At 67.0% G+C, this 112189-nt stretch carries 102 protein-coding genes and 4 pseudogenes (1 of these 106 cut by a window edge); 59 read left to right on the plus strand and 47 right to left on the minus strand.

Annotated features, from left to right (window positions below):
- The 3 genes and pseudogenes from DIE03_RS12585 to DIE03_RS12595 form a co-directional block, all read left to right on the plus strand.
- Window positions 1-110: pseudogene (locus tag DIE03_RS12585) on the plus strand (3-hydroxybutyrate dehydrogenase); the annotation flags it as partial.
- Window positions 107-1324 carry a patatin-like phospholipase family protein gene (locus DIE03_RS12590; protein WP_185658147.1) on the plus strand — a complete coding sequence of 406 codons (1218 nt, stop codon included), beginning with the start codon at window positions 107-109 and terminating at the stop codon, window positions 1322-1324. The pseudogene DIE03_RS12585 and the gene DIE03_RS12590, both read left to right, overlap by 4 nt.
- 60 nt (window positions 1325-1384) lie before the next feature.
- Window positions 1385-1849, plus strand: a complete 465-nt coding sequence (locus DIE03_RS12595) for a hypothetical protein (protein ID WP_124450662.1) — start codon at window positions 1385-1387, stop codon at window positions 1847-1849.
- Window positions 1850-1892: 43 nt separating this feature from the next.
- On the opposite strand, the gene DIE03_RS12600 is transcribed toward DIE03_RS12595, so the two are convergent.
- Window positions 1893-2771: a LysR family transcriptional regulator gene (locus DIE03_RS12600; RefSeq protein ID WP_124450664.1), complete on the minus strand. Its 879-nt coding sequence runs from the start codon at window positions 2769-2771 to the stop codon at window positions 1893-1895.
- Window positions 2772-2892: 121 nt separating this feature from the next.
- Between DIE03_RS12600 and argC the strand changes: the two genes are divergently transcribed.
- The gene (gene argC, locus DIE03_RS12605; RefSeq protein ID WP_124450666.1) at window positions 2893-3834 is read left to right on the plus strand and encodes an N-acetyl-gamma-glutamyl-phosphate reductase; all 942 of its coding nucleotides are present in this window, start codon (window positions 2893-2895) and stop codon (window positions 3832-3834) included.
- 110 nt (window positions 3835-3944) lie between these two features.
- Here argC and DIE03_RS12610 read toward each other — a convergent pair whose 3' ends face one another.
- On the minus strand, window positions 3945-4868 hold the full coding sequence (locus DIE03_RS12610) for a LysR substrate-binding domain-containing protein (RefSeq protein WP_124450668.1): 924 nt from the start codon (window positions 4866-4868) through the stop codon (window positions 3945-3947).
- Window positions 4869-4983: 115 nt separating this feature from the next.
- On the opposite strand from DIE03_RS12610, the gene DIE03_RS12615 reads away from it, so the two are divergent.
- Window positions 4984-6069 (plus strand): tartrate dehydrogenase, encoded by a 1086-nt coding sequence (locus DIE03_RS12615; protein ID WP_124450670.1) that lies wholly within the window; start codon window positions 4984-4986, stop codon window positions 6067-6069.
- A 395-nt stretch (window positions 6070-6464) separates the two neighbouring features.
- Here DIE03_RS12615 and DIE03_RS12625 read toward each other — a convergent pair whose 3' ends face one another.
- Window positions 6465-6944, minus strand: a complete 480-nt coding sequence (locus DIE03_RS12625) for a nuclear transport factor 2 family protein (protein ID WP_124450672.1) — start codon at window positions 6942-6944, stop codon at window positions 6465-6467.
- Between the two features lie 63 nt (window positions 6945-7007).
- Window positions 7008-7613 (minus strand): TetR/AcrR family transcriptional regulator, encoded by a 606-nt coding sequence (locus DIE03_RS12630; protein ID WP_124450674.1) that lies wholly within the window; start codon window positions 7611-7613, stop codon window positions 7008-7010.
- A gap of 168 nt (window positions 7614-7781) precedes the next feature.
- Here DIE03_RS12630 and DIE03_RS12635 point away from each other — a divergent pair, with 168 nt between their 5' ends.
- Window positions 7782-8420 carry a GNAT family N-acetyltransferase gene (locus DIE03_RS12635; RefSeq protein WP_124450676.1) on the plus strand — a complete coding sequence of 213 codons (639 nt, stop codon included), beginning with the start codon at window positions 7782-7784 and terminating at the stop codon, window positions 8418-8420.
- Window positions 8417-8833 (plus strand): hypothetical protein, encoded by a 417-nt coding sequence (locus tag DIE03_RS12640; protein WP_124450678.1) that lies wholly within the window; start codon window positions 8417-8419, stop codon window positions 8831-8833. The genes DIE03_RS12635 and DIE03_RS12640 overlap by 4 nt, the downstream gene beginning before the upstream one ends.
- A gap of 373 nt (window positions 8834-9206) precedes the next feature.
- On the opposite strand, the gene tdh is transcribed toward DIE03_RS12640, so the two are convergent.
- Together tdh and DIE03_RS12650 are read right to left on the minus strand one after the other, a co-directional pair.
- The gene (gene tdh / locus DIE03_RS12645; protein WP_124450680.1) at window positions 9207-10235 is read right to left on the minus strand and encodes an L-threonine 3-dehydrogenase; all 1029 of its coding nucleotides are present in this window, start codon (window positions 10233-10235) and stop codon (window positions 9207-9209) included.
- Between the two features lie 13 nt (window positions 10236-10248).
- Window positions 10249-11448, minus strand: a complete 1200-nt coding sequence (locus tag DIE03_RS12650; protein ID WP_124450682.1) for a glycine C-acetyltransferase — start codon at window positions 11446-11448, stop codon at window positions 10249-10251.
- Between the two features lie 161 nt (window positions 11449-11609).
- On the opposite strand from DIE03_RS12650, the gene DIE03_RS12655 reads away from it, so the two are divergent.
- The 3 genes from DIE03_RS12655 (at window position 11610) to DIE03_RS12665 (ending at window position 13862) form a co-directional block, all read left to right on the plus strand.
- Complete coding sequence (locus DIE03_RS12655; RefSeq protein WP_124450684.1) at window positions 11610-12221, plus strand: helix-turn-helix domain-containing protein; 612 nt, start codon at window positions 11610-11612, stop codon at window positions 12219-12221.
- A gap of 141 nt (window positions 12222-12362) precedes the next feature.
- Entirely contained in the window at window positions 12363-12740 is a 378-nt protein-coding gene (locus DIE03_RS12660) for a DUF2471 family protein (protein ID WP_124450686.1), read from the plus strand.
- A 102-nt stretch (window positions 12741-12842) separates the two neighbouring features.
- Window positions 12843-13862, plus strand: coding sequence for a tyrosine-type recombinase/integrase (locus DIE03_RS12665; protein ID WP_124450688.1), 1020 nt, complete (start codon window positions 12843-12845; stop codon window positions 13860-13862).
- 137 nt (window positions 13863-13999) lie between these two features.
- Here DIE03_RS12665 and DIE03_RS12670 read toward each other — a convergent pair whose 3' ends face one another.
- Window positions 14000-15181, minus strand: a complete 1182-nt coding sequence (locus DIE03_RS12670; RefSeq protein ID WP_124450690.1) for a DNA-binding protein — start codon at window positions 15179-15181, stop codon at window positions 14000-14002.
- A 1821-nt stretch (window positions 15182-17002) separates the two neighbouring features.
- On the opposite strand from DIE03_RS12670, the gene DIE03_RS12675 reads away from it, so the two are divergent.
- Complete coding sequence (locus DIE03_RS12675; RefSeq protein ID WP_006480193.1) at window positions 17003-18370, plus strand: replication initiation protein; 1368 nt, start codon at window positions 17003-17005, stop codon at window positions 18368-18370.
- A gap of 92 nt (window positions 18371-18462) precedes the next feature.
- Here the strand turns inward: DIE03_RS12675 and DIE03_RS12680 are convergent, their stop codons facing one another.
- Window positions 18463-19524 carry a ParB/RepB/Spo0J family partition protein gene (locus DIE03_RS12680; protein ID WP_124450692.1) on the minus strand — a complete coding sequence of 354 codons (1062 nt, stop codon included), beginning with the start codon at window positions 19522-19524 and terminating at the stop codon, window positions 18463-18465.
- Between the two features lie 23 nt (window positions 19525-19547).
- Window positions 19548-20210, minus strand: coding sequence for a ParA family partition ATPase (gene parA, locus DIE03_RS12685; RefSeq protein WP_124450694.1), 663 nt, complete (start codon window positions 20208-20210; stop codon window positions 19548-19550).
- 970 nt (window positions 20211-21180) lie between these two features.
- Between parA and arsC the strand changes: the two genes are divergently transcribed.
- The gene (gene arsC / locus DIE03_RS12690; protein ID WP_124451126.1) at window positions 21181-21537 is read left to right on the plus strand and encodes an arsenate reductase (glutaredoxin); all 357 of its coding nucleotides are present in this window, start codon (window positions 21181-21183) and stop codon (window positions 21535-21537) included.
- A gap of 124 nt (window positions 21538-21661) precedes the next feature.
- Here the strand turns inward: arsC and DIE03_RS12695 are convergent, their stop codons facing one another.
- Both DIE03_RS12695 and DIE03_RS12700 read right to left on the minus strand, forming a co-directional pair.
- Entirely contained in the window at window positions 21662-21877 is a 216-nt protein-coding gene (locus DIE03_RS12695) for a zf-HC2 domain-containing protein (protein ID WP_124450696.1), read from the minus strand.
- Entirely contained in the window at window positions 21855-22454 is a 600-nt protein-coding gene (locus DIE03_RS12700; protein WP_124450698.1) for an RNA polymerase factor sigma-70, read from the minus strand. Before DIE03_RS12700 ends, DIE03_RS12695 begins: the two co-directional genes overlap by 23 nt.
- A 365-nt stretch (window positions 22455-22819) precedes the next feature.
- On the opposite strand from DIE03_RS12700, the gene DIE03_RS12705 reads away from it, so the two are divergent.
- Window positions 22820-23374, plus strand: a complete 555-nt coding sequence (locus tag DIE03_RS12705; RefSeq protein ID WP_124450700.1) for an NADPH-dependent FMN reductase — start codon at window positions 22820-22822, stop codon at window positions 23372-23374.
- A 59-nt stretch (window positions 23375-23433) separates the two neighbouring features.
- Here the strand turns inward: DIE03_RS12705 and DIE03_RS12710 are convergent, their stop codons facing one another.
- Window positions 23434-25683 carry a hybrid sensor histidine kinase/response regulator gene (locus DIE03_RS12710; protein ID WP_124450702.1) on the minus strand — a complete coding sequence of 750 codons (2250 nt, stop codon included), beginning with the start codon at window positions 25681-25683 and terminating at the stop codon, window positions 23434-23436.
- 470 nt (window positions 25684-26153) lie between these two features.
- On the opposite strand from DIE03_RS12710, the gene DIE03_RS12715 reads away from it, so the two are divergent.
- From DIE03_RS12715 to DIE03_RS12725, 3 genes are read left to right on the plus strand one after another with little or no spacing between them, the layout of a single operon-like run.
- The gene (locus DIE03_RS12715; protein ID WP_034187557.1) at window positions 26154-26522 is read left to right on the plus strand and encodes a response regulator; all 369 of its coding nucleotides are present in this window, start codon (window positions 26154-26156) and stop codon (window positions 26520-26522) included.
- On the plus strand, window positions 26515-27141 hold the full coding sequence (locus tag DIE03_RS12720) for a chemotaxis protein CheC (RefSeq protein ID WP_124450704.1): 627 nt from the start codon (window positions 26515-26517) through the stop codon (window positions 27139-27141). Before DIE03_RS12715 ends, DIE03_RS12720 begins: the two co-directional genes overlap by 8 nt.
- Entirely contained in the window at window positions 27138-28076 is a 939-nt protein-coding gene (locus tag DIE03_RS12725; protein ID WP_124450706.1) for a GGDEF domain-containing protein, read from the plus strand. Before DIE03_RS12720 ends, DIE03_RS12725 begins: the two co-directional genes overlap by 4 nt.
- A gap of 16 nt (window positions 28077-28092) precedes the next feature.
- Here the strand turns inward: DIE03_RS12725 and DIE03_RS12730 are convergent, their stop codons facing one another.
- Entirely contained in the window at window positions 28093-28977 is an 885-nt protein-coding gene (locus DIE03_RS12730) for an alpha/beta fold hydrolase (protein ID WP_124450708.1), read from the minus strand.
- Window positions 28978-29157: 180 nt separating this feature from the next.
- On the opposite strand from DIE03_RS12730, the gene DIE03_RS12735 reads away from it, so the two are divergent.
- The 5 genes from DIE03_RS12735 (at window position 29158) to DIE03_RS12755 (ending at window position 34560) form a co-directional block, all read left to right on the plus strand.
- Entirely contained in the window at window positions 29158-29490 is a 333-nt protein-coding gene (locus DIE03_RS12735) for a hypothetical protein (protein WP_124450710.1), read from the plus strand.
- Window positions 29491-29748: 258 nt separating this feature from the next.
- Complete coding sequence (gene hpnD, locus DIE03_RS12740; protein ID WP_124450712.1) at window positions 29749-30597, plus strand: presqualene diphosphate synthase HpnD; 849 nt, start codon at window positions 29749-29751, stop codon at window positions 30595-30597.
- Between the two features lie 13 nt (window positions 30598-30610).
- On the plus strand, window positions 30611-31864 hold the full coding sequence (gene hpnE / locus DIE03_RS12745; protein WP_124450714.1) for a hydroxysqualene dehydroxylase HpnE: 1254 nt from the start codon (window positions 30611-30613) through the stop codon (window positions 31862-31864).
- Window positions 31865-31875: 11 nt separating this feature from the next.
- Entirely contained in the window at window positions 31876-33849 is a 1974-nt protein-coding gene (shc, locus tag DIE03_RS12750; protein ID WP_124450716.1) for a squalene--hopene cyclase, read from the plus strand.
- Between the two features lie 54 nt (window positions 33850-33903).
- Window positions 33904-34560 (plus strand): phosphorylase, encoded by a 657-nt coding sequence (locus DIE03_RS12755; protein WP_260434878.1) that lies wholly within the window; start codon window positions 33904-33906, stop codon window positions 34558-34560.
- Between the two features lie 101 nt (window positions 34561-34661).
- Here DIE03_RS12755 and DIE03_RS12760 read toward each other — a convergent pair whose 3' ends face one another.
- Both DIE03_RS12760 and DIE03_RS12765 read right to left on the minus strand, forming a co-directional pair.
- Entirely contained in the window at window positions 34662-35690 is a 1029-nt protein-coding gene (locus tag DIE03_RS12760) for a VacJ family lipoprotein (protein WP_124450721.1), read from the minus strand.
- The gene (locus tag DIE03_RS12765; RefSeq protein WP_124450723.1) at window positions 35683-38316 is read right to left on the minus strand and encodes an MMPL family transporter; all 2634 of its coding nucleotides are present in this window, start codon (window positions 38314-38316) and stop codon (window positions 35683-35685) included. The genes DIE03_RS12760 and DIE03_RS12765 overlap by 8 nt, the downstream gene beginning before the upstream one ends.
- Window positions 38317-38642: 326 nt before the next feature.
- On the opposite strand from DIE03_RS12765, the gene DIE03_RS12770 reads away from it, so the two are divergent.
- Window positions 38643-39239: a phospholipid-binding protein MlaC gene (locus tag DIE03_RS12770; RefSeq protein WP_124450725.1), complete on the plus strand. Its 597-nt coding sequence runs from the start codon at window positions 38643-38645 to the stop codon at window positions 39237-39239.
- Window positions 39240-39936: 697 nt separating this feature from the next.
- On the opposite strand, the gene DIE03_RS12775 is transcribed toward DIE03_RS12770, so the two are convergent.
- The 8 genes and pseudogenes from DIE03_RS12775 to DIE03_RS38715 all read right to left on the minus strand — a co-directional run.
- Window positions 39937-40530, minus strand: a complete 594-nt coding sequence (locus DIE03_RS12775) for a type VI secretion system amidase effector protein Tae4 (RefSeq protein ID WP_124450727.1) — start codon at window positions 40528-40530, stop codon at window positions 39937-39939.
- The gene (locus DIE03_RS12780) at window positions 40530-41093 is read right to left on the minus strand and encodes a PAAR domain-containing protein (RefSeq protein ID WP_124450729.1); all 564 of its coding nucleotides are present in this window, start codon (window positions 41091-41093) and stop codon (window positions 40530-40532) included. The genes DIE03_RS12775 and DIE03_RS12780 overlap by 1 nt, the downstream gene beginning before the upstream one ends.
- Before the next feature lie 209 nt (window positions 41094-41302).
- On the minus strand, window positions 41303-41947 hold the full coding sequence (locus DIE03_RS12785; protein ID WP_059238338.1) for a response regulator transcription factor: 645 nt from the start codon (window positions 41945-41947) through the stop codon (window positions 41303-41305).
- Between the two features lie 32 nt (window positions 41948-41979).
- Entirely contained in the window at window positions 41980-43362 is a 1383-nt protein-coding gene (locus tag DIE03_RS12790) for a cache domain-containing protein (RefSeq protein ID WP_124450731.1), read from the minus strand.
- Window positions 43363-43497: 135 nt separating this feature from the next.
- The gene (locus DIE03_RS12795; RefSeq protein WP_124450733.1) at window positions 43498-45063 is read right to left on the minus strand and encodes a sensor domain-containing diguanylate cyclase; all 1566 of its coding nucleotides are present in this window, start codon (window positions 45061-45063) and stop codon (window positions 43498-43500) included.
- 568 nt (window positions 45064-45631) lie between these two features.
- Window positions 45632-47806 (minus strand): malate synthase G, encoded by a 2175-nt coding sequence (locus DIE03_RS12800; RefSeq protein WP_124450735.1) that lies wholly within the window; start codon window positions 47804-47806, stop codon window positions 45632-45634.
- A gap of 44 nt (window positions 47807-47850) precedes the next feature.
- On the minus strand, window positions 47851-48255 hold the full coding sequence (locus tag DIE03_RS12805; RefSeq protein WP_124450737.1) for a heme-binding protein: 405 nt from the start codon (window positions 48253-48255) through the stop codon (window positions 47851-47853).
- 20 nt (window positions 48256-48275) lie between these two features.
- Window positions 48276-48540 (minus strand): annotated as a pseudogene (locus DIE03_RS38715) (heterodisulfide reductase-related iron-sulfur binding cluster); the annotation flags it as partial.
- Between DIE03_RS38715 and DIE03_RS38720 the strand changes: the two are divergent.
- Both DIE03_RS38720 and DIE03_RS12820 read left to right on the plus strand, forming a co-directional pair.
- Window positions 48518-48788: pseudogene (locus DIE03_RS38720) on the plus strand (transcriptional regulator GlcC); the annotation flags it as partial. The pseudogenes DIE03_RS38715 and DIE03_RS38720 overlap by 23 nt on opposite strands.
- 87 nt (window positions 48789-48875) lie before the next feature.
- Complete coding sequence (locus DIE03_RS12820) at window positions 48876-50321, plus strand: DEAD/DEAH box helicase (protein WP_124451128.1); 1446 nt, start codon at window positions 48876-48878, stop codon at window positions 50319-50321.
- Between the two features lie 85 nt (window positions 50322-50406).
- Here DIE03_RS12820 and DIE03_RS12825 read toward each other — a convergent pair whose 3' ends face one another.
- The 5 genes from DIE03_RS12825 to DIE03_RS12845 form a co-directional block, all read right to left on the minus strand.
- Window positions 50407-51258, minus strand: a complete 852-nt coding sequence (locus tag DIE03_RS12825; protein ID WP_124450739.1) for a carbohydrate ABC transporter permease — start codon at window positions 51256-51258, stop codon at window positions 50407-50409.
- A 21-nt stretch (window positions 51259-51279) separates the two neighbouring features.
- Window positions 51280-52221, minus strand: a complete 942-nt coding sequence (locus DIE03_RS12830) for a carbohydrate ABC transporter permease (protein ID WP_124450741.1) — start codon at window positions 52219-52221, stop codon at window positions 51280-51282.
- Between the two features lie 54 nt (window positions 52222-52275).
- A complete protein-coding gene (locus tag DIE03_RS12835) occupies window positions 52276-53535 on the minus strand; it encodes an ABC transporter substrate-binding protein (RefSeq protein WP_124450743.1) in 1260 nt (419 codons plus the stop codon).
- Between the two features lie 64 nt (window positions 53536-53599).
- Window positions 53600-55591: a beta-galactosidase gene (locus tag DIE03_RS12840; protein ID WP_124450745.1), complete on the minus strand. Its 1992-nt coding sequence runs from the start codon at window positions 55589-55591 to the stop codon at window positions 53600-53602.
- A gap of 8 nt (window positions 55592-55599) precedes the next feature.
- Entirely contained in the window at window positions 55600-56748 is a 1149-nt protein-coding gene (locus DIE03_RS12845) for an ABC transporter ATP-binding protein (RefSeq protein ID WP_124450747.1), read from the minus strand.
- A gap of 189 nt (window positions 56749-56937) precedes the next feature.
- Between DIE03_RS12845 and DIE03_RS12850 the strand changes: the two genes are divergently transcribed.
- The gene (locus tag DIE03_RS12850; protein WP_124450749.1) at window positions 56938-57963 is read left to right on the plus strand and encodes a LacI family DNA-binding transcriptional regulator; all 1026 of its coding nucleotides are present in this window, start codon (window positions 56938-56940) and stop codon (window positions 57961-57963) included.
- A 21-nt stretch (window positions 57964-57984) separates the two neighbouring features.
- On the opposite strand, the gene DIE03_RS12855 is transcribed toward DIE03_RS12850, so the two are convergent.
- On the minus strand, window positions 57985-58626 hold the full coding sequence (locus DIE03_RS12855) for a GntR family transcriptional regulator (protein ID WP_124450751.1): 642 nt from the start codon (window positions 58624-58626) through the stop codon (window positions 57985-57987).
- 132 nt (window positions 58627-58758) lie between these two features.
- On the opposite strand from DIE03_RS12855, the gene DIE03_RS12860 reads away from it, so the two are divergent.
- Window positions 58759-59235: an OsmC family protein gene (locus tag DIE03_RS12860; RefSeq protein ID WP_124450753.1), complete on the plus strand. Its 477-nt coding sequence runs from the start codon at window positions 58759-58761 to the stop codon at window positions 59233-59235.
- Between the two features lie 18 nt (window positions 59236-59253).
- On the opposite strand, the gene DIE03_RS12865 is transcribed toward DIE03_RS12860, so the two are convergent.
- Window positions 59254-60204, minus strand: a complete 951-nt coding sequence (locus DIE03_RS12865; RefSeq protein WP_124450755.1) for a LysR substrate-binding domain-containing protein — start codon at window positions 60202-60204, stop codon at window positions 59254-59256.
- A gap of 114 nt (window positions 60205-60318) precedes the next feature.
- On the opposite strand from DIE03_RS12865, the gene DIE03_RS12870 reads away from it, so the two are divergent.
- The 7 genes from DIE03_RS12870 (at window position 60319) to DIE03_RS12900 (ending at window position 68749) form a co-directional block, all read left to right on the plus strand.
- The gene (locus DIE03_RS12870) at window positions 60319-62070 is read left to right on the plus strand and encodes an IlvD/Edd family dehydratase (RefSeq protein ID WP_124450757.1); all 1752 of its coding nucleotides are present in this window, start codon (window positions 60319-60321) and stop codon (window positions 62068-62070) included.
- Between the two features lie 116 nt (window positions 62071-62186).
- Window positions 62187-63116, plus strand: a complete 930-nt coding sequence (locus DIE03_RS12875) for a dihydrodipicolinate synthase family protein (protein WP_124450759.1) — start codon at window positions 62187-62189, stop codon at window positions 63114-63116.
- A 25-nt stretch (window positions 63117-63141) separates the two neighbouring features.
- Window positions 63142-64071 carry a Gfo/Idh/MocA family protein gene (locus DIE03_RS12880; protein WP_124450761.1) on the plus strand — a complete coding sequence of 310 codons (930 nt, stop codon included), beginning with the start codon at window positions 63142-63144 and terminating at the stop codon, window positions 64069-64071.
- Window positions 64072-64159: 88 nt separating this feature from the next.
- Window positions 64160-65173 carry an arabinose ABC transporter substrate-binding protein gene (locus DIE03_RS12885; protein WP_124450763.1) on the plus strand — a complete coding sequence of 338 codons (1014 nt, stop codon included), beginning with the start codon at window positions 64160-64162 and terminating at the stop codon, window positions 65171-65173.
- A 20-nt stretch (window positions 65174-65193) separates the two neighbouring features.
- Window positions 65194-66744, plus strand: a complete 1551-nt coding sequence (araG, locus tag DIE03_RS12890; protein ID WP_124450765.1) for an L-arabinose ABC transporter ATP-binding protein AraG — start codon at window positions 65194-65196, stop codon at window positions 66742-66744.
- A gap of 32 nt (window positions 66745-66776) precedes the next feature.
- The gene (araH, locus tag DIE03_RS12895; RefSeq protein WP_124450767.1) at window positions 66777-67796 is read left to right on the plus strand and encodes an L-arabinose ABC transporter permease AraH; all 1020 of its coding nucleotides are present in this window, start codon (window positions 66777-66779) and stop codon (window positions 67794-67796) included.
- Window positions 67797-67846: 50 nt separating this feature from the next.
- Entirely contained in the window at window positions 67847-68749 is a 903-nt protein-coding gene (locus tag DIE03_RS12900; protein WP_124450769.1) for an SMP-30/gluconolactonase/LRE family protein, read from the plus strand.
- Between the two features lie 70 nt (window positions 68750-68819).
- On the opposite strand, the gene DIE03_RS12905 is transcribed toward DIE03_RS12900, so the two are convergent.
- Window positions 68820-69728, minus strand: a complete 909-nt coding sequence (locus DIE03_RS12905; protein ID WP_124450771.1) for an amidohydrolase family protein — start codon at window positions 69726-69728, stop codon at window positions 68820-68822.
- Between the two features lie 169 nt (window positions 69729-69897).
- Between DIE03_RS12905 and DIE03_RS12910 the strand changes: the two genes are divergently transcribed.
- The 3 genes from DIE03_RS12910 (at window position 69898) to DIE03_RS12920 (ending at window position 74218) form a co-directional block, all read left to right on the plus strand.
- On the plus strand, window positions 69898-70725 hold the full coding sequence (locus DIE03_RS12910) for a p-hydroxycinnamoyl CoA hydratase/lyase (protein WP_124450773.1): 828 nt from the start codon (window positions 69898-69900) through the stop codon (window positions 70723-70725).
- 42 nt (window positions 70726-70767) lie between these two features.
- On the plus strand, window positions 70768-72219 hold the full coding sequence (locus DIE03_RS12915) for an aldehyde dehydrogenase (protein WP_124450775.1): 1452 nt from the start codon (window positions 70768-70770) through the stop codon (window positions 72217-72219).
- Window positions 72220-72316: 97 nt separating this feature from the next.
- Window positions 72317-74218 (plus strand): feruloyl-CoA synthase, encoded by a 1902-nt coding sequence (locus DIE03_RS12920; RefSeq protein WP_124450777.1) that lies wholly within the window; start codon window positions 72317-72319, stop codon window positions 74216-74218.
- 257 nt (window positions 74219-74475) lie between these two features.
- On the opposite strand, the gene DIE03_RS12925 is transcribed toward DIE03_RS12920, so the two are convergent.
- The 3 genes from DIE03_RS12925 to DIE03_RS12935 all read right to left on the minus strand — a co-directional run bounded on the left by DIE03_RS12925 (window position 74476) and on the right by DIE03_RS12935 (window position 77398).
- Window positions 74476-75438, minus strand: a complete 963-nt coding sequence (locus DIE03_RS12925) for a PDR/VanB family oxidoreductase (RefSeq protein WP_124450779.1) — start codon at window positions 75436-75438, stop codon at window positions 74476-74478.
- 55 nt (window positions 75439-75493) lie between these two features.
- Window positions 75494-76537, minus strand: coding sequence for an aromatic ring-hydroxylating dioxygenase subunit alpha (locus DIE03_RS12930; protein WP_124450781.1), 1044 nt, complete (start codon window positions 76535-76537; stop codon window positions 75494-75496).
- A 93-nt stretch (window positions 76538-76630) separates the two neighbouring features.
- A complete protein-coding gene (locus DIE03_RS12935) occupies window positions 76631-77398 on the minus strand; it encodes a GntR family transcriptional regulator (protein WP_124450783.1) in 768 nt (255 codons plus the stop codon).
- A 255-nt stretch (window positions 77399-77653) separates the two neighbouring features.
- Here DIE03_RS12935 and DIE03_RS12940 point away from each other — a divergent pair, with 255 nt between their 5' ends.
- The 4 genes from DIE03_RS12940 to DIE03_RS12955 all read left to right on the plus strand — a co-directional run bounded on the left by DIE03_RS12940 (window position 77654) and on the right by DIE03_RS12955 (window position 82610).
- The gene (locus DIE03_RS12940) at window positions 77654-78148 is read left to right on the plus strand and encodes a MarR family winged helix-turn-helix transcriptional regulator (protein WP_185658148.1); all 495 of its coding nucleotides are present in this window, start codon (window positions 77654-77656) and stop codon (window positions 78146-78148) included.
- A 291-nt stretch (window positions 78149-78439) separates the two neighbouring features.
- Entirely contained in the window at window positions 78440-79645 is a 1206-nt protein-coding gene (mhpT, locus tag DIE03_RS12945) for a 3-(3-hydroxy-phenyl)propionate transporter MhpT (RefSeq protein WP_124450787.1), read from the plus strand.
- Window positions 79646-79712: 67 nt separating this feature from the next.
- Window positions 79713-80852, plus strand: a complete 1140-nt coding sequence (locus DIE03_RS12950) for a porin (RefSeq protein ID WP_124450789.1) — start codon at window positions 79713-79715, stop codon at window positions 80850-80852.
- Window positions 80853-80885: 33 nt separating this feature from the next.
- Window positions 80886-82610, plus strand: coding sequence for a tannase/feruloyl esterase family alpha/beta hydrolase (locus DIE03_RS12955; RefSeq protein WP_124450792.1), 1725 nt, complete (start codon window positions 80886-80888; stop codon window positions 82608-82610).
- A 75-nt stretch (window positions 82611-82685) separates the two neighbouring features.
- Here the strand turns inward: DIE03_RS12955 and DIE03_RS12960 are convergent, their stop codons facing one another.
- The gene (locus DIE03_RS12960; RefSeq protein WP_124450794.1) at window positions 82686-83162 is read right to left on the minus strand and encodes an Lrp/AsnC family transcriptional regulator; all 477 of its coding nucleotides are present in this window, start codon (window positions 83160-83162) and stop codon (window positions 82686-82688) included.
- Between the two features lie 182 nt (window positions 83163-83344).
- Between DIE03_RS12960 and DIE03_RS12965 the strand changes: the two genes are divergently transcribed.
- Window positions 83345-84577, plus strand: a complete 1233-nt coding sequence (locus DIE03_RS12965; protein WP_124450796.1) for a diaminopropionate ammonia-lyase — start codon at window positions 83345-83347, stop codon at window positions 84575-84577.
- Between the two features lie 38 nt (window positions 84578-84615).
- Window positions 84616-85800, plus strand: a complete 1185-nt coding sequence (locus tag DIE03_RS12970; RefSeq protein ID WP_124451130.1) for a M20 aminoacylase family protein — start codon at window positions 84616-84618, stop codon at window positions 85798-85800.
- A gap of 52 nt (window positions 85801-85852) precedes the next feature.
- On the opposite strand, the gene DIE03_RS12975 is transcribed toward DIE03_RS12970, so the two are convergent.
- Window positions 85853-87211, minus strand: coding sequence for an aspartate aminotransferase family protein (locus DIE03_RS12975; protein WP_124450798.1), 1359 nt, complete (start codon window positions 87209-87211; stop codon window positions 85853-85855).
- 438 nt (window positions 87212-87649) lie between these two features.
- Here DIE03_RS12975 and DIE03_RS12980 point away from each other — a divergent pair, with 438 nt between their 5' ends.
- Window positions 87650-88228, plus strand: a complete 579-nt coding sequence (locus DIE03_RS12980; protein ID WP_124450800.1) for a hypothetical protein — start codon at window positions 87650-87652, stop codon at window positions 88226-88228.
- A gap of 654 nt (window positions 88229-88882) precedes the next feature.
- Here the strand turns inward: DIE03_RS12980 and DIE03_RS12985 are convergent.
- Both DIE03_RS12985 and DIE03_RS12990 read right to left on the minus strand, forming a co-directional pair.
- The gene (locus DIE03_RS12985) at window positions 88883-89392 is read right to left on the minus strand and encodes a GNAT family N-acetyltransferase (protein ID WP_124450802.1); all 510 of its coding nucleotides are present in this window, start codon (window positions 89390-89392) and stop codon (window positions 88883-88885) included.
- Window positions 89393-89621: 229 nt separating this feature from the next.
- Window positions 89622-90257 (minus strand): glycine zipper 2TM domain-containing protein, encoded by a 636-nt coding sequence (locus DIE03_RS12990; RefSeq protein WP_124450804.1) that lies wholly within the window; start codon window positions 90255-90257, stop codon window positions 89622-89624.
- A gap of 465 nt (window positions 90258-90722) precedes the next feature.
- Here DIE03_RS12990 and DIE03_RS13000 point away from each other — a divergent pair, with 465 nt between their 5' ends.
- The 3 genes from DIE03_RS13000 (at window position 90723) to DIE03_RS13010 (ending at window position 93703) form a co-directional block, all read left to right on the plus strand.
- The gene (locus DIE03_RS13000) at window positions 90723-91922 is read left to right on the plus strand and encodes an amidohydrolase family protein (protein WP_124450808.1); all 1200 of its coding nucleotides are present in this window, start codon (window positions 90723-90725) and stop codon (window positions 91920-91922) included.
- Between the two features lie 66 nt (window positions 91923-91988).
- Entirely contained in the window at window positions 91989-93173 is a 1185-nt protein-coding gene (locus tag DIE03_RS13005) for an amidohydrolase family protein (protein ID WP_124450810.1), read from the plus strand.
- A gap of 56 nt (window positions 93174-93229) precedes the next feature.
- Window positions 93230-93703, plus strand: a complete 474-nt coding sequence (locus DIE03_RS13010; RefSeq protein ID WP_124450812.1) for a nuclear transport factor 2 family protein — start codon at window positions 93230-93232, stop codon at window positions 93701-93703.
- Window positions 93704-93776: 73 nt separating this feature from the next.
- Here the strand turns inward: DIE03_RS13010 and DIE03_RS13015 are convergent, their stop codons facing one another.
- Entirely contained in the window at window positions 93777-94640 is an 864-nt protein-coding gene (locus tag DIE03_RS13015; RefSeq protein ID WP_124450814.1) for a LysR family transcriptional regulator, read from the minus strand.
- Window positions 94641-94844: 204 nt separating this feature from the next.
- Here DIE03_RS13015 and DIE03_RS13020 point away from each other — a divergent pair, with 204 nt between their 5' ends.
- Complete coding sequence (locus DIE03_RS13020) at window positions 94845-95102, plus strand: ankyrin repeat domain-containing protein (RefSeq protein ID WP_260434870.1); 258 nt, start codon at window positions 94845-94847, stop codon at window positions 95100-95102.
- Here DIE03_RS13020 and DIE03_RS13025 read toward each other — a convergent pair.
- Window positions 95081-95560: a helix-turn-helix domain-containing protein gene (locus DIE03_RS13025; protein ID WP_124450816.1), complete on the minus strand. Its 480-nt coding sequence runs from the start codon at window positions 95558-95560 to the stop codon at window positions 95081-95083. The genes DIE03_RS13020 and DIE03_RS13025 overlap by 22 nt on opposite strands.
- A gap of 158 nt (window positions 95561-95718) precedes the next feature.
- On the opposite strand from DIE03_RS13025, the gene DIE03_RS13030 reads away from it, so the two are divergent.
- The 4 genes from DIE03_RS13030 (at window position 95719) to DIE03_RS13045 (ending at window position 98476) form a co-directional block, all read left to right on the plus strand.
- On the plus strand, window positions 95719-95964 hold the full coding sequence (locus DIE03_RS13030) for an AbrB/MazE/SpoVT family DNA-binding domain-containing protein (RefSeq protein ID WP_124450818.1): 246 nt from the start codon (window positions 95719-95721) through the stop codon (window positions 95962-95964).
- Window positions 95961-96359, plus strand: coding sequence for a PIN domain-containing protein (locus tag DIE03_RS13035; RefSeq protein ID WP_124450820.1), 399 nt, complete (start codon window positions 95961-95963; stop codon window positions 96357-96359). Before DIE03_RS13030 ends, DIE03_RS13035 begins: the two co-directional genes overlap by 4 nt.
- Window positions 96360-96784: 425 nt before the next feature.
- The gene (locus DIE03_RS13040; RefSeq protein WP_124450822.1) at window positions 96785-97588 is read left to right on the plus strand and encodes an ABC transporter substrate-binding protein; all 804 of its coding nucleotides are present in this window, start codon (window positions 96785-96787) and stop codon (window positions 97586-97588) included.
- Window positions 97589-97627: 39 nt separating this feature from the next.
- A complete protein-coding gene (locus DIE03_RS13045; RefSeq protein WP_124450824.1) occupies window positions 97628-98476 on the plus strand; it encodes a phytanoyl-CoA dioxygenase family protein in 849 nt (282 codons plus the stop codon).
- A 74-nt stretch (window positions 98477-98550) separates the two neighbouring features.
- Here DIE03_RS13045 and hutC read toward each other — a convergent pair whose 3' ends face one another.
- Together hutC and DIE03_RS13055 are read right to left on the minus strand one after the other, a co-directional pair.
- The gene (gene hutC / locus DIE03_RS13050; RefSeq protein ID WP_124450826.1) at window positions 98551-99288 is read right to left on the minus strand and encodes a histidine utilization repressor; all 738 of its coding nucleotides are present in this window, start codon (window positions 99286-99288) and stop codon (window positions 98551-98553) included.
- Between the two features lie 30 nt (window positions 99289-99318).
- Window positions 99319-99861 carry a helix-turn-helix domain-containing protein gene (locus DIE03_RS13055; protein ID WP_124450828.1) on the minus strand — a complete coding sequence of 181 codons (543 nt, stop codon included), beginning with the start codon at window positions 99859-99861 and terminating at the stop codon, window positions 99319-99321.
- A 133-nt stretch (window positions 99862-99994) separates the two neighbouring features.
- Between DIE03_RS13055 and DIE03_RS13060 the strand changes: the two genes are divergently transcribed.
- The gene (locus DIE03_RS13060; RefSeq protein WP_124450830.1) at window positions 99995-100777 is read left to right on the plus strand and encodes an aldolase; all 783 of its coding nucleotides are present in this window, start codon (window positions 99995-99997) and stop codon (window positions 100775-100777) included.
- 16 nt (window positions 100778-100793) lie between these two features.
- A pseudogene (locus DIE03_RS38995) lies at window positions 100794-100898 on the plus strand (MOSC domain-containing protein); the annotation flags it as partial.
- A 16-nt stretch (window positions 100899-100914) separates the two neighbouring features.
- On the opposite strand, the gene DIE03_RS13070 reads toward DIE03_RS38995, so the two are convergent.
- Window positions 100915-101679 carry an SDR family oxidoreductase gene (locus DIE03_RS13070; RefSeq protein WP_124450832.1) on the minus strand — a complete coding sequence of 255 codons (765 nt, stop codon included), beginning with the start codon at window positions 101677-101679 and terminating at the stop codon, window positions 100915-100917.
- A gap of 383 nt (window positions 101680-102062) precedes the next feature.
- On the opposite strand from DIE03_RS13070, the gene DIE03_RS13075 reads away from it, so the two are divergent.
- Window positions 102063-102773, plus strand: a complete 711-nt coding sequence (locus tag DIE03_RS13075) for a YceH family protein (protein ID WP_124450834.1) — start codon at window positions 102063-102065, stop codon at window positions 102771-102773.
- 32 nt (window positions 102774-102805) lie between these two features.
- On the opposite strand, the gene DIE03_RS13080 is transcribed toward DIE03_RS13075, so the two are convergent.
- Genes DIE03_RS13080 through DIE03_RS13090 form a run of 3 tightly spaced genes read right to left on the minus strand, consistent with a single transcriptional unit; the run spans window position 102806 to window position 105075 of the window.
- Window positions 102806-104071, minus strand: a complete 1266-nt coding sequence (locus DIE03_RS13080; RefSeq protein ID WP_124451133.1) for a hypothetical protein — start codon at window positions 104069-104071, stop codon at window positions 102806-102808.
- Complete coding sequence (locus DIE03_RS13085) at window positions 104071-104493, minus strand: hypothetical protein (RefSeq protein WP_124450836.1); 423 nt, start codon at window positions 104491-104493, stop codon at window positions 104071-104073. The genes DIE03_RS13080 and DIE03_RS13085 overlap by 1 nt, the downstream gene beginning before the upstream one ends.
- A 27-nt stretch (window positions 104494-104520) precedes the next feature.
- Window positions 104521-105075, minus strand: coding sequence for a hypothetical protein (locus DIE03_RS13090; RefSeq protein WP_124450838.1), 555 nt, complete (start codon window positions 105073-105075; stop codon window positions 104521-104523).
- Between the two features lie 405 nt (window positions 105076-105480).
- Between DIE03_RS13090 and DIE03_RS13095 the strand changes: the two genes are divergently transcribed.
- From DIE03_RS13095 to DIE03_RS13105, 3 genes are all read left to right on the plus strand, one after another.
- Complete coding sequence (locus DIE03_RS13095; protein WP_124450840.1) at window positions 105481-106797, plus strand: lipase family protein; 1317 nt, start codon at window positions 105481-105483, stop codon at window positions 106795-106797.
- Between the two features lie 196 nt (window positions 106798-106993).
- Entirely contained in the window at window positions 106994-108124 is a 1131-nt protein-coding gene (locus DIE03_RS13100) for a 3-deoxy-7-phosphoheptulonate synthase (protein ID WP_124450842.1), read from the plus strand.
- 215 nt (window positions 108125-108339) lie between these two features.
- Window positions 108340-108768: a PRC-barrel domain-containing protein gene (locus DIE03_RS13105; protein ID WP_124450844.1), complete on the plus strand. Its 429-nt coding sequence runs from the start codon at window positions 108340-108342 to the stop codon at window positions 108766-108768.
- A gap of 104 nt (window positions 108769-108872) precedes the next feature.
- On the opposite strand, the gene dapF is transcribed toward DIE03_RS13105, so the two are convergent.
- Window positions 108873-109703: a diaminopimelate epimerase gene (gene dapF / locus DIE03_RS13110; protein ID WP_124450846.1), complete on the minus strand. Its 831-nt coding sequence runs from the start codon at window positions 109701-109703 to the stop codon at window positions 108873-108875.
- Window positions 109704-109973: 270 nt separating this feature from the next.
- On the opposite strand from dapF, the gene DIE03_RS13115 reads away from it, so the two are divergent.
- Window positions 109974-112052, plus strand: a complete 2079-nt coding sequence (locus DIE03_RS13115; protein WP_124450848.1) for a carbon starvation CstA family protein — start codon at window positions 109974-109976, stop codon at window positions 112050-112052.
- Window positions 112053-112064: 12 nt separating this feature from the next.
- On the plus strand, window positions 112065-112189 hold the 5' portion of the coding sequence (locus DIE03_RS13120) for a YbdD/YjiX family protein (RefSeq protein ID WP_006480280.1). Its footprint extends 82 nt past the window's final position; the window shows 125 of its 207 coding nt (coding positions 1-125); the start codon lies at window positions 112065-112067; its stop codon lies beyond the right edge, outside the window.

Consider the following 112189-nt stretch of genomic DNA (forward strand, 5'->3'; position numbering starts at 1 on the left):
TCACGACGGTGCAGGACGTCGCGCAGACGGTGCTGTTCCTGTCGGCGTTCCCGAGCGCCGCGCTCACGGGCCAGTCGTTCATCGTCAGCCACGGCTGGTTCATGCAATGAAGCCGCACGCCCGCACCGAAAAGCAGGCCGTCGATGCGGCGGACCTGCAACACGAAGCCGGCGCACCGGCCCCCGCGCGGTCGCTGCCGTACGAAACGATCGCGCTCGTCCTGCAGGGCGGCGGCGCGCTCGGCGCGTATCAGGCCGGCGTGTTCGAAGGGCTGCACGAGGCGGGCGTTCCGCTCGACTGGATCGCGGGCATCTCGATCGGCGCGCTCAACACCGCGCTGATCGCCGGCAATGCGCCCGAGCATCGCGTCGAGCGCCTGCGCGAATTCTGGGAAACGATCTGCCAGCCGGCGTTCTTTCCCGCGATTCCGGCCGCGTTCGAATTCGCGCTGTTCAACAGCATCGACCAGGTCCGCACGTTCTTCACCGCGTCGCAGGCAGCCAGCGCGATGATGCAGGGCCAGCAAGGATTCTTCGTGCCGCGCTTTCCGCCGCCGCTGCCGGGCGTGGCCGATCATCCGGAAAAGATCAGCTGGTACGACACGTCGCAACTGCGCGCGACGCTGCTGAGGCTGTGCGACTTCGACCGGATCAATTCGGGCGAGACGCGCGTGTCGGTCGGCGCGGTCAACGTCGGTACCGGCAACTTCGTGTACTTCGACAACTCGCGCATCCGTCTCGAGCCCGAGCATTTCATGGCGTCCGGTGCGTTGCCGCCCGCGTTCCCGCCCGTCGAGATCGACGGCGAGTACTACTGGGACGGCGGTGTCGTGTCGAATACGCCGCTGATGGAAGTGCTCCGCGCCCGGCCGCGCCGCGACACGCTCGCGTTCCAGGTCGATCTGTGGAGCGCGCGCGGGCCGCTGCCGCGCACGATGGCCGACGTGGCCGAGCGCACGAAGGACGTGCAGTATTCGAGCCGCACGCGTTTCGTCACCGACACGCTGCAGCGCGAACAGCGCTACCGCAACGTGCTGCGCCACGTGCTCGAACAGGTGCCGGAAGAGCAGCGCAAGAACGACCCGTGGTGCGTCGAGGCTGATGCGATGTCGAGCGGGAAGAAGTACAACATCCAGCACCTGATCTACCAGCAGAAGGCGTACGAGCACCACTACAAGGACTATCAGTTCGGTCTGTCGACGATGCGCGACCACTGGTCCGCGGGTCTCGACGACATCCGCAAGACGCTCGCAGTGAAGGACGGCCTCGCGCTGCCCAACAACGACGCGGGCTTCGTCACGCACGACATTCACCGCCGCCGGTAATGCCGTGTCCGGCGGCCCGGCGCGATGCTTGCGCCGGGCCGTTCTCTTTTCCGATTCGACATGCCGATTTTCATTGCGCTATTCGCGCTCATCGCAATTGGATGGGGCGCGGTTCACCTGTTTCACGTCATCGCCGCGCAGTTCGGCCAGCCGGTCGCGATCGCGGCCGCCGTGCTCGCCGCCGCCATCGCGATCGCACTGGTCGCGTGGTGGATCAAGCGCCGCCGCGACATCGCACCGAATACGAAGGAAGACGGCTGGACGCACATCGTGCATCGCGCATGGGGCGAGTTGCGGCTTTCCGCGACGCAAGGGCTGCTGTGGCTGTCGCATGACGGCGCAGACGGCCGCTATACGCTGTCGCAGCTCGACGGCTGCCAGGCCGCGCCGATCGGCGGCCGCTGGCATCTCGTCGTGCGCGTGCGCGACGCCGTACGCAGCGAATGGAAGCTGCCGATGACCGACAAGCGCGATGCGCAGCGCTGGGCGCGCGTGCTCACGCTCGCGAAGGACAACCGGCTCTGAACGACGCGCGTCCGACCCGCACGGGCCGCCGCGCCGCGATCCGCTATCGCGCGCCGAGCAGCGCATCGAGCACGTGCTGCGTCGCCCGTTCGACCGGGCCGGCGCGATGGGCAATACCCAGCTCGCGCCACAACGCCGGGCGTAGCGGCCGCATGACGATGCGCGCATCCGGCAGTGGCGCACCGGCCTCGTGCGGCAGCAGCGTCGCACCGTAGCCTGCGGCGACCAGGCTCTTGATCGCATCGTTGTAGTTGAGCTCGATCCGCGGCTCGGGCCGGTGGCCGCCGAGCGCGAACCATTCCGTCGTGAGCCGTGACAGGCGCGTTGTCGCGTCGTTGAGAATCAGCGGGCGCGCAGCCAGATAGGCCGGCGTCACGCGCGCCGGAAGCCGCCAGTCGGCGGGCAGGAAGGCCATCACCGGATCGCGCCGCCATGCGCGGATCGACAGCCCCGCGACCGGCGCCTGCGGCAGCGCGACCAGCCCGACGTCGAGCGTGCCCTGCGCAATGCGCGCCAGCGTGTCCTGCGACGTGAGCACCGCGATCTGCACATCGATATCCGGATGCTGTTCGCGCAGCCGCGCCACCGCCTGCGGCAGCAGGTGTGCGATCGCACCGGTCGACGCGCCGAGGCGCACCCGTCCGGTCAACCCCTGCACCTGCCGCTGCACGTCGTCGAGCGTGGATTCGACCTCGGCCAGCAGGCGCCGCGCCCGTTCGACCAGCACTTCGCCGATCGTCGACGGCCGCACGTTTCCGCGCGTACGGGACAGCAGCGGCGCGCCGACGCGACTTTCCAGTTCGGCAATATGAAGACTGACGGTCGGCGGTGCGAGATGCAGCCATTGCGCCGCCGCGACAAAGGATCCGTGGTCCGCGATCGCGACCAGCGTACGCAGGCGGTCGAGACTGATTTCGCGCATCAAACACCTCTCGTTCAGGAAAGCTGAATCAGATTGTCAGTAAATTCAACTTTTCCTATTCTATGCGCCGGCGGACGATACGGCTTTCCCCCGACGACCGAACGCGAGGAACACGACCATCATGAGCTTCCCCACTGTCTTCATCGACGGCGACCAGGGCACGACCGGGCTGCTGATTCACGAGCGCCTGCGCGAGCGCACCGACGTGCGGGTGCTCACGCTTCCGGCAGCCGAACGCAAGGACCCCGCGCGGCGTGCCGATGCGCTCAACGCCTGCGATATCGCGATCCTGTGCCTGCCCGATGCGGCCGCGCGCGAAGCGGTCGGCTTCATCCGGAACCCGGCGGTGCGCGTGATCGATGCGAGTTCCGCTCATCGCATGCAGCCCGAATGGGTCTACGGCTTTCCCGAGATGGCCGACGGACATGCGCAGAATATCGCGCACGCGAAGCGCGTCACCAATCCGGGCTGCTACCCGACGGGTGCGATCGGCCTGCTTCGCCCGCTGCAACAAGCCGGCCTGCTGCCGCGCGACTACCCGGTGAGCATCCATGCGATCTCCGGCTACTCGGGGGGCGGAAGGGCGGCCGTCGACGCATTCGAATCGGCTGACGCCGACGCGCGCGCGCTGCCGCTGCAGGTGTACGGCCTCGCACTCGAGCACAAGCATGCCCCCGAGATCGCGCTGCACGCCGGGCTCGCGCACCGCCCGTTCTTCGTGCCGGCCTACGGTGCCTATCGACAGGGCATCGTGCTCACCATACCGATCGAGCTGCGCCTGCTTGCGGCCGGCGTGACCGGTGAGCAGCTGCATGCCTGCCTCGCGCACCATTACGCCGGTGCGCGTCACGTCGACGTCACGCCGCTTGCCGACGCGCACGCGACCACGCATCTCGATCCGCAAGCGCTGAACGGCACCAATGACCTGCGGCTCGGCGTGTTCGTCAACGAAGCGCGCGGCCAGGTGCTGCTGTCCGCCGTGTTCGACAATCTCGGCAAAGGCGCATCGGGCGCAGCCGTGCAGAATCTCGACCTGATGCTCGGTGCGTCGAGCGTGGCGTGAGTCTTCCGCAGGCATCGTCGGAGTCCGGTCCGGCAAGCGGATCGGCGTCGCATCCAGCGCTGCGTCGGTGCCTGCGCACGCCTCCCGCAAAAGCTCACCTTTAGCCGAATTCAGGCCGTATCGTCAGCCGCTGCGGCATTCGAGGCGGCGAGCGTCTCCGCCAGAAAGTCCACGCACACGCGCACCTTCGCCGACGCCGCGACGCGTTCCGGATATACGGCCCAGATGTTCGCGGGCTGGATCGCGTCCGGCAGCACGCGGCACAGTTCACCGCGCTCGATCAGCGGCGCAGCCTCCCAGATCGAACGCAACACGATCCCGCGTCCGGCCAGTGCCCATTGCACGGCCACCTCGCCATGGTTCGTCGACAGGGCGCCGCCGACCTTCACCGTGACCGTCTCGCCGCGCACGTTCAGCCGCCATACACCGAACGGATGGTCGCGCTCCTTGATTGCAAGACAATCGTGCGAAGCAAGGTCCGCGAGCGAGCGCGGCGTGCCGCGTCGTGCGAGATAGTCGGGCGACGCGCAGAGCACGCGATGGTTCGCGGCGAGGCGGCGCGCGATCAGATGATCGGCGATCTCGTCGCCGATGCGCACGTCGAGGTCGTAGCCTTCGCCCGCGACGTCGACGAGCCGGTCGAACAGATCGAGCCGCACGTTCAGTTGCGGGTAGCGCGCACTGAAGTCGAGCAGCGCCGGCGCGACGACGTGCCGGCCGAAGCCGAAGCTGCTGGAGATGCGCAGCGTGCCGCGCGGCACCGTGCGGGTGGTCGACACGTCCTCGACGAGATGATCGACGTCGTCGAGAATCTTCTCGGCACGCGCGAACACGCGTTCGCCGGCCTCCGTGACGGTGACGCGGCGCGTCGAGCGATGCAGCAGGCGCGTCCCGAGCTGCGCCTCGAGCAGCGCGATGCGCTTGCTGACGTACGCGGGCGACACCGCGAGCTGCTCGGCGGCCGCGCTGAAGCTCGTCAGGCGGACGACCAGGCTGAACACGCGCAGGTCGTCGAGATTCGGCGATTTATTCACGATTCGTGGAAAGTCGATTAACCTTTCGTGTGATTCTAATCCAGATGGAAATAAATAGAATGGCGTGACAGGCCGTTGCCTCCCCGCAGCCGGCCAACCAGCCAAGGAGATTTGCATGACCGACAAGACCTACAGGATTGCCGTGATCCCCGGCGACGGCATCGGCCGCGAAGTGATGCCCGAGGGCCTGCGCGCGCTCGCCGCCGTGACCGCGCGCTTCGGCATCCGCTTCGATTTCGTCGAGATCGACTGGGCGAGCTGCGACTACTACGCGCAGCACGGCAAGATGATGCCGGACGACTGGAAGGCGCAGCTGTCGGGCATGGACGCGATCCTGTTCGGCGCGGTCGGCTGGCCCGCGACGGTGCCTGATCACATCTCGCTGTGGGGCTCGCTGCTGAAATTCCGCCGCGAATTCGACCAGTACATCAACCTGCGGCCCGCGCGCCTGTTCGACGGCGTGCCATCGCCGCTCGCCGGCCGCCGCGCGGGCGACATCGACTTCATGATCGTGCGCGAGAACACCGAGGGCGAATATTCGTCGGTGGGCGGCACGATGTTCGAAGGCACCGAGCGCGAAGTCGTGATGCAGCAGTCGATCTTCACGCGGCACGGCACCGAGCGCGTGCTGAAATTCGCGTTCGAGCTCGCACAGCGGCGCGCGAAGCGTGTCACCGTCGCGACGAAGAGCAACGGCATCGCGATCAGCATGCCGTGGTGGGATGCGCGTGCGGCCGACATGGCCGAACGCTATCCGGAGATCGCCGTCGACAAGCAGCACATCGACATCCTGTGCGCGCGCTTCGTGCTGCAGCCGGACCGCTTCGACGTCGTCGTCGCGTCGAACCTGTTCGGCGACATCCTGTCGGATCTCGGGCCGGCCTGCACGGGCACGATCGGCATCGCGCCGTCGGCGAACCTGAACCCCGACCGCACGTTCCCGTCGCTGTTCGAGCCCGTACACGGTTCGGCACCCGACATCGCGGGGCAATACATCGCGAACCCGGTCGCGATGATCTGGTCGGCGGCGATGATGCTCGACTTCCTCGGCAACGGCGCGGGCCGCGAACGTGAAGCGCACGACACGATGATCGCCGCGATCGAGGACGTGCTGCGCACGGGGCCGCATACGCGCGATCTCGGCGGCAACGCAGGCACGCAGGAAGTGGGCGAGGCGGTCGCCGCGCGGATCGCGGGCTGAAGCGCGAGGGTGATGCCCGGCGCGCGCCGGGCATCACTTCATGAATCGCTCGGCGGTGAGCAACGCACGACGCGTTTGCGCACTCGTGCAGATTCGTTGGAAGCCTACGTGGTGAAGTCGATCCGATCGGTGAGATGCACGTCACGCGCGCGCACACCGATCGTCGACGCTTCACCGGTGCGATCGGTGAGATGCATCACGCGATAAAGCACACCGCTGCACGTCGACATGCGTGCTTTACCCGTGCGATGCCGCGTCGACCTGCTCGAAGCACACAGTCCGACACGCCATTCCACCGCGTCCCGAAAAATCTCACCTCAGCGTAGCAACTCCCGAATTTCCTCACCATTGGACCGCGGTGATGCGTTCGCCGCTCCGCTGAATCGACGTGAACCTCACAGCCCGAGGTCGGACAGCCCCGGATGATCGTCCGGACGACGACCGAGCGGCCAGTGATAAAGACGGTCGGCCTCGCGAATCGGCAGATCATTGATGCTCGCGTGACGATGCGCCATCAGGCCGTTTTCGTCGAACTCCCAGTTCTCGTTGCCGTACGAGCGGAACCAGTTGCCCGCATCGTCGTGCCATTCGTACGCAAAGCGCACCGCGATGCGATTGCCGTCGAACGCCCACAGCTCCTTGATCAGACGGTAGTCGAGTTCGCGCGCCCACTTGCGCTGCAGCAGCCCGACGATCTCGTCGCGGCCCGTCACGAACTCGGCACGATTGCGCCACCGGCTCTGCGGCGTATAGGCGAGCGACACGCGCTGCGGGTCGCGCGTGTTCCACCCGTCCTCGGCGGCGCGCACCTTCTGGCGCGCCGTTTCGAGCGTGAAGGGCGGAACGGGCGGGCGGACTTCGGGGGAATCGGACATGAGTTGCTCCTGTTCAGGTTCTGGCCGCGAACGAACGCAGCCGGTTCGGATTCGCTGCGTCGGCTACCGCGACACGGTATCGAGCAGCAGTTCGGCCGTCGCGCGCGCATCGCGCGCGGCGTTTGCATCGCCGCTGACGAGCGCCACGCCGATCGCGCCGTCGATCAGCACGAGCCACTGGCGTGCGATGCGCGCAAGCCCGCGACGCTCGATGCCGGCTTCGTCGGCATACGCATCGAAGCGCTCGCGCACGAACGCCAGCAACCGTGCCTTGTGTTCGCGCGCGACGACACGGACGGGACCGTCGGCATCGGGGATCTCGCCCGATGCGTTCAGGAACGCGCAGCCGTGAAAATCGGGCTGCCCGAACCAGTCGCGCAACACGTCGAACATGCCGAGCAGCTGCGTGCGGGGCGCCTTGCCGCGCGCCAGCGTAGCGTCGACGAACCAGCGCATCCAGCGTTCGTCGCGACGCTCGAGCGCGGCGACCACCAGCGCCTCTTTCGATTCGAAATGCGAATAAAAGCTCTTTCGTGCCGCGCCGGAGCGCTTGACGATCGCATCGACACCCGTTGCATGGATGCCGCCCGAATAGATCAGCGCTTCGGCCGCGTCGAGCAGCCGGTCGCGAACGCCCGGTTCGCCGGAGGAGTCGTGAGGTGTATTCATGGGTTTACGGTAGAACGATCGTTCTCCATCGTCAATACCCATGTGAAAGGCCCTGTCGGTGAGAGGGCTGATGCGCGGCCTGGCGGCGCGCGTTTACGACATTTTTTCTTGAAGCCGATACGGGACGCTCACTACACTTCGGTCACCCTGTCTGGGCACAAGGACATCATGCAGCGACCGGAATCCGCGCGCCCCGCGCGCGCCTATGCGGCTTATGCGAAGCGGCTCGACGGCCGCGTCGTCGTGCGGCGCTTCGATCCGCGCAGCGATTCGTACGACGCACTGACCGCGCTGCTGCATCGCGCGTTCGCGCCGCTCGGCGCACTGGGCTTCAATTGCCCGGGTGTCGATCAGCCGGCGTCGGCGACGCGCGAACGCATGCTCACCGGCGAGTGCTTCGTCGCGCTCGGCAACGCGCATCTGGTCGCGACGATGACGCTGCAGTCGCACGATCCCGATTCCCGCTGCGATCCGTATCGCAGCCGGCGCGTCGCGACGCTCGGCCAGTTGGCCGTCGATCCCGTCTGGCAGGACCGCGGCATCGGTCGTTCACTGCTCGCGTTCGCACAGCATCGGGCCGCCGCGCGCGGCGCGACGCACCTGGCGCTCGACGCGCCGCATGCGGCGGTCCGGCTCATCGATTTCTATCGTCGCGCAGGATTTCAGCCGGTCGACGTGATGCGTTTTCCGGGGCACAACTACGACAGCGCGATCCTGTGCAAGGCCGTCAGCATCGCGAACGACCGCATGCGCGCGGTCGGCACGATGCAGATCGAGGTCGCACGGCAAGCCGGTGCGGCGACATGAGACACGAGGTGCCGAAGCGCGACGACGGCGACGATCGCACCCGGCTCGACGCCCGGCAGGCCCGCGTGCGTGCCGCTCTGCGGCTGCGCGGCGTGATGAAGCTGACGATCGTCACGATCGCGGTCGCGCAGGCGCTTGCGTTCGCGTTCGAAAGCCTGCTGGTTGCGGCCGGATTCGCGCCGGACGCCGCGACGGTGCTGCTGTTCCGCTTCGTGACGTGTGCGCTCGTCAGCTTCTGGCTGCAGGCCGATGCATTGCGTGCGTATCAGTACGCGGCGCAGCACGGGTTCATCACGATTCCCGGCACGCATGGCGATCCGGTCGACATTGCGCCTCAATGCCCGAAGCGCTGGCTAGTCGTGTTGAATCTTCAGCTCGAACCGCGATGGATGAAGGGTGAACGGAGCAAGTAGTGATCTGCGCACCGTTGGACGCCGTGCGCCATGCGCATGAGTGAGTCGCAACGAGGTTTGCGGGCTCACGGTTGATGTTCCGGTTCGGTTCGGCGCCGCATGCGGTGCGTCGCGAACGATCACCCGGCCAGCGAAGTAGCAACTCATGTGGAAGGGCGTGGAAGGGACTAAGCGAAGCGGAGGCAGACAGGTGAAGCGAACGTGCGCTTGCAATTCACCGATGCCGAAACGCGTCGCGATTCGGCGCACAAACACAGCTCCCGAATATTCTCACCTCAAGCGTTGAATCACGCGCTTCGGTGCGACGGTACGCACGTAAACGAAAGCGGGGCAGGCGGCCAACATGCCGCGCTGCCCCGCCTCGACACTCGACTCAGGCCGTCCAGTCGAGAATCACCTTGCCGCTTTCGCCGGACAGCATCGCGGCGAAGCCTTTCTCGTAATCGTCGGCCGCGAAGCGATGCGTGATGATCGGCGACAGGTCGAGGCCGCTCTGCAGCATCGCGACCATCTTGTACCAGGTCTCGAACATCTCGCGGCCGTAGATGCCCTTGATCTCGAGGCCCTTGAAGATCACCTGGTTCCAGTCGATCGCCGTCTGCGCGGGCGGGATGCCGAGCAGCGCGACCTTGCCGCCATGGTTCATCGCCTCGAGCATGCTCGTGAACGCGCTCGGCACACCCGACATCTCGAGACCGACGTCGAAGCCTTCGGTCATGTGCAGGTCGGCCATCACGTCGCGCAGCGACTCGCGTGCGACGTTGACCGCGCGCGTCGCGCCCATCTTGCGCGCGAGCTCGAGCCGGTAGTCGTTGATGTCGGTGATCACGACGTTGCGCGCGCCGACGTGTTTCGCGATCGCGACGGCCATGATGCCGATCGGGCCCGCGCCGGTGATCAGCACATCCTCGCCGACGAGGTTGAACGACAGCGCCGTGTGCGTCGCGTTGCCGAACGGATCGAAGATCGACGCGAGATCGTCGGAGATCTCCGGCGGAATCTTGAACGCGTTGAACGCCGGGATCGCCAGATACTCGGCGAACGCGCCTTCGCGGTTCACACCGACACCGACCGTGTTGCGGCACAGATGCCGGCGCCCCGCGCGGCAGTTACGGCAGAAACCGCACGTGATGTGGCCTTCGCCGGACACGCGATCGCCGATCGCGAAGCCGCGCACTTCCTGCCCCATCTCGACGATCTCGCCGACATATTCGTGACCGACGTGCATCGGCACGGGAATCGTCTTCTGCGCCCAGTCGTCCCACTTCCAGATATGGATGTCGGTGCCGCAGATCGCCGTGCGGTGGATCTTGATCAGCACGTCGTTGTGGCCGACTTCGGGACGCTTCACGCGCGTGAGCGTCAGGCCGGGGCCGCGTTCGAGCTTTGCCAGTGCTTTCATGGTCGCGCCTCCGTCAGATGATGCCGAGCGACTTGCCGACGCGCACGAACGCGGCGACCGTCTGGTCGATCTGCTCGGGCGTATGCGCGGCGCTCATCTGCGTGCGGATGCGCGCGCGGCCGCGCGGCACGACGGGGAACGAGAAGCCGATCACGTAGACGCCTTCGCCGAGCAGCTTGTCGGCCATGTTCGTCGCGAGCTGCGCGTCGCCGAGCATCACCGGAATGATCGGGTGTGCGCCGGGCACGAGCGTGAAGCCCGCTTCGGTCATCTGCTGGCGGAACCGCGCGCCGTTCTCGCGCACGCGCTCGCGCAGCTTCGCACCTTCGTCGCTGCCGAGCAGTTCCAGCACCTTCAGCGATGCCGCGGCGATGCTCGGCGTGAGCGTGTTCGAGAACAGGTACGGGCGCGAGCGCTGGCGCAGCAGCTCGATCACCTCGCGACGCGCGGCGACATAGCCGCCCGATGCACCGCCGAGCGCCTTCCCGAGCGTGCCCGTGATGATGTCGACGCGGCCTTCGACGCCGCAGTACTCCGGCGTGCCGCGACCGTGCGTGCCGATGAAGCCGACCGCATGCGAATCATCGACCATCACGAGCGCGCCGTAGCGATCGGCGAGATCGCAGATGCCTTTCAGGTCGGCGATGATGCCGTCCATCGAGAACACGCCGTCGGTCGCGATCAGCTTGTGGCGCGCGCCGGCCGCGTCGGCTTCCTTGAGCTTCGCCTCGAGGTCGGCCAGGTCGTTGTTCTTGTAGCGGAAGCGCTTCGCCTTGCAGAGGCGAATACCGTCGATGATGCTCGCATGGTTCAGCTCGTCGCTGATGATCGCGTCGTTCTCGTCGAGCAGCGTCTCGAACAGCCCGCCGTTCGCGTCGAAGCAGCTCGAATAGAGGATGCTGTCCTCGGTGCCGAGAAACGCGGCCAGCGCGCTTTCCAGTTGCTTGTGGACGGTTTGCGTGCCGCAGATGAAGCGGACCGATGCCATGCCGAAGCCGTCCTGGTCGAGGCCGGCCTTCGCCGCCGCGATCAGGCGCGAATCGTTCGCCAGACCCAGATAGTTGTTCGCGCAGAAATTGAGCACGCCGGCACCGCCGGCGAGCCGCACGGCTGCCGCCTGGGGACTCGCGATCTCGCGCTCGGTCTTGTAAAAACCGTCCGCGCGGATCTGGTCGAGCGTCCCGCGCACCTGGGCGAGAAAGGCATCACGCATCGCAAAGCTCCTGACAGGGATTCGCATTCCGCGGCGCACCGCTCGTGGCGGCGGCGCAACGGCCTGCTACTGTTATAGTCGGTCGTTCGGTTGACCGCATTTATCCGATATTCCGAACTAGAATTCGAAATATCGAACAACTCTAAGCGAACGGAATCCAAATGGCAAGTTCCTCCGGGCCGCGGCGCACGCCTGCCGGCGCCGCGCCGCAGCCGCCGGCCATCACGCCGCCGCGTGTGGGCGAGCAGATCCAGCGGCTGCGCAACGAGCGCAAGCTGACGCTCGACGACCTGTCGCGCGCGGCCGGCGTATCGAAATCGATGCTCTCCGAGATCGAACGCGACAAGGCCAACCCGACGATCGCCGTTGCGTGGCGGCTGACGAATGCGCTCGGCATCACGCTCGACGAGCTGTTCTCGCAGCCGAAGGCGCCCGAGACGATCCGGGTGGACGGCCCGCATGACATCCCGACACTCGCCGGCCACGACGGCCGGTACCAGTTGCGCGTATGGGGCCCGATCGACCTCGCCGGCAAGTTCGAGTGGTACGAACTGACGCTGCCGGGCGGCGGCGCACTGGTGTCGAACGCGCACGAACCCGGCACGCGCGAGCACCTCACCGTGCTGCAGGGCGCGATGGAAATCGAGGCCGCAGCGGCCAGCCGGCGCCTGAAGGCGGGCGACACGGCACGCTACCCGGCCGACGAGCCGCATGCGATCCGCAACCCCGGCAAGGCCGAAGCGCGTGCATTGCTGATCGTGATCCATCGCTGACGACGCGGATAGTCGGCCGAAAGGTCAATCGCAGGCCAGTTGCGGAAAATACTGTATGTTTGTACAGTATACGGACATTCCGCCATGCACGGGCCGGAGCCGGCGCACCGAGGCGCCCGTCCCGGTCGACAGGAGCCTGCAATGACAGAAGAACAAGATTTGGCCGCGCTCAGCTTCAAGGCTGCCGCGCATGATCTCGAGCTGATCGTCCGGCATATCGCCGGGCGCTACATCCGCCAGCGCGTGCCGCTCACGTGGCGCCTGCTGCACGCGATCGAAGCCGAGGCGCTCGCCGATCTCGGCTTTGCCAGCCGGCACGACGCCGGCATGCGTCAATTATTCGAACGGCCGTCGGACATGACGTTTCCCGAAACGGACGATCCGATCGACTTCGGGCGCTCGAATGCGCTGCCCGCCGTCTTTTCGTTCGCGGTCCTCGCGTACGAGGCCGCGGCAACGTCGCACGGCACGGCACCCCGCGAGCGCGCTCACCGTCAGTCCAAGGCGTGGGGCGACTGACGGCCAGGCTCCGGCCGCGGCGCACGGCGGCCGGTTCAGTCCCTTGCTGCCCGACATGTTGCGGAAAGGGCTACCATATACGCAACTAACGGAATTAACACCATGTCCCTTCCCGCCTCTCCCGACACCGCTGCACGCCCGGAAGAAAAGGATCTGTTCGACCGCGGTGCGTCCGACTGGATCCTCTCACCCGAAACCGCGTTCGACGCGTGGCTCGCGATGCAGGACTATCGCCGTTCGTCAGCCGACGTCTATCGCGCGCAATGGGGCGCCTTTCTCGCGTGGATGCGTGCGCATCAGAAGAATCTGGCCACGGTCGACACGGCCACCATTGCAAACTTCGTCGGCGAACTGCCGATCAAGAAGACGCAGCGCATGCGCTATTTGCGGCTGATCGAGCGTGTGCTCGACCACATCCGGCGTACCGAATACGCATCGACCAACCCGGCCCGTTTCATTGCTCAGGATGGCGAAGCGAACTGGCGCCAGGCACGCGACAACGAGCCGACCGGTTTCCTCACGCCGGCCGAACGCGCGACGTTGCTCGCCTATCTGTTCTCACCGATCGGCGTATCGGGTTCCGCGTACTGGAAAGAGCGGCGCGACCGCGCGCTCGTTGCCGCGTTTCTCGGTGCCGGCATCAAGACCGGCGAAGCGCGTGCCCTCACCATTAGTTGCATCAATACGACCGGCACGTCATTGCAGATCGAGTCGACGCATCCGGATTACGCGCGCGAAACCCATCTGGCCTCGTTTGCAATCGCGCTGCTCGAAGCATGGCTGACCGAGCGCAAGCGCCAGGAGATCCCGGGAGAACTCGTATTCCCCGCATCGCATGCCGGGCGGCCGATGCACAAGGCCACAATGCTGCGCGCGATCGACGCGATCGTCGAATCGGCCGGGCTCACGTCGTCGCGCACCGCACGCGCGAGCCCGCAAACGCTGCGCAATACCTATGCGGCCGAGCTGTTCGAACATGACGTGCCGCCCGAGCGCGTCGGCAAATGGCTGGGCTTCATGCGGCCGATCTCGTCGAACCGCCTGCATCGCGCGTGGAAGAACTGGCGCGATGGCTTGGCCGACCACAACGGTGACGCGACCGACAGCGACGAAACTCACTGATCCTGATGCGGCTGCTCACGCGATACCATCCGTGAGCAGCCTTGCGTGGCGCAGCCTCATCGTTCCACAGCTCCCGAAAAACCTCACCTCAAGCGTCCCGAATCGTCTCACCTGTGCGGGTGCCGCCGATCTCCGGGTCAGGAATGCGCAAAGCGCGCGACGGCTTCGAACCGCGACGGCCACGCGCCCGAAGCGTGTTCGCATTCCGGGCACGCCACTTCAAATCCTTCGTCACCGTGCGACAGTTCCGGCTCCCCATCGCAATGCGGGCACCGGGCCGGCACCGGAATATCGTGATCCAGCGCGGTACCGATCGCGGAAAACGCTTCCGCATCCAGTTGCCCGGCATCGGCCAGGCGCCGGATCAGCGCGGCGATTTCCGGATTCATCCCTCGGCTCGCACGTAACGAACTCACGTCGCGCGTCGCACGTTCCAGTTCATCGCCCTGCGTACGCAACTGTTCTTCGAGCCGATCCGCGCGGGCCTTGGCCGAACTCAATTGCTGCAGGAAATCGAATTCCTTGCGCTGAACGTCGCGCAAGCCACTCTGGTAGGTCGACGCCATGCTGCGCAACGAATCCAGCTCGACCAGCATCGGTTTCACGCGGCGCTCGGCTTCGGCCACGGCGTCCTTGATTTGCTGAGCGTAGTGCTCCGTGCGTTGCTGCAATTCAGCTTGCAATGCATCGATGCGGTCGCGAAGCGTCGCGTTTTGCGCCTGCTCGGTGTCAATGCGGGCCGCTGCCGCGGCGAGTTCCTTCTCCAGTCGGGCGACTGTGGTGAGTAACGTCGCTTCGCTTGCCGAACCGTGTGTCGATTGCGACGCCAGTTGAACCTCGAGTTCGGTCACGCGGGCCTGCAGCTGTTCGTTTCGGGTTTCGCCGCGGGCGAGCGCCGCTTCGAGCGTTTCCTGGCGGACGGTTGCGTCGCGCAACCGCTGCTCGGCGTCGGCCACGCTGGCCCGAACCTGTTCGCGATCGCTATCGAGGCTGTCGCGGGCTGCTTTCAGTGCTTCTTCATAGAGTGCACCGAGCAAGGCGCCGGCTTTTTCCTCGACGGCCTTCGGGATGGCTGCTCCGTCGAGCCGGATCTTGGACGCGGAACGGATGCGCTCCCAGAAATGGTCGATATCTTTCGGAATGTCGCTGGCGCTGCCGGTCTGGGTGAGATCGCGAACGTTGGCGGCCGACGGGCGGATGCCGAGATCGAAGAACAAACGCTTGCAGGCATGCAGCGACAATTCCTGACGGCGTGCACCGCTGGCACGCAGCGATTCCAGTTCGTCGCGAATGACTTGGCGCATTTCGTCCAGGGTCATGACAGTGCTCACAGACATTGAAATGTGGCAATCATAACGAAATACGTATTTCTTGATACTTGTTTTGTGCGGACGTGGTGAATTTACGTCGCTTCGCACAGAAATCGGATCTGTGAGCCGATCTGGTCGACTGTGCTCAAGGATTCCGTGAAACAAAGCGAAGAAAGTCAGCCAAGTCTTTGTCTTACAAGCGTTTTCCTGCAGACCCCGAATTTCGGCATTTGTTTCACATGACAACGGATCCCGTTGCCTGTGGGTGTTCAGGGGTTGAGGTGTCTGTGGAAAACTCGTCAGCCGATGTCTTGAGAGTATTAGAAGTAAACACCCTTGAACCCTTAGTTAAAAACGTTAACGCCACGGCACAGCCTTACGTAGCAAGGCTTTCCGGCCGACAAGGTGAAGTTTTACGGGAGCCAAGGTGATCTTCTGCGGGAGCTGACGTGATGGGGTTCAGGGAGCAGCGTGAGCCGTTGCAGGAAAGATCGTGAGCGGATTCGGGATCACAGTGAAACACGAGATTTCCCAAAGGTGAGGGTTTTCGGGGCCGCACAGCCACGGAACCCGCGCTATGCCTGTCTGCACAGTTTTCTGCCTGTGCAGACACAGGTGAGAACTTGCGGGACCTTCTTCGCGCCCCGATTCTGCCCATCTTTTGGGCAGTTTTGGCGAAAGGTGAGGTTTCACGGGACTCCGCGGGATTTTGCTGTGAGGATTTCCGGGAAGCGAGCGCCATTTTGCACAGCAAAAGTGCGCACAGGGGCCTGTGATGCCCTAAAGGTGAGGTTTTTCGGGAGGGAAATCCGGGTTTTCCTGCCCTGATCCCACTAAGGTGAGCTTTTTCGGGGCATGGATCAAAGGCTTTGCACGTGCCCACAGGTGAGGCTTTTCGGGAATGGAATTTGCCCGAAAAATGGTCACAGGTGAGGTTTTTCGGGACCTGTGATCGGCCGGATTCGCCGAAAAGCCCGCCAGGACTGGAAGAAATCTCGTTTTTGCTGTGCCACTTTTTGGCACAGGTGAGATTTTTCGGGGGCTGACATACCGTTGTCGTATGAAGGATTCCCGTCTAAAGGTGAGGCTTTTCGGGGGATGTCCGCGATGCACAGCCAAATGCCTTCTGAGCATAAGTATCGGAACGCATTGAGGTTTTTGATACTGTGGCGGTTACGGTGAGGTTTTTCGGGAGCCATTTCCGTGCCCGTTGCGGCACAGCATTTTTTCCGAAAGGTGAGCGTTTTCGGGAGGCTTTGCCAGCCAATCCCGCGCGTGCCGGGCATTCGTCGGCATCCGGACGAAAGAACTTGCTGTGCTCAGGGTGAGTATTTTCGGGACCTGATCCTATTGGTGCGCTGTACAATGCGCGCCCAGGCCTGCAAATCAGGTCCGGTCGGGCCGTACGGGCCGGTTTCGGCGGTGTCTTTTCGAGCGTCGGACCCGATCCCTGTCCCTCCGCGAACCGTGCCTGTACATGCATACAGGCGCCCGTGGGCGATCGGGGACGCACAGCGACGGACAATCGCAACCCTGTGCAAAACGCACGGCCGTGCAGTCGCAAAATTACGACAAATTCAAAGGTGAGCCGATACGGGAGCGAATTCCGCACGTGTCGTGCACAGGTGAAATTCTGTGAATCCGCGCATCCCGCGGCACGTCTGGAAGAGTCCGGAACGCTGCAATGGCGGACCGGTGAGGGTTTTCGGGAGTGGTTGGGGTGAGCGCCGTTTTGCATGCGCGCTTCACCGGCTATGGTGAGCATGTCGTTCTGGACGCACATCACCGCAGGCGCTATCCTTCCGGGAAACTTCACCTCCGACCCGACGTATGGCCACGACGAAGCGCGCCAAGAAAACCGATGTGGATGTGGTGAGTGCCAGTTCAGCCGAATTGCGCAAGGCCGTCGAGGCGATTGCCATTCAGCCGAAAAGCGGCAAGATCACGCTCCTCACTCGCAAGCTGTTCAATGTCCTGCTGGCCGTCGCGCAGCAGGCCGACGACTCGGGCGACACGTATCGCGCGCTGCTGTCGGACATCGTCGCCAACTCCGCTTTCGATTCGAACGACACCGCGCTGGTGAAGGAACACCTGCGCCGCATGGTGTCGGTGCAGGTCGAATGGAGCACGGGGACGTCGAGCCAGAAGCCTGGCCGCAAGTGGGGGATCTCGACGCTGATCGCCGACGCGGAAATTCTCGAGGATCCGACGACCCGCCGCGTGTGGGTCGAATTCTCGTTCGCACCGAAGATCAAGAAGAAGCTGCTCGACCCGGTCCAGTACGCGCGCCTGAGCCTGCAGTTCCAGAGCCAGCTGCGCAGCAGCGCCGGTCTCGCGCTGTACGAGATCTGCGTGCGCTACCTGACGAATCCGAGCCACCTGACGATGCGCGAGCCGTGGGAATGGTGGCGGCCGATCCTGTCGGGTACGCCCGATACGGAAGCCGGCGACGAGGCGAAGCGCGAGTACAAGTACTTCAAGCGCGACTACCTGCGTCCCGCGATCGCGGAAGTCAACGCGGTCACCAACATCTTCGTCGAGCTGATCGAGCACCGCGAAGGGCGGCGGGTGGCCGAGATCCAGTTCCGCGTGACCGAACGCAAGCAGCCGATGCTCGCGCTCGATGAACACCCGAACGTGTTCGACAGCACGCTGGTCGACCGGATGGTCAAGCTCGGGATCCCGCTGAAGGAAGCGCAGACGCTCTATGCGGACAGCGAGGAGAACCGGATTCGCGCCGCCCTGCAGATGACCGAACAGCGGATGCGCAGTACGACGCTGCCGCCGGTGCGCAGCGCGCCGGCGTTGTTCAAGGATGCGCTGAAGAAGGGCTATGCGCCGCCGGTCGAGTCGGTCGACGCGCTGCCTGCCGGCACGCCGTCCGCGAAGGTCGCGGCGGCCCAGCCGGACGATCTGAAGGCACGCTTACTGAGCGAGTTCGCGGCGTTCCGCCGCAAGGAAGCGAAGGTGCTCTACGAAGAGCAGGGCGACGCGGAGCGCGAAGTGGCGCGCGAGTCGTTCGAATCGGAGGCGCTGCCGACGATGGGCTCGCATCTGCGCGACGACTGGCGCAAGCGCGGCCTCGATTCCAAGCTGGCCGAGACGGCCTTTTTCGACTGGCTGGCCCAGAAGACCTGGGGCGAGCCGACGGACGGCGACCTGCTGTCGTTCACACTGAACCAGTCGCGGGCCGCCTGAGGCCCGCTCAGGCCCGCTGACGGGCCGCCGCCGGCCTTGCCCCTCAGTGGGGCGGGCCCGGTGTCCTCACCAGGCCCTGCCGGCCGTTTCCATCACTCCGACAACAGCATCCGCTCGAGCTGCTCGAGAATCGCGTCGCGCTTGTCCTTCGGGAGGCCGCGCAGGCGCAATTCGATGCGATCTTCGCCATACGACTTCAGGTCGCCGACCGATTTACCGCCGAGCTTGATCTCGAGACGCTGCGCATAGCGCTGACGGCCTGCAGCCTTCGGCGTTTCCTGCGCTGCGACGCGGCCCTTGACGATGTCCGACACCTGGCGCGTGCTCAGGTCGTCCGACACGATCTTGTTGATCAGCCGCAGCGTCGCCTCGGTACCGCGCGCGTTGTGATAGCGGCCGACCTGATACGCCATGTTCGAACCGAAGCGGTCGGGGCGCGCGACCATTTCCTGCATGATCGCTTCCGGCAGCTTGCCGATCGACAGCGCGACGGCCACCGTCGACTCGTCGAGGCCGAGGTGCTCGGAGAGTTCCTTCTGGCTCTGGAAATGCTTGTCGTCGAGGAAGCGGCGCCACACGACGGCGTTGTCGAACACCGTCTGCGAATCGCGCTGGACGTTCAGGTCGTAGCCGAGCTTGTAGCTCTGGATGCCGATCGGCACGTCGATCACGATCGCCTTGACCGACTCCTTGTTCGCTTCCTTCAGCGCCCGCACGCGGCGCCCGCCGTCGCTGACAAAATACGTGCCCGGGTTGTCGTAATCCGGAATCACGTGGATGGCCTGCTGCTGCCCCTGCTTGGCAAGGTTGACCGCGAGTTCGGCAATCGACGACTTCAGATAGAAGTGCCGCGGGTTGAACGGGCTATGCTTGATCGCCTTCAGCGACAGCTCGATCACCTGGCCCGGCGCGTAGCGATTCTCGAGGCGCCACGCGCGATATTGCGGCGACTCGTCGATCGACGGATCGATCGTCAGTTCCGGAGCGGGCGGCGGCGCGATGTCTTTCTTGGCGGATTTGGTCGGCGTCGGCGTGGGTGTCTCGGACTTGACGATGCCGTCGATCGCATTGAGCCGGTCGAGCGCCGTGCGCTTCTCGCTCGTCGTGATATCCGGGCGCGCTTGGAATCCTTTGGCAAATTGGGAGGGTTTCATGTGACTCCTTTATGCGCATAAAGTCAGGGCAGCATGGCGACGATTTCGTCGGCACATGCGCGTATTTCGGTGGCGGCCAGCTTGCCGCCGCGATCGTTCATCTGCAGCACGGTCTGACCGAGCGCCATCGCCTGCTTGTACGCTTCCCGTGTCGGGATCTGCGTTTTCAGCAACGGGAAGCCGAGCTCCTCGAGCGCGCGCTTCAGCTCGCGGGTCAGCATGCGCTTCTCTTCGGTCTTGTTCAGCAGGAAGACCGCGCGGAGGTCTTCGTTCATGACCTGCGCCTGCTGGATCAGCTTGACCAGCCCGACGCTCGACCAGTAGTCGGCCGGCGACGACGAAGTCGGGATCACGGCAATCGATGCGGCCAGCAGGACGACGCCGGAGACCTTCTCGGTGATCGACGGCGGGCAGTCCACGACGATGATGTCGTAGTCGTTGATGAACTTCTTGATCTCGCGATGGATCTGGCCGTCGGCTTCGGCAAGGTTGACGACCGGAAACGGGATGCCGTTTTCGCTGTCGCCGGCCGCGCTCGACCAGTGAACCAGCGTGTTTTGACGGTCTGCGTCGATGACGAGGACGCGCTTCCCTTTTTCATGGAACGCGGCGCCGAGGTGCATGGCAATCGTGCTTTTGCCGACGCCACCTTTTTGTTGAGTGACTGCAATGATTTCCGCGGCCAATTTTCACTCCTGTTTTGGTCGTTGGAATTCTACAGGACGATATTTGAATTTCAATGAAATTGTCGTTCGACAACTACGCATTAGCCATTCGGGCTATCGGTTTATGCGCATAAACGAGCCTGAGGAGATCGGTGACTCGATTGGATGGTGTCGCGGATGCCTTGCTTCGTCGATGGACTGCTGGATGGATGTGTCATCGTGTGCGGTGTCGTCGGGCGAGTGATCGCGCTCTGCGATATCCCGTATGCACTGCCCTTTCGACGGATGGCGTGGGTGTGTGGGAAAGCCGGTGAGTTTGTGCGCATAAACTCGACCGAGATCGAGCGGCCAATCTTGTGCTGCAACGGCTGGGCATTCGCGAGCGTGGGTTGTGGTTAGCGTACGTCGCGCCGCGCGTTACGCATCGGTGGAGCGTGTCGTTGAACGTGAACGCGCATGCGCGGATGTGAGGTCCTGTTCAGACGCGACGTTTATGCGCATAAACTGATGGCGCTAGATGGCGAGCAGCGATGGGCCATATGCCGCGCCGCGTGAATCCGATGCACGATGATGCTGTGGCGAGTCCGCGTATCGATGCAGCGATCCCTCGGTGCCGTGGCGTTATCGACATACGGTCCGCCATGGATCGCGATACATGGCCCCCGACGATCGCCGGCTTTATGCGCATAAACCAATCGGCTTACGCTATCCCCCGTACCACTCATTCAGCGCTGCGGCCGTCACGAGGAATTGGCTCGCAGATCCATCCCCCTCGTCCCGCAACAATGCACCGCCCGTCTTTATGCGCATAAACACATCCATTCGTCGACGCGCGCTTTCCGGACCGTACTCCCCTGTCGAGCCTTCAGGCCGTGATCCGTCGCCCCGCCGCTCACCTCAGAGATTCAACGAATCCATACCCGACCGCGTCCCTCCGAATCCCCATCCCAGACTGGCTACAATACAGGGCTCTACCATCCAGGCCTGAATGATGATCACGATCTACCACAACCCCCGATGCTCGAAGTCGCGCGAGACGCTTGCGTTGGTCGAGTCGCTGAATACCGCCGGCACGCCGTTGAATGTCGTCGAGTACCTGAAAACGCCGCCGACGGTCGAGGAACTGGAAACGCTGCATCGGCAACTCGGCCGCCCGGTCCGTGACATGCTGCGTGACGGCGAGGAGCCGTACAAGGCGCTGGATCTGGCGCGCGCCGATCTGACCGACGCCGAAGCCTATGCCGCGATTGCCGCGCATCCGATTCTGCTGCAGCGGCCCATCGTCGTGTATCGCGGCAAGGCAGCCATTGGCCGGCCGCCCGAATCGGTGAAGGCGCTGTTCGAATAATTCTTGCCCGCCGTATTTTTCTTATTGCATCAGCCCGGCGTAAGCACCGGCATTCACCGCCGGCGCGATCGCCGGGCAATCCTCCGCCCGCGACGCGAACGGTAGCGGCAACACGAACCGAGTCTCAACGCTCCCCGGACGACGCACCGCCGTCGCCCGGCTCCTGCCCCGCCGCCGCTTTCGCGGCCGTCCGCAACAGCGAAATCTGCCCGCGATAGGCTCTGCATCCGCTGCAGGTCGGCAGATGCACGCGCACCTGCAGTCGCTCGTGCAGTGTCAGATGCCGGTCGAGCGAATCCGACAGCAGTCGCGTGATGTCAGTACATTTCCCCGGCAGCATCTTCGGTCGTCAGTCCTTTTTCGCTCAGGCAGGTTCGCAGGCGCGTGCGCGCCCGATACAGCAGCACGCTGCAATGATTCGTCGTCAGCGTCAATTCGCTGCAGATGTCCGGAATCTCGACATCGAGAAATTCGCGCATCATGAACACGCGCCCGATCTGCTCCGGAAGGTGGTCGAGGCAGACCTGGAACAGCGTCCAGAACTGCTGCTGCTGCAACAGCGTCTCGGGCTTCGGCCACGGTCGCGGCTTCGCATGCGCGGCCCAGTGCCCGTTCTCCTTGAACAGTTCGCGATCGAGCAGCGATTCGCCGTCGAGTTCGGCGTCGAGCGCGGACAGGTTGACCGTCCGCTGCCGCGCGCGCAGCACGTCGATCAGCTTGTTGCGCAGGATGCCGAACACCCAGGTCTTGTGGGCCGACAGCCCGGCGAAATCGCCTGCGTGCGACCACGCGGCGGTCAGGGCTTCCTGCACGGCGTCTTCGGCCGCGTCGGCATCGCGGAGCTGGAGTCGCGCGAAGCGCAGCAGGTCGCGCCGCAGTTGCGCGAGATAAACGGGATCGTCGTAGTCGGACGGCATGTCTGGGTTGGGGTGTTTCGAAACGATCGCGCCTGCGCCACCGCGCGCGCATCGTGGTGCGAGCAGCTTACTGGGCGCGCCGCCTGCCCGCAACGCATGTTCCGTCACGATTTCACGAAATCGGCCGGCGCGCTGCGCTATGCTTGCCGAACCCCGGCTCGCGCGTCGACGGCGCCGGGCGGCGGGCAATCTGTAACGTCAGAACATAACGGTCGAGTTATCCACAATTTCTGTGGAAAACCTTGTGGAAAGTCGGCCGGACGGCCCCGTGGGACGGCTCGCGGGCTGGCTTGCCTATAAACAGACCTTTGTCGCCCATTCGGAAGCAATCGATCCGATTCCTCACTCACCGGAAGGAGAATGCCATGTCCTATCGTATTGCGGTCGTCGTCGGCAGCCTGCGCCGTGCTTCGACGAACCGTGCGCTCGCGCACGCCGTGATTTCGCTCGCCCCCGCCGATTTTTCGTTCGAGTTCGTCGAGATCGGCGAACTGCCGCTGTACAGCCAGGACTACGACGCGGATTTCCCGGAAGTCGCGAAGCGCTTCAAGCAGTCGATCGAAGCCGCCGACGCGCTGCTGTTCGTCACGCCCGAGTACAACCGGTCGATTCCGGGCGTGCTGAAGAACGCGCTCGACTGGGGCTCGCGCCCGTGGGGTTCCAACTCGTGGTCGGGCAAGCCGGGCGCGGTACTCGGCACGTCGCCGGGCGCCGTGGGCACCGCGCTCGCACAGCAGCACCTGCGCAACGTGCTCGCGTACCTCGACGTGAAGACGCTCGGCCAGCCCGAGATGTTCATCAAGCATGATCCGGCACGCATTGACGATCAAGGCCAGATCGTCAGCGAGGACACCCGCAAGTTCCTGCAGGGCTTCGTCGATCGCTACGCGGGCTGGGTGCGCCTGCTGAAATCGGCCTGATGACGCCGGCCTGAGCGTCACGCCCGTTCAGCCGCCGGCGCCGGCCCGCATGCCGCGGGTCACGCGCCGGCGTGCCGCGCGTCGCGTGCCTCGCGGATGCCCAGCAGGATCTCGTCGAGCAGCGCGATGTCGAACGGCTTCGACAGCACGCGGACGTTGACGGTGCGCGTGCGGTCGAGCTCCTCCGCGTAACCCGTGACGAGAATCACGGGCAGCTTCCCCGGCCGCTTGTCGACCGCTTCCGCGAGGTCGATGCCGTTCAGGCGGCCCGGCATGTGGATATCCGAAATCACGAGGTCGAACGCATCGTTCGCGGCCGCGCCCTCGATCAGGCGCAACGCGTCGTCGGCGGTGGGCGCATAGGTCACGCGGTGTCCGAGCAGCGACAGCAGCGCCTCCGTGCCGGCCGCGACTTCGCTGTTGTCCTCGACGAGCAGCACGTGCAGGCCCGCGAGCGCGCCGGTGCCTGCGTCGTGCGCGACGGCCGGCGGCCGCGCGACGACGTCCTCGGCACGTGCGCGCGGCAGATAGAGGCGCACCGACGTGCCGGCGCCGACCGCGCTGTCGATCGTCGCAAGGCCACCCGAGCGTTCGCAGAACGCGAACACCTGCGGCAGGCCGAGCCCCGTCCCCATCCCCTGCGCCTTCGTCGTGAACAGCGGTTCGAAGGCGCGCGCGAGCACTTCGGGCGCCATGCCCGAACCCGTATCGTCGAGCGAGATCTGTACGAAATCGCCGGTCAGCGGGAAGCCGTCCTCGCGACGCAGCGTCACGTTGCGCGCACCGACCGTGAAGCGCCCGCCCGTCGCCATCGCATCGCGCGCGTTGACGGCGAGGTTGATCACCGCGAGCTCGAGTTCCGCGACGTCGACGCGGATCGGCCAGACGCCGGGCTCGATCGCGACGACCAGCGACGACGTCGAACCGAGCGACGTCTTGAGCAGTTCGCGGCAGGTGCCGACCCATTGGCCGACGTCGATCGTCTCGTTGTGCAGCGGCTGCTTGCGCGCGACGCCGAGCAGCTGGCGCGTGAGCGACTGCCCGTTCTTCAGCGCGCGTTCGATCGCGCCGAGTTCCTTGTCGAGATGCTGGACGCCGCGCCGCCGCGCGATCTGCACGTTGCTCGAGATGATCATCAGCAGGTTGTTGAAGTCGTGCGCGACGCTGCCGACGAGATTGCCGAGCGCCTGCATCTTGCGCGACTGCCGGTATGCCGACTCGATCGAACGCCGCATCGATGCTTCGGCCTGCCAGCGATCCCACGCCTCCTCTTCCGCCTTCAGCCGCTTGAGCGACAGCCAGATCACCGACCACAGCGCGATCGACGGCGCGAACATCGAGAGGAACAGCACGCTCAGGTGTTCGTACCATTCATGCCAGATCGCCGACGTGCGGTACGAGCAGGTCACGTACACGGGATAGCTGCCGACCTGGCGGTACGCGACGATCTCGCTGCTCGCGCCGTCGTGGCGTACGCGTACGACACCTGCACGCGCATCGTTGCGCGCGTTGCCGAACGTGACCGAGCGATCGGTGTGCGCGAGCGACGGCGGCGGCGGATACGACGCGATCACCGCGCCGTCCGAGCGCGCGAGCGCCATCGTCATCGGCGTGCTCGCACCGCCGAGCAGGTCGCGATAGAACGCATTGAAATACGACGACTTCAGCGCGATCGACACCATTCCGGCGAACGAACCGTCGCTATGACGGCGCGCGACGCCCGTGTTGAACACCGGAATGTTCTCGAGCTTGAGCGGCCCCATCATCAGCCGCGAGATGTGTTCGATGACCTTGCCGTCGCGGATGCCCGCGAAGTCGTCGCGGTTCGCGATCGACGCATACGGCGCCGGGTAGTAGAGGCTGTTGGCGAGCAGCATCCCGCTCGCGCCGAAGATCGACACGGCGGCCACCTGCGGATAGCCGCCGCCGATCGTGTTCAGCGCTTCGTGGATGTCGGATTCCTTGTTGCGCACGGTGGCGTCGTCCATGTCCTGCACGAGGTCGACGATGCGCGCATCGAGCGTCTCGCTCAGGTCGAACACCTTGAGCGCATGCTCCTCGGCGACCCGCACCGTGCGCATCGTCACGTCGCTCGCGGCGGCCTCGCGGGTCTTCAGGTCGTTGTACGCCATCACCACCACGTAGATGCACGGCAGCACGATCGCCGCGACGAGCAGCACGATCAGCGTCACGCGGCGCACCGCGAAATCGTGTTCGGGTGCGCCGGACGCGTAGCTGCCGTCGTCCTGCCAGTCGTCGGCGGGCGGGGAGGCGGGAGCGTGGGAGTCGGCAGGCCGGTCGGACGTCATCGAAGCAGAGGGTGAAGCGGAGGTGCCTGCCATCATAAACGAGTTGCGATGCCCCGCCGCGCAGCCCCGCAACGACGCGATCCTGTCGGTTCCGACAGGGGGAGAATGTCAGATTGAAAACGCGACGAATCCGGCAGCGCAAACGTACACAAGGAAAAATCTTGCGTGCTTATCTCGAAAATAATCGGGACTGTTTCCGGAATGGCGCGCGATCGGAGCGATTCTGTTCGAAATGGTGAAAATGGCGAGTTGCATCGCCTCCGGTTTACTCCGAGAATCGCGCCTTGCTTTCCCTATGACAGATATATGCGCCCGCCGGCGATCGCCGCGCGGGCATCGCGCGCACCTGCGTCGCGACGCCCGCGCACGGCTGCAAGGCGGTTGCCTGCGCCCGATCGCACGGCCCCCTAAAGAAGTGCGCCGCGCGGTCGTTAACGCGAGAGAGACCATTCCGTATACTGCATCGCCCCATGCCTTTGCCGATTGTAATTGCCGACGATTCGCTGCTCGCTCGCAAACTTCTGACAAAGGCGCTGCCGGGAGACTGGGACGTTGAAGTCGCGTATGCCGCGAATGGTCGCGAGGCCTTGGCGCTCTATCGTGACGGCAAAGCTTCCGTGATGTTTCTGGACCTGACGATGCCCGACATGAGCGGATATCAGGTCCTCGAGACACTGCGCCACGAAGATCTGAACACGTTCGTGATCGTGGTATCCGCCGATATCCAGCCGCAGGCGCAAGCACGCGTGCGTGAATTGGGCGCGATCGCATTCGTAGCCAAGCCCGTGACGTCGGAGGCATTGCTGCCCATTCTCAAGGAGTATGGGTTGTATGCCTGACTCGGTGTTCACGGCGGAGCAACGCGACGCGTTGCAGGAGATCGCCAACCTTGCAATGGGCCGCGCCGCCGCGCGGCTTGCGTTGCTGCTCGGGCGCTTCATCGAGTTGTCGGTGCCGCGCGTGCGCGTCGTGAAGGCAGCCGACGCGGGCAACGCGCTGCGCGAGATGACGGGCATTCACGACAACGTGACCGCCGTGCGCCAGGGTTTCCGGTCCGACATCAAGGGCGAGGCGATCGTGCTGTGCCGCACGTCGGGCGTCGCGCGGCTCATGTCGGTCGTCGACCGCACGTTCGGCGACGGCGTCTACGGCGGGATGGCGACGCCGGACGAACTCGTGTTCGACGTTGCAAACGTGCTGATGGGCGCATGCGTCGCGTCGATCCTCGACGAGCTCGGCCGCAAGCCCGTGTTCTTCCCGCCGGGGCTGCTCGGCGCGAACGTTTCGTTCGACGACGTGTTCGAGCCGAACGCGCTCGCGTGGAGCGACGCGCTGCTGCTCGAGGTGAACTTCGGGCTCGAGGACCACACGTTCCGCGCTCACTTCGTGATGCTGATGGCCGAGGATTCGATCCGGCTGATGGGTGACGCGCTCGACGCGTTGCTGTCCGCGCTATGACGGCCGCCGCTCCGTCGCTGAGCGACCTCGTGATCGAGCGGGTCGGCTTCGGGCTGTTCGTGCTCGACCGCTCGATGACCGTGCTGATGTGGAACCGCTTCATGCAGGATCACAGCGGCATTCCGGCGGCCGACGTGATCGGCCGCAACCTGTTCGACTGCTTTCCGGATCTGCCGCACGCGTGGCTGTCGCGCAAGCTCGAGAGCGTGTTCCAGCTCGGCAGCTTCGCCTTCAGCTCGTGGGAGCAGCGGCCCTACCTGTTCCGCTTCGAGCACGACCGCCCGATTACCGGCGGCGTCGACTACATGCAGCAGGACTGCACGTTCATGCCGCTCACGCGCGGCCGCGACGTCGAGGCCGTGTGCGTGACGATCTCGGACGTCACGCACGTGAGCGTGATGCAGCGCGAGCGCGAGGAAGCGGTCGCGAAGCTGCGCGAACACGCGAATCGCGACGGGCTGACCGGCATCGCGAACCGGCGCTTCTTCGAGGCTCGGCTCGGCGACGAATTCGCGCGCTGGCAGCGCTACGGCGGCGACATGTCGGTGCTGCTGTTCGACCTCGACCACTTCAAGACGATCAACGACCGCTTCGGGCATGCGGCCGGCGACGCCGTGCTGCGCGAGACGGCGCGCCGCGTCTCGTCGATCGTGCGCGCGCAGGATACGTTCGGCCGCTTCGGCGGCGAGGAATTCGCGCTGCTGCTGCCGTGCACGAATCTCGACGAGGCGATGCGGGTGGCCGACAAGGTGCGCGACGCGATCGGCAGCGTGCCGGTCGATGCCGAGGGTGTCAGCGTGCCGGTGACGGCGAGCGTCGGCGGCACGTGTGCGAAGGCGGGCGTGCCGACCAGCGACGTGCTGGTCAACGAGGCCGACGCCGCGCTCTATCGTGCGAAGCGCCTCGGGCGCGATCGTTCGGTGGCCTACGCGTAGACCGCGCCCGCCCCGCTCAGCTTTTTGCGATGTCGGCGAGCACGCCGGCCAGCACGGCCGGCTGCGACATGAACGGCGAGTGGCTGCTGTCGAGCTGGTGCACGTGGGTCGGATTGCCGGGCGCGAGCGTGTCGGCTTCGTCGATGAAGCGCTGCTGCAGCGCGGGCAGGATCACGCGATCCTCGAGACACTTGATGTAGTGGCGGTCGATCGCGCCCCAGCGCGCGGCGGTGGTCGGGATCGCGGTCGCGAACGGCGCGGCCGGCACGTCGCAGGTCATCAGATTCGCGACGGCGTCGAAGTCGGCCTGCGGCACGTCTTCATACAGCGCACGCTTCATCGTGTCGCGATACGCGGCGTCGCCGCTGTGCGGATCGATGCGCAGCGCACCGGCGACGCGCGGGCTCGCGAGCATCAGCGGGCCGAGCATCTCGCCCTTGTTCTCCGGCGCGCGCACGTAGTCGAGGCCCGGCACGCCCGAGCCCGGCATGAAGGCCGCGAGATAGACGATCTTCGCGATCTTCTCCGGTGCGCGCTCGGCGGCCGCCGTGATCGCGAGGCCGCCCATGCTGTGCCCGACGAGCACGACCTTGCCGCGACCGAGCGCATACGCGTCGTCGACGGCCTGCATCACTTGCGTCGCGTAGTCGTCGAGCGTCGTGTTCGCGACCGGCGAAGGCTCGGCGCCGAACGCATCCTTGTCGAGCGGTCGTTCGAGATACGACGCGGGAAAGCGGGCGTTGATGCCGTGCGCGGGCAGGTCGCGCGCGATCGACAGGTAGCCGCGCGCGGCCAGCGCAGCCGCGACCTGCGTGTAGCACCAGGCGCCATGCCAGGCGCCGTGCACGAGCACGAAAACGGGATGGCCGGACTGCGGGGTGGCGGTGTCGTTCGTCTCCATGATGTCCGTATTTTTTTCGGGAAAGGTGTCATCTTAGACGAACCGGCCGGCATCCAGATGCGGATGCGCGGCCGGTCGCGATCCGTCCCGCTTGTCTCGTGCAGGCCACATTTCGTTCGTATCCGATTTGAATTTGTGCCGAAGCACGCTAATTTGTTGCTTTACTCGCGATTGCGCCCCATGAACGTCGACTATCTCTTCTACCGGAAGCCGGACAAACCCGGCCCCTATTCGCTCGACGACCTGGGCGACATCGCGCCGCCGATCGGCCCGGGCGACCTGGTGCGCGCGGGCATCGCGCGCGTGTTCGAACAGATCGATTGGAAGGAATCGGCCGACGTGCCGGGCGCGTGGTTCGGCACCGGCGGCGCGATGTTCCAGTTCACCGCGGAGCCCGACGGCCGCGTGACGAGCTTCATGGGCTCGCGCCTCGAACGCCGCTCGATGCTGCAGCTCACGCGTGAAATGGGGCTCATTGCGCTCGATCTGCAGCGCGACATCGTTTACGGCTGACGCGCCGCCGGTGCCGCGCGGCGCCGTTTCCCGCCGAGGCCGGCCGCGCCGGCCTCCGGCGCCCCGCCGGGCGTGGCGCGTGTCCGCCATCGAACTTCAAAGATTGCTATACTTTCGCCCAATTCCGGCTTCCGGCCGGTAATTTGTGCCTGTCTGCGTCGATCGTTCGCATATCTCGCACGCATTTGACGCCCTGACCATCCCAGCCGGGCATGGCTTCTTCAATCGCCCCGCGTGGGTGTCTCCGTGGAGCTCGTCTTGGCCGTTTCCAATTCCGTCGTGGACGAACAAGAAACCGACGCCGCTGCCGTTACATCGGGCAGTTCTTTCTACCTGGCGATGCGCATCCTGCCGGCCGTGCAGCGCGATGCGATGTTCCAGGTCTATGCGTTTTGCCGCGCGGTCGACGACATCGCCGACAGCGACCTGCCGCGCGCGCAGCGCAACGCGGGCCTCGATCGCTGGCGCGCGGACATCGACGCGTGCTTCGCGGGCCGCCCGCCGCGCCACCTGGTTGCGCTCGACCGCGAGATCCGCGCGTTCAACCTGCAGCGCGCCGATTTCCACGCGATGATCGACGGGATGGCGATGGACGCGGTCGAAGACATCTGCGCGCCCGACGAGCCGACACTCGACCTGTTCTGCGATCGCGTGGCGAGCGCGGCCGGCCGGCTGTCGGTGAGGATTTTCGGGATGCCGGAAGCCGAAGGGATCACGCTGTCGCACCACCTCGGCCGCGCGCTGCAACTGACGAACATCCTGCGCGACATCGACGACGACGCGGCGATCAATCGCTGCTACCTGCCGCGCGAGCTGCTCGAGCGCGAAGGCATCGCGATCACCGATCCGGCGACGATCGTGCGCGATCCGGCGCTGCCGCGCGTGTGCGCGACGCTCGTCGAGCGCGCGCTCGAGCACTTCCGCCAGGCCGATGCCGTGATGGATACCTGCCCGCGTGCGCAGGTGAAGGCGCCGCGCATCATGTCGGGCGCGTATCGCTGCATTCTCGAAGCCGCGGTCGCACGCGGCTTTGCCGCGCCGCGCGCGCCGCTGCGCAAGCCGAAGGCGCGCATGCTGATGATCGCCGCGCGCTACGCGCTGTTCTGAACCGGCCGAGTCGATGCCCAGAACCGTCCATGTGATCGGCGCCGGACTCGCGGGCCTGTCGGCCGCGGTCGAGCTGCAGCGCCGCGGGCGGCGCATCGTGCTGCACGACGCGCACGCGCATGCGGGCGGCCGCTGCCGCTCGTGGTTCGACGGGACGCTGAACGCGACGCTCGACAGCGGGCTGCACACGGTGTTCGCGGGGCAAGCCGCGACGCAGCGCTACCTGCGCGCGATCGGCGCGGCCGACCAGCTCGCGGGGCCCGCGCTGCCTGAATGTCCGGTCGTCGACATCGCATCGCTGCAGCGCTGGACGCTGCGCTTCGGCAACGGGCGCTGGCCGTCGTGGCTGTTCGATGCCGCGTCGCGCGCGCCGGGCACGACACCGCTCGACTACCTCGCGCTCGCGCCGCTCGCGTTCGCGCGCACGGGCCGCTCTCTCGCACAGACGATGCGATGCGACGGCGTGCTGTGGGATCGTTGGCTGCGGCCATATTTCCTCGGTGTGCTGAACGTCGAGCCGCGCCACGCGAGCGCCGAACTCGCGCGCGCCGCGCTGTGCGGCACGTTTGCCGCGGGCGGCGCCGGCAGCCGTCCGCTCGTCGCGCGCCACGGGCTTGGCAGCGCATTCGTCGAGCCGGCGCTGCGGATGCTGCAGCACGGCGGCGCGCAGATCCGGCTGAATTCGCGACTCGACGCATTCGAATTCGGCGCGCACGGCAACGCGGTCGATGCGGTTTCGGCCGGCGGCGAGCGCATCGATCTCGCGCCGGGCGACGCGGTCGTGCTGGCCGTGCCGCCCGAGGTCGCGCAGCCGCTCGTGCCCGAGCTCACCGCGCCCGACACGTTCAGCGCGGCCGTGACCGCGTATTTCGCGGTCGAAACGCCGGCCGGCCATCCGCTGCAGACGACCGTCGTCAACGGCGTCGTCGATGCGGTGCGCACCGGCGGCGGCCAGCTCGCGGCGACGATCCGCGACGCGGGCCGCTGGCTCGACGTGCCGCGCGACACGCTCGCGCGGCGCATCTGGGAAGACGTCGCGCGCGTGACCGGCGCGAACCCGGAAACCATCCCCGCGTGGCAGCTCGTCGTCGAGCCGCGCGCGGGCTTTGCGGCGGTGCCGTCGCAGGAAATGAAACGTCCGGCCGTGCGTACGCGCTGGACCAATCTTGTGCTGGCGGGCGACTGGATTGCCACCGGCTTGCCCGCCACGATCGAGGGCGCGATCCGTTCCGGCCAGCTGGCCGCGGACGTGCTCCAGACACAATAAGAGAGGGACCGATGAACGATCTCACCGAAATGGCTACCTTGTCCGCCGGCGCCGTGCCGGCCGGCGTCGACGCGGCTGTCGCACGTGCGACCGACGCGCTGCTGGCCGCGCAGCAAGCGGACGGACACTGGGTCTACGAACTCGAAGCCGATTCGACGATTCCGGCCGAATACGTGCTGCTCGTCCACTATCTCGGCGAGACACCGAACCTCGAGCTCGAACAGAAGATCGGCAACTATCTGCGCCGCATCCAGCAGGCCGACGGCGGCTGGCCGCTGTTCACCGACGGCGCGCCGAACATCAGCGCGAGCGTGAAGGCGTATTTCGCGCTGAAGGTGATCGGCGACGACGAGAACGCCGAGCACATGCAGCGCGCGCGCCGCGCGATCCACGCGATGGGCGGCGCCGAGATGTCGAACGTGTTCACGCGCATCCAGCTCGCGCTGTACGGTGCGATTCCGTGGCGCGCGGTGCCGATGATGCCGGTCGAGATCATGCTGCTGCCGCAGTGGTTCCCGTTCCACCTGTCGAAGGTGTCGTACTGGGCGCGCACCGTGATCGTGCCGCTGCTCGTGCTGAACGCGAAGCGCCCGATCGCGAAGAACCCGCGCGGCGTGCGCATCGACGAGCTGTTCATCGATCCGCCCGTCAACGCCGGCCTGCTGCCGCGCCAGGGCCACCAGAGCGCCGGCTGGTTCGCGTTCTTCCGGGTGGTCGACCATGCGCTGCGCGCGGTCGACGGCCTGTTCCCGAGCTATACGCGCGAACGGGCGATCCGCCAGGCCGTGTCGTTCGTCGACGAGCGCCTGAACGGCGAGGACGGCCTCGGCGCGATCTATCCGGCGATGGCCAACGCAGTGATGATGTACGACGTGCTCGGCTACGCGGAAGATCATCCGAACCGCGCGATCGCGCGCAAGGCGCTCGACAAGCTGCTCGTCGTGCACGAGGACGAAGCGTACTGCCAGCCGTGCCTGTCGCCGGTGTGGGACACGTCGCTCGCCGCGCACGCGCTGCTCGAGACGGGCGATGCACGCGCGGAAGAAGCCGTGCTGCGCGGCCTCGAATGGCTGCGTCCGCTGCAGATCCTCGACGTACGCGGCGACTGGATCTCGCGCCGCCCGCACGTGCGGCCCGGCGGCTGGGCATTCCAGTACGCGAACGCGCACTACCCGGACGTCGACGATACGGCCGTGGTCGTGATGGCGATGGACCGCGCGCAGAAGCTCAAGCAGTCGGATACCTATCGCGATTCGATGGCGCGTGCGCGCGAATGGGTCGTCGGCATGCAGAGCAGCGACGGCGGCTGGGGCGCGTTCGAACCGGAAAACACGCAGTACTACCTGAACAACATCCCGTTCTCGGATCACGGCGCACTGCTCGATCCGCCGACGTCCGACGTGTCGGGCCGTTGCCTGTCGATGCTGTCGCAGCTCGGCGAGACGCCGCTGAACAGCGAGCCGGCCCGCCGTGCGCTCGACTACATGCTGAAGGAGCAGGAACCGGACGGCAGCTGGTACGGCCGCTGGGGGATGAACTACGTGTACGGCACGTGGACCGCACTGTGCTCGCTGAACGCGGCCGGCCTGACGCCGGACGATCCGCGCATGAAGCGCGGCGCGCAGTGGCTGCTGTCGATCCAGAACAAGGACGGCGGCTGGGGCGAGGACGGCGACAGCTACAAGCTGAACTACCGCGGTTTCGAGCAGGCGCCGAGCACGGCGTCGCAGACGGCGTGGGCGCTGCTCGGCCTGATGGCGGCCGGCGAAGTGAACAACCCGGCCGTGGCGCGCGGCATCGACTACCTGGTCGCCCACCAGAACGACGAAGGCCTGTGGGACGAGACGCGCTTCACCGCGACGGGCTTCCCGCGCGTGTTCTACCTGCGCTACCACGGCTATCGCAAGTTCTTCCCGCTGTGGGCGCTGGCGCGCTACCGCAACCTGAAGCGCGGCAACACGACGCGCGTCACGGTCGGGATGTAACGCGTGGGCGTGTCACGACACAACGGCGCATTGCCCGTCATCGCGGTGACGGGGATGGCGTTCGAGGCGCGCATCGCGCGCGGTAACGGCGTCGAGGCCGTGTTCGCCGCGCGCGCCGACCGGCTCGAACGCGCGCTGGCCGACGCGACCGCACGCGGTTGCGCGGGCATCGTCAGCTTCGGCACGGCGGGCGGGCTCTCGCCCGACCTGGTGCCTGGCACGCTCGTGATCGCGAACGCGATCGACGGGCCGTTTGGCCGCGTGGAGACCGACGCGGGCTGGAGCACGCGGCTCGTCGCGTCGCTGCACGACACGCCGGTGTGGGCACGCGTCACGCGCGGCACGATCGCGGCCGTCGGCGCGCCGGTCGTCAGCGAACAGGAGAAGACGTCGCTGCATCACGCGAAGGGTGCGCTGGCCGTCGACATGGAGTCGCACATCGCGGCGGCCTTCGCGGCGGCGCGCGGCGTGCCGTTCGCGGTGTGCCGCGCGATCGTCGATCCGGCGTGGCGCACGCTGCCGCGTGCGGCGACAGCTGGCTTGCGCGACGACGGCAGCACGGCGATCCTGCCGATCCTGCGCGAATTGCTGAAGCAGCCTTCGCAGCTCGGCCCGCTGCTGCAGGTCGCCAGCGACGCGCGCGCCGCGCGCACCACGCTGATTCAGGCGCGCCACGCGTTCGAGCGTACAGGCGCGATGCGGATCGTCTGAGCGGGCTGCGCCGCTTTCCCCCTCTTCCCGTTTCGTACGGACAAAAAAAGAGCGCTGCATCATGCAGCGCTCTTTGCTTTTGCGCGGCCGCCGTTGCAGCGTTACTGCGCGGCCGGACTGCTTGCAGGCACGGTCGGCATCGCCGGCGCGATCGGCGCGCCGTTGGCCGCCGGCGCGGTCGTTGCTCCCGCCGAAGCGGCAGCCGGCACTGCGGCCGACGCCGCGGCCGGTGCCGCAGCAGGCGTACTCGCGGGCATCGCATTGTCCGCACCCGGATCGTCGTACTGCGGCAATCCCGGCGCGGCCGGCGCGTTGTTCGGCGCGGTACCCGATGCACCGCCCGACTCGCCCGGATCCTCGTAGTTCGGCAGCCCCGGCACGGCCGGCGTCGCGGCCGGCACGGCGCCGGATTCACCCGGCTCGTTGTAGGCCGGCAGCGCGGCCGACGACGACTGGCTGCGGTACGTCAGCGACTTGCGCTGCTGCAGGTATGCGTCGCGCACGAACGAATACGGATCGAGCGCGGCCTGCTTCAGCAGGTCGGTCGCGCCGAGCAGGTCCGAACGCGCGCTGATGAACTGCGCGATGTACATCGGGTTGCGTGCGGCCGGCTCGATGTAGTTCAGCAGGTTGAAACGCACGTCCACCGCGCGGCCGACGCCGTCGCGGATCGTGCTCGGCCCGAACACGGGCAGCACGAGGTACGGGCCGGACGGCATGCCCCAGCGCGCCATCGTCAGCCCGAAATCCTGGTGGTGCTTCGGCAGCCCGGCCGGCGTCGCGATGTCGATCAGGCCGGCGACGCCGAACAGCGAGTTCATCGCCACGCGCATCAGATCCTGCGTCGCATCGGTGATGCGCAACTGCAGCAGGTTGTTGGCCATGTTGCCGAGATCGCCGAGGTTCGAGAAGAAGTTGCTGATCGCGGTACGCACCGGCGTGGGCGTCACCTTCTGGTACCCCTTCGCGATCGGCTGCGCGATATTCGTGTCGACCGTGTCGTTGAACTTGTACATCGCCCGGTTCATCGGCTCGAGCGGGTCGTTGGGATTGCGGTTCGGTCCCGTCGCGCAGCCGGTCAGCATCGCGCTGGCGGCGACGGTCGCCGCAATGATTCGCACCTTATTCATTGATTCCTTGCGATTGGTTCTTGGCGCGTTTGACGCGCGGTTTGCCCATCAGGACGGGCTGGAACACCACGGCGCCGATCAGCGTGCAGGTCAGGGCCAGCGCGAGCAGCTTGCCCATGCTCGACGTGCCCGGATGGTGCGACAGCCACAGGCTGCCGAATGCGGTTGCCGTCGTCGCGGCGCTGAACAGCACGGCGTGCGTGAGGCTCGAGTGCAGCAACCCCGTCTGCCCCGCGCGCCACGCCATCACGAAATACACCTTGAACGCGACGCCGACGCCGAGCATCAGCGGCAGCGCGATGATGTTTGCGAAGTTGAGCGACATGCCGAGCACGACGCACATCTCGAGCGTCACGATGCCCGACACGAGCAGCGGCACCAGCGTGCGCAGCACGTCGCCGAAGCGGCGCAGCGTGATCCATAGCAGGACCGTGATCGAGATGATCGACCACAGCGCCGCGTGCAGGAACGCGTTGATGATCGTGTCGGCCGAATGCAGGATCGAGATCGGCCCGCCGGTCGCGCCCGGCTCCGCGGCCTTCACCGTCTTCGCGAAGCGGCGCAGCATCGTGTCGTCGTTCGGGTCGACGCCCTTCGGCACCTTCGGCGAGATCTGCACGAGCGCGTGGCCGTCCGGCGCGACCCAGTCGCGCACGAGTTGCGGCGGCAGCGATTCGCGCGTGACGTCCTGCGGCTGCAGCAGCGACGCGAGCTGGTTGAGCGCGATGCGCAGCGTATCGCCGAACGCGCGTTCGGCGCGGTCGCGCGTCGCGCTGTCGGCGGCCGCGAGCTTCGCCAGCGAGGCGGACAGGTGCTGCGCGGCAGCCGCGCCGGGGCCCGGGTGGTCTTCGGCAGCATAGCCCAGCAGGTCCGACACGCGCTTGAGCGCGGCGACGCGCTGCGCATCGGTCGCGGGCGGCGCGGCCGGCTGCGTCAGCGCCGGCAGCAGGTTGCTTGCGGCCGCGGCGATCGCCGCGCGCTTGGCCGGCTGGTCGGCGGGGATGAAGGTCGACAGCGTGGTCGTGCGGCCGACTTCGGGCAGCGCGTCGAGGCGTTTCGCGGCCGCGTCGGCTTCGGCGAGCGACGGCGCGAGCAGCGTCACGTCGTTGACGGCGGCTTCCGGCGAATCCTTCAGCGCGAGCAGCGTGGCCATCGATTCGCTGTTCGGATCCTTCAGGTGCAGCGGGTTGAAGTCGAAGCGCAGGAACGCGAGCAGCGGCAGCGCGCCGATCACGACGACGAGCGTGCCGATCAGGATCGGCTTGCGATGGCGATCGAGGTAATCGTCGACCGGTGCGAGCCACGGGAAGCCCGGCGTCTTCGATTCGCCCGGCGGCGCGAACAGGCGCAGCAGCGCCGGCAGCAGCGTGATCGTGGTCAGCAGCGCGACGAACATCCCGACGCCCGCGATCAGCCCGAGCTCGGACACGCCGCGATACGCAGTGGGGATGAACGAGAAGAAGCTCGCGGCGACGGCCGCGGTGGCCAGCGCGAGCGGCATGCCCATCGAGTGCGCGGCGCCGATCAGCGCGTGATCGATACGCGGATCGCGGAAGCGTTCCTCGCGGTACTTCACGCCGTACTGGATCGAGAAGTCGACGCCGAGGCCGACGAACAGCACCATGAACGCGACCGAGATCATGTTCAGCGAGCCGACCATCGCGAGGCCGAGTGCCGCGGTCACGACCAGGCCGACGAACAGCGTGACGAGCACCGAGCCGATCATCCGCTTCGAGCGCAGCGCCAGCCACAGGATCACGAGCACGGCGAGCAGCGTGAGCGCGCCGTTGAGCGCGGCGCCGTCTTCGACCGATGCGAATTCGTCGTCGGCGAGCGGCTGTTCGCCGGTCAGGCGCACGGCCGCGCCGTAGCGCTTCTCGAGGTCGAGCGCACGGGCCGCGTCGCGGATCACCTGGCTTGTTGCCGCGCCGGCCTTCAGCGCGCCGTAGTTGACCACCGGCTGCACGGTGACGAACGCGCGCGCGGGCTGCCGTGCGGCATCGTTGTCGACCAGTGCGCGCCACGAGAACGCGGCCGGCTTCCCGGCCAGCACGTCGTCGACCGTCGCCGCGCTGCGCGCGAGCAGCTTCGCCATCGCGGGCAGTTTCACCTGGCCGGTCAGCAGCGGCTGGCCGAGCGTGGTGGCCAGTGTGGTGGCGAGCCCGGTCAGGCTCGGGTTCTTCGCGAGCTCGTTGACGAGCGGGCGCGCGCTCGCGAGCTGCGACGTCGTGTCGGAGACCTCCTGCGGCGACAGGAACAGCAACCCGTTGTGCTCGAAGAACGGCCCGCCGCCGGGCTCGGCGACCTGGCCGATGCGGCCGGCTTCGGCATCCTTCTGCAGCGCTTCGGTCAGCGCATGCGCGGCGGCATTCGCGAATTCGGACGCGGGCGCCTCGACGACCGCGAGGATCGTGCCGTTGCGCTGCGGGAACGCCTTGTCGACGGCCTGGCCGAGCGCGGCCCATTGCGGTTCCGCATCGACGAGCTTGCTGATGTCGGTGTTGATCTTGAAATGCTGCGCGACGTAGACGCCGCTGACGGCGGCGATGACGAGCGACAGGACGACGACCCAGACGGGGCGGCGCACCGACCACGCAACGAGTCGGACGATGAGAGATGTCACCATGTGGCGGTGGGGAGCGGCTGGCAAGGGCAAAGTAGCCAAGTATACCGGCGCGGCGTGGCGGCGGTCGTGACGTTGGGGAGATTCGGGGCGGGAAGGATATTTGCTCGCGACGGCGGAATCGATACCGGCGGCCGGTTCATTTGTATGGGGATATTTACATAATCGGCGAAGCGGTGCGTCGACATGCCGCTGCGCCCCTGTGACAAACGGCGCTGAAAGGTAACAGTCGGTCACCGGACGGCAACCGGGCGTCGGGCCCGGTATACTTTGCTTCGCCGGCCGACGCAAAGAGCCGGTCGTTTTTTCCCATCGAGTGCGATATCCGTATGAAACGTCAACTGTTTGCTTTCGTCGCGGCGGCCGCCGTGTCGGTTTCCGCTTTCGCGCAGAGCGCGCCGGTCGACATCGTCCGCAATGCGGTCGAGGGCACCGTCAATGCGATGAAGGCCGATCCGGCCGCGCGCGGCGGTGACATGGCGAAGGTCTCGGCCGTCGTCGAGCAGCGCTTCCTGCCCGCGACCAACTTCGAGCGCACGACCCGCATCGCGGTCGGCGACGCATGGAAGCAGGCCACGCCGCAACAGCAGCAGGAGCTGTACAAGCAGTTCAAGCTGCTGATGACGCGTACCTACGCCGCATCGCTCGCGCAGCTCGGCAGCCAGGACGCGAAGTTCTCGTTCAAGGCCGGCGGCGCGTCGGGCGCCGACGCGCTCGTGCAGTCGACGGTCTCGACGCCGGGCGACAGCCAGTCGGTCGGCTATCGTCTCGGCAAGGTCGGCAACGACTGGAAGATCTACGACATCGACATGTCGGGTGCGTGGCTGATCCAGGTCTACCAGGGCCAGTTCAAGAGCCAGCTGGCGTCGGGCGGGATCGACGGCCTGATCGCGTACCTGCAGAAGCACAATTCGCGGACGAACTGACGGCCGTTGCAAGGCCGCGGACCGGATGCATGAAGGGCGCCCTCGGGTGCCCTTTTTTATTCGTAGGTCGGTCGAGCGGTGGAGAGAGGATGGCTACCGCGAGATGCTGGCTCATCGAATCACATACGAAGCGAGAAAAAACAGCATCGTAGGGGCAATTAATGTGGCCAAGGAGCACAGCACCTTTTGCGGTGTCGCCCGTCGCCGCCCTTGGTCTCCAGCCCGCAAAGGCAAACCCAAGCGATGGCCCAATCAGAAACCCGACCAGCAGAGTGACAAGCGGCCACGGCGGTGAGCACAGGTCGATCTCATGGCAACCGTCCCGGCCCGAAGGCAGTCGCAAGCCGATTTGAATTTGCCAGTCGATCCGGTTTCCGATCCAGCATGCGAGCCAAGTCGTGATCAGGCCGGCGATCCAGTACAGGAGCGAGTATCCGACGCGTCTCATTTTGAGTTGCCAGTCGGTCGGATGGTTATCGGGATTTCCTGCGAGTTACGGCAATTGCGCCGGCCAATGCGAAAATTAAAATCAATCCGCCCCATGCGACGAAAAATAGATTCGCAATCTCGGGGTTCGTGTCGAAGAGGCTTCCCTTGCCGCGCAGGACGAATGCCCCGTACACGTAGAGCGCTCCCCAGCAGATCATTGTCGCGAGCGCTCCACCGACAAGTGCGCCTGCTACCACGTTCACGAGTTTCATTTGACGGGAAAAAACAAGATGGTTTTCGAATTTCGGAAATCCGACCAGATGCCCGGTAGGACTATATTCCATGAAATCCGCACGCCTGATCCGAAGCCGGTGAGTTTGTTCCCGTTCCAGAGGTCGACGTGACCGCCACTCAAGTTGTCTGGTGAGTCGCCATCCTGCAGCCAATAGCCGTCGAAGAATATGATTCCGGTCCGCCCGGATACCTTACTCGCCCAATTCGGTCCCGTGATGTTCTCGGGAGCCAGTACTCCCGCGACCGGCCGCAGCTTCAACCACTCCGCGAACTCGTATGCGCGAGTCGCGGTCGGCTTGTCGTCGATCAGAAGTCGGCCCAGCGTCGGTTTGCCCGGCATCGGCCGAACCTGCTTCTGCGAAAACGACTTCATTGCGATGCCGACCTTGTGCAGCGTCACGCTCATCCGGATCGCACACTGGTTCTTGTATTGTCCGTTCGGATCGTCGTATGGGTTTCCGTGCGCGTAGTTCTTCCAGAGCTCGGAAAACGTCACCGACTTCAACTCGACTTCCTTGTGCGACTTCGGCACGGCGGTCGTCTTTACGGCTGTTCTCGGGTTCGGCATTATGCGGCCCCCCTTGATCTGGCGAGGGCTTCGTCACCCCAGTAGACGACGTATTCATCCTCACTCGCAGTGTGAATACGCGGCAGATACCCGCTGTCGTCGAGTTGGCCCGAGTGGATGCGTCCATCCGATGTCTCGATAACGTACGGATAACCGGCCGACGCTCCACTCCCGATGGCGTGAACGGATTCGTCGTAAGTGCCCGCGATGATCGACACGACACCGCCTTCCCGATTTCTTCCGGACGTCACAACACCTGCCGTTTCCACCATGTCGTCGCACCATGATTCACCGGCGAGAAGCGCAACGATGCGTGGCGGTGTCGGGCAGCCGCATAAGACGACGTCGCCGTCGGCGGCCGTTTCACCCATGAATTTGAGGCGTCGTGGCCCGCCGGACTTGGCGATCGGCCCGGTACCTTGGCATGCATCGCAGAATGCCAGACCGCCGATCAGCGCAACCTGGCGGCCGGGACTGCCGAATGTGAATGTCGGCCCCGTGTAGGCAAGAATGCTTCCCCCGGTTTCCAGCGCGTCGCCGACCACCGCGATACGGCGCATCATGATTTCGCTCCTCGGTTCTGGTCGCCAACCCGTGTCGGCGATGCCGTGTGCCGCGTGACGACGTCGCGCACTCGAAGGCGTGGCTCATGAAGCTGTCGCCCGCCGCGGCAAGCGAAAGAATTCCATCGCCCCCGGGGTGAGGTCGATTGGACAAGTATGAAATTTGAAGGTGAATCGCGCGTCGCGCGAGCAATCTAGGTGCGCTTGCCCTATCGCCGCCGATGCTCGACCGCGAACTTGATCAGCTCGGCCTGCCCTTCGATCTCCAGCTTGCGCTTCAGGTTGAGCCGGTGCGTTTCGACCGTGCGCACCGACAGCCCCGTCTGCTGCGCGATCTGCTTGCTCGACAACCCTTCCGCCAGCGCATCGAGGATGTCGCGTTCGCGCGGCGTCAGCCGGTCCAGCGGCGACGCGGTCGCGCTCGCCTGGATCATCCGCGCGGCGAGCCCTTCGCTGAAGAACGTCTGCCCGGCCAGCACCGCGCCGATCGCGCGGACGATCTCGCTCGCGGGCGAATCCTTCAGCAGGTAGCCGCTCGCGCCGGCCCGCACGGCCTGCGTCACGTATTCGACGTTGTCGTGCATCGACAGCATCAGCACGCGGATGCCAGGAAAACGATCGTGGAACACGCCCGCGAGCGTGATGCCGTTCATCCCGTTCATGCCGACGTCCATCAGCGCGAGGTCGGGCTCGAGCGACGCGGCGAGCGCGAGCGCCTCGTCGGCGTTGCCGGCCTCGCCGACCACCGACAGGTCGGCCGCTTCGAGCCGCATCCGCAGGCCGTCGCGCACGAGCGGGTGATCGTCGACGAGCAGCAGTCGGGCGGCGGGCCGGGCGGTGTCGGGGGCGCTCATGCGTGAAAGGTCTCCTGTCATGGGGCGTATCGTCACGCCGCACTGCGCAGCGGCACGCGCGCGGCAACGATCGTATGGCCGACCTGCGACGTGATCGACAGCATGCCGCCGAGCGCGTCGAGGCGCTCGCGCATGTTGCGCAGGCCGATGCCGCGGCGCGCGTCGGCCTGCGAGCGTTCGGCGTCGAAGCCGCAGCCGTTGTCGGCGATGGTCAGCGTGACGGAATGCGCGCCGACGTCGAGCGTGACGGCCGCGCGCGACGCCTGCGCATGATGCACGATGTTGCTCAACGCTTCCTGCGCGATCCGGAACAACGCGGTGTTCACGGCCTCGGGCAGCGGCTGCGTGCCGCTGTGCGCAACCTGCGTATAGCCGATGTCGATGCCGCTTTCGGCGCCGAGCTCGCGCACGAGCTGTTCGAGCGCGGCCGCGAGGCCGAGATCGTCGAGCATCGACGGACGCAGCGCATGCGAGATGCGCCGCACTTCGCGCAGCGTGTCGCCGAGCCGCCCGACACCCGACGCGAGCGCCTGCTCGGCCTCGGGCACGCGCGACGTGCCGCGCTCGAAGCGCGCGAGCGCGGATTCGAGCATCAGCTTCGCGGACACCATCATCTGGCTGATCCCGTCGTGCAGCTCGCGCGACAGCCGCGCCCGCTCCTGCTCCTGCGATTCGACGACGCGCTGCGCGAGCAGCTTGAGCTTCGCGTCGGCGCTGCGCGACTCGCTGACGTTCAACACCAGGGCGCACACGGCGATCGCCGCCGCGCCGGTCAGTGCGATCGCGGTGAGCCAGCTCATCGTGCGCTCGATGTTCGCGGACGCGCGCGCGTCGATGCGTTGCAGCGCGGTATCGACATCGTCGAGATAGATGCCGGTGCCGACCATCCAGCCCCAGCGTTCGAGCGCGACGACGTAGCCGAGCTTCGGCGCGACGCGGCCGGTGGACGGCCGCTGCCACGCATAGCGCACGTAGCCGCCGCCGCTCGACGCGGCGCCGATCAGCTGCTGGATCGTCAGCGCGCCCTGCGGGTCGCGCATCGACCAATAGTTGTGGCCGACGCGTTCGGGCTCGCGCGGATGCATCAGCGAATTGCCGTGCAGGTCGTACACGAAGAAATAGCCGTCCGGGCCGAAATCCATTTTCTGCAGCATCGCGAGCGCCTGCGTGCGCAGCAGCGCGTCGTCGCGCGCGTTGCGGCCGCTCGCGTCGTAGAGCGGCATGATCGCGCTCGTCGCGAGCTCGACGTAGTGCTTCAGCTCGACTTCCTTGCTCGACAGGTACGCGGCCTGGATCGTCGCGTGCTGCGTACGCGCAAGCGACGTAGCCTGCTGGCGCACGCCGAAGCCGATGCCGGCGATCGCGAGCAGGAACGGCACGATGGCCAGAAGGAAGATCTTTGCCTTGAGTCTCATGGTGGTGCGAAGCGGCCGCGAACCGGCGCGGGCCGGCCGGGCGCATCAGCCGCGCGGCGGCGTGGTGGCGGATCGAGCCGACATTGTCGGCGATTTTGCGCGCGGGCGGCTGCAGCGGCCCGGGCACCCGGGCGCTCAGGCCCGGCGCGATTCGAGATGGCTGGCGGACGCGGCCGTCTGCACGACGATGCGGTTGCGCCCGGCTTCCTTCGCGCGATACAGCGCGTCGTCGGCGAGCTTCAGCGCGCCCTGCATGTCGTCGTCGCGTTCGGGATAGCTCGTCGTCACGCCGATGCTCACGGTCAGGCGGCCGGCCGTGCCGGCGTCGTGCCGGATGCCGAGATCGAGGATGCCCGTGCGGATCGTTTCGGCGATCGTCACCGCGCCGTCCGTGTCGATGTCGGGCAGCACCACGACGAATTCCTCGCCGCCGTAGCGTGCCGCGTAGTCGGCCGGGCGGCGCAGGCAGCCGGCGATGCAGTGGCCGACCGCGGCGAGCGCGTCGTCGCCGGCCTGGTGGCCCTGCGTGTCGTTGTAGCGCTTGAAGTAGTCGACGTCGATGAACAGCAGCGACAGCGCGTGCTGCGAACGGGCGGCGCGGCGCCATTCGCGCGCGAGCGTGACGTCGAGCATCCGGCGGTTGTCGAGGCCGGTGAGGCCGTCGGTACGCGCGAGCGCCTGCAGTTCGGTTTCCGCGCGGTGGCGCTTGCGCAGCTGCACGTCGAGCAGCAGCGACAGGCCGACGAAGCCGATCGCGAGCGCGGCCATCGCGGAGCCGATCGGAATCGCGCGGTCGTACCACGCGGCGTAGGTGTCGGCTTCCGAGCGCGCGACCATGATGATGAGCGGCAGGTGCTCGAGGTGCCGGAACACGTACAGGCGCCGCACGCCGTCGATCGACGCGGTGTCGGCGAAGCTGCCTTCGTTGGCCATCATGAAGCGCCGGAACGTGCTGGCATGGCTGATGTCGCGGCCGACGATCTTGGGGTCGTACGGCTCGCGCGCGAGCATCTTGCCGTCCGTATTGATCAGCGCGATCGAGCCGCGATCGCCGAGCGACAGCCGCGAGAACAGGTTCTGGAAATATTCGAGCCGGATCGACATCACCGCGACGCCGCCGAACGACCCGTCGGGTTTCGTGATCCGCCGGCTGAGCGCGATGCTCGGCGAGCCGCCGCGCAGCCGCGAATGGTATGGCGGGCTGACGTACAGGCCGACGTCGGGGTGGTCGCGAGGCACGGTGAAGTACGGTTCGTTGGCGAAGTTGGCCTTGCGCGGCACGTCGCCCTTGCCGTCGACCGAGATGTCGCCCTTCGCATCGAGCACGTAGATGCCGCCGAGGTACTTGGCCGTCGTCGCCCGGTCGAACAGCACCTGGCGGCGCAGCGGCATCGGCAGCTTGACGACGTCGGGGTCGTTCTCGCCTTCGACGACGGCCTGCAGCGACAGCGAGTAGATCTCGATGTTGCGTTCGATGTCCCACGACGCCATCAGTGCGAGATTCTGCTGCATGGCGATCGAGCGGTCGCGCGCGTCGATGCGGCCTTCGTACAGCACGATCCCGCACAGGAGCAGCAGGATCAGTGCGATCAGCAGCCCCGTATAGAAGATCAGGTGCGGCAGCAGGAACCTGCGCAAATGAGCGGCGACACGGCTCGTCAGGCCGGATTCGCTGGGCATTGCGTAGTCGGTTTCTGCCATGGTCCGAGGATCGATGGGCATCGTCGCCAGGCGGCGGGCCGATGCGATTGTTCGTATGACGTGTCGGCGGCGATCCGGCGTGCGGCCCTTCCGGCGCCTCTCAGCCTTTCAGCGGAGAAAATGGACACCGATTATCGGCAATCGCGGCCAGATAAACCGGTAAATCATCGATTCACCGGCAACATCTGCCGCGATTCGACGATCCGGAGAATCGGGCGGCGCGGATTCAACGGAGTATAACGCGCGCGTTCGCGTACGCGGAAAATGTTGCAGCCCGTTGATCCGGATCAAATTACCGTGAATACCCGAACTTGCAAATATCGGGGAAAGCGTTGCGGCGCAAGGCTCCGTGGGGTGGCGGATGCGTCCGCGATGCGCAAGACCGGCGATTTCGCCGGTTTAACGGCGCGCACGCGTGAAACTTGAATGCGGAAGATGCGTACCGATTATCGGTTTCAACGGACGATTTCAACGGCCGTACGAAAGTGAATATGAAAACGGGCGGCCGCGCGGGCCGCCCGTTTCATGACGCCGGCTGGCATGCGGGCCGGGCCCGCATGCGCTTGCCTCAAGCGCCGTGCTGTTGCGCCTTGAATGCGAGGCGGAACTGGTGCAGCAGCGGCTCGGTGTAACCGCTCGGCTGCGACGTGCCCTGCAGCGCGAGCGCGCACGCGGCCTTGAACGCGGTCGACTGGTCGTAGCCGGGCGCCATCGGTCGATAGTTCGGGTCGCCGGCGTTCTGCTGGTCGACGACGCGCGCCATCCGCTTGAACACGTCGAGCACGAACGCCTCCGTGATCACGCCGTGGCGCAGCCAGTTCGCGATGTGCTGGCTCGAAATGCGCAGCGTGGCACGGTCTTCCATCAGGCCGACGTCGTGGATGTCGGGCACCTTCGAGCAGCCGACGCCCTGCTCGACCCAGCGCACGACGTAGCCGAGGATGCCCTGCGCGTTGTTCTCGACTTCGCTCAGGATCTCGGCCTCGCTCCACGCGGCGCGCTCGACGACCGGCACGGTCAGCAGGCCTTCGAGCAGCGTGTCGCGTTCGCTCGCGTACGGCGTCTTCTCGAGTTCCTGCTGGACGGCCTGCACGTCGACGAGGTGGTAATGCAGCGCGTGCAGCGTCGCGGCGGTCGGCGACGGCACCCAGGCGGTGTTCGCGCCGGCGCGCGGATGCGCGATCTTCTGCTCGAGCATCGCGTGCATCAGGTCCGGCATCGCCCACATGCCCTTGCCGATCTGCGCGCGGCCGCGCAGGCCGGCCGACAGGCCCGCGAGCACGTTGTTGCGCTCGTACGACTGGATCCACGCCGACGATTTCATGTCGCCCTTGCGGATCATCGGGCCCGCTTCCATCGCGGTGTGCATCTCGTCGCCGGTGCGGTCGAGGAAGCCGGTGTTGATGAACGCCACGCGCGCGGCGGCGGCGGCGATACACGCGGCGAGATTCACGCTGGTGCGTCGCTCCTCGTCCATGATGCCCATCTTCAGCGTGTTGCGCGGCAGGCCGTACAGATCCTCGATGCGCGCGAACAGCGTATCGGCGAACGCGACTTCGACCGGGCCGTGCATCTTCGGCTTCACGATGTAGATCGAGCCCGTGCGCGAATTGCGTTTCGCCTTCAGGTCGTGCAACGCGCACAGCGTCGTGACGACGCCGTCGAGGATGCCTTCCGGAATCTCGTTGCCGTCGCGGTCGAGCACGGCGCCGTTGGTCATCAGGTGGCCGACGTTGCGCACGAACAGCAGCGAGCGGCCGTGCAGCGACAGCGTGCCGCCGTCGGGCGTCGTGTACTCGCGATCGGCGTTCAGGCGGCGCGTGAAGCTTTTGCCGCCCTTCGCGACTTCCTCGACCAGCGTGCCCTGCATCAGGCCGAGCCAGTTGCGGTAGAGCTGGACCTTGTCTTCGGCGTCGACCGCCGCGACCGAATCCTCGCAGTCGATGATCGTGCTGACCGCGGCTTCGAGCACGACGTCCTTCACGTTCGCGAGATCGGCGCGGCCGATCGGCGTCGAGGCATCGATCTGGATCTCGAGGTGCAGCCCGTTGTGCTTCAGCAGGATCGCGGACGGTGCGTCGGCGGCGCCCTGGTAGCCGACGAACTGCGCCGGCTGCGCGAGATGCACGACGCCCTTGCCGGTTTCGACGGCGAGCTGGCCGTCCTGCACGCGATAGCGCAGCGCGTCGCGGTGCGAGCCGCTCGCGAGCGGCGCCGCGTTGTCGAGCACGTCGCGCGCGTAGTCGATCACGCGCTGGCCGCGTGTCGGGTTGTAGGCGGCGGTGCGTTCGGCGCCGCCGTCTTCGGGCAGCGCGTCGGTGCCGTACAGCGCGTCGTACAGGCTGCCCCAGCGGGCGTTCGCGGCATTCAGCGCGTAGCGCGCGTTCGACAGCGGCACGACGAGTTGCGGGCCGGCCTGCGTGGCGATCTCGCTGTCGACGTTCGCGGTGGCTGCCGCGACGTTCGACGGGACCGGCACGAGGTAGCCGATTTGTTTGAGGAACGCGCGGTACGCGGCATGGTCGCGTACGGGGCCCGGGTGTGCACGGTGCCACGCGTCGAGTTCCTGCTGCAGGCGGTCGCGTTCCGCGAGCAGTTCGCGGTTGCGCGGCGCGAGATCGTGCACCAGGGCCGAGAAACCGCTCCAGAACGCGGCCTTGTCGATGCCGGTGCCCGGCAGCGCTTCGTTTTCAATGAACTGGCTCAGCGCTGGCGCGACTTGCAGTCCTGCTTGGTCGATCATCGTGATTCCTCCCGGGGAATGAAAAACGCGCGCACGTTGGCTGGCTATGCCACGACGCTTTGTGTACCGGCGCGGGCGATCTGCGCGTCCTGTTCGGACTTTACGCCAGACACACCGATCGCGCCTGCGATCCGGCCGCCGACCGTGACCGGCACGCCGCCTTCGAGCAACCCCGTCAGCGGCGCGCTGAGAAACGCGGTGCGGCCACCGTTGATCATATCCTCATACGCCTTCGTCTCGCGACGTCCGAGCGCCGCCGCGCGCGCCTTGTCCTGCGCGATGGCGCTGCTGGCCGGCGACGCGCCGTCCAGCCGCGCGAACGCGAGCAGGTGGCCGCCGTCGTCGACGACGGCGATCGACACGGCCCAGCCGTGGCGCTCCGCTTCCGCGCGGGCGGCGGCGAGCATGCGGTCGGCATCGGCCAGTTCGAGTTCGGGTTTCGTCTGCATGGAGATCCTCCGGAATCAGGTCAGTTGACGAGTCGGTTGTCGACGAGCTCGATCCAGTGGCGCACGGGCGTGCGGCCCGCGCCGTTCAGGTGAGTCTGGCAGCCGACGTTCGCCGTGACAATCAGGTCCGGCCGCGCGGCTTCGAGCGCATCGAGTTTGTTGTCGCGCAGTGTCGTCGCGAGTTCGGGCTGCGGGCTGCGTCAGCGAATACGTGCCGGCCCGGTCGCGGCATCGATGGCCGTCGGCGGCATTCGTCGGATCAAATCCGGGCCGCGTCGGGACGCTGCAATCGCTGACCGGCCTGCTGCTCAGTTCGGTGTTCGCGTCGGTGAACAACCTCTATCACCGCGAGCCGCTGAAGAAGCAGATCGATCGCCAGCATGCGCGGCGCTACAACGCGGTCACGGGGCGGTTGCCCGACCAGGCGCAAGGCCGCGAGCGAACCTGTCCGCCAGTGCGTCGCGTATCTGCGCGAGATCGAGCGGGAGGAACAGCGGCTCGTGCGCTCGACGTTGCGGCTCGAAGGGTGGACTCGAGCCGGCGTGGCTGCGCGGCGGGGCGCACGGGTCGCAACCCGCGCCGTAACCGCTAGAATTGCGGTTTTAGCCCGGAATACGTCCATGTCCTTTGCCTCGCTTGGCCTGATCGAGCCGCTGCTGCGTAACCTGCAGGGCCTCAATTACCAGACACCTACGCCGGTGCAGGCCAAGGCGATTCCCGCCGTGCTCGGCGGCAAGGACGTCATGGCCGCGGCGCAGACCGGCACGGGCAAGACGGCCGGTTTTGCGCTGCCGCTGCTGCAACGGCTCGTGCAACACGGCCCGGCGGTGTCGAGCAACCGCGCGCGCGTGCTGGTGCTGGTGCCCACGCGTGAGCTGGCCGAGCAGGTGCTGCAAAGCTTCGTCGAGTACGGCAAGGGCCTCGATCTGCGTTTCCTGGCCGCCTACGGCGGCGTGAGCATCAACCCGCAGATGATGAAGCTGCGCAAGGGCGTCGATGTGCTCGTTGCCACACCGGGCCGTCTGCTCGACCTCAATCGCCAGAACGCGGTGCAGTTCGATCAGGTGCAGACGCTGGTGCTCGATGAAGCCGACCGCATGCTGGACCTCGGCTTTGCGCGCGAACTCGACGCCGTCTTCGCCGCGTTGCCGGCTCGGCGCCAGACGCTGCTGTTCTCCGCGACGTTTACCGACGATATCCGCGCGATGGCAGCGAACATCCTGCGCAATCCGGTCGATATCAGCGTCAGCGCACCCAATGCCACAGCCAGCAAGATCAAGCAGTGGGTGGTGACGGTCGACAAGCGGAACAAGCCCGACCTGTTCATGCACCTGGTGGCCGAGAACAACTGGGAGCACGCGCTGGTGTTCGTCAAGACCCGCAACGGCGTGGATTACCTGGCGGCCATGCTGGATGAAGCGGGCTATGCGGTCGACACCATCCACGGCGACAAGCCGCAACCCGCGCGCCTGCGTGCGCTGGAGCGCTTCAAGGCACGCGAGGTCCAGATGCTGGTCGCCACCGATGTGGCGGCGCGCGGACTCGATATCGACGATCTGCCGCTGGTGATCAACGTCGATCTGCCGATCGTCGCGCAGGATTACGTGCACCGTATCGGCCGTACCGGCCGAGCGGGCGCCAGCGGGGTGGCGGTGTCGCTCGTGTGCGCCGACGAGGCACCGCAGCTGGCCGCGATCGAGGCGTTGATCCGGCAGACGCTGCGGCGTGAAGAAGAGCCGGGCTTCGAAGCCGAACACCGTGTGCCGGAAACGAGCGCGACGGGGCAGATCATCAAGAAGCCGAAAAAGCCGAAGAAGCCGAAGGTGCAGCAAGCGGCGCCGGTTGCCAAGCAAGCGCCGGGCAAGAAGGCGCGCCCGCAAACGCAAGGCGGGGAAGGCAAGCGCAAGCCCGCCGCGCCGCACGAGAAGCCGGCCGGTAACGGAGTGGATTACACGATCGGTAGCCCGTTCAGCGTGCAGAAGCCGCGCAGTAAGCCTGCTGGCAAGGCGGGTTCGGGGACAGGCAAGCCGGCGGGGAAACCCGCTGGTGGCCGTGGCAAACGCTAACCCTGATCCGAAATGAAAAAAGCCCGCCAAGGCGGGCAACCTCACGATGCGGAGGGGGAGATACGAAAACGCCGGCCGTGCGCGTTCAGCCTTTCGTCGCGCCGAACGTGAGCCCTGCGACGAAATGCTTCTGCATCGCGAAGAACATCGCGACCGACGGCAGCGCGGCGAGAATCGAGCCGGCCGATACGAGATTCCACGACGTCGTCCATTGCCCCTTCAGCGCCGCGACACCCGCCGTGATAGGTGCGGCCTCATCGCCTTGCGTGAGACACAGCGCCCAGAAGTAATCGTTCCACACGAACGTGAACACCAGGATCGCCAGCGCAGCCAATGCAGGCCGGATCAACGGCAGCACGATCCGCCAGAACACCGTCCATTCGCCGGCGCCTTCGATACGCGCGGCCTCGATCAGCTCGAACGGCAGCTGCTTGATGAAGTTGCGCAGGAACAGTGTGCAGAACCCCGTCTGAAACGCGACATGAAACAGGATCAGCGCTTCGACGGTATTGAACACGCCGAGCCTCAAGGACAGATCGCGCACCGGAATCATCAGCACCTGCACGGGCACGAAGTTGCCGGCGACGAACGTGCCGAACAGCGCGACATTGCCGCGAAACCGGTAGGTCGCGAGCGCGAAGCCGGCCATCGACGCGAGCGCGATCGAGCCGATCACGGACGGCACCGTGATCTGCACGCTGTTCCAGAAGTAATGCAGCATCGGCGACGTGGTGAGCGCATCGCGATAGTTCTCGATCATCGAGAAATGCCGCGGCCAGCCCCAGTAGTGGCCTTCGACGAGTTCTTCGGTCGAGCGCACCGACGTGACGAACACCGCGATCATCGGCAGCAGCCAGATCAGCAGCGCGACGGGCAGCGACAGCTTGTACAGCCGGCGCGATACCGGTTTCCAGTGGGCAACGGGTGTCGGAAACATGGTGAATGAACTCCCGAAAGGTCACTGTTCGTTGCGCAGCATGCGGCGCAACTGGAACACGATGTAGACGAGCATGATCGCGAACAGCACGACCGCGATCGACGCGGAATAGCCGAGCCGGTAGTACTTGATCGCCTGGTCGTACATGTAATACGCGAGCACGGTCGAACTCTCGAACGGGCCGCCGCTCGTCATCACCGAGATCAGGTCGAAGCTGCGCAGCGCGCCGATCACCGTGACGACGATCGCCATGAACGTGGTCGGCCGCAGTTGCGGCAGCACGACGTGCCACAGCAGCGCGAAGCCGCGCGCGCCTTCCATTCGCGCGGCTTCGATCTGTTCCGGGTTGACCGACGTGAGGCCGGTCAGGTACAGGATCATGCAGTACGCCGTCTGCGGCCACAGCGCGGCGAACACGACGCCGAGCGTTGCATAGCGCGCGTCGCCGAGCACCGGGATGCCGTGCCCCGCGAGCAGCGCGAGCAGCCCGAAGGTCGGATCGTAGAACCACGAGAAGATCAGGCCGACGACCACGCCGGACAGCACGAACGGCGCGAAGAACAGCGATTTCACGAGCCGGATGCCGCCGACCGCCTGGTTCAGGTACAGCGCGAGCGCAAGGCCGAGCGGCGGCGCGAGCATGAAGAGCGCGAGCCAGATCACGTTGTTGCGCAGCGCCGTGTAGAACGTCGGCGCCTGCAGCAGTTCGGCATAGTTCGCGAAGCCGACGAAGGTGCGCTCGGTCATCCCGTCCCAGTTGTACAGGCTCAGCCACAGCGTCGACAGGATCGGCCAGATCACATAGACGGCAACCATTGCGCAGGCCGGCGCGAGAAACAGCCACGCGGCGCGCCGTTGCCGCCGCACGGCAGGCGACGGGCGGCGCGCGGGCAACGTGGTGGCGGATGTCCCGCGCGGCGGCGCGGTGCCGGCGGGCGGGGTGGACGTGATCGGACTGGACACGGCAAGCCTCCTGAACGGACACGGCGGCACGCGGCCGCCGGTTGGGTCACGCGGTCACTTCTTGTAGATCCGCTTGCGGGTCTGTTCGAGTTGCGCGAGCACCGTATCGAGCTGCGCGGGATTCGCGAGGAACTGCTGCATGCCCTTCATCCCCTCGTCGGCCATTTCCTTCGTCATGTCGCGGTCGTAGAACTGCGCGACGCCGCCCTTCGTGTCGGCGAGGATCCGGAAACCGATGCGCGAGATCGGATCGGCCGGTTCGGGCGACTTGCTGTTGGCCGACAGCGAGCCGAGGCCTTCCGCGAGCTTCGCGCCCATCTCGGGCGTTTCGACGAACGCGAGGAACGTGTGCGCGTCGGCCTTGTTCTTCGCCTTCGTCGGGATGTGCAGCGATTCGACCGGGCCGTCCTCGGCGGTCGGCACCTTCGGGTCGATGATCGGGAAGCGGTAGTAGCCCATTTCCGGCTTCACGTTCGGCGGGAAACCGGCCGCGATGAAGGTGCCCATCAGCATCATCGCGGCCTTGCCCTGGAACAGGAACGGCTGCGCGCCGTCGAGATCGTAGGACAGCGCGTTGTCGATGAAGTAGCCGGCATCGATCAGCGACTTCCACGTCGTGTAGACCTTCTTCACGCGCGGGTCGGTGTACGGCACGTCGCCGGCCATCAGCTGCTGGTGGAACGCGTTGCCGTTCAGGCGCAGGTCGAGATAGTCGAACCAGCCGGCGAGCGTCCATGCGTCGCGGCCGCCGATCGCGACCGGCGTGATGCCGGCCGCCTTCAGCTTCTTGCACGCGTCGAGAAACTGGTCCCAGGTCTTCGGCTCGTCGGCGATGCCGACCTTGCGGAACAAGTCCTTGCGGTAGAACAGCCCCCACGAGTAGTAGACGGTCGGCGCCGCGTACTGCTTGCCGTTGTACGACGACGCGCTGCGCGTCGACGCATACATCGCGTCCCAGCCGTTCTTCGTCCAGTCGCCGCTCAAGTCCTCGAACAGCCCGCGCTTCGCGTAGTACGCCATCCGCTCGCCCGCGTGCCAGTTCACGACGTCCGGCGCGACGGTCGTGAGCCACGCGGGGAGCTGCACCTTGTACGCTTCCTCGTCGACGAAAGTAGGCTTCACGTCGATGTCGGGGTGCGCCTTGTGGAACGCTTCGATCGTCGATTGCCAGACCGCGCGCTGGCTCGCGCCCTTGAACGCGATGTTGATCGTCAGCGTGCCGGCATCGGCGGGCGCGGTCATGCCGAGCGACGCGAAGGCGACGGCGGCGGCCGTGGCGAGCCGTGCGGCGGCGCGAAGGGGGCGATGTGTCATGCGTGTCTCCAGTCCTGGGTGTCGTTGTGCGTGACCGGCGCGGCGTGGCGCCGGTGGCGGGGGGCTACGAACGGCTTCGATACACGGCCACGTCCTGCGGGCCGACTTGCGCGGCGCCGAGCACGAACGCCGACGGCGGTACCGCATCGATCGTGTGCGGCGCGTTGCCGTAGTTGAAAACGTAGGTCAGGCCGCCGCGCCGGCTCACGCGCACGCCGTCGCCAAGCGGCGTCGGCGCGAGGCCCGCTTCGGCCGCGACATCGGCGAGCAGCTTCACGGTGGTCGTCTCGTCGAACAGCGCGGCCCAGTAGTGCAGCGCGCCATGCGACACGCAGGCCGGATGACCATCGGCGAAGCGTGCGTGCACGACGCTGCGCGTGTCGTCGTGCAGCTCGACGAAGTCGCGCCAGTGACGCGCGTGGCCCGCGAGCGGCGAACCGTCGCGCAGCGTGCCGTCGATCCGCTCGGTCACGTTCGGCCGCAGCGACTCGACGCGCCACACGCGCACCGGCAGGCTCGATGCGAGCGGGCCGGGCGGCAGCGTCGGCGGAATCTGCAGGTCGACGGTCTTCGAGCCGGTGCGCGGCCCGAACACCGCATGCGCGCCCGATGCGGCGAGCCGTGCCGCGAAATCGTCCGGGACGACGGGCAGCGGCGGGACGACGACGAGACGGTAGCCGTCGAGCGGCGCGTGGGCCGACACAATGTCGACGTCGAGGCCGAGCGAGCGCAGCGCCGAGTAGTACTCGAATGCGAAGCGCGGGTAGTGGAAATCGGCGCCCTGCGGCTGCACTTCGAGCAGCCACTTCGCCTCGTAGTCGAACACGAGCGCGACGGGGGCACGCACCGTACCGTTCGCGTCGGCATCCGCGCCGGCGTCGAGCACGGCGGCGATCTCCTGGGCGACCCGCTGCGCTTCGCGCCCGCCTTCGTCGAGCCGGTTGTCGGGCGTGTTCAGGCCCGCATGCATCTGCTCCTGCGCGAACGGCGCCTGCCGCCAGCGGAAGTACGACACGCAGCCGGCGCCGTGCGCGAACGCTTCCCAGCTCCACAGGCGCACCATGCCCGGCAGCGGCGCGGGGTTCCACTGCGCCCAGTTAACGGGCCCCGGCTGCTGCTCCATCACCCAGAACGGCAGCTTCGACATGCCGCGATACAGGTCGTGATTGAACGACGCGAAATCGGGATGGCCGGTGCGCAGCCAGCGCGCCTTCACGTCGGGCGCGAACCATTGCTCCTCGAGCGCACCGAGCGGGTAGCTGTCCCACGTCGCGATGTCGAGGTCGCGCGCGACCTCGTAGTGATCGAACTCGGTGAACAGCTGCATGAAGTTGTGCGCGACGGGCCGGCCCGGCGAATGCGCGCGGATCACGTCGACCTGCATCCGGTGATAGCGCGCGACCTCGTCGGACGCGAAGCGCCGGTAGTCGAGGCGATGCGACGGATGGGCTTCGGTCACGGTGCCGATGGGTGCGTCGACTTCGTCGAAGTGGCGATATTCCATGCTCCAGAACACGGTGCCCCACGCGCGGTTCAGCGCGTCGATCGTGCCGTAGCGCGCCTTCAGCCACGCACGGAAGCGTACGAGCGCGGCCGGCGAGTAGCTGACGACCGTCTGGTGGCAGCCGAGTTCGTTGTCGGTCTGCCAGTACCGCACGGCCGGGTGGCGGCCGTAGCGTTCGGCGACCGCCGTGCAGATCTGCCGCGACGCTTCGAGATAGGTCGGCGACGAGAAGTCGTAGTGGCGGCGCGAGCCGAACGCACGCGGCCGGCCGTCCGCGCCGATCGCGAGGATGTCGGGATGGCGGTCGACCAGCCATTTCGGCGGCGTCGCGGTCGGCGTGCACATCACGATCTCGAGGCCGGCCGCGCCGAGCACGTCGACCGCACGGTCGAGCCAGCCCCAGTCGTATTCGCCCGGCGACGGCTCGATGCGGCTCCACGCGAATTCGGCGATCCGCACCTGCTCGATGCCGAGCGCTTTCATCCGGCGGGCGTCATCGGCCCACATCGATTCCGGCCAGTGTTCCGGGTAGTAGCAGACTCCGAGGCGCATGCCGATCCTTATGCGTAGTGGTGGACGTGGAGGTCGGCGCACGCGGGCACCGCGCGGCCGTCTTCGGTGAAGAGATGGCAGGCCGCGGCCGGCGCGTGCACACGGACACGCTCGCCGGTGCGCACCTGCGCGTCGCCGGGCACCTTCGCGATCAGCGGTGCGCCGCCGGGCGTGTCGAGGTGCACGTAGGTCTGTTCGCCGAGGCGTTCGACGAGCGCGACGTCGCGCGCGAGCGTCGTGGCGTCGAGCGCGGCGCCGAGCGTCAGGTGTTCGGGGCGAATGCCGAGCGTCACGGCGGCGCCGGCACCGAGCGCAGAGCCGTCGCGCGGCAGTGTGAAGGTTTCGCCGGACGGCACGAGCGTGACCGTCGTGCGACGTGCGTCGCACGCGGTGACGACGGCCGGCAGGAAATTCATCCGCGGCGAGCCGATGAAGCCCGCGACGAAGCGGCTGGCCGGGTGGTGGTAGAGGTCGAGCGGCGCACCGACCTGCGCGATGCTGCCGTGTTGCGCGGTGTCCGCGCCGGCGTGCAGCAGCACGATCTTGTCGGCGAGCGTCATCGCCTCGGTCTGGTCGTGCGTCACGTAGACGACGCTCGCGCGTTCGAACTGCCGGTGCAGCTTCGCGATTTCGACGCGGGTCTGGCCGCGCAGCGCCGCGTCGAGATTCGACAGCGGTTCGTCGAAGAGGAACACGCCGGGCTCGCGCACGATCGCGCGGCCGATCGCGACCCGCTGCCGCTGGCCGCCCGACAGCGCCTTCGGCTTGCGCTCGAGCAGCGCGTCGAGCTGCAGGATGCGCGCGGCGTCGCGCACCTTCCGGTCGATCTCGGCTTTGGGCACGCGGGCGAGCTTCAGCCCGAACGCCATGTTCTCGTACACCGTCATGTGCGGAAACAGCGCGTAGCTCTGGAACACCATCGCGACGCCGCGCTCGGCGGCCGGCACGTCGTCGACGCGGCGGCCGTCGATCGACAACTCGCCCGCGCTCAGGTCCTCGAGGCCGGCAATCATGCGCAGCAGCGTCGACTTGCCGCATCCGGACGGCCCGAGGAACACGCAGAACTCGTGCGCGCCGATCTCCAGATCGACGTCGCGTATGACCGGCGCGTGCTCGCCGTAGGCTTTCTGCACGCGCCGCATCGAGATGCTCGCCATTGTCTCCGCTCCATGTTTTAATGCGCCGTACAGCTTGATTAAGCGCTTAATCATCGCGATCAAAAAAAGGGGCGATGCGATCGCGGCCGAGTCGCGCCCGTCGGTCGGGCGGCAAGGTGTGCGACGATAGTGCGCCGCTTCGGTGAGCGAAGCAAATACTGGATCGGTGTCTCATATAGTGAGCAAACGATGGCAACACTGGATGAAGTGGCGCGCCGCGCCGGCGTGACGGCCGCGACGGTGTCGAACGTGCTGCGCGGCCGTGGCCGAGTGGGCGACGCGACGCGTGCGCGCGTGCTGGAGGCCATCGAGGCGCTCGGGTACCGGCCGCATCTCGCCGCGCGGGCGCTGGCGGAAGGGCGCGCGCCGACGGTCGCGCTGATGGTGTCGAGCATCGCGAACCCGTTCTATCCGGAGTTCGCGCTGGCGGTCGAGCGGGCGGTGCGCCGCAACGGGCAGTTCCTGATCGTCTGCAATACGAACGAAGATCCGTTGCAGGGGCGCGCGTATCTCGACCAGATCGCCGGCACGATTTCCGAGGGGATACTCGTGACCAACGCGAACCTGCACCTGCCGGATCTGCTCGACGTCGCGCGGCGCGGCGTGCCGGTCGTGCTGTGCCTGTGGGAGCGGCCCGAGGCGCCGCCCGACGGATTGCCGTGCGTGGCGATCGATTTCCGCGAGGCGGGACGGATCGCGACGCGGCATCTGCTCGAACTCGGCCACGAGAAAATCGGTGTGATCATCGGCGGGTCGGCGAGCGGCGTGCAGGCGGCACGCTACGACGGCTTCGTCGACGTGATGCGCGAGGCCGGGCTCGATGCGTCGATCGTCGCGGCCGAGCCCGATTCGATCGAAGGCGGCGTGCGCGCGGCGGGGTGGCTGCTCGATGCACATCCGCAGCTGACCGCGCTGGTGGCAACCAACGACCTGCCGGCGATCGGCGCGCTGCATGCGGCGGCCGATCGCGGCAGGCGCGTGCCCGATGATCTGTCGATCGTCGGGATGACCGACATTCACCTCGCCAGCGATACGCGCCCCACGCTGACGACCGTCGCGATCCCGACCGCCGAAGCGGCCGGCCTTGCGGTCGAGCTGCTCAATACGTTGCGCGAGGCGGGCGGCCAGAGTGACGAGGCGTCGCGCGTGCGTGTCGCGTCGTTGCCGAAACTGAGGGTGCGCGGGACGACCGGGCCGGTGCCGCGCGCGGTATAACGGCACGCGGGCGAGCCGGGCTCAACTGCCTTCGACGAGCCGCATCACGATGCTTCTCGCCGACTCGAGATGCGCGATCGTCATCGAGCGTGCCGCACGCGCATTGCGTTCGCGACATGCCCGCAGAATCTCTTCGTGCTCGACCTGGAACGACGGCGTATCGGCGAGCAGCGTGGTCTGCAGGCGCTCGTAACGTTCGACCTGGCTGCGCAATTCGGCAATCGACTTCAACTGTCGCGCGTTACCGCAGCACGAGTAAAGCAACGCGTGGAATTCGCGGTTCAGTTCTCCCTGCCTGCGCGACACGGTCGCATCGCCGAGCAGGCGATGCACGAGTTCGGCGCGCGCCAGCGTTTCGTCGTCGAGCCGCTTCACGCTCCGGTAGATCGCGTCGCCTTCGAGCAGCACGCGCAAATCGTAGATTTCCTGCACGTCGGACGCACTCAGCATCCGCACGACCGCGCCGCGATTCCTGAAGATATCCAGCAAGCCTTCGCGTTCCAGCCGCTGGATCGCCTCGCGCATCGGAATCCGGCTGATGCCGAACCGCTCGGCCAGGTCGCGCTCGACGAGCCGTTCGCCGGCCGAAAGCTCGCCGTTGATGATCATGTCGCGCAGCGATGCGGCGACGGCGTCCGCCGTGGAGTCGAGTTTGGCTTCCATGCCTGCGTGTTTCGTCAATTTGGAATAATGGTATACCAAACGGCAATCCAGTGCCACAATGACGGCACACAGGCGGGTGCTGCAAAACGGCATCCGGCACGGTCGAAGCAACCGACATCAATGGAGAGCGAGATGGCATCAGGTGAACACACGTATCGCGTCGCAGTGGAGTGGACGGGCAATCGCGGCACCGGCACGTCGGGATATCGCGAGTACGGCCGCGATCATGTGATCCGCGCCGGATCGAAGCCGGATATCCCCGGTTCGTCGGACGCGGCGTTCCGCGGCGATGCCGCGCGCTGGAACCCCGAGGACCTTTTGGTCGCGTCGGCATCGGCGTGCCACAAGCTCTGGTATCTGCACCTGTGCGCCGAGGCAGGCATTCGCGTGCTCGGCTATGTCGACGACGCGGAAGGCACGATGGTCGACAACGCCCAGGAAGGCCGCTTCACCGAAATCGTGCTGCGCCCGCACGTGACCATTCAGGCGGGCGACGATCGCGAAAAGGCGGCGCATCTGCATCACGATGCGCATGCGAAGTGCTATGTCGCGAACTCGGTCAATTTTCCGATCCGCTGCGAGCCGGTGATCGAGTTTGCTGCGGCGTAAGAAACCGCAGCCGCATCGTCACTGCACGACCCCATAAACCTCCCGCGCAGCCGCACGAATCGCATCGGCCATCATCGCGACGGCCGGCGAATGCAGCCGGTCGGTGCGCGTGATGATCCCGAAATCGTCCATCCGGCAATCCATCTCCAGCGGCAGCAACGTGACGATCCCGTGCCGCGCGTAATAGCGCGCGACGTCCTCGGCGAGCACCGCGATCATGTCGCTCTGCTCCAGCAGTTGCGTGATGAACAGCAGCGCCGCCGTTTCGACGAGGTTCGCCGGCGGCGCGAGGCTCGCGCGCTGGAACACGAGCTCGAAGCGGTGCCGCAGCACGCTGCCGGCCGGCGGCACGACCCACGCGGCGCGCTGCACGTCCGCGAGCGACAGCGGCGCCTGCGCGAGCAGCGGATGGCCGGGCCGCACGACGGCGGCGACCGACTCGCCGGTCAGCGGCTCGTAGCGCAGGCGCAGCTTGTCGTGTTCGGCCGAGAGCCGGCCGAGCACGATGTCGATCTTCTCCTGCGCAAGATGTTCGAGCAGCACGTTGCTGGTGTCGATCTCGACCGACACGTGCAGGCCCGCGTGCGTGCCCTTCACCGCGGCGACGGCCGGCGGCACGAGCCGCAGCCCCGGCGACGTGATCGCGCCCACCGCCACGTGGCCGAGATGGCCGGCCTTCAGCGCGGCCAGTTCCTCGTGCGCCTGGTCGAGGCTGCCGAGCGCCGCACGCGCGTGGCGGATCAGCGCGTCGCCGTACAGCGTCGGCCGCATCCCGCGCGGCAGGCGTTCGAACAGCACCGCGCCGATCGATTCCTCGAGTTCGCGCAGCAGCTTCGACGCGGCCGGCTGCGTCATGTTCAGCGCGGCCGCCGCGCGATGAATGCTGCCTTCGTCGGCAAGCGCGACGACCAGCAAGAGCTGGCGCGTCTTCAGGCGGCCACGGTTTCCCCACGGACTGGCTTCGGGCATCGTACGGGTTTATATCGATATCGGAATCTATATCGTAATCGCCAAAAACGTCATTAGCCAGTTATCAAAATTCTGCCTAGACTGCGCCGGTATCCCGTCACCACAGGACTGACGATGTCGGCAACAAAACCCAGGCTGCGCTCCGCCCAATGGTTCGGCACGAACGACAAGAACGGCTTCATGTACCGGAGCTGGATGAAGAACCAGGGCATCCCCGATCACGAGTTCGACGGCCGGCCGATCATCGGCATCTGCAACACGTGGTCCGAACTGACGCCGTGCAACGCGCACTTCCGCAAGCTCGCCGAGCACGTGAAGCGCGGGATCTCCGAGGCGGGCGGGTTCCCGGTCGAGTTCCCGGTGTTCTCGAACGGCGAATCGAACCTGCGTCCGTCGGCAATGCTCACGCGCAACCTCGCGTCGATGGACGTCGAGGAAGCGATCCGCGGCAACCCGATCGACGCGGTCGTGCTGCTCGCCGGCTGCGACAAGACGACGCCCGCGCTGCTGATGGGCGCGGCGAGCTGCGACGTGCCGGCGATCGTCGTGTCGGGCGGCCCGATGCTGAACGGCAAGCTGGAGGGCAAGAACATCGGCTCCGGCACGGCCGTGTGGCAGCTGCATGAAGCGCTGAAGGCCGGCGAGATCGACGTGCATCACTTCCTGTCGGCCGAAGCAGGGATGTCGCGCTCGGCCGGCACCTGCAACACGATGGGCACCGCATCGACGATGGCGTGCATGGCCGAGGCGCTTGGCGTCGCGCTGCCGCACAACGCGGCGATTCCGGCCGTCGATTCGCGCCGCTACGTGCTCGCGCACATGTCGGGCATCCGCATCGTCGAGATGGCGCTCGAAGGGCTCGTGCTCTCGAAGATCCTGACGCGCGCGGCATTCGAGAACGCGATCCGCGCGAATGCGGCGATCGGCGGCTCGACGAACGCGGTGATCCACCTGAAGGCGATCGCCGGCCGCATCGGCGTGCCGCTCGAACTGGAAGACTGGATGCGCATCGGCCGCGACACGCCGACGATCGTCGACCTGATGCCGTCGGGGCGTTTCCTGATGGAGGAGTTCTATTACGCGGGCGGGCTGCCGGCCGTGCTGCGCCGGCTCGGCGAAGGCGGGCTGCTGCCGCACCCGGACGCGCTGACGGTGAACGGAAAGTCGTTGTGGGACAACGTGCGCGAAGCGCCGAACTACGACGAGGAAGTGATCCGCCCGCTCGACCGGCCGCTGATCGCGGACGGCGGCATCTGCATCCTGCGCGGCAATCTCGCGCCGCGCGGCGCGGTGCTGAAGCCGTCGGCAGCGAGCCCCGAACTGCTCAAGCATCGCGGTCGCGCGGTGGTGTTCGAGAACCTCGACCACTACAAGGCGACGATCAACGACGAAGCGCTCGACATCGACGCGAGTTCGGTGATGGTGCTGAAGAACTGCGGGCCGCGCGGTTATCCGGGCATGGCCGAGGTCGGCAACATGGGGCTGCCGCCGAAGCTGCTGCGCCAGGGCGTGAAGGACATGGTGCGGATTTCCGACGCGCGGATGAGCGGCACCGCGTACGGCACGGTCGTGCTGCACGTCGCGCCGGAAGCCGCCGCCGGCGGGCCGCTCGCGGCCGTACGCAACGGCGACTGGATCGAACTCGACTGCGAGGCCGGCACGCTGCATCTCGACATTACGGATGAAGAGCTGCAGCGCCGCCTGTCGGACGTCGATCCGACCGCGGCGCCGGGCGTGGCCGGCCAGCTCGGCAAGGGCGGCTACGCGCGGCTGTACATCGATCACGTGCTGCAGGCCGATGAGGGGTGCGACCTCGACTTCCTGGTCGGCACGCGCGGCGCGGACGTGCCGAGCCATTCGCATTGAGCGGCGGGCGGCGCGACATGCGCCACCGCCGGTTGCGGACCGTTCCGGTCCGCGCAACGTGAAACCGTGAACGCAAGACGGCCGGCCATTACCGAGGCCGGCGCAGGACGCGAAACATGACATCGAGCAGCACGCCGCGCTATCGCGGCATCTTTCCCGTCGTCCCGACGACGTTTACCGATTCCGGCGAGCTCGACCTCGCGAGCCAGAAGCGCGCGGTCGATTTCATGATCGACGCGGGCTCGGACGGGCTGTGCATCCTCGCGAACTTCTCCGAGCAGTTCGCGATCACCGACGACGAACGCGACGTGCTGACGCGCACGATCCTCGAACACGTTGCCGGCCGCGTGCCGGTGATCGTCACGACGTCGCACTACAGCACGCAGGTGTGCGCGGCGCGCAGCCTGCGCGCGCAGCAGCTCGGCGCGGCGATGGTGATGGCGATGCCGCCGTATCACGGCGCGACGTTCCGCGTGCCGGAAGCGCAGATTTTCGAGTTCTACGCGCGCGTCTCCGACGCGATCGCGATCCCGATCATGATCCAGGACGCGCCCGCGAGCGGCACCGCGCTGTCCGCGCCGTTCCTGGCAAGGATGGCGCGCGAGATCGAGCAGGTCGCGTACTTCAAGATCGAGACGCCGGGCGCGGCGAACAAGCTGCGCGAGCTGATCCGGCTCGGCGGCGATGCGATCGAGGGGCCGTGGGACGGCGAGGAGGCGATCACGCTGCTCGCCGACCTGCATGCGGGCGCGACCGGTGCAATGACGGGCGGCGGCTTTCCTGACGGGATCCGGCCGATCCTCGAAGCATGGCGCGAAGGGCGGCACGACGATGCGTTCGCGCATTACCAGGCGTGGTTGCCGCTGATCAATCACGAGAACCGCCAGTCCGGGATCCTCACCGCGAAGGCGCTGATGTGCGCCGGCGGCGTGATCGCGTGCGAGCGGCCGCGGCATCCGATGCCGGAACTGCATCCAGACACGCGCGCGGAGCTGCTCGCGATCGCGCGCCGGCTCGATCCGCTCGTGCTGCGCTGGGCGCACTGAGCGATTCGCGAAGGAGACATGCACGATGAGTGATCCGATTTCGCTGGGTGTCGTCGGGATCGGCAAGATCGCGCGCGACCAGCATTTGCCGGCGATCGCCGCCGAACCGGGCTTTGTGCTGACCGCGTGCGCGAGCCGCCACGCGGAAGTCAGCGGCGTGCGCAACTATCAGGATCTGCGCGCGCTGCTGGCCGCCGAGCGCGAGCTCGACGCCGTGTCGCTGTGCGCGCCGCCGCAGGTGCGCTACGCACAGGCGCGCGCGGCGCTCGAAGCCGGCAAGCACGTGATGCTCGAGAAGCCGCCGGGCGCGACGCTCGGCGAAGTGGCGGTGCTGGACGCGCTCGCACGCGAACGCGGCCTCACGCTGTTCGCGACCTGGCATTCGCGCTGTGCGAGCGCGGTCGAGCCCGCGCGCGCGTGGCTCGCGACGCGCACGATCCGCGCGGTGCAGGTGCGCTGGAAGGAGGACGTGCGGCGCTGGCATCCGGGGCAGCAGTGGATCTGGGAGCCCGGCGGCCTCGGCGTGTTCGATCCGGGCATCAACGCGCTGTCGATCGTCACGCGGATCCTGCCGCGCGAGCTCGTGCTGCGCGAGGCGACGCTGTTCGTGCCGAGCGACGTGCAGACGCCGATCGCGGCCGATCTCGATTGCGCGGATACCGACGGCGTGCCGGTGCGCGCGGAATTCGACTGGCGGCACGGCCCTGTCGAGCAATGGGAGATCGCGGTGGACACGGCCGACGGCGTGCTCGCGATCAGCCGCGGCGGCGCGCAATTGTCGATCGCGGGCGAGCCGGTCGAGATCGGCCCCGAACGCGAGTATCCGGCGCTGTATGCGCATTTCCGTGCGTTGATCGCGCGCGGTGAGCGCGACGTCGACGTGCGGCCGCTGCGGCTCGTCGCCGACGCCTTCCTGTTCGGCCGGCGCGTGCAGACCGACGCGTTCGGCCGTTGAACGAGCGCGGACGCTTCGGCTCGACGCGCGCACGACGTATCAATTTCGGCACACGTCACGGCACCAGCCGACATAAAGGAGACACCGCATGAACCGCACGACTCACACGATTCGCCGCCATACGTTGCGCGCGCTGCTGGCCGCGCTCTGCATCGCACCGCTCGGCATGCAGGGCGCCGCGCGCGCCGATGCGCCGCTGAAGATCGGCTTCCTCGTGAAGATGCCCGAGCAGGCATGGTTCATCAACGAGCAGAACGCGGCGTCCGCGCTCGGCCAGAAGGAGAATTTCTCGGTCGTGAAGATCGGCACGCCGGACGGCGAGAAGGTGCTGGCCGCGATCGACAACCTCGGTTCGCAGGGCGCGCAGGGCTTCGTGATCTGCGCGCCGGACGTGCGCCTCGGCCCGGCGATCGCCGCGCGCGCGAAGCGCTACAACATGAAGTTCGTGACGGTCGACGACCAGCTCGTCGATTCGACCGGCAAGCCGCTGACGAACGTGCCGCACCTCGGGATGTCGGCGACCAAGATCGGCAACCAGGTCGGCCAGGCGATCGCCGACGAGATGAAGCGGCGCGGCTGGAAGCCCGAGGAGGTCGGCGCGCTGCGGGTCACGAACTACGAGCTGCCGACCGCGAAGCTGCGCACCGACGGCGCGACACAGGCGCTGCTCGCGAACGGCTTCCGCAAGGAGAACATCTTCGACGCGCCGCAGAAGACGACCGACGACGAAGGCGGCTTCAGCGCGGCCGCACCCGTGCTCGCGCGCCATCCGAACGTGAAGAAATGGGTGGTCTACGCGCTGAACGAGGAAACCGTGCTCGGCGCGGTGCGCGCGACCGAACAGCTGCACATCCCGGCGTCCGACGTGATCGGCGTCGGCATCAACGGCGCGGGCGAGGCGTTTGCCGAATTCCAGAAGAAGGAGCCGACCGGCTTCTACGGGACGATTGCGGTCAGCTCGACGAACCACGGCAAGGACAGCACGCAGAACCTCGTCGACTGGATCCGCAACGGCAAGATGCCGCCGGCCGACACGCAGACGAGCGGCAAGCTGATGACGCGCGCGAACTGGCAGGCCGTGCGCACCGAGCTCGGTATCTGAGCGGACGAGGCGAGAACGCGATGACGATGCAGACGATGACGGCCGTGTCCGGGCGCGACGCCGAAGCGGGAACGCCGAGGCCGGACAGCCCGCTGCTCGCGCTCGACGGCATCACGGTGACGTTCCCGGGCGTGCGTGCGCTCGACGCGGTGTCGCTGTCGGTGCGTGCGGGCGAAGTGCACGGGCTGATGGGCGAGAACGGCGCGGGGAAATCGACGCTGCTGAAAGTGCTGTCCGGCGTGAACCAGCCGCAGGCCGGCACGCTGATGCTGAACGGCGCCGTGCAGCGCTTCGCGTCGACGCGCGCGGCGCTCGAGGCCGGCATCGCGATCATCTACCAGGAGCTGCATCTGGTGCCCGAGCTGACAGTCGCGGAGAACCTGATGCTCGGGCAGCTGCCGAGCCGGCTCGGCGTGGTCGACGAGCGCACGCTCGCCGCGCGCGCGCTCGATGCGCTGGAGCGGCTCGGCGAGCACATCGATCCCGGCATCCCGGTGAAGTATCTGTCGATCGGTCAGCGCCAGATGATCGAGATCGGCAAGGCGCTGATGCGCGATGCACGCGTGATCGCGTTCGACGAGCCGACGAGTTCGCTGTCCGCGCGCGAAACCACGCAACTGTTCCGGATCATCCGCGCGCTGCGCGCGGAAGGCCGCGCGATCATCTACGTCACGCACCGGATGGAAGAGGTCTACGAACTGTGCGACCGCGTGACCGTGTTTCGCGACGGCCGCCGCATCGACACGTTCGATTCCGTCGCCGATCTCGACCGCGACCGGCTGATCGGCTGCATGGTCGGCCGCTCGATCGAGGACGTGTACGGCTATCGGCCGCGCACGGCCGGCGACGTGCTGATCGAGGCCAAGGGGCTCGCGGGGCCGGGCCTTGCGGAACCGGTGTCGTTTACCGCGCGGCGCGGCGAGATCGTCGGCTTCTTCGGGCTCGTCGGCGCGGGCCGTTCGGAGTTGATGAAGCTGCTGTACGGCGCGGTGCGCCCGAGCGCGGGGCATGTCGAGCTGAACGGGAAGCGCGTCGCGTTCGGCAGCCCGCGCGACGCGGTGCGCGCCGGCATCGCGCTGTGCCCGGAAGACCGCAAGCAGGAAGGCATCGTCGCGATCGCGTCGGTGGCCGACAACCTGAACATCAGCGCGCGCCGCCATTTCAGCCCGGCGCGCGTGCTGCTCGACGGACGGCGTGAACGCGAACTCGCGCAACGCTACATCGAGCGGCTGGCCATCAAGACCCGCGACGGCGATACGCCGATCGGCGCGCTGTCGGGCGGCAACCAGCAGAAGGTCGTGCTCGCGCGCTGGCTGGCCGAGCGCATCGACGTGTTCCTGATGGACGAGCCGACGCGCGGCATCGACGTCGGCGCACGCGCGGAAATCTACAACCTGTTCTACGAACTCGCGGAAGCGGGCCGCACGGTGATCCTCGTGTCGAGCGATCTGGCCGAGGTGATCGGCGTGTCGGACCGCATCATCGTGATGAAGGAAGGACGGATCGCGGGCGAGGTCGCGAAGGCGCACGCGACGCCCGACGCGCTGATCAAGCTCGCACTGCCGCGCTAGCGGCGTGCTGCAACAACCGGAACGCATACGACATGAGCCAGGCCATGCAACCCCAACGCACTTCCCCGTCACCCGATGCCGCCGCCGTGCCTGCACGCGCGCGCGGCGGCGTGTGGCAGCTGATCAACCGCTCCGGCATCGTGATGGTGTTTCTCGTGCTGTTCGCGACGCTGTCGCTGACGGTGCCGGACTTCCTCACGCCGCGCAACATCCAGGGCCTGCTGCTGTCGGTCACGCTGATCGGCTCGATCGCGGTGACGATGATGTTCGTGCTCGCGCTCGGCGAAGTCGACCTGTCGGTCGCGTCGATCGTCGCATTCGCGGGCGTCGTCGCATCGACGCTGATCACCGCGACGCACAGCGTCGTGCTCGGCATCGCGGCCGGCGTGCTCGCGGGCGGCGCGGTCGGCCTCGTGAACGGCGTGCTGATCGCGCGCTACCGGATCAATTCGCTGATCGTCACGCTCGCGATGATGGAAGTCGTGCGCGGGCTCGCGTTCATCACGTCGAACGGCGACGCGGTGATGATCTCCGAGGAGCGCTTCTTCGATCTCGGCGGCGGCTCGTTCCTCGGCATTTCGTATCCGATCTGGAGCAACATCGTCGGCTTCGTCGTGTTCGGCTTCCTGCTGCGCAAGACGGTGTTCGGCAAGAACGTGCTGGCCGTCGGCGGCAACGGCGAGGCCGCGCTGCTCGCGGGGCTGCCGGTGATGCGCATCAAGATCACGGTGTTCGTGCTGCAGGGGCTCGTGACGGGCTTCGCCGGCGTGATGCTCGCGTCGCGGATGAGCCTCGGCGACCCGAAGACGTCGGTCGGCCTCGAACTCGGCGTGATCTCCGCGTGCGTGCTCGGCGGCGTGTCGCTGACGGGCGGCGTCGCGACGATCTCTGGCGTGCTGGTGGGCGTGCTGATCATGGGCTCCGTGCAGGATGCGATGAGCCTGCTGAACGTGCCGACCTTTTACCAATATCTGATACGCGGCGGAATTCTGTTGCTCGCGGTGCTGTTCGACCAGTATCGTCGCAACCAGCGGCGCGCGATGAAGATCTGACTTCGACCACGCGCGGCCGCCTGCAAATACGACGAATATCGGGAGACGGCATGCAACAGACTCAACCGGCCGCGTCGGCGACGCTGCTGGCCGACACCCGCAACACGCTCGGCGAAGGCGCGACGTGGTGCGACAAGGCGCACGCGCTGTACTGGGTGGACATCGAAGGCGCGCAGCTGTGGCGCTGCCGTGCGGACGGCGCCGGCCTGACGTCGTGGGCGATGCCCGAGCGGCTCGCGTGCTTCGCGCTGACCGGCGATCCGGACGTGCTGCTCGTCGGGCTCGCGACGCATCTCGCGTTTTTCGACCTGCGCAGCGGCGCGTTTACGCGAATCGTCGACGTCGAGCCCGAGTTGCCGACGCGGCTGAACGACGGGCGCTGTGACGGGGCTGGCGCATTCGTGTTCGGGATGAAGGACGAAGGCGGCGAGCCGCCGCGCGCGGTCGGCGGGTTCTATCGGCTCAATCCGGATCTCACGCTCGAACGGCTTGCGTTGCCGGCGGCGGCGATCGCGAACAGCATCGCGTTTTCGCCGGACGGCTCGAAGATGTATTTCTGCGATTCGCTGGTGCGCGAGATTTTCGTGTGCGACTACCACGCGGGCGGCGACGTCGCGAACGTGCGGCCGTTCGCGCGGCTGACGGACGTCGACGGCGACCCGGACGGCTCGACGACCGATCGCGACGGCGGCCTGTGGAACGCGCAGTGGGGCGGCCGGCGGGTCGTGCGCTACGGGCCGGACGGTGTCGAGACCGAACGCGTCGCCGTGCCGACCACGCAGCCGAGCTGCGTGGCGCTCGACGGTGAAGGGCGGTTGTATGTGACGAGTGCGCGCGTCGGGCTGAGCGACGCCGCGCTGGCGAGCGATGCCGATGCCGGCGGCGTGTTCGTGACCCGGACGCGCCATGCGGGGCTGCCGACCGCACGCTTTGCGGGCCGCGCCACGGCCTGAGTACGGCGGCGCGGCAGCGTACGGCCGACTGCCGCGCTGCGTTCACCGCGATCGTCGCGCTTCCGGTTCCTCACGGCCCCGCATCGACGCGTGACGCCTGTTCCGCGTCGAGCCCCAGCAACGCCACCGCGTTGTCCTTCAGGATCAGCGGATGCACGTCGGGCCGGAAGCCGGCGCCCTGGAAATCCTCCAGCCAGCGATCCGGCCGGATCAGCGGAAAATCCGATGCGAACAGGACCTTGTGCCGCAGCAGCGTGTTCGCATGCTTGACCAGCTCCGGCGAGAAATACTTCGGCGACCATCCCGACAGATCGATGTAGACGTTCGGCTTGTGCAGCGCGATCGACAGCGCCTGCTCCTGCCACGGCCACGATGGATGCGCGATCACGATCTTCATGTCGGGGAAATCCGCGGCGACGTCGTCGAGGTGAATCGGTTCGGAATACTTGAGACGTAATCCGCCGCCGCCGCGCATGCCCGATCCCATGCCTGAATGGCCGCTGTGAAACACGGCCGGCAACCCGTATTCGGCGATGACTTCATAGATCGGATAGGCGATCGGGTCGTTCGGATAGCACCCTTGCATCGTCGGGTGGAACTTGAAGCCCTTCACGCCGTGTTCTTCGATCAGGCGACGCGCCTCGCGCGCGCCGAAGCGGCCCTTGTGCGGATCGATGCTCGCGAACGCGATCATGATGTCGCGGTTCTCCTGCGCAAACCCGGCGATCTCCTCGTTCGGAATGCGGCGCCGGCCGATGTTCGTCTCGCAATCGACGGTGAACATCACGAAGCCGATGCGGCGCTCGCGGTAATACGCGATCGTTTCCGGAATCGTCGGCCGGCGGCCTTGCTTCAGCACCGTGCCGAAGTACTTGTCGGCCGCATCGTCGAATGCCTTTGCGAACAGGTCGGGCGGCTGGCAGCACGACACTTCGGCGTGCACGTGCGTGTCGATTGCAATCAGGTTCCGGATGTCCAAGCGTGTCTCCTCATGTCGTGAGCCGTCGCCGCGGCGACGTGTTTTCCAGGCGTTTGCGCCCGATTAGGGGTTTCTCCCGAGCCGTTTCCATTCTACTTTACATATCAGGCTACCTGATAGTAAATTGGCGGCGAGTCGCGTAGGGCGGCACTGTCATTGGAGAACGAAGATGAGTTACGAAGGTCGCTGGAACACCGTGAAAGTCGCGGTCGAGGGCGGGATCGCATGGGTGACGCTGAACCGTCCGGAGAAGCGCAACGCGATGAGCCCGACGCTGAATTCGGAGATGATCGACGTGCTGGAAACGATCGAGCTCGATCCGGAAGCGCAGGTGCTCGTGCTGTCCGGCGAAGGCGACGCGTGGACGGCGGGGATGGACCTGAAGGAGTACTTCCGGGAAATCGACGCGGGCCCGGAAATCCTGCAGGAAAAGATCCGCCGCGACGCGAGCCGCTGGCAGTGGCAATTGCTGCGCATGTACGCGAAGCCGACCATCGCGATGGTCAACGGCTGGTGCTTCGGCGGCGGCTTCTCGCCGCTCGTCGCGTGCGATCTCGCGATCGCGGCCGACGAAGCCGTGTTCGGCCTGTCGGAGATCAACTGGGGCATCCCGCCGGGCAACCTCGTCAGCAAGGCGATGGCGGACACGGTCGGCCATCGCCAGGCGCTGTACTACATCATGACCGGCGATACTTTCACCGGGCAGCAGGCCGCGCAGATGGGGCTCGTCAACAAGAGCGTGCCGCGCGCGCAACTGCGCGACGAAGTGCTCGCGCTGGCCGCGAAGCTGCTCGACAAGAACCCGGTCGTGATCCGCAATGCGAAGCATGGCTTCAAGCGTTGCCGCGAGCTGACGTGGGAGCAGAACGAGGACTACCTGTACGCGAAGCTCGACCAGGCGAACCATCGCGATCCGGAAGGCGGCCGTGAGCAGGGGCTCAAGCAGTTCCTCGACGACAAGAGCATCAAGCCGGGCCTGCAGGCGTACAAGCGCTGACGCGCGAAGCGGCACGCAAACGGACTGAGGGGAGACAGCGAAATGCATGAAGTGAGTTTGTTGATCGATGGCGTGTCGCGCGGCGCGTCGGACGGCGCCACGTTCGACCGGATCGATCCGGCGACGGGGCAGGTGGCCTCGCGCGCCGCGGCGGCGACGCTCGCCGATGCGGATGCCGCCGTCGCGGCGGCGGCGCGCGCGTTCCCGGCGTGGGCCGCGCTCGGGCCGACCGAGCGTCGCCGGCGGCTGCTGGCGGCGGCCGACCGGATGGACGCACGCGCCGGCGAATTCATCGAGACCGGCCGGGCCGAAACCGGCGCGATGGCGAACTGGTACGGCTTCAACGTCATGCTCGCGGCGAACATGCTGCGCGAGGCCGCCGCGATGACGACGCAGATCGACGGCGCGGTGATTCCGTCCGACGTGCCCGGCAGCATCGCGATGGCCGTGCGCCAGCCGTGCGGCGTCGTGCTCGGGATCGCACCGTGGAACGCGCCGGTGATCCTCGCGACCCGCGCGCTCGCGATGCCGCTCGCCTGCGGCAACACGGTCGTGCTGAAGGCGTCGGAAGGCTGCCCCGGCGTGCACCGGCTGATCGGCAGCGTGCTGCACGAAGCGGGGCTCGGCGACGGCGTCGTCAACGTGATCACGCACGCGCCGCAGGACGCGCCCGCGATCGTCGAGCGGTTGATCGCGAACCCGGCCGTGCGGCGCGTGAACTTCACCGGATCGACGCGCGTCGGCCGGATCGTCGCGACGCTCGCCGCGCAGCATCTGAAACCGGCGCTGCTCGAACTCGGCGGCAAGGCGCCGGTGCTCGTGCTCGACGACGCGGATCTCGATGCCGCGGTCGACGCGGTTGCATTCGGCGCATTCTTCAACCAGGGGCAGATCTGCATGTCGACCGAGCGCGTGATCGTCGACCGCAAGGTCGCGGACGCGTTCGTCGACAAGCTCGTCGCGAAAGCGCGTACGCTGAAGGCCGGCAACCCGGCCGCGCCGGGTGTCGTGCTCGGCACGCTCGAAAGCGCGGCGGCCGCGCAGCGCATCGCCGCGCTGGTCGCCGATGCGCGCACGCACGGTGCGGCGTTGCCGCTCGGCTGCGAAGTCGACGGCGCGGTGATGCAGCCGACGATCGTCGACGACGTGACGCGCGACATGAAGCTCTACGCAGACGAATCGTTCGGGCCGGTCGTGACCGTGCAGCGCGTCGACGGCGACGACGCAGCGCTCGCCGCCGCGAACGACAGCGAATACGGATTGTCGGCGGCGGTGTTCAGCCGCGACATCGCGCGCGCGATGCAGGTCGCGAAACGGATCGAGTCGGGCATCTGCCACGTCAACGGCCCGACCGTGCACGACGAGGCGCAGATGCCGTTCGGCGGCGTGAAGGCGAGCGGTTACGGCCGGTTCGGCAGCAAGGCGTCGATTGCCGAATTCACCGACCTGCGCTGGATCACCGTGCAGACCGGGCCCCGCCACTACCCGATCTGAGCGGGCCGCCGCCTCGCGGCAAACACGACGACAACGACACAACGCAGTGTCCGCCGGCGCGGCCCAACGCGCCGGCGGAACCGACTGGAGACAAACCTTGGATGCGGATCCGACTCCCCTGCGCGGCACGGCCGCCGTGCAGCCCGACCTCGCCGGTTACCGTCCCGTCGCGATCGGCGCGGCGCCGCCCGAGATCGCGCAGCGCGACGGCTGCTGGACCCTGCGCGCCTCGACCGCGCTCGGCGCGTATCCGCGCCGCCTGACCGACCGGCTCGTCAGCGGCGCGCAAGCGCACCCGGACCGCTGGCTCGTCGCGCAACGCGGCGCCGACGGCGCATGGGTCGGCATCAGCTATGCGCAAATGCTCGAACGGGCGCGTGCGATCGGCCAGGCGCTGCTCGATCGCGGGTTGTCGGCCGAGCGTCCGGTCGCGATCCTGTCCGGCAACGATCTCGAACATCTGCAGATCGCATTCGGCGCGATGTGGGCCGGCATTCCGTACGCACCGCTGTCGCCCGCGTATTCGCTCGTCTCGAGCGATTACGGCAAGCTCCGCCATGCGCTGGCGCTGCTGACGCCGGGCCTGGTGTTTGCCGCCGACGGCGACGCGTTTCGCGCGGCGCTCGATGCGACGGTGCCGGACGACGTCGAGCGCGTGGTCGTGTCGGCGCCGGACGGGATGCGCGGCGTCACGCGCTTCGCGGCGCTGCTCGACACGGCGCCGCACGGCGTGGACGCGGCGCACGACGCGATCACCGGCGACACGATCGCGAAATTCCTGTTCACGTCCGGATCGACGCGCATGCCGAAGGCCGTGCCGACCACCCACCGGATGCTGTGCAGCAACCAGCAGATGCTGCTCGAAACGTTTCCGCAATTCGGCATCGAGCCGCCGGTGCTCGTCGACTGGCTGCCGTGGAACCATACGTTCGGCGGCAGCCACAACGTCGGCATCGCGCTGTACAACGGCGGCACGCTATACGTCGACGACGGCAGGCCGGTGGCGGGCAAGTTCGACGAGACGCTGCGCAACCTGCGCGAGATCGCGCCGACGGTGTATTTCAACGTGCCGAAAGGCTGGGAGGAACTGGCCGCCGCGCTCGAAACCGATGCCGCGCTGCGCGCGACCTTCTTCTCGCGCGTGAAGATGTATTTCTTCGCGGGCGCGGGGCTGTCGCAGGCCGCCTGGGACCGGCTCGAACGCGTGACGCTCGCGCACTGCGGCGAGCGCATCCGGATCATGGCGGGTCTCGGGATGACCGAAGCCGCGCCTTCCTGCATGTTCACCACGGGGCCGATGTCGGGCGCCGGCTACATCGGGCTGCCCGCGCCCGGCTGCGATGCGAAGCTGGTGCCGGTCGACGGCAAGCTCGAAGCGCGTTTTCGCGGGCCGAACGTGATGGCCGGCTACTGGCGCGCGAGCGGCGACGACGCGCGGGAAGTCTTCGATGACGAAGGCTACTACCGCAGCGGCGACGCGGTGCGTTTCGTCGACGCGCAGCGCCCGGAGATCGGGCTGATGTTCGACGGCCGCATCGCCGAGGATTTCAAGCTGTCGTCGGGCACCTTCGTGAGCGTGGGGCCGATGCGCGCGCGGATCGTGTCGAACGGCGCGCCGTATGTGCAGGACGCGGTCGTGACCGGGATGAACCGGGACGACGTCGGCGTGATGATCTTCCCGCGTGTGGACGAGTGCCGCCGTCTCGCCGGCGCGGGGCCGGACGCCGACGTGCGTACCGTGCTGCAGGCGCCGCGCGTACGGGCGTTCTTTGCCGACCTGCTGGCGCGGCTGAACCGCGAGGCAACCGGCAGCGCGACGTTCATCGCGCGGCTGTGCCTGCTCGACACGCCGCCTTCGCTCGATCTCGGCGAGGTGACCGACAAGGGTTCGATCAACCAGCGCGCGGTGCTCGCGCAGCGCGCGGCGCTCGTCGACGCGATGCATGCGGCCGACGCCGCCGACGTGGGCGTGCTCGTCGCCGGCCCGCGCGGCGCGTGACGCGCGCGAGATGAGCGGCCGGGCAGCCAGTATCGCGCGTTGAAGCGCGACAGGCCGTTCGTCATCGGCGAACGGCCCGGCGCGCTGGCGTTGCGGCGAACGAATTTGCCAGGCAGACGGCGCGTCTCACGCGTTGCACGTGCCCCGAAGGCGGTCCCGTCTAGGACGCCTGTCGACGCACGTTCGCAAGCTCGTCATCGACGTGAACGGGCACCGGGCCGCGTGCTTCGCGACCGGGCGCCGCTTCACGGACACCTTCACAGATCCAGCACCAGCATCGGCGTCACCGCACGCGAACAGCACGGCAGCATCTGGTCGTTGGCCGCGCGTTCGTCGTCGGTCAGGTAGACGTCGCGATGATCGGGCGTGCCGGACAGCACGCGCGTGAGACACGTGCCGCACACACCCTGTTCGCACGACACCGGCACGTCGATGCCGCAGCCGCGCAGCGCTTCGACGATCGATGTGCCGGCGGGCACGTCGACCACGCGTCCCGATTGCGCGAGCGATACCTGGAAAGCTGCGTCGCCGCCGCCGGAAGGCGCGGCATCCGCATCCGGGCCGACCGGGCCGAAGTGCTCCCGATGCAGGTTCGCCGCGTCCCAGCCCGCGTCGGCCGCCGCCGCCAGCGCGGCGCCGATGAAGCCGCCGGGGCCGCACACGTACAGATGCGTGCGGGGCGCGGGGTTCGCGAGCAGCTGCGCGAAATCGATGCGCCGGCCGGCCGGCGCGTCGTCGAACCAGAGCCGCGTGCGGGCCTTCAGCCCCGGCGTGTCGAGCCGGTCGAGAAAGGCGGCGCGCGCCGGCTCGCGCGCGCAGTAATGCAGTTCGAACGACTGTCCGGTCTCGATCAGGTGCGCGGCCATGCTGAGCAACGGCGTGATGCCGATGCCGCCGGCCAGCAGCACGCTGTGCGCGGCATCGGGGGCGAGCGGGAAATGATTGCGCGGGGCGCTGACGTCGAGCGTCGCGCCGGGCTCGCACGCGTGCATGGCGCGCGAACCGCCGCGCGACGCGGGCGCGTGCAGCACGCCGATCCGGTAGACGCCTGCTTCGGACGGGCTGTTGCACAGCGAGTACTGGCGGACGAAGCCGCCGACGTGAACGTCGATATGCGCGCCGGCCGTGAACGGCGGCAGCGCGGCGCCGTCGGCGGACGCCAGTTCGAACACGCAGATGTCGGTCGCGGCGGGAAGCTTGCGGGTGACTGTGACTTTCATGGGAAGAAGGGAGTGAGCGACTCGCACCGCCGCGGCGCGACGGTGCGAGTCGCGGTCAGCACGACAGCGCGGCGGCGCGCTCCTGGTCGATCAGCCGGTCGAGCACGCGCCGCGACTGCACGCCGCCCGCGTCGATGTTGAGCTTGAGGAGCGGCCGGTCGGGCCAGGTCAGCAGGTTGCGCTGCTGCGCTTCGAGCATGTCGAGATCCTCGGCGAAGATCGCGCCCTGTCCGTTGCGGATCGTCTCCGTCAGCGAGCGATCGTCGACCGCGAAGCTGCGCGCCATGCCCCAGAAGTACCAGATCGACGTTTCCGTCTCCGGCGTGATGAAGTCGACGACGATGCTCGACACCTTGTCGCGCGGGTCCGCGTCGTAACCGCCCTTGCCCGCATGCGCGACGCCGACCTCGATCATCACGTGGCTCGGCGGCGTGAAGTGGCAGATCTGCCAGCGGTCGCAGCGCACGTCGTCGGCCAGGCCGTTGCCGCGCAGTGCGGCCGCCCAGAACGGCGGCGGAACGATGCCTTCCATGAACCGGCTGGTCGTGACCGTGTCGCCGTTCACTTTCGTCGCGGGCGGCGCTTCCTCGATCTCCGGCTGCCCGATGCTCGACGCATGCACGTAGGTTTCATGCGTGAGGTCCATCAGGTTGTCGATCATCAGCCGGTAGTCGCAGCCGATGTGATACAGGCCGCCGCCGTAGGCCCAGCCCGGATCGTCGGCCCAGTCGAGGCGGTGGATCGCGGCCGGATCGGCCCGCTCGGGATCGCCGGGCCACACCCATACGAAGCCGTACCGCTCGACGGCCGGATAGGTGCGGATCGCGGGAATGCCGCCGACGCGCTGGCACGGCATGCTCGTGCACTTGCCGTTCGACGCCATCGTCAGCCCGTGATAGCCGCACACGAGCCGGCCGTCCCGGACGGTGCCGAGCGACAGTGGCGCACCGCGGTGCGGGCAGAAATCCTCGAGCGCGGCGACCGCGCCGTCCGCGTCGCGAAAGAACACCATCCGCTCGCCGCAGATCTGCCGGCCGAGCGGCTTGCCCGCGAATTCGTCGGGCGTGCACGCGACATACCACGCGTTTTTCAGGAACATGCGTCTCCTCCATGGCGTGCGCGCACGCCAGGCGTCTCGTTGAATGAACGGTGCCTCATGCTTCATGCACCGTGCGAAGAGGCCGCGCGCCGGTCAGCCGGCGTCGCGGCGAATCAGGTTGCCGCCCTTGAGCCTCGTCATCGCGCGCTGGTTGTCGAGTACGCGCCGCAGGTTGCCGTGCGCGATCTGCGCGTGCTCCCGCATCAGCGCTTCCGCGCGCGCACCCTGGCGGCATTCGATCGCGTCGAGCACGGCGCGATGCTGGGCCTGCGCGACGATCAGCGTGTCCCGCGCGCGCGGATCGAGCGATTGCACGACGACGAATGCGCTGGCGGACGCGAACGGCAGCGTAGCGACCTTGTCGATCTGCCGCGCGACCACGTCGCTGCCGGCCGCGGCCGCGAGCAGCCGATGGAAACGGGCATTTGCGTCGACGTAGCGGGAGAACGTGTCGTCGGTCAGCGGGCCGGCGAGCAGCACGTCGATTTCGTCGGCGCACGCATGCAGGTCGCGCAGGATCGACGGCGGCACGCCGCGCTCGGCCGCGAATCGCGCGGCGAGCCCTTCTAGCGTGCCGCGCAGCTCGATCGCGTCGCCGATCTCGCGCGCCGAGAACGCACGCACCGCAAACCCGCCGGTTGCGATCGGCTCGATCAGCCCTTCCTCCTGCAGCCGGATCAGTGCCGCGCGCACCGGTGTGCGCGACACGCCGAGCCGCTCGACGACCCACAGTTCGGAAATGCGCGCGCCGGGCGCGAGTTCGCCGCCGACGATGAGCTCGCGCAGGCCGAGCAGCGTACGGACGGTTTGCGACGGGGAAGCGGTGCGAAGGTCGGAAGGCGAGGTGTCGAGGTCGGTCATGGCGAGTAGCGCAGCGGTGCCGCAAAGTCTGCGTCGATGTGCGGTGTTGTCAGGTTGCCTGAGAAAATTGTATACATCGATGCTGCACGATCAAGCGAAATCGTGCGAATCCTCGGGTAAACGACGATCGAAACAGCCGGAAACCGGGTGTCATGTATACAGTGCGCCGGCCGCCGCGATCGGGCCCTCGCGCGCCTGTCCGCCGCGCGGGCCGCGTGAGGTAAGATGGCCCGCGATATTCCTCCCGACACGTTCATGAGTTCGACTCCCGTCAAACCGGCCGGCGCGAAACGCGCTGCCCGCGCCACCGAAGCCAAATCGCCGATGCGTGCGCAGCAACGGCTGACTTACCTGATCGGCAATCTCGATCGGTTGCTGCGCCGCCAGATGAGCGATGCGCTCGCGCCGCTTGGCGTGACGCTCGCGCAATACACGGCGCTGTCGGTGCTGGAGGCGCGCGGCGCGCTGTCCAACGCGCAGCTCGCGGTGCGCTCGTTCATCACGCCGCAATCCGCGAACGAGGTGATGGTGGCGATGGCCGCCCGCGGCTTCGTCACGCGCGAGGCCGATCCGAACCACGGCCGCGTGATCCTGCTGCGCCTGACCGACGAAGGCTCGGCGATCCTGCGCGACTGCGAACGGGTGCTGCGCCCGCTCGAGCGCCGGATGCTCGGCGACGACGTGACCACCGACGAAGTCGCACAGGTTCAGCACACGCTCGAACTGTTCGTGCGCAACCTGCGCGACTGAGCGTCCGTCCCTTTCGGCACATTGCGCGTTCCGCGCGGCCGTGTCAGGTGCGGTTTCCGCGCGCCTTGCGGGTTAACACCGGCGCTCCGCACACTTGAAATATCAGGTTACCTGTTATTAAATCGTCCCGTCCCGTGAAGGGATGACGATCCGCACGGCCCGTTGCCGAGCGGATTTTATTTCGGACACTGAATCAGGTTGCCTGATATTTTGTGGTACGTGATCCGATCATGAAAAATGACCCCGCGCATGCATTCGGGCATGTCGCGCAAGTCAAGGCTTGGAGACGAAATGGATACTACCGTTGCCGCAAGGCCGGCCGTCGCGACGACGCTCGGTCTGTGTTTCGCGATCGCGCTGCTGGAGGGGCTCGACCTGCAGTCGGTGGGCGTGGCCGCGCCGCGCATGGCGCATGAATTCGGGTTGACGGTGTCCCAGATGGGGCTCGCGTTCAGCGCAGGCACGTTCGGCCTGCTGCCGGGCGCGATGCTCGGCGGCTGGCTCGCCGACCGCGTTGGCCGCAAACGGGTGCTGATCGCGTCGGTCTGCCTGTTCGGACTGCTGTCGATCGCGACCGCGCAGGTGTCGACCTTCGCGATGCTGGTCGTGGTGCGCGCGCTGACCGGACTCGGGCTCGGCGGCGCGATGCCCAACCTGATCGCGCTGTCTTCCGAAGCCGTCGACGCACGCTCGCGCAGCAGCGCGGTGGCCGTGATGTATTGCGGCATTCCGTTCGGCGGCATGATCGCGTCGCTGATCGGCGTGCTGCTGGCCGGCGACACCGAATGGCGGCACATCTTCTACGTCGGCGGCGTCGGGCCGCTGCTGCTCGCTCCGCTGTTGCTCGTCCTGCTGCCGGAATCGCGCGCATTCCTCGACGTCAGCGCGTCGGGCGCCGCGCGTCCGGGCGTCGCGCACACGCTGTTCGGCGGCGCGCGCACGGGCACCACGCTCGCGCTGTGGCTCAGCTATTTCTGCACGCTGATCGTGCTGTATTTCCTGCTGAACTGGCTGCCGTCGCTGATGGCGGCGAAGGGGCTCGCGCGCAGCCAGGCCGGGATCGTGCAGATCTTCTTCAACATCGGCAGCGGCCTCGGCGTGCTCGGCATCGGCATGTCGATGGACCGGATGAAGCCGTCGCGGGTCGTCGTCGGGATGTATGCGGGGATCGTGCTGTCGCTTGCCGCGCTGGCGGTCGCGCCGGGGCTGGCCTGGCTGTCCGTCGCGGCATTCGCGGCAGGGATGTTCGTCGTCGGCGGCCAGTCGGTGCTGTATGCGCTTGCCGCGATGTATTACCCGACCGCGATGCGCGGCACCGGCGTCGGCTCCGCGGTCGCCGTCGGCCGGCTCGGCTCCGTCGTCGGGCCGCTCGCGGCCGCGACGCTGCTGGCCGCCGGGCGCAGTGCGCCGATGGTGATCGGCGCGAGCATTCCCGTCACGCTGGTCGCCGCCGTCGCCGCGCTGGTGCTGATCCGGCGGCCGCAGGCACACGACTGAGTTCCGTTTCTTTCATCCACGAGCGCCGACAGAGCGCGATATCGACACAGGTCTGGAGACACCCACCATGAAGCACACCAAAGCCTTGCTGGCAGCCGGCGCATGCGCGCTGGCCGCGACCGGCGCGCATGCGCAATCGAGCGTGACGCTGTACGGGATCATCGACACGGGCGTCGAGTTCGTGTCGCACGCGAACGCGGCCGGCGACCACGTCGTGCGCATGCCGGCCGTGACGGGCGAACTGCCGTCGCGCTGGGGGCTGCGCGGCAGCGAGGATCTCGGCGGCGGCTATCAGGCGGTATTCACGCTGGAAAGCGGCTTCAACGTGCGCGGCGGCGATCTCGGCCAGGGCGGCCGGCTGTTCGGCCGGCAGGCATTCGTCGGGCTGAAGGGCGGTTTCGGCACGCTCGCGTTCGGCCGCCAGTACACGATGACCTACCTCGCGCTGCAGGGCGCGGACATCATCGGCCCCGACATCTACGGGCTCGGCTCGTTCGATGCGTACGTGCCGAACGGCCGCGCCGACAACGCGGTGACCTACCTCGGCACCTATCGCGGCGTGACGCTCGGCGCCGCGTATTCGTTCGGCCGCGACGGCGCGGGCACCGGCAACTCGCCGGGGCAGGGCACGTGCGCGGGGCAGGTGCCCGGCGACGCGGTCCAATGCCGCAACTGGTCGGTGATGCTCAAGTACGACAGCGCGAACTTCGGCGCGGCTGCGTCGTATGAAGAGCAGCGCGGCGGCACGGGCGCGGCTGCGAACTTCTTCGACGGCGTCGCGCCGGTCGCGTTCACGAGCCACGCCGGCAAGGATGCGCGCGTGCACGTGAGCGCGTATGCGCAGGCGGCCGGCGCGAAGATCGGCGCGGGCTGGATCGGTCGGCGCGTGTCGACCGGGTCGCCGGCCGCGCCCGGCGCGCATTCCGACCTGTTCTTCGTCGGCGCGTCGTATGCGGTGAAGCCCGATTTCGTCGTCGACGGCGAAGGCTACCGGATCGTCAATACCGCGCACGACACGCGCGCGACGATGGCGACGCTGCGCGCGACCTATCTGCTGAGCAAGCGCACGGCCGTCTATGCGCAATCGTCGTATCTGTGGAACAGCGCGCATGCACGCTACGCGGTCAGCGGCGGCGGGCCCGGCACGACGCCCGGCGAAGGGATGGGGCAGCTCGGCGCGATGGTCGGCGTGCGGCACATGTTCTGATTCACCGGCGTGACGAACCCAACGGGAGTTATCTTGAACAGGAAATCTGCATTCCTCTGTATCGCGCCGCTCTCCGCTGCGGCCGTGCTCGCCGGTTGCGGCGGCGACGATTCGGTCAGCTCCGCGCCGACGCACCTGAGCGCCGCGACGCCGGCCGCGATGGCGCAGACCTGCGACGCGCTCGCCGCGAAACTCGCGTATGCGAACACGTCGTTCACGTCGGTGACGACCGCGGCCGCCGGCGCGCTGACGGTGGCCGGCAAGCCGGTCGCCGAGCACTGCGTGATCGCAGGGAAGATGAACGAGCGCGTGAGCGCGGTGGACGGCAACACCTATGCGATCGGCTTCGAGATGCGTTTGCCGAAAGCGTGGAACGGCCGCTTCTTCTACCAGGCGAACGGCGGGCTCGACGGCAGCGTCGTCACCGCAACCGGCGCGATCGGCGGCGGCGGGCCGCTGACCAATGCGCTGAACCAGGGCTTCGCGGTGATCAGCTCGGATTCCGGGCACAGCGCCGCGCAGAATCCGCTGTTCGGCCTCGACCCGCAGGCGCGGCTCGACTATGGCTACGGCGCGGTCGATGCGCTCACGCCGATGGCGAAGCAGGTGATCCGGCTCGCTTATGGCAAGGCGCCCGATCGCAGCTATTTCGGCGGGTGCTCGAACGGCGGCCGTCACGCGATGGTCACGGCCGTGCGCAATCCGGCCGACTACGACGGCATCATCGCCGGCGATCCGGGTTTCCATCTGCCGAAGGCGGCGATCGGCGAGATGTACGGCGCGCAGCAGTTCGCGAAGATCGCGTCGGCCACCGGCTCGAACGGGCTGCCGGACATCCGCAGCGGCTTCAACGATGCGGAGCGGCAGTTCGTCGGCGCGAAGATCCTCGAGAAATGCGATGCGCTCGACGGCGCGGCCGACGGGATGGTGCAGGACGTCGCCGCATGCCAGGCGCATTTCAGCGTCGATGCCGATATCCCGACCTGCGCGAACGGCACGCGCACCGGCGCCTGCCTGACGCCTGCGCAGAAAACCGCGCTGGAGAACGTGTTCGCGGGGGCGCGCAACAGCGCGGGCACGGCGCTGTACGCGAGCTTTCCGTACGATCCGGGCGTGGCCGCCGGCGGCTGGGCTGCATGGAAGCAGTCGAACTCGGTCACGCTCGATCCGGCAGCGATGGCATTCACGTTCATGACGCCGCCGAAAACCGCCGCGACGCTCGCGAACCTCGCCGGCTTCGCGCTCGGCTTCGACATGGACAACGATGCGCCGGCGATCTTCGCGACGAACGGCACGTACACGCAATCGTCGTGGTCGTTCATGACGCCGCCCGACGAGACGAACCTGTCCGCGCTGAAGGCGCGCGGCGCGAAGCTGATCGCCTATCACGGCACGGGCGACCCGGTGTTTTCGTTCAACGATACGCGCGACTGGTACGCGAAGGTCGCGCAGGCGAACGGCGGCGATGCGTCGGATTTCGCGCGCTTCTATCCGGTGCCGGGGATGAACCATTGCTCGGGCGGGCCGGCGACCGACCAGTTCGACATGCTGACGCCGCTCGTCGCGTGGGTCGAGCAGGGGCAGGCGCCTGCCGCGATCGTGGCCGCCGCGCGCGACACGACCAATGCGGTGCCGAACGCGGACGTGCCCACGTCGTGGGGCGCCGGACGCACGCGGCCGCTGTGTCCGTATCCGCAGGTCGCGCGCTACAACGGCTCGGGCGACGTGAATTCGGCCGCGAGCTTCAGTTGTCGTTGACGTAGCCGTCGATGGGAAGCGGCCGGCGCGTGCGGTCTCGCGCCGGCCGTTTCATTTCTGCAAGCGGGCGCTCACTCACTCGTCGGGATCGACCGGCACGTCGAGCCCGACCTTCACGCGGCTCATGCTCACGAGCGTCTTGAACCGTTTCACGTTGTTGTTCGAGAAGAACAGCTCGCGCGTGAGCGCGTTGTACTGATCCATGTTGCGCACTGCGAGGATCAGCACGAAATCCCATTCCCCCGTCACGTAGTAGCACTGCTGGATCTGCGGGCAGCGCTCGAACGCGCGCTTCATCGCGTCGAGCTGGTCGATCTGCTCGCTCTCGACTTCGACGTTCACGACGATCGTCAGCGGATGGTCGACCTTGTCCGGCGCGATCACGGCCGTGTAGCGCTCGATCACGCCGTCTTCCGCGAGACGCCGCAGGCGCCGGTTCACGGCGGCGGTCGACAGGTTGACGCGTGCGCCGAGTTCGGCCTGCGGCGTTTGCGCGTCGCGCTGGAGTTCCATCAGCAGCTTGCGGTCGAACGCATCGAGTGGGGTCGTCATGATGGCGCGTGAAACCTCGAAAGAATGAGAAATTTTTGCGTTGAAGCCGTCGATTTGGCGATTTTGTTGACCGGCTTGCGCAATATTATTTTTCCATCCGACGACGAGCGCAACCGGCGCTTGCCCGATCCGACCCACTCGACAGGCCGCCCGCGCGCGGTCCCGCTCAGGAACCTTCCGCCATGCTGATTGCCAACCCGCGCGCGTCGCGCACCGCCTACCCGAACGCGCTGCGCCGCGTGATGAACATCGCCTCGGCCGACGAAAGCGGCGCGTGGCTGGCGCACTGGCCGCTCGTCGGCCACGCGCGCACGCCGCTGCGCACGCTGCCCGACCTCGCCGCGCGGCTCGGCGTCGCGAGCGTCAGCGTGAAGGACGAGTCGTGCCGCTCGCCGCTCGGCAGCTTCAAGGCGCTCGGCGCGCCGATCGCGCTGGTGCGGCTCGTGAAGCGGCTGCGCCGCACGCAGGATCTCGATCCGCAAGGGCTCGTCACCGGCGCCTATGCGTCGGCGCTGGCCGACCTGACGGTGATCAGCGCGACCGACGGCAACCACGGCCGCGCGCTGGCCGCCGCCGCGCGCGCGATCGGCTGCGGGTGTGTGATCGTGCTGCACGCGAACGTCGACGCCGAGCGCGAACGCGCGATCTCGGCGTACGGCGCGCGGATCGTGCGTATCGCGGGGAACTACGACGAGTCGGTCGTCTGCGCCGCGCAGCTCGCGCAGGCGAACGGCTGGTACGTCGTGTCGGATACGTCGTACGACGGCTACGAAGCGATTCCGCGCGATGTGATGCAGGGCTATGGCGTGATCGCCGCCGAAGCGGCCGCGCAGGCGGCAGAGGAGGACGGGCGGCCGTTCACGCACGTGTTCCTGCAGGGCGGCGTGGGCGGCCTCGCCGCGGGCGTCGCGAGCTATCTCTGGGAGCGCGACGGCGTGCAGCGGCCGCGCTTCGTCGTCGTCGAGCCGCGCCAGGCCGATTGCCTGTACCAGAGCGCGCTGGCGGGGCGCGCGACGAGGGCGACCGGCAGCGTCGATTCGGTGATGGCCGGGCTCGCGTGCGGCGAGGCGTCGCCGCTCGCGTGGGATTTCCTCGAGATGTGCATCGACCACTTCATGCTGATCGACGACGAAGACGCGGTGCACGCGATGCGCGGCCTCGCGGCCGGCAGCGAGCGCGACGTGCCGCTCGTCGCCGGCGAATCGGGCGCGGCCGGCGTCGCGGGGCTGGCGGTGCTGATGCGCGACCCGGCGCTCGCGCGGCAGGTCGGGCTCGACGCGAACGCGCGCGTGCTGGCGATCAATACGGAAGGCGCGACGGCGCCGTCCGTGTACCGGAACTGCGTCGGCGAGACGGCCGACGCGGTGCTCGCACGGCAGCGCGACTGGCTGAGCCGCGCGGCGGTGGCTGCCTGAACGACATGACGACCGACGAGGCGAATGCAATGGACCCAATGGACCCAACCGACGCAAGCGAAGAAAGCACGCTCCAGGGGCGACTGAAGACCTGGCGCCGCCATCTGCACCAGTATCCCGAGACGGGTTTCGAAGAAGTGAACACGTCGGACTACGTCGCGCGCATCCTGACGACGCTCGGGCTCGACGTGCATCGCGGGATCGGCGGCACGGGGCTCGTCGCGAACCTGACGGCCGGCACCGGCGCGCGCGCGATCGGCATCCGTGCGGACATGGACGCGCTGAACATCGCCGAGCACGCGCCGGGCCGCGAACATGCATCGCGCACGCCGGGCAAGATGCATGCGTGCGGGCACGACGGCCACATGTCGATGGTGCTCGGCGCCGCGCAGCTGCTGGCCGAGCGCAAGGATTTCGACGGCACGGTGCGCTTCATTTTCCAGCCGGCGGAAGAGCATGGCCGCGGCGCGAAGGCGATGATGGCCGACGGTTTGTTCGAGCGCTTTCCGGTCGATGCGATCTTCGGCGCGCACAACATGCCGGGCATGCGTGCAGGCACGTTCTCGACGCGCGCGGGCGGCATCATGGCGAGCGAGGACAATTTCGTAATCCGGATCAATGGGCGCGGCACGCATGCCGCGCGGCCGCACATGGGCATCGATCCGATCGTGATCGGCTCGCAGATCGTGCTCGCGCTGCAGACGATCGTGTCGCGCAATCTCGACCCGGGCCAGCAGTCCGTGATCTCGTGCACGGAATTCATCACCGACGGGCTGCGCAACGTGCTGCCGTCGACCGTGACGATCAAGGGCGACACGCGCAGCTATTCGCGCGATGTGCAGGCGTTGCTGGAAACGCGGATGCGCGAGATCAGCGAAGGGATCTGCCGCACGCACGGCGCGACCTGCACGTTCGAGTACACGCACGAGTTCGCGCCGACGGTGAATTCGCCGGAATGGGTCGACACGGCTGTGCAGGCCGCCGCGCAGATTGCCGGCGCCGACGCGGTGAACGCCGACGTGCAGCCGATGATGATCTCGGAGGATTTCGGCGCGTTCCTGCAGGCGGTGCCGGGCAATTTCGTGTTCATCGGCAACGGCGAAGCGGCCGGGCAGGGCGGCGTGCCGCTGCACAACGCGACGTACGATTTCAACGACGCGATCTTGCCGGTCGGCGCGCGGTATTTCGCGGAAGTGGCGCGGCGCGCGTTGAAGGCGGACTAACGGAACCAACGGGCGAGGCGGTACGGCGCGCGCCGTACCGTGCGTCAGCCCCTCACACCAGTTCGCCGAGGCACGCGTCGAACTGCGCGACGAGCCGGTCGACATCGTCGGCCGTCGTCTGCGGACACACGAGCATCATGTTGTGGAACGGCGTGATCAGCACGCCGCGATTCAACAGGTACAGGTGCACGATGTGTTCGAGTTCGCTGTCGAGTTGCGCGCCGGCCAGCGTGCCGTTGCGCGGCGGCACGGGCGCGAACTGGAATTCGGTGCGCGCGCCGATGCGCGTCACGCACCACGGCAGCCCGTGTTTCGCGATCGCCTGTTCGAGCCCCGTCGCCAGCCGCGCGGCGAGTTCGAACATGTGCGCATACGCGGCGTCGGTCGCGACGTCGGCCAGCGTCGCGCGCATCGCATGCATCGCGAGCATGTTCGCGGTGAGCGTCGTGCCGATGCCCGAATGGCCGGGCGGTGCGTTCAGCTTCGCCTGCTTCGCGCGTTCGGCGAATTCGGCGCTGAAACCGTACACCGCGCACGGCACGCCGCCCGCGATCGGCTTGCCGACCACCAGCATGTCCGGTTCGAGATCGTGCGCGACCGCGTAGCCGCCGGGGCCGCTGCTGATCGTGTGCGTCTCGTCGATCACGAGCAGCGTGCCGTGGCGGCGCGTCAGTTCGCGAGCGGCCTCCCAGAAGCCCGGGTCGGGCAGCACCATCCCGATGTTCGTCATCGCGGGCTCGGCGAGCACGCACGCGACATCGCCATGTTTCAGCGCGGCTTCGAGTGCGGCCAGGTCGTTGAATTCGACGACGCGCGTGTTCGCGAGCAGGTCGTAGGACTGCCCGAGCAGGCTGTCGCGCTGCACCGGGCGGCAGTCGACGAGATCGACGAACACGTCGTCGACCGTGCCGTGATAGCAGCCGTTGAACACGACGATCGTATTGCGGCCGGTGGCCGCGCGCGCCCAGCGCAGCACGAAGCGGTTCGCGTCGCTGGCGCTCAATGCGAATTGCCAGACCGGCAGCCTGAAGCGGCGTGCGAGTTCGCGCGATACCCATGCGGCGTCCTCGCTCGGCAGCATCGTCGTGTAGCCGCGCGTGGCCTGCTCGACGAGCGCGCGGGCGACCGGTTCCGGCGCATGGCCGAACATCGCGCCGGTATCGCCGAGGCAGAAGTCGACGTAGCGGTGGCCGTCGACGTCGGTGAACGTCGCGCCGCGCGCCTCCTTCACGTACAGCGAGAACGGTGTCGACCAGTCCTGCATCCAGTGCAACGGCACGCCGAACAGCAGGTGCTCGGACGCTTCCGCGGACAGCGCGCGGGAGACCGGCATGGCTTCGGTGAACGCTTGGCGCTCGCGATCGAACAGCGCGCGGGCGCGGATGAGGTCGACTCCGTGGCGGGAAGGCAAAGGCAGCTCCTGGGCTGTGAAGAAGGAGAAACGATAGCGCGGGCGGCAGGCGGCTGAACAGGGGCGGAATTACCGAGGCACGTCGGCGAGGGATTTTCCGGGCATGTCCTATTTGATTTCAAGATGGCACTGGTGAATGGAAACCGCAATGAACCGTGAAGGTTTCCATGGATGTCTAACGGATCTTTCGCGACCTATCGTTGTTGCATGCCGTGGCGCGACGGGTTCGCGCGAGCAGGCCGGTATTGGCCTGCGCGCGAATCCGGTACGTGGTTGCGATCGAATCCGGCTGACTCGATCGTGCGCGCATGCGGCAGGGCGCAGCGAAATCGACGGGGATATTGCGGGCTAATTTCGGGATAGTGGAATACCGGAATCGCCTGCAATGGGACGCGTTCGGGCGCCCGAATCCAACTCTCCAGAATGCGGGGCCGCACAATGAAAATCCGAACCCATCTCGCCACGCTCGTCGCCTGCGGTGCATTGGCCGGCATCGCGCACGCCGGCCCGACGTCGCCGCAAGCTGTCGTCAAGACAATCACGCTGACCGCGCATATCGGTGACAGCTTGTTCGCATCGAAGCCGAACGACACCGCGTACGACGTGGTCGAGCTGAATGCGATGGACGGCGCGCAGCAGACGTTCGCGGCGACGCTGCCGATCCGCATGCGCACGACGAATCCCGATATCAACGTCACGGTGCTGCAGCCGCTGCGGCTGTCGAACGGCCGCGACGACATGGTCAACGCGAAGGTCGTGCTGATGATGGCGGGCGCGGGCACGGCGGATATCGTGCCCGGTGCCGCTTGCCCGCTCACGCTGGTGAGCCGCGGACACGACGGATTCGACGGCTACGACGAAACCCGCAACGTGAAGATCAGCGCGCAAGCGCCGGCCGCCGGTGACGCGGTGTCGCCGAACCGGCACTATCGCGGCGACCTCGTGCTGGTGTTCGAGGCGGCTGCTTCAGCAGGGCGCGAGCCGGCGACGGGGGCCGTCGCGTCGGCTGGCGAGTAGGAAGTCGCCCCGGCGGAGAGCTTCCGCCGGGGATTTCTAGTTGAAGTTTTTGCGCATAAACATACGACAACACATCTCTAGAGATGCGTTTTTCAAATGTGAGTGTGCGCACACGTTCGCGGCACTGAGACAGTAAAAACGGGGTGGACGGCAAATACGTGCCCTGTTTGAATTGCGTCCAGACTGAGCGATGTAGTACGACGACGTATGAATAACCATCCGCCGTCCCGGCGCATCGATATCCCTACGCTGAAGGAATGCCTACCGCCGCCGTTCGTCTAAGTCCGTCCTGTCGCTCTCGTCGAAGCGGGTGTCGCGCCGTGCCTTCATCGGTCGGACCGGCGCATGATGCGGTGCGCCCGCGCCCACCCATCGTGCAGACCGTGATGAACCAGGTCGTGAAGGCGAGCAACGCGAGGCTGAACGGCGTGACCGCGTCGTGTGTCCAGGCGATCGTCGCGCAGGGGCCCATTGCGTTCGACTGCAACGGCACGCTGCCGATCACGTCGCCGGGCAGGTGGTCAACACGACGATCACCGACAAGCGGTGAAGCAATGAGGTGCGGGAGGAAGGGTGTTCGCGTGCGGGGTGGCCGCTCGATGCACGCGAACGCGACGGCACAGGCAAAAGCAAAAGCGAGCGAACGTGAACGCGTTACGCGAGCGTCTTCACCATGTGGTGCTCGTCGTAGAACTTGCCGTCGACGAACAGCGAGCGCGGCTCCGTGCCGAACCGCACGAATCCCTGCGACGCATACAGGCGCTCCGCGGTGCCGTTCGCTGCGTTTACGCACAGCATCAGCTGCTTGCAGGCCCACGCTTGCGCGGCATGCCCGGTCGCGCTTTCGAGCAGCGCCTGCGCGATGCCTCGCCCGCGATACGCGGGATCGACGAACACGCCCCAGATCGTCGCCTTGTGCGCGATCTTCACGCGTGCATCGCGGCGCACGCCGGTGATGCCGACGAGCGTGTCGCCGTCGAACGCGCCGAACACCGCGCGCTCGTGGGTCGGCGTGATGCGCGTTGCGAATTCGTCGACCGGCACCTGGGATTCCTCGTCGAGCGTCGGCAGGAAGGACGTGGGGGCGGTGTCGACCGCACGCAGGCGAACGGTCTGGAAACGGGCGGCGTCGGCCGCATCGAGCAGGCGGGTCGTGATCGTCATCGGCTGGATTCCGGTTGAAGGTCGTGCATGCCGGCGCGCGCCGCTGCGGCCGCGCGATGCATCGCGCCTATCCTAATCGGAATCCGGATCACGCGTGGTCGCGTTCGGCGCGTGGCGCCGGCCTCAAGGAAGGGATGACGTGAAGCGCGCGACGTCGTGGCGAATCCGCGCACGACGTCGAACGTGCAGCGTGCGCGCGATCAGGTCACGCGCACGCAACGGGCATCGATCAATACCGCGACAGCTGATTGCCGTTGATCTGCACACGGTCGCCCGGACGCAGGTTGCCCGGCGACTGCACGTCGAACGAGCGCATCGAGCCGTCGCTGACCTGCACGTCGATCCGGTAGCTGCTCGGGCCTTGCGCGGCGCCCATCTGCTGGCCGATCTGGTTGCCCGCGACCGCACCGCCGAGCGCGCCGATCACGGTTGCCGCATCGCGGCCATGGCCGCGGCCGAACTGGTTGCCCACCAGGCCGCCGACCAGCGCACCGACGACGGTGCCGGCCACGCCCGACGGGCCGACCGAGCCGTTGACCGGCTGGATGTTCGACACGGTGCCGTACTGCGTGCCGTACGGGGTCGCGTATTGCTGTTGCTGATTGCCGTACTGGTCATACGGTTGCGATCCGTACTGCGGCTGGTTGCCGTATTGATCGTACGGCTGCGGCGCCTGATTCGGGTATGCGGGCTGCTGCTGCACGTAGCCCGGTTGCGAATACGCGGGCGTCGCGTATTGCTGCTGCTGCGGATAGCCCGGCTGCGCGCCGTAGTAGCCGGGCGCGACACAGGCGGTCAGCGGAAGCGCCGCCACGGCGACGAGCGAGGCGAACAGAACGGTCTTCGTGGAAGGCATGCGCATCATGGTATTTCCTGCATCGGCAACGTGTCCGCCGATGGATTCCCGTCAAGGGTGGCGAACTCGGCGTGAGTATAAGGAATGGCCGGATGCGCGTCCGGTGCGGCCGGGTAACAACGTGTAAAGTCTGTTGCCGCGTAAATCGCCGCGCGGACGGGCCGTTCCAGCCATGCCCGGCAAGGGCGCGCGGCGGTTGCCGGCCAGCCGTGTGACGGTGACGCGGCCCACGTGTTTCAGGCGGCATTGCCGTCCTCTCCCCGGCGATCGAGCCCCGTCGTCGCGCCAGGCCCGGCGGGCATGTGCGCCGCGCATCGCGAAATCGAATGCACGGCATCGCGACATTTAATTGGCCTCGGGCGGCAGCGTCCGATATCGTGGCCGGATTCCCTGCCAACGGTCGCGCCGCGCCGGCTGCGGTTCCTTCCCCTGTCCGCGCCGGCATCGCGCAGCGACTGCCCTACATGCCAAGCCATGACTGAACGACTCTTCATCAACGCCGTCGATGCCGGCGGCCAGCCCGTCCACCTCGTCGTCCGTGACGGCCGCTTCGCCGCGATCGGCGCCGATTGCGCAGCCGCGCCCGGCGCGCAGACGATCGACCTTGGCGGCCGTGTCGTGCTGCCCGGTTTCGTCGACGGCCACATCCACCTCGACAAGAGCTTCGTCGGCGATCGCTGGGTGCCGCACGAATCGGCAGGCTCGCTGCGCGAGCGGCTCGCGGTCGAGAAGCGCCAGCTCGCCGCCGCGCCGCCGATCGTCGAGCGTGCGAACGCGCTGATCGCGCAGGCCGCCGCGTTCGGCACGATCGCGATGCGCAGCCACGTCGACGTCGATGCGACGACGGGTTTGTCGAACCTGCAGGCCGTGATGGCCGCGCGCGAACAATGGCGCGGGATCGTCGACATCGAACTGGTCGCGTTTCCGCAGGCCGGCGTCGTGACGTGCCCGGGCACCGCCGAGATTCTCGATGCAGCCGTGCGCGAAGGCGCGGACGTGGTCGGCGGGATCGACCCGACGACGCTGGACGGCGATGCGGACGGCCAGCTCGACATCGTGTTCGGCATCGCCGAGAAGCGCGGCGCGAAGATCGACATCCACCTGCACGAGCCGGGCGAAACCGGCATCGCGCAACTGCTGCGGATCGCGGCGCGCACGCGTGCGGCCGGGCTCGGCGGCCGTGTGAACGTGAGCCATGCGTATGCGCTCGGCCAGGTGAGCGATGACGACGTGCAGCGCACCGCGGCGGCACTCGCCGAAGCCGGCGTGTCGATCCTGACGAATGCGCCGGGCGATTGCGCGTTCCCGCCGGTACGGCAACTGCGCGACGCGGGCGTGCACGTGTTCGCGGGCAACGACAACATTCGCGATGCATGGTGGCCGTACGGCAACGGCGACATGCTGCAGCGCGCGATGCTGGTCGGCTACCGGTCGGGCTTCTACACCGACGAAGCGCTCGCCATCGCCCTCGACATGGCGACGCATGCCGGCGCACGCGCGATCGGCAAGGAACGCTACGGCATCGCGGTCGGCTGCGACGCGAGCTTCGTCGCGGTGCGTGCGCCGAACGCGGCGGCTGCCGTCGCGGGCGTGCCGGCCGAGCGCTGGGTATTCCGTCGCGGCGAAAGCGATACGGGTGCGCCGTTCGCGCCGTCGCTGCGCTTCACGCGCTGATCCACCGACCGGCGGCGCGGCATGCGCCGTGCGCGCTTCGCACTGACCGTCCCCATCGGAACCGACATGACGAACCTGCTGATCCGCAACGTCCGCACGAGCGCCGATACTGCGCTCGACCTCCTGATCGAAGGCGACCGCATCGCGCGTGTCGGCCCGTCGCTCGACGCGCCCGCCGGCTGCACGATCGAGGACGGCGCGGGCGCGCTTGCACTGCCTGGCCTCGTCGAAGGCCACACGCACCTCGACAAGACGCACTGGGGGATGCCGTGGTATCGCAACCAGGTCGGGCCGCGCCTCGTCGACCGCATCGAGAACGAGCGTCACTATCGCGCGACCAGCGGCCACGACGCGGGCGCCGCATCGCTCGCGCTCGCACGCGCATTCCTCGCGGCCGGCACGACGCGCATCCGCACGCACGTCGACGTCGATACCGAAGCCGGGCTGCGCCATCTGCACGGCGTGCTCGCGACGCGCGAGACGCTGCGCGGGCAGGTCGAAATCCAGATCGTCGCGTTTCCGCAATCGGGCGTGCTCAAGCGGCCGGGCACCGATGCGCTGCTGTCCGACGCGCTCGGCGCGGGAGCCGACCTGCTCGGCGGGCTCGACCCGTGCGCGATCGAAGGCGATCCGGTCAAGGCGGTGGACGTGCTGTTCGCGATCGCCGAGCGCCACGGCTGCGGGCTCGACATCCACCTGCACGAGCGCGCGTCGATGGGCGCGTACTCGCTCGACCTGATCCTGCAGCGCACGGCCGCGCTCGGCATGCAGGGGAAGGTCACGATCAGCCACGGCTTCTGTCTCGGCGATATCGCCGAACGCGAGCGCGACGCGCTGCTCGCGCAGATGGCCGAACTCGGCGTGGCGATCGTCACGACCGCGCCGGCGGCGGTGCCGGTGCCGCCGGTGGCAGCATGCCGCGCGGCCGGCGTGACCGTGATCGGCGGCAACGACGGCGTGCGCGATACGTGGACGCCGTACGGCTCGCCCGACATGCTCGAACGCGCGATGCTGATCGGCATGCGCAACGACTTCCGCCGCGACGATGCGCTCGAAGTCGCGCTCGACTGCGTGACCCACAGCGCGGCGCGCGGTTGCGGTTTCACGGCTTACGGGCTGGAGCCGGGCAGCCGTGCGGACGTCGTGCTCGTCGATGCGCTGACCTTCGCCGAAGCCGTCGTCGCGCGGCCGGCGCGGCGTCTCGTCGTGTCGTCGGGGAGGATCGTCGCGCGCAACGGCGCACTGGTCTGAGCGCGGCATCGCCCCGGTATGATCCGGTTTTCAGCCGGATTTCCGGGGAGACGACGATGCGACGCACGACAGCGGCACGGGCCGCACGATGGATGGCGACGGCCCTGTTCGCCGTGACGGCCGCGCATGCGGTGGCGGCCGGCACGGCCGACACGCAGCAGGAAGCGAACCGGCGCGCGGTGCTCGCGTTCTACGAGAAAGGCCTGAACGAGAAGGACGCCGACGCCGCGCTCGCGTATGTCGGCGATCGCTACGTGCAGCACAACCCGAACGCGGCCGACGGCCGCGACGGCTTTCGCAAGTTCGTCGCCTTTCTGCGCGACAAATATCCGCAGTCGCACAGCGAGATCAAGCGCTCGTTCGTCGACGGCGACTACGTGATCCTGCACGTGCACGCGGTGCGTGAACCCGGCACACGCGGCAGCGCGATCATGGACATCTTCAAGCTGGAAAACGGCAAGATCGTCGAGCACTGGGACGTCAACCAGCCGGTGCCCGAGCAGGCCGCGAACGGCAACACGATGTTCTGATGCGCGCGGGGCGCAGCACGCCTCGTTCCGTTCTCCGTTTCGTGCTGCCGAATGAAACCCGCTTCGCTGTTGCCTACTGACGCTCGAGCTCCAGCATCGCCGCCAGCGTCTTCGTCAGCTCGCTGACCATCGGGTCGGCCGTCGGCCGGTGCAGGATCGCGATGTCCATGTGCTCGATCGGCGCGAAACCCTGCTTCGCGGTCAGCACGACGTGCTCGTCCGTGACCACGCGCGCGGGCAGCACGCTGATGCCGAGCCCGTCCGCGACGGCCGCCTGGATGCCGCTCAGGCTCGACGTCGTGAAGCTGATCCGCCAGCGGCGGCCGCGCTCCTCGATTGCCTTGATCATGTCGTCGCGGTAAAGCCCGCGCGGCGGAAACACGACGATCGGCACCGGGTCGAGATCGATCGACGGATGCTTCGCGCTGTCGATCCAGCGCAGTTTCTCGGGCCAGCGCGCGACGGCCTCGCGGCTGTCGCGCCGCTGCTTGATCAAGACGAGATCGAGTTCGCCGCGATCGTAGGCGGCGCTGATGTCGCGGCTCAGCCCGCACGTCACTTCGAGCTTGACCTGCGGATGCTCGCGCTTGAATGCGGCGAGCGCATGCGTCGTGCGGCCCGCTGCGAAATCGTCGGGCACGCCGAGCCGGATCGTCAGCGCGACCGTCGCGCCCGACAGCGCTTCCAGCATTTCGTCGTTCAGCGCGAGCATGCGCCGCGCATAGCTGAGCACCGTCACGCCCGCGTCGGTCGGCCGGACGTCGCGCGTGCCGCGGTCGAGCAGGCGGTGGCCGGCGATTTCCTCGAGCCGGCGCACCTTCTGGCTGACCGTCGACTGCGTCGAATGCAGGCGCGCGGAGGCCGTCGTGAAGCTGCCGCAGTCGGCGACCATCACGAGTGCACGCAACAGGTCGAGGTCGAACAGGGGTCTATTCATTTCTGCACTTTTGCGGATTCGAGCATTTTATTTTCAAATGCGTGCGACGACTTTTAACATGACCGGAGGCTGCGAACAATCGCGGTTTCGCCGGACTGGGCGGGGCGTTTTCGCAGCGGCTTTGAAGCGTCTGACGCATCGTATTGACCGCGCATCGGCGAGCGTGGGCATGTCGATACGGCGCGCACGCTGATCGACGCGGGCGTGAACCTGCTCGGCTGGACCGCGCAGCTGGAGGCGATCAGGCTCGGCGACGGCAGCGAGCGTTATGTGCGGATCGTGAAGTTGCTCGTCGACGGGCACGCGAACGTCGATCTGCCCGATTCGAACGGTGTGACGCCGCTGCGGCATGCACAGCAGCGTGGGTGCGGCGCGATCGAGCGGGTGCTGGTGGCGGCGGTGGCGCGGTGGGGTTTAGCGGGGGCAGCAAGGCGCTGCGGTCAGACCCATACTTTCCGGTAGAGGTGCAGCGCCTGTGACCATGCGGCAAGGTTTTTCCAGATGGACCGCAGTGGGATGCCAGAGCGTTGCGCAGCTTCCTCGGCTGCCTGCACGACGACGGGTAGCGGAACCTCGTCGAGCATGACGGCGAACTGCGATTCATATCCTGCCGGGATGTGCCCGGTGGCCAATGCGTCGACCAGTCGCAGCTCGGTCAATTCACCTTTGTAGCTGACGTTCGCACTCACGACGGCTTTGTGGAGGCCCCTTTGAGCGGGCCGCGCACGGGTCACGAGGTCGATGCCGAGCAATGCGAGCAACGGAATCAGCTTGTTGATGCCGAGATCGTTGAGCTTACCCGTTTCGAGCTGGTTGACGGTGAGGCGAGACAGCCCGGCGAGCCTGGCCAGTCGGGCCTGTGTGAGGTCAAGTTCGGCACGCCGTTTCGCGATGGCCTGACCGATTTCATAAAGTTGCATGAAGACCTTCCAACAATGGCCGAGGGTTCTCGAGTGTAAGATATATCTTACATTTCAGGGTGGGTTATCGCATGCCATCGGCAACGAGTTGCGTCGGCGGGGCGCCCTTGCTTTATCATTCTCCTTACCTTAAAGTAAGGAATCAAGGAGGTGCCATCATGACGGCAGCAACGATCACTTCGAAGGGCCAGGTCACGATCCCCGTGGACGTGCGCAATCAGCTTGGCTTGCAGTCTGGCGACCGGATCGAATTCAGTTTCAACGAGACAACCGGCCGGTATGAAGTCATTCCGGCCACGCGCTCGCTTGCGTCGCTCAAGGGCATCGTGAAGAAGCCCCTGAAACCTGTGTCGATCGAGGACATGAATCGGGCCATCGCCGAGCAGGGAGCATCCGGGCGATGATCGGACTGGATACGAATGTGCTGGTTCGCTATTTCGCTCAGGATGACGTCGTGCAATCGAAGAGGGCGACGGCGCTGATGGAGTCCCTGTCGGCCGAGCGGCCGGGGTATATTTCACAGGTGGCCCTGGTCGAGGTCGTGTGGGTGCTCGGGCGCTGCTACGGCGTCGAGCGCGAGCAGATGAAGGACATCATCGACTCGATGATCGGCACCAAGGAACTCGTGGTTGAAGGCGCCGATACGGTGCGAAAGGCGCTTCGTGTTTTCGCGGCATCCGCGAAGGCGGACTTCTCGGACTGCCTGATCGAGCGCTCGGGGTTTGCGGCCGAGTGCGAGTACACAGCTACATTCGACGTGACGGCCTCGAAGGTCGCCGGGATGCGGTTGATCAAGTAGTTATCGCCCTGGCCGAAAAGCCGCCACATGGGACGGCCGCGCGGAGCGATTCGCGATGCGGTATAGGTCGCAATGTCGATATCGCGCTGGGCGCACCTTCGCGCCGATCATCCGTACAAATATCGCCACTCCACGGAAATCCGAAAAAAGCCCTCTTTGGCGAGCGTGCTTCGTGCAGGGTAAACACCCCAAAACCCCCGCAGTAGTGCTATAGATCAAGCTCCGTCCCACCCCTCCGATACCTCCTTACCCTCGGTTCACGCCACCCGGTGCGCTCCTGCTTGCGCTCGAAAATTAAGCAGTCTAGACTGCATCGCAGTTTCATCGAAGTCCCCCGTCTTTCGCGCCCCGCGCCGGCATCCCGGCGCGGCGCCTCCACCGGACGCCGGCGTCGCCCGCCGCGTCGAGACTTTCAAGGACACGCCATGAACCGCACTGCAAAGCTCCTCGTTTCCGCGCTGGCGTTCGCGCCGCTCGTGTCGTTCGCGCAGGACACGTCGACGATCCGCTGGGGTATCGACCCCACGTATCCGCCGTTCGAGGCGAAACAGCCCGACGGCTCGCTCGCCGGCTTCGACATCGACCTGCGCAATGCGATCTGCGAGCAGCTGCATGCGAAATGCGTGTGGGTCGAGCAGGGCTTCGACGGGATGATTCCGGCGCTGCGTGCGCGCAAGTTCGACGTGATCATGTCCGCGATGACGGCCACCGACGAGCGGCTCAAGCAGATCGACTTCTCGAACAAGCTGTATGCGTCGCCGGGCGCGCTCGTCGCGCCGGCCGGCTCGAAACTGCTGCCGACCGCCGCGTCGCTCGCGGGCAAGCGCATCGGGATCGACCAGGGCACGACGCAGGAGGCCTACGCGAAGGCCGAATGGGCGACCAAGGGCGTGACGATCGTCTCGTACCAGAACCAGGACCAGGTGTACCAGGATCTCGTCAACGGCCGCCTCGACGCGACCTTCCAGGACAAGACACAGGCCGGCTACTCGTTCCTGAAGACGCCGCGCGGCAAGGACTATGCGTTCGCAGGCCCCGACGTGACCGACGTGCGGATCACCGGCTACGGCGTCGCGATGGGCGTGCGCAAGGGCGACGCCGACATGAAGAAGCGGCTGAACGACGCGATCGTCGCGATCCGCGCGAACGGCACGTACCAGAAGATCGCCGCGAAGTACTTCGACTTCGACATCTACGGCGCGAAGCAGCAGCTGACTTCTGCACCGTGACTCCGTGATTCCGTGACTCATTCCATCGACAGGCACACCATGACGAGTATCCAGGACCGCGTCGCGCAAGCCGTGACGCCCGAACTGATCGCCGCGTTCCGCGAAGAAGGGGCGGTCTGCATCAAGGGCATCTTTTCGCCCGACGAAGTGGCCGCGCTGCGGGCCGGCATCGACGCGAATCTCGCGCAGCCGAGCGAGCGCGCGAAAGTGGCGAGCCGGCCCGACGATCCCGGCTGGTTCTTCGAGGATTTCTGCAACTGGCAGCACAACGACGCGTATCGCGATTTCATCGTGCGCTCGCCGGCGCCGTCGGTCGCCGCCGCGCTGATGGGGACAGAGAGCGTGCGGCTGCATCACGACCACCTGCTCGTGAAGGAGCCCGGCACGCGGCAGCGCACGCCATGGCACCAAGACCAGCCGTACTACAACATCGAAGGCGACGACAACGTCAGCATGTGGATTCCGGTCGACCCGGTGCCGCTCGAATCGACGCTGGAATTCGTCGCGGGCTCGCATCGCGGGCCGTGGCTGATGCCGCGTACGTTCATGGACAAGGAAGCGAAGTGGTTCCCGGAGGGCAGCCTGGCCGACCTGCCCGACATCGAAGCCGACCGCGCGGCGTTCCCGATTCGCCACTGGGCGCTCGAGCCCGGCGACATGGTCTGCTTCCGAATGCTCACGCTGCATGCCTCGGGCGGCACGCAGAACCGCCGGCGCGCGTTCTCGATCCGCTTCGTCGGCGACGATATCCGCCACGCGCCGCGCCGCTGGAAGACGTCGCCCGAATTCCCCGGGCTCGCGGAGCAACTGGCCGACGGCGCGCCGCTCGACCACCCGCTGTTTCCGGTCGTATGGTCGCGTGGGGCGGGACAGGTTCGCGCGATCTGAACCACGCAGGTCACGAACGCGGCGGCCGTTTCAGCACGAAACGGCCGCCGTGCGCTTTGAGCGGGTGATAAAGGTCAGGTCGGGTGACGCCCCGCGCCCGGCTTGAAGCGCGAGCCGAGCCGGTAGCGGTTGCCCGGATGCAGGAAATGCACGAACGTGACCGGCAGCCCGTCCGTCCAGGTGCGGCGCGTGAGCGTGAGGCACGGCTCGTCGGCGCGCATGTCGAGCAGCCGCGCCTGCTCGACGGTCGGCAGCGACGCGTCGACGACGTGCTCGATTTCCAGTTCGTAGTGCGACACGTTGTTGAACAGGTATTCGGAGGGCGGCTCGGCCTGGAAATCCTGGTCGATGAAGCCGGGCGCGGCGGCCGGGTTCACGTAGCGGTCCTCGAGCTGGATCGGGCGGCCGTTCTCCTCGTGCACGCACACCACGTGAAAGACCGGTGTATTGACCGGCAGCCCGAATGCGGCCGCGACGTCGAACGACGCGGGCTCGCTCGACCGGCTCAGCACGCGACAGCGATATTCGTGCCCGCGTGCGCGGATTTCATCGCGGATATGCGCGATCATCAGCAGGTTCGACTGCGGCTTCACCTCGGCGACGAAGGTGCCGACGCCCGCGATGCGCTTCAGCACGCCTTCCTCGGTCAGCTCGCGCAGCGCGCGGTTGACCGTCATGCGCGCGACGCCGAACTGCGCGGCGAGATCGAGTTCCGACGGAATGCGGTCGCCGGGGCGCCAGTCGCCGGACTCGACGTTCTGGCGAACGAGCGTCTTGATCTGCTGGAACGGTGCGGTGGCCTTGGTGACCATCGGGGGTCCTTGCGCGAAGAAGTGACGAGGCTAGTCGTCGTGACTGACGATGACCAGGATCTCCGCCTGCGCGGCGCCGAGGCTGCGCGTGCGGTGCGGGATGAGTGCGTTGAAATAGACTGAATCGCCGGTCTTGAGTTGCACCGTCTCGTTCGGAAATTCGATTTCGACGCGCCCCTTGTGCACGAACAGGAATTCCTCGCCCTCGTGCTCGCGCAATGTCGACGCGACGAATTCGTGCGGCGGCTGCACGACGAACGGCAGCATCCTCTTCGGCGCGACGCCGGCCGCGATGCTTTCGAAGCGGTGCGCGTGGCGGTCGGCCGCCGCGCCCATCGCCGTGCGCTCGCCGGCGCGCGTGACCGTGATCAGCTCGCGGTTGTGGCTTTCCGAGAACAGCTGCTCGACGTCGACGTTCAGCGCCTTCGACAGCTTCAGCGCGACCGCGATCGACGGCACGCTCAGGCCGCGCTCGACCTTCGACAGGTAGCTCTTGGTGAGGCCCGTCTCGTCGGCCAGCACATCGAGCGTCCAGCCCTTCTGTTTTCTGAGCAGCTTCAGGCGAATCGTCATGGGGCGCCAGGTGTCCGTCGAAAAACCGATTGTAACGCATGACACAATGTGTCCTAGGGTGTATCGTGTGTCACGTGATCCCGAAAAACGGCCGCGGACGGCGCGGCAGACCCGATTCATTCAGGAGGCGAACATGGCGGAAACGCTGAACTTGACGAAGGAAGCGCTGGTCGCGCTGGCGGAGCGGCGGCTCGAGAACGAGGTGGGCGACAGCGGCTGGACCGCGCGGCAGAAGCTCGCGCTCACGTGCAGGATCCTGTTCGATGCCGGCCACGACTCGGGGCTGGCCGGGCAGATCACCTGCCGCGCGGGCGACGCCGGCACGTATTACACGCAGCGGCTCGGGCTCGGGTTCGACGAGATTTCGGCCGCGAACCTGTTGCACGTCAACGAGGATCTCGACGTGGTCGACGGCGAGGGCATTCCGAATCCGGCCAACCGGTTCCATACGTGGATCTATCGCGAGCGCCCGGATGTGAACTGCATCATCCATACGCATCCGGCGCATGTCGCGGCGCTGTCGATGCTCGAGCAGCCGCTCGTCGTGTCGCACATGGACACCTGCCCGCTGTACGACGATTGCGCGTTCCTGAAGGACTGGCCCGGCGTGCCGGTCGGCAACGAGGAGGGCGAGATCATCTCGAAGGCGCTGGGCAGCAAGCGCGCGATCCTGCTGTCGCATCACGGCCAGCTCGTGGTCGGCAAGACGATCGAGGAAGCGTGCATCCTCGCGCTGCTGATCGAGCGCGCCGCGAAGCTGCAACTGCTTGCGATGTCGGCCGGGGAGATCAAGCCGGTGCCGCCGGCGCTGGCGCGCGAAGCGCACGACTGGATCTCGAAGCCGAAGCGTGATGCGGTGACGTTCGACTATTACGCGCGCCGTGCGCTGCGTACGCATCGGGACTGCGTCGCCTGAACGCGCGTGTCGACCCGCGCGGTGCGCCGTGCCGCTGCTGCCGCCCGGCTGGCACAAGATGCCTGACAAGCGCCGGACGGAACGGCAGGTCGAAGGCTGGACGAAGCGGCTCGAAGGGTGACGGGCCGCGCCGCGGCTTACTGGGCCGGCAGGTTCCGCACGTCGGCGGTCGGCTCGGTGCCGAACGCGTCGCTCAGCGCATAGCCGATCAGTTGCCGTGCGGCTGCCGCGGGCGTCGCGAGCGCGCCGCTCGACTTCAACTCGTCGAACTTCTCGCGCATCGGGAAGTTGTCTTCGCTGGTCGAGCGGATCGTCGCCTGCATGCCCGTGTCGACGACACCGGGCGCGACGCTGCAGATCCGCAGCGTGCCGTTCGCGTCCAGCGCGACTGCGCGTGCATGATGATCGAGCGCGGCCTTGGTCGCGCAGTAGATGCTCCAGCCCGCGTATGCGTTGCGTGCTGCGCCGCTCGACACGTGCAGGATCCGGCATTCGGTCGTGGCCGTTGCCGCCTGCGCGAGCGCGGCCGACAGCATCAGCGGCGCAGCGACGTTCAGGCCGACCGCGCGCGCGACGATCGCAGGGTCTTGCGTGGCGAGCGTGCCGATCGGATCGACGATGCCTGCGTTGTTGAACAGCAGCACGAGCGACGCGCCGTCGACGAAGCGGCGCAGCGTGTCGCCGGCCAGCCAGGTTGCGACGGCCGCGGAGTCGGACAGATCGATCTCGACTTCGGAGAAGCGGTCGCCGGCTTGCGACGCGAGCGACGGATGACGGCTGCGCGACACGCCGAGCACGGCGACGCCTTCCAGCAACAGTTGTTCGGCGAGCGACGCGCCGAGGCCGCGCGTGTGTCCGGTGACGATGGCGCGTACGTGCGGCGCGGAAGAGGATGCAGTCATGACGGTGAACCGGTGAAGGGGTGAACGGTGTTGACGGGCGGCGTGCATGCGCGGCGGCAGCACGTTCAGGACGGGCGATGCGTGGCATCGGCGCGTGAAGACGGTCGCGCGCGGCGCCACGGATATCGGGGTGAACGCACATCGTAGCGCCAGCGTGCGCATCGCGCAAACGCCGGGGTATGCGCGTACGCGTCGCCGCGCGGCACTGCGCGGTATCGAGCGCGCCGACAGGTTGGACGAAAGCCCGCTGCGGCAAGTGCGCGCGCCGGCGCGGCGAGCGGTGCCGGGCTACCCGCCGCGAGCTATCATATGGCTCGCCCGTGCGCGATGCCGGACGGGCCGCGACCGTTTCCCTTCACCTGCTGCACGCTGCGAAGCTACTCATGAACACCACGCCGGACATGCCCACGCCACGCGCCCTGCGCGAACTCACGCCCCTTGAGGCTCGCATTCTCGGGGTGCTCGTCGAGAAGCAGCACACGGTGCCGGATACTTACCCGCTGTCGCTGAATGCGCTGACCGCGGGCTGCAACCAGAAAACCGCGCGCGCGCCGGTGATGAACGTCAGCGAGGACGAAGTCACGACCGCGCTCGACGGGCTGAAGCACCTGAGCCTCGTGATGGAGGGCAGCAGCAGCCGCGTGCCGCGTTTCGAGCACAACATGAACCGCGTGCTCGGCATCCCGAGCCAGGCGATCGCGCTGCTGACGATCCTGCTGCTGCGCGGCCCGCAGACGGCCGCCGAGTTGCGCCTGAACAGCGCACGCCTGCACGGCTTCGCGGATATCTCGTCGGTCGAGGCGTTCCTCGACGAGCTCGCGACGCGCGCGCAGGCGCTCGTCGTCCGGCTGCCGCGTGCGCCGGGGGCCCGCGAGAACCGCTGGATGCACCTGATGTGCGGCGAAGTGAACATCGCCGACTTCGCAAGCGCGGAGGCCGGTGGCGGCGCGGATTCGGTGCCGCCTTCCGAGTTCGAGGCGCTGAAGGCCGAGCAGAAGCGTCTCGCGGATGAAGTGGCACGGCTGAGTGCGCTGGTTCAGCGGATGGCGAGCGAACTTGGCATCGACGCCGACGCGCCGGGCGAAGCGTCTTGATGCCATGACGGCGGTGCATGCGCACCGCCGCGCTACTTCAGTTTCACACCCGGCACGAGATAGCGCGCACCACCCGATTTCAGGATCGGTGCGAGCGTCGCAAACGGCGCGTCGAGCTGCGGCCCGAGACAGGCGCCCGCCGCGTGGACGATCCCGGATACGACGAACGACAGCTTGCCGGGGGCATCGAGTTCAAACGCCAGATATTGAGGGAATACGTCGGCACACGACAGCGAGTTGCCTTCGCCGTCGGTCGCCTGGTTGCGCGGGGCCGCCCCGTCGCGCAGCCGCGTGATGAAATTCACTAGCGCGGGGCTTGTTGCCGATTCGCCGTCCTTGTCGGCCGTTGTCGTGTCGATCACGCGGTTCCAGTCGAGGTACGCGCCGCGCAGCAGGTCGAACGTGACCGGATCGTAGTGATTGTCCGGATACGCGCCGCCGCAGAACGTGCTGCCCGATTCCACGATGCTCAGCGCCGCGTTCGACAGCCACGTGACTGTCACTTGCTCGTCGTCGTAGCCGCCGAGTGTTCCTGCGGCCGGCCCGTCGTCGGTAAAGCGTGTCGACGCGCATTCAAGCGCCGCGAGATTCATCCGCCAGTGCCGCTGTTCGAGCAGATGGTTGACGCGTGCCATTACGGCCGGATCGGGGTGGCGGCTCAGCCGCGGATACGCGAACACCGTGCGCGAATCGCGCCACATCCGGTACGCGACCGTGCCATCGCCGATTTCGCGACCGGCCGGCCGTGCGTGTCCGGCCAGCTTCAGCGTGGCATATGGCGCATGCTTCATGTCGATGGCCGCGCCGCGGGCGATGCCGCTGCCGACCCCGCCCGCGGAGACCGCGGTAATCGCCTCGACCGGGCTGGGCGCGATTGCATCCGGATCGTATTCGGCCACGCGGCGCAACGTGAAGGTGCGCACCTTGCCCGAGCGGGCATCGGTCCAGCGGCCGCGATAACCATCCTTGTCCCGCGTGCCCTGCCAGGCTGCAGCGACATGATCGAAATCGGCGTGCTCGTGGAATGTCGATGAGTCGCGCGCATTGTCCGGCAATTGCGTACGCGCGAGCGGCTCAACCAGTTGCGCGGGTTTGCCGTGCAGTGGAATGTCGACGCCGAACTGTGCGTAGAAATAGCGGCCAGAGAGCGTGCCGTCCGCGGCCGGCAGCGTGTCGAGTTCCATCACGACGGTGCCAGCACCTTGCAACGTTCCTTCGTAGACCGTGCGCGGCGCGCCATCGGCGAAGCCCGCGTGCAGCGCGATCAGTACCACAGCCATCCGGATCGACGGGCGCATCACCAGCGGCACCCGGTTTGCTCGGACGCGTCGACATCCAGTGCGCGGCCGAACGAAGTCTTCTTGCCGGTGCGCGCGGAGGTGTAGGTCATCGAATAGATCATCGCGCCCTGGCTCGTCATTTCGTACCGCCCGTTGATCCTGCCGTCCACCAGTTCGACCCAGGTGGTCGTGTACTGGTGTGGGCGATCTTTCGCGAGCACTTCGTCCTCTTCATGTTCGATCACCAGAGGGAGCGCCGTTTTCGCGTTCGCGTACCGGACCATGCCTCCCGACCATTTGACCACATCGTCGTAGTAGGTACGCATCTCGAAGCGCACGGGTTTGTCGCCATCCGACCTGAAGCAAAATACTTCGGTGGAAACCGTGGCGAGTGCCGGCAACGAGATGCATAGCAGCAGCGCGGCGAGGAGTTTTTTCATGAGGATAGTTACCGATGACGAGCGATATTAACCGACACTGATCCGCGTCGCACCCGCATCGACGAGCCGGAACAGCAGATCCTCGACGGCCGTTTCGGGCGCGGAACCGAGATCTGCGTTGACGCGCCACCCGTGCTCCGTGCGAACCGGTTCCGACAGGTAATGCACGATGCCGTGCAGCCCGTCTTCGGCCGGATCGTTCTCGTCGTCGACATCGAACCACGCGCGGAACCACGTCTTGAACGCATCGGCCGCAGCGCTTTCGTCGAGACCGTCGGCCTCGATCTCGGCCCAGTCCCACACGAACGGGCGGATCGACACGGCCGCCGTTTCAAGGTCGAACTCGAGCGGGTCGAAATCCAGCTGCGTGGTCGAATCGATCATCTCGGGCTGGCCGGCCGCTTCGCCTTCGGCCGCGATGGTGTCGGCGCGGCACGGCAGCGCGAGCGGCCCTTCGGTGGCGAGTGTGCCGTCGGCCTGCCGGTAGGCCGGCTCGACGATCACCGACGGTTGCGTGGCCGCATGCGCGAGCAGGTCGGCGTAGGGTTGGCGGATGGCGCGGAGCAGTTCGGATACGGTCATCGTGGCGTGTCGGTCGGGCAGGGACGATCGGTTGCGGGCAAGCGGTGCACGGTGCGCCCGTGCGTCATGCGACGGGCCGCTTCGTTACCGGACAGCCGTGATCGTACGGTGCTTCGTCGGCTCGCGAACAGTCGGCCGAACGGCCGGTGCGTTCGCGTCGACCGGCAAGGGTTTTAGACGTTTACCTTCAAACAATCGAAAACCGGCATCGAACGCGTTCGCGCTGTGCTTCAATGAAATCCGGTTTGTACTCCTACTAAAACTGCAGATTCAGAACAAACCGGATCACTCATATACAGGAGACAGTCGATGGCACGGACGCACATTTGATTCGGCAAGCGAGATGGTCTGCAATACCGCCGAACTTCCTTCGATGAAAGCAGGTTATCCCAAGGGCCCCCACCCATGTCCTCCAGACGAGTCATGACCGTCGCGGCCGCCGTGTGCGCCGCGCTGGCCATCATCGCACCGTCGGCCGGCACCGCCGCGCCGACCGTGCCCGATCCGTTCTATACGTACACCGGCACCACGCCGCTGGCATCGATTCCACCGGGCACGGTGCTGAAGACGCGCAACGTCACCTATCACGTGGCCGGTATCCCGACGGCCGTGACCGCGCAGCAGTTGCTGTACCGCACCAACGACGCGCGGAACCAGCCCGTCGTCAACGTGACGTCGGTGATCCGCAGCCAGGTCAGCAACGGCCAGGCCATCTCGTACCAGTCGGCCTACGATTCGCTGAACCCGTACGACGAGCCGTCGCAGGTGATCGCCGGCGACCGCGACGTGACCAAGGTCATCAACATCGGCACGCTGCTCTACAGCGCGGAATCGGTTCCGCTGTCGACGCTGCTGCTGCTCGGCTACAACATCATCGTGCCCGATACGGAAGGCCAGACGGCCGACTTCGCGGCCGGCCCCGAATACGGGATGACGACGCTCGATTCGATCCGCGCGGCGCTCAATACGCCGTCGACCGGCCTGAATCCGTCGAGCAAGGTCGCGATGATCGGCTATTCCGGCGGCGCGATCGCGACGAACTGGGCCGCGCAGCTCGCGCCGAGCTATGCGCCCGACGTCAACAAGCAGCTCGTCGGCGCGGCGGAAGGCGGCGTGCTGGTGGATCCCGCGCACAACCTGCGTTACGTCGACGGCAGCATCGTGTGGGGCGGCGTCGCGGCGGCCGCGCTGGCCGGCCTGTCGCGCGGCTACGACTTCGACCTGACGCCGTATCTCAGCGAGACGGGCGTCGCCGTGTTCAAGGACATCCAGAGCCAGTCGCTCGCGTACATCCTGCCGAAGTACACGGGGCTGCACTGGGGCACGCTGTTCAAGCCGCAATACGCGAACGACATCAACAGCATCCCGGCCTACGTGACGTATGCGAACAAGGTGAATGCGGGCCTGGCCGCGTCGCCGACGATTCCGATGTTCATCGGCCAGGGCACGGCCGGTGCGCTCGACGGAACCTTCAGCAGCCAGGTGGGCGACGGCGTGATGCTCGCGTACGACGTGCGTGCGCTCGCGCAGAAGTTCTGCGCCAGCGGCACGCCGGTCACGTACACCGAGTATCCGCTGGAGCATGCTGGCGCGATCGTGCCGTGGGTGGCCGGGATGCTGCCCTGGCTCTACGACCGCTTCAACGGGAAAGCCGCGCCGAGCAATTGCTGGCTGACGTCGCTGCTGCCGAGCAACTCGCTGGCGCCCGAGACGCTGCACTAGACGCGAGGGCGTACGACTCGATGCATGGCCGGGCGACCCTTTTGCGGGTCGCCCTTCTTTTTGACGGCGATTCGACGTCGGTTGCGCGATCGCAGCCACCGCCACCCGCGTTACGCCACCGTAACCTTCTGCCACCTTCTCCGGGTGCCATAATCGAGCCTGCCCATCATTCCAGACGTCCCCCCGGAGAATCACCATGCAGAACCTCGACAATCCTTCCCATGATCGCGAGGTAGGCAGCGCCGACGCGACGCAGGACACCACGCGCATCGACGACGTCCGCATCGGCGCCGTGCGCCCGCTGATTTCGCCGGCGCTGCTGCTGGACGAGCTGCCGGTGCCGGCCGGCACGCAGACACTCGTCGAGGATACGCGCCGCGCGATCGGCGACATCCTGCACGGCCGCGACGACCGGCTGCTGCTCGTCGTCGGCCCGTGCTCGATCCACGACCACGACCAGGCGCTCGACTACGCGCGCCGCCTGAAGGTCGCCGCCGATGCGCTGAAGGACGACCTGCTGATCACGATGCGCGTCTACTTCGAGAAGCCGCGCACGACGGTCGGCTGGAAGGGCTACATCAACGATCCGCGTCTCGACGGCAGCTTCCGCATCAACGAAGGGCTGCGTGCCGCGCGGCAACTGCTGCTCGACGTCAATGCGCTCGGCCTGCCGGCGTCGACCGAATTCCTCGACCTGCTGAGCCCGCAGTACATCGCCGACCTGATCGCGTGGGGCGCGATCGGCGCGCGCACGACCGAGAGCCAGAGCCATCGCCAGCTCGCGTCGGGCCTCAGCTGCCCGATCGGCTTCAAGAACGGCACCGACGGCGGCGTGCAGGTCGCGGCGGACGCGATCGTGGCCGCGGCTGCGAGCCATGCGTTCATGGGGATGACGAAGATGGGGATGGCCGCGATCTTCGAGACGCGCGGCAACGACGACGCGCACGTGATCCTGCGCGGCGGCAAGACCGGCCCGAACTACGACGCCGAGCATGTCGACGCGTGTTGCGCGGTGCTGCGCAAGGCCGGGTTGCGCGAGCAGGTGATGGTCGACTGCTCGCACGCGAATTCCAACAAGTCGCATGAGCGGCAGATCGAGGTGGCGCAGGATCTCGCTCGGCAGCTGTCGCAGGGCGAGCAGCGGATCGTCGGCGTGATGGTCGAGAGCCATCTCGAGGCCGGGCGCCAGGACCTGAAGCCGGGCGTGCCGCTGAAGTACGGCGTGTCGATCACCGATGCGTGCCTGAGCTGGACGCAGACGGAGCCGGTGCTCGACGTGCTGGCGGAGGCCGTGCGGCAACGGCGTGCGCAGTCGCGCAACGCGTGACGGCGTGTGCTGCCTGCGTGGATTCGCACAGGTTCGCGATTCGCTGCGTTGTCCGTAACGCAGCCATCGCGCGCAGGATGAGCGGGCTGCGTCATCGCGTCCGATGCAGCATTGTGCGAGTGGCGCTAACATGGGCCGGTGCGATGTGTCGCGCATACGGAGGCGGAGAGGCCGGCCGCCGATACCGACAACAATTCACCGGAGTGCATAACAGCATGGCTTTCTACAAGACCCTCATCGCAGCAACCATCCTCGCCTCGAGCGTCAGCGCGCATGCGCAGATCGCGGGTGCGCAACCGATCAGCGTGACCGTCGAGCAATCGCAGGCGCTGCTCGAAGGCTGGAGCGTGAAGAAGAGCGTGCTCGGCAAGGCCGTGTACAACGACGACAACCAGAAGGTCGGCACCGTGCGCGACCTGATCGTCGCGCCGGACGGCTCGGTGTCGGCCGCGATCGTGTCGGCCGGCGGCTTCCTCGGCGTGGCCGCGCATGACGTCGCGGTGCCGATCGCGTCGCTCGACGTGCGCAAGGGCAACATCTACCTGCCGGGCGCGACGAAGGAAGCGCTGAAGGCGACGCCGGCGTTCCAGTACGCGAAGGTGCCGTCGCCGCCGAAGCCGAAGAAGATCGACGAAAAGCAGTGATGCAGGTGGCCCGGCACGCCCTGTGTCGGGTCATGCCGGCCGCGCGCCAGGGATCGCCGCGCGAGTCGGCATCCCGATTCCGTCCGCAGTACTCATGCCGGCGATCAGCGTGCCGCAGCCTCCCCGGCCACCCACACCGCGCTGAATCCGAACGCAACCGGCCCGCTCAGGAACACGCTGCCCGCGCCGTCCCATTGAACGGTGACGTCGCCGCCGTCGCAGGTCACGCGTACCGTCTCGTCGAGCAGCCCGCGCCTGATGCCGTTGACCACCGCGCCGCACGAACACGAGCCCGACCCGAGCGGCACGCCGCCGCCGCGCTCCCAGATGCGCAGGCGAACGTGCGAACGGTTGATGACCTGCACGACATGCACGTTGGTTTTCTGCGGAAACAGCGGATGCGTTTCGATTGCGGGGCCGAACGCTTCGAGGTCGACCGTATCGACATCGTCGACGAAGAACGTGCAGTGCGGATTGCCCATGCTGCATGCGGCCGGCGCGCCGGGCAGCGGCAGCGCGAGCGTGTCGACCGCTTCGGCGACGGGCACGTCCTGCCAGCCGAGCCGCGGCGCGCCCATCTCGACCTTGATTAACCCGTGCGCGTCGTGCGCACACAGCAGGCGCCCGCGATTCGTGCGCAGCACGACCGACGCCGCGCCGGTTTCCCGCATCAGCTTCCATGCGACGCCGCGCGTCGCGCTGCCGCAGGTATCGAGCGCGGAGCCGTCGGGATTCCAGAACGCGACGCGCGCGGCCGCGTCGTCGCAGTCCGAGATCACCGCGAGCTGGTTGAAGCCGATACCGTTATGCCGGTCGCCCATCCGCCGCACGAGGTCGCGGTCGAGGCGCGGCACGTGATCCCGATCCTGACCGCGCAGGTCGACGATGACGAAGTCATCGCCGTTCGCATTCATCTTCTGAAATCCGATTGGCATGGCGGTTCCGGAATGGAGGCAGGCGAATACTGTACGTGGCTCGCCGTTCACGATCAATCGCACGGCGGACGATGCACGCGCAACCGGCATCTACGTAATTCTACGTAGCTCCGCATACGTAGTTAACCGCTTGTAAGCCGCCCCCGTCACACGGAATACTACGGCCCATCGTCGCGGCCTTTGCGAGGCCGCGGCACGACGCATCGACGTCACGCGGGTTCGGCGCCTCGCCGCATCCACTCAAAAACACATTGGAGACCAGGAGACGCCATGAATCGGGCTTCCAGTACCCTGCTCTGGATCGCGGTCGCGCTGCTCGGCGCGTTCTCGTTCGGAACGATTGCACTCGCGCACGGCGAGCGCGTCAGTGCCCTCTGGATCGTGATCGCCGCAGTCTGCGTGTATCTGATCGCATATCGCTTCTACAGCCGTTTCATCGCCAGCAAGGTCATGCAGCTCGACGGGCTGCGGATGACGCCGGCCGTCAAGTACAACGATGGCCTCGACTACGTGCCGACCAACAAGTACGTGCTGTTCGGCCATCACTTCGCCGCGATCGCCGGCGCCGGCCCGCTCGTCGGGCCCGTGCTCGCCGCGCAGATGGGCTACACGCCCGGCATGCTGTGGATCCTGGCCGGCGTCGTGTTCGCCGGCGCCGTGCAGGACTTCATCGTGCTGTTCATCTCGACGCGCCGCGACGGCCGCTCGCTCGGCGACCTCGTCAAGATGGAGCTCGGCACGGTGCCCGGCGTGATCGCGCTGTTCGGCGCGTTCCTGATCATGGTGATCATCCTCGCGGTGCTCGCGCTGATCGTCGTGAAGGCGCTGACCAACTCGCCGTGGGGCACGTTCACCGTCGCCGCGACGATTCCGATCGCGCTGTTCATGGGCGTCTACACGCGCTACATCCGTCCGGGCCGCATCGGCGAAGTGTCGATCATCGGCTTCGTGCTGCTGATGGCGTCGATTGCGTTCGGCCAGCATGTGCACGATTCGCCGACGCTCGCTGCGTGGTTCACGTTCACCGGCACGCAGCTCACGTGGATCCTGATCGGCTACGGCTTCGTCGCCTCGGTGCTGCCAGTGTGGCTGCTGCTCGCGCCGCGCGACTATCTGTCGACGTTCCTGAAGATCGGCACGATCCTCGGCCTCGCGATCGGCATCCTGGTCGTCGCGCCGGAACTGAAGATGCCCGCGCTGACGAAGTTCGTCGACGGCACGGGCCCGGTGTGGTCGGGCAACCTGTTCCCGTTCCTGTTCATCACGATCGCGTGCGGCGCAGTGTCGGGCTTCCACGCGCTGATCTCGTCGGGCACGACGCCGAAGCTGATCGACAACGAAACCAACGCGCGCTTCATCGGTTACGGCGCGATGCTGATGGAGTCGTTCGTCGCGATCATGGCGCTGGTCGCCGCCTGCGTGATCGAACCGGGCATCTACTTCGCGATGAACGCGCCGGCCGCCGTGCTCGGCTCGACGCCTGAGGCCGTCGCGAACACCGTCACGCAATGGGGCTTCGTGCTGACGCCCGACATGCTGACGCAGACCGCGAAGGCGGTCGGCGAAACGACGATCATCGCGCGTGCGGGCGGCGCGCCGACGCTGGCCGTCGGCATGGCGCACATCCTGCACCAGGTGATCGGCGGCGAAGCGATGATGGCGTTCTGGTATCACTTCGCGATCCTGTTCGAGGCGCTGTTCATCCTGACGGCCGTCGACGCCGGCACGCGTGCGGGCCGCTTCATGCTGCAGGACCTGCTCGGCACGTTCCACCCGGCGCTCAAGCGCACCGAGTCGCTGCCGGCGAACCTCGTCGCCACCGCACTGTGCGTGGCCGCGTGGGGCTACTTCCTGTATCAGGGCGTGGTCGATCCGCTCGGCGGCATCAACACGCTGTGGCCGCTGTTCGGCATCTCGAACCAGATGCTTGCCGCGATCGCGCTGGTGCTCGGCACCGTCGTGCTGTTCAAGATGAAGCGCGAACGCTATGCGTGGGTGACGATCGTGCCGACCGCGTGGCTGCTGATCTGCACGCTGACGGCCGGCTGGCAGAAGATTTTCGACGCGAACCCGAAGGTCAGCTTCCTCGCGCACGCCGCGAAGCTGCAGGCCGCGGTGGACGAAGGCAAGGTGCTCGCCCCGGCGAAGTCGATCGCGCAGATGAAGCGGATCATCTTCAACGACTACATCGACGCGGCGCTGGCCGGGCTGTTCATCTTCGTGGTCGTGGCAATCGCGGTGTACGGCGTGATCGCCGTGCTGCGCGCGCGCCGCGAGTCGAAGCCGACCGTGCGCGAGACGCCGTACGAAGCGATGCCGGCCGCGCAGGCGCTCGGCAGCGGACGTTAAGGGGAGGCCGCGATGTTCAGCGATCTTGGCAGCGACCTGCGCAGCGCGGGGCGTTACCTCGGGCAGGCGTTGCGGCTGATGGTCGGCCTGCCCGACTACGACACCTACGTCGCGCACATGCGCGAAACCCATCCGGA

It is taken from the genome of Burkholderia sp. Bp8992 (assembly GCF_003853705.1).
Lineage (GTDB): Bacteria > Pseudomonadota > Gammaproteobacteria > Burkholderiales > Burkholderiaceae > Burkholderia.

Excerpts from the sequence above, each read along its gene's own strand:
- DIE03_RS12675 (WP_006480193.1), top strand. The coding sequence starts at position 17,003 with ATGGCCACGACGAAGCGCGCCAAGAAAACCGATGTGGATGTGGTGAGT.
- DIE03_RS13035 (WP_124450820.1), top strand. The coding sequence starts at position 95,961 with ATGATCGGACTGGATACGAATGTGCTGGTTCGCTATTTCGCTCAGGAT.
- DIE03_RS12765 (WP_124450723.1), bottom strand. The coding sequence starts at position 38,316 with ATGGTGACATCTCTCATCGTCCGACTCGTTGCGTGGTCGGTGCGCCGC.
- DIE03_RS12850 (WP_124450749.1), top strand. The coding sequence starts at position 56,938 with ATGGCAACACTGGATGAAGTGGCGCGCCGCGCCGGCGTGACGGCCGCG.
- DIE03_RS12910 (WP_124450773.1), top strand. The coding sequence starts at position 69,898 with ATGAGTTACGAAGGTCGCTGGAACACCGTGAAAGTCGCGGTCGAGGGC.
- DIE03_RS12875 (WP_124450759.1), top strand. The coding sequence starts at position 62,187 with ATGACATCGAGCAGCACGCCGCGCTATCGCGGCATCTTTCCCGTCGTC.
- arsC (WP_124451126.1), top strand. The coding sequence starts at position 21,181 with ATGATCACGATCTACCACAACCCCCGATGCTCGAAGTCGCGCGAGACG.
- DIE03_RS12710 (WP_124450702.1), bottom strand. The coding sequence starts at position 25,683 with ATGACGTCCGACCGGCCTGCCGACTCCCACGCTCCCGCCTCCCCGCCC.
- DIE03_RS12640 (WP_124450678.1), top strand. The coding sequence starts at position 8,417 with ATGAGACACGAGGTGCCGAAGCGCGACGACGGCGACGATCGCACCCGG.
- DIE03_RS12615 (WP_124450670.1), top strand. The coding sequence starts at position 4,984 with ATGACCGACAAGACCTACAGGATTGCCGTGATCCCCGGCGACGGCATC.
- DIE03_RS13085 (WP_124450836.1), bottom strand. The coding sequence starts at position 104,493 with ATGAAAAAACTCCTCGCCGCGCTGCTGCTATGCATCTCGTTGCCGGCA.
- argC (WP_124450666.1), top strand. The coding sequence starts at position 2,893 with ATGAGCTTCCCCACTGTCTTCATCGACGGCGACCAGGGCACGACCGGG.
- DIE03_RS12820 (WP_124451128.1), top strand. The coding sequence starts at position 48,876 with ATGTCCTTTGCCTCGCTTGGCCTGATCGAGCCGCTGCTGCGTAACCTG.
- DIE03_RS13015 (WP_124450814.1), bottom strand. The coding sequence starts at position 94,640 with ATGAATAGACCCCTGTTCGACCTCGACCTGTTGCGTGCACTCGTGATG.
- DIE03_RS12775 (WP_124450727.1), bottom strand. The coding sequence starts at position 40,530 with ATGCCGAACCCGAGAACAGCCGTAAAGACGACCGCCGTGCCGAAGTCG.
- DIE03_RS12715 (WP_034187557.1), top strand. The coding sequence starts at position 26,154 with ATGCCTTTGCCGATTGTAATTGCCGACGATTCGCTGCTCGCTCGCAAA.
- araH (WP_124450767.1), top strand. The coding sequence starts at position 66,777 with ATGAGCCAGGCCATGCAACCCCAACGCACTTCCCCGTCACCCGATGCC.
- DIE03_RS12970 (WP_124451130.1), top strand. The coding sequence starts at position 84,616 with ATGGACCCAACCGACGCAAGCGAAGAAAGCACGCTCCAGGGGCGACTG.
- DIE03_RS13105 (WP_124450844.1), top strand. The coding sequence starts at position 108,340 with ATGGCTTTCTACAAGACCCTCATCGCAGCAACCATCCTCGCCTCGAGC.
- DIE03_RS12880 (WP_124450761.1), top strand. The coding sequence starts at position 63,142 with ATGAGTGATCCGATTTCGCTGGGTGTCGTCGGGATCGGCAAGATCGCG.
- DIE03_RS13060 (WP_124450830.1), top strand. The coding sequence starts at position 99,995 with ATGGCGGAAACGCTGAACTTGACGAAGGAAGCGCTGGTCGCGCTGGCG.
- DIE03_RS12900 (WP_124450769.1), top strand. The coding sequence starts at position 67,847 with ATGCAACAGACTCAACCGGCCGCGTCGGCGACGCTGCTGGCCGACACC.
- DIE03_RS12695 (WP_124450696.1), bottom strand. The coding sequence starts at position 21,877 with ATGCTGCCGGGGAAATGTACTGACATCACGCGACTGCTGTCGGATTCG.
- mhpT (WP_124450787.1), top strand. The coding sequence starts at position 78,440 with ATGGATACTACCGTTGCCGCAAGGCCGGCCGTCGCGACGACGCTCGGT.
- DIE03_RS12915 (WP_124450775.1), top strand. The coding sequence starts at position 70,768 with ATGCATGAAGTGAGTTTGTTGATCGATGGCGTGTCGCGCGGCGCGTCG.
- DIE03_RS13080 (WP_124451133.1), bottom strand. The coding sequence starts at position 104,071 with ATGCGCCCGTCGATCCGGATGGCTGTGGTACTGATCGCGCTGCACGCG.
- DIE03_RS12960 (WP_124450794.1), bottom strand. The coding sequence starts at position 83,162 with ATGACGACCCCACTCGATGCGTTCGACCGCAAGCTGCTGATGGAACTC.
- DIE03_RS13095 (WP_124450840.1), top strand. The coding sequence starts at position 105,481 with ATGTCCTCCAGACGAGTCATGACCGTCGCGGCCGCCGTGTGCGCCGCG.
- araG (WP_124450765.1), top strand. The coding sequence starts at position 65,194 with ATGACGATGCAGACGATGACGGCCGTGTCCGGGCGCGACGCCGAAGCG.
- DIE03_RS12665 (WP_124450688.1), top strand. The coding sequence starts at position 12,843 with ATGTCCCTTCCCGCCTCTCCCGACACCGCTGCACGCCCGGAAGAAAAG.
- DIE03_RS12760 (WP_124450721.1), bottom strand. The coding sequence starts at position 35,690 with ATGAATAAGGTGCGAATCATTGCGGCGACCGTCGCCGCCAGCGCGATG.
- DIE03_RS12660 (WP_124450686.1), top strand. The coding sequence starts at position 12,363 with ATGACAGAAGAACAAGATTTGGCCGCGCTCAGCTTCAAGGCTGCCGCG.
- DIE03_RS12790 (WP_124450731.1), bottom strand. The coding sequence starts at position 43,362 with ATGAGACTCAAGGCAAAGATCTTCCTTCTGGCCATCGTGCCGTTCCTG.
- DIE03_RS12600 (WP_124450664.1), bottom strand. The coding sequence starts at position 2,771 with ATGCGCGAAATCAGTCTCGACCGCCTGCGTACGCTGGTCGCGATCGCG.
- hutC (WP_124450826.1), bottom strand. The coding sequence starts at position 99,288 with ATGGTCACCAAGGCCACCGCACCGTTCCAGCAGATCAAGACGCTCGTT.
- DIE03_RS13040 (WP_124450822.1), top strand. The coding sequence starts at position 96,785 with ATGAACCGCACTGCAAAGCTCCTCGTTTCCGCGCTGGCGTTCGCGCCG.
- DIE03_RS12980 (WP_124450800.1), top strand. The coding sequence starts at position 87,650 with ATGAAAATCCGAACCCATCTCGCCACGCTCGTCGCCTGCGGTGCATTG.
- DIE03_RS12735 (WP_124450710.1), top strand. The coding sequence starts at position 29,158 with ATGAACGTCGACTATCTCTTCTACCGGAAGCCGGACAAACCCGGCCCC.
- DIE03_RS13075 (WP_124450834.1), top strand. The coding sequence starts at position 102,063 with ATGAACACCACGCCGGACATGCCCACGCCACGCGCCCTGCGCGAACTC.
- DIE03_RS13025 (WP_124450816.1), bottom strand. The coding sequence starts at position 95,560 with ATGCAACTTTATGAAATCGGTCAGGCCATCGCGAAACGGCGTGCCGAA.
- DIE03_RS12965 (WP_124450796.1), top strand. The coding sequence starts at position 83,345 with ATGCTGATTGCCAACCCGCGCGCGTCGCGCACCGCCTACCCGAACGCG.
- DIE03_RS12865 (WP_124450755.1), bottom strand. The coding sequence starts at position 60,204 with ATGCCCGAAGCCAGTCCGTGGGGAAACCGTGGCCGCCTGAAGACGCGC.
- DIE03_RS12855 (WP_124450751.1), bottom strand. The coding sequence starts at position 58,626 with ATGGAAGCCAAACTCGACTCCACGGCGGACGCCGTCGCCGCATCGCTG.
- DIE03_RS12625 (WP_124450672.1), bottom strand. The coding sequence starts at position 6,944 with ATGTCCGATTCCCCCGAAGTCCGCCCGCCCGTTCCGCCCTTCACGCTC.
- DIE03_RS12805 (WP_124450737.1), bottom strand. The coding sequence starts at position 48,255 with ATGCAGACGAAACCCGAACTCGAACTGGCCGATGCCGACCGCATGCTC.
- DIE03_RS12720 (WP_124450704.1), top strand. The coding sequence starts at position 26,515 with ATGCCTGACTCGGTGTTCACGGCGGAGCAACGCGACGCGTTGCAGGAG.
- DIE03_RS12705 (WP_124450700.1), top strand. The coding sequence starts at position 22,820 with ATGTCCTATCGTATTGCGGTCGTCGTCGGCAGCCTGCGCCGTGCTTCG.
- DIE03_RS12985 (WP_124450802.1), bottom strand. The coding sequence starts at position 89,392 with ATGACGATCACGACCCGCCTGCTCGATGCGGCCGACGCCGCCCGTTTC.
- DIE03_RS12990 (WP_124450804.1), bottom strand. The coding sequence starts at position 90,257 with ATGATGCGCATGCCTTCCACGAAGACCGTTCTGTTCGCCTCGCTCGTC.
- DIE03_RS12780 (WP_124450729.1), bottom strand. The coding sequence starts at position 41,093 with ATGATGCGCCGTATCGCGGTGGTCGGCGACGCGCTGGAAACCGGGGGA.
- DIE03_RS12835 (WP_124450743.1), bottom strand. The coding sequence starts at position 53,535 with ATGACACATCGCCCCCTTCGCGCCGCCGCACGGCTCGCCACGGCCGCC.
- DIE03_RS12730 (WP_124450708.1), bottom strand. The coding sequence starts at position 28,977 with ATGGAGACGAACGACACCGCCACCCCGCAGTCCGGCCATCCCGTTTTC.
- DIE03_RS13070 (WP_124450832.1), bottom strand. The coding sequence starts at position 101,679 with ATGACTGCATCCTCTTCCGCGCCGCACGTACGCGCCATCGTCACCGGA.
- DIE03_RS12650 (WP_124450682.1), bottom strand. The coding sequence starts at position 11,448 with ATGCGTGATGCCTTTCTCGCCCAGGTGCGCGGGACGCTCGACCAGATC.
- DIE03_RS13055 (WP_124450828.1), bottom strand. The coding sequence starts at position 99,861 with ATGACGATTCGCCTGAAGCTGCTCAGAAAACAGAAGGGCTGGACGCTC.
- DIE03_RS12860 (WP_124450753.1), top strand. The coding sequence starts at position 58,759 with ATGGCATCAGGTGAACACACGTATCGCGTCGCAGTGGAGTGGACGGGC.
- DIE03_RS12595 (WP_124450662.1), top strand. The coding sequence starts at position 1,385 with ATGCCGATTTTCATTGCGCTATTCGCGCTCATCGCAATTGGATGGGGC.
- tdh (WP_124450680.1), bottom strand. The coding sequence starts at position 10,235 with ATGAAAGCACTGGCAAAGCTCGAACGCGGCCCCGGCCTGACGCTCACG.
- DIE03_RS12840 (WP_124450745.1), bottom strand. The coding sequence starts at position 55,591 with ATGCGCCTCGGAGTCTGCTACTACCCGGAACACTGGCCGGAATCGATG.
- DIE03_RS13030 (WP_124450818.1), top strand. The coding sequence starts at position 95,719 with ATGACGGCAGCAACGATCACTTCGAAGGGCCAGGTCACGATCCCCGTG.
- DIE03_RS13005 (WP_124450810.1), top strand. The coding sequence starts at position 91,989 with ATGACGAACCTGCTGATCCGCAACGTCCGCACGAGCGCCGATACTGCG.
- DIE03_RS13000 (WP_124450808.1), top strand. The coding sequence starts at position 90,723 with ATGACTGAACGACTCTTCATCAACGCCGTCGATGCCGGCGGCCAGCCC.
- DIE03_RS12935 (WP_124450783.1), bottom strand. The coding sequence starts at position 77,398 with ATGACCGACCTCGACACCTCGCCTTCCGACCTTCGCACCGCTTCCCCG.
- DIE03_RS13010 (WP_124450812.1), top strand. The coding sequence starts at position 93,230 with ATGCGACGCACGACAGCGGCACGGGCCGCACGATGGATGGCGACGGCC.
- DIE03_RS13090 (WP_124450838.1), bottom strand. The coding sequence starts at position 105,075 with ATGACCGTATCCGAACTGCTCCGCGCCATCCGCCAACCCTACGCCGAC.
- DIE03_RS12845 (WP_124450747.1), bottom strand. The coding sequence starts at position 56,748 with ATGGCGAGCATCTCGATGCGGCGCGTGCAGAAAGCCTACGGCGAGCAC.
- DIE03_RS12940 (WP_185658148.1), top strand. The coding sequence starts at position 77,654 with ATGAGTTCGACTCCCGTCAAACCGGCCGGCGCGAAACGCGCTGCCCGC.
- DIE03_RS13045 (WP_124450824.1), top strand. The coding sequence starts at position 97,628 with ATGACGAGTATCCAGGACCGCGTCGCGCAAGCCGTGACGCCCGAACTG.
- hpnE (WP_124450714.1), top strand. The coding sequence starts at position 30,611 with ATGCCCAGAACCGTCCATGTGATCGGCGCCGGACTCGCGGGCCTGTCG.
- DIE03_RS12755 (WP_260434878.1), top strand. The coding sequence starts at position 33,904 with ATGGCGTTCGAGGCGCGCATCGCGCGCGGTAACGGCGTCGAGGCCGTG.
- DIE03_RS12885 (WP_124450763.1), top strand. The coding sequence starts at position 64,160 with ATGAACCGCACGACTCACACGATTCGCCGCCATACGTTGCGCGCGCTG.
- DIE03_RS12770 (WP_124450725.1), top strand. The coding sequence starts at position 38,643 with ATGAAACGTCAACTGTTTGCTTTCGTCGCGGCGGCCGCCGTGTCGGTT.
- DIE03_RS12680 (WP_124450692.1), bottom strand. The coding sequence starts at position 19,524 with ATGAAACCCTCCCAATTTGCCAAAGGATTCCAAGCGCGCCCGGATATC.
- DIE03_RS12950 (WP_124450789.1), top strand. The coding sequence starts at position 79,713 with ATGAAGCACACCAAAGCCTTGCTGGCAGCCGGCGCATGCGCGCTGGCC.
- DIE03_RS12785 (WP_059238338.1), bottom strand. The coding sequence starts at position 41,947 with ATGAGCGCCCCCGACACCGCCCGGCCCGCCGCCCGACTGCTGCTCGTC.
- dapF (WP_124450846.1), bottom strand. The coding sequence starts at position 109,703 with ATGCCAATCGGATTTCAGAAGATGAATGCGAACGGCGATGACTTCGTC.
- DIE03_RS12630 (WP_124450674.1), bottom strand. The coding sequence starts at position 7,613 with ATGAATACACCTCACGACTCCTCCGGCGAACCGGGCGTTCGCGACCGG.
- DIE03_RS12870 (WP_124450757.1), top strand. The coding sequence starts at position 60,319 with ATGTCGGCAACAAAACCCAGGCTGCGCTCCGCCCAATGGTTCGGCACG.
- DIE03_RS12700 (WP_124450698.1), bottom strand. The coding sequence starts at position 22,454 with ATGCCGTCCGACTACGACGATCCCGTTTATCTCGCGCAACTGCGGCGC.
- DIE03_RS12655 (WP_124450684.1), top strand. The coding sequence starts at position 11,610 with ATGGCAAGTTCCTCCGGGCCGCGGCGCACGCCTGCCGGCGCCGCGCCG.
- DIE03_RS12725 (WP_124450706.1), top strand. The coding sequence starts at position 27,138 with ATGACGGCCGCCGCTCCGTCGCTGAGCGACCTCGTGATCGAGCGGGTC.
- DIE03_RS13115 (WP_124450848.1), top strand. The coding sequence starts at position 109,974 with ATGAATCGGGCTTCCAGTACCCTGCTCTGGATCGCGGTCGCGCTGCTC.
- DIE03_RS12800 (WP_124450735.1), bottom strand. The coding sequence starts at position 47,806 with ATGATCGACCAAGCAGGACTGCAAGTCGCGCCAGCGCTGAGCCAGTTC.
- DIE03_RS13100 (WP_124450842.1), top strand. The coding sequence starts at position 106,994 with ATGCAGAACCTCGACAATCCTTCCCATGATCGCGAGGTAGGCAGCGCC.
- DIE03_RS12670 (WP_124450690.1), bottom strand. The coding sequence starts at position 15,181 with ATGACCCTGGACGAAATGCGCCAAGTCATTCGCGACGAACTGGAATCG.
- DIE03_RS12925 (WP_124450779.1), bottom strand. The coding sequence starts at position 75,438 with ATGAAAGTCACAGTCACCCGCAAGCTTCCCGCCGCGACCGACATCTGC.
- DIE03_RS12795 (WP_124450733.1), bottom strand. The coding sequence starts at position 45,063 with ATGGCAGAAACCGACTACGCAATGCCCAGCGAATCCGGCCTGACGAGC.
- shc (WP_124450716.1), top strand. The coding sequence starts at position 31,876 with ATGAACGATCTCACCGAAATGGCTACCTTGTCCGCCGGCGCCGTGCCG.
- DIE03_RS12635 (WP_124450676.1), top strand. The coding sequence starts at position 7,782 with ATGCAGCGACCGGAATCCGCGCGCCCCGCGCGCGCCTATGCGGCTTAT.
- DIE03_RS12825 (WP_124450739.1), bottom strand. The coding sequence starts at position 51,258 with ATGTTTCCGACACCCGTTGCCCACTGGAAACCGGTATCGCGCCGGCTG.
- DIE03_RS12930 (WP_124450781.1), bottom strand. The coding sequence starts at position 76,537 with ATGTTCCTGAAAAACGCGTGGTATGTCGCGTGCACGCCCGACGAATTC.
- DIE03_RS12590 (WP_185658147.1), top strand. The coding sequence starts at position 107 with ATGAAGCCGCACGCCCGCACCGAAAAGCAGGCCGTCGATGCGGCGGAC.